General features: G+C 72.2%; 47 protein-coding genes (1 of these 47 running past the window's edge). 38 read left to right on the forward strand and 9 right to left on the reverse strand.

Annotation, left to right across the window (positions count from 1 at the left end; translation table 11 throughout):
* Positions 1-118: 118 nt before the first annotated feature.
* From ABZV40_RS19045 to ABZV40_RS19070, 6 genes are all read right to left on the reverse strand, one after another.
* Positions 119-400, reverse strand: a complete 282-nt coding sequence (locus ABZV40_RS19045) for a hypothetical protein (protein ID WP_355442725.1) — start codon at positions 398-400, stop codon at positions 119-121.
* 138 nt (positions 401-538) lie between these two features.
* Positions 539-2,983 carry an amino acid adenylation domain-containing protein gene (locus ABZV40_RS19050; protein ID WP_355442728.1) on the reverse strand — a complete coding sequence of 815 codons (2,445 nt, stop codon included), beginning with the start codon at positions 2,981-2,983 and terminating at the stop codon, positions 539-541.
* Positions 2,984-2,996: 13 nt separating this feature from the next.
* Positions 2,997-3,821 (reverse strand): SDR family oxidoreductase, encoded by an 825-nt coding sequence (locus tag ABZV40_RS19055; RefSeq protein WP_355442731.1) that lies wholly within the window; start codon positions 3,819-3,821, stop codon positions 2,997-2,999.
* A gap of 10 nt (positions 3,822-3,831) precedes the next feature.
* Complete coding sequence (locus tag ABZV40_RS19060; RefSeq protein ID WP_355442734.1) at positions 3,832-4,524, reverse strand: alpha/beta fold hydrolase; 693 nt, start codon at positions 4,522-4,524, stop codon at positions 3,832-3,834.
* A complete protein-coding gene (locus ABZV40_RS19065) occupies positions 4,521-5,315 on the reverse strand; it encodes an ABC transporter permease (protein WP_355442737.1) in 795 nt (264 codons plus the stop codon). Before ABZV40_RS19065 ends, ABZV40_RS19060 begins: the two co-directional genes overlap by 4 nt.
* Positions 5,312-6,268 carry an ATP-binding cassette domain-containing protein gene (locus ABZV40_RS19070; protein ID WP_355442740.1) on the reverse strand — a complete coding sequence of 319 codons (957 nt, stop codon included), beginning with the start codon at positions 6,266-6,268 and terminating at the stop codon, positions 5,312-5,314. The genes ABZV40_RS19065 and ABZV40_RS19070 overlap by 4 nt, the downstream gene beginning before the upstream one ends.
* 288 nt (positions 6,269-6,556) lie before the next feature.
* Between ABZV40_RS19070 and ABZV40_RS19075 the strand changes: the two genes are divergently transcribed.
* The 7 genes from ABZV40_RS19075 to ABZV40_RS19105 are packed head-to-tail and all read left to right on the forward strand — an operon-like array spanning position 6,557 to position 33,891.
* On the forward strand, positions 6,557-8,227 hold the full coding sequence (locus ABZV40_RS19075; protein ID WP_355442743.1) for a fatty acyl-AMP ligase: 1,671 nt from the start codon (positions 6,557-6,559) through the stop codon (positions 8,225-8,227).
* Complete coding sequence (locus tag ABZV40_RS19080; RefSeq protein WP_355442746.1) at positions 8,224-9,807, forward strand: acyl-CoA dehydrogenase; 1,584 nt, start codon at positions 8,224-8,226, stop codon at positions 9,805-9,807. Before ABZV40_RS19075 ends, ABZV40_RS19080 begins: the two co-directional genes overlap by 4 nt.
* A complete protein-coding gene (locus tag ABZV40_RS19085) occupies positions 9,807-11,384 on the forward strand; it encodes an acyl-CoA dehydrogenase family protein (RefSeq protein WP_355442936.1) in 1,578 nt (525 codons plus the stop codon). Before ABZV40_RS19080 ends, ABZV40_RS19085 begins: the two co-directional genes overlap by 1 nt.
* Before the next feature lie 28 nt (positions 11,385-11,412).
* Positions 11,413-11,658, forward strand: a complete 246-nt coding sequence (locus ABZV40_RS19090; RefSeq protein WP_045313316.1) for an acyl carrier protein — start codon at positions 11,413-11,415, stop codon at positions 11,656-11,658.
* Complete coding sequence (locus ABZV40_RS19095) at positions 11,655-32,738, forward strand: non-ribosomal peptide synthase/polyketide synthase (protein WP_355442749.1); 21,084 nt, start codon at positions 11,655-11,657, stop codon at positions 32,736-32,738. The genes ABZV40_RS19090 and ABZV40_RS19095 overlap by 4 nt, the downstream gene beginning before the upstream one ends.
* Complete coding sequence (locus ABZV40_RS19100) at positions 32,735-32,944, forward strand: MbtH family protein (protein ID WP_355442752.1); 210 nt, start codon at positions 32,735-32,737, stop codon at positions 32,942-32,944. Before ABZV40_RS19095 ends, ABZV40_RS19100 begins: the two co-directional genes overlap by 4 nt.
* On the forward strand, positions 32,941-33,891 hold the full coding sequence (locus ABZV40_RS19105) for a TauD/TfdA family dioxygenase (RefSeq protein ID WP_355442755.1): 951 nt from the start codon (positions 32,941-32,943) through the stop codon (positions 33,889-33,891). Before ABZV40_RS19100 ends, ABZV40_RS19105 begins: the two co-directional genes overlap by 4 nt.
* A gap of 15 nt (positions 33,892-33,906) precedes the next feature.
* Here the strand turns inward: ABZV40_RS19105 and ABZV40_RS19110 are convergent, their stop codons facing one another.
* The gene (locus ABZV40_RS19110; protein ID WP_355442758.1) at positions 33,907-34,833 is read right to left on the reverse strand and encodes a hypothetical protein; all 927 of its coding nucleotides are present in this window, start codon (positions 34,831-34,833) and stop codon (positions 33,907-33,909) included.
* Positions 34,834-35,059: 226 nt separating this feature from the next.
* Here ABZV40_RS19110 and ABZV40_RS19115 point away from each other — a divergent pair, with 226 nt between their 5' ends.
* From ABZV40_RS19115 to ABZV40_RS19175, 13 genes are all read left to right on the forward strand, one after another.
* Positions 35,060-35,977 (forward strand): SMP-30/gluconolactonase/LRE family protein, encoded by a 918-nt coding sequence (locus tag ABZV40_RS19115; RefSeq protein ID WP_355442760.1) that lies wholly within the window; start codon positions 35,060-35,062, stop codon positions 35,975-35,977.
* Entirely contained in the window at positions 35,977-37,425 is a 1,449-nt protein-coding gene (locus ABZV40_RS19120) for a sugar ABC transporter ATP-binding protein (RefSeq protein ID WP_355442762.1), read from the forward strand. The genes ABZV40_RS19115 and ABZV40_RS19120 overlap by 1 nt, the downstream gene beginning before the upstream one ends.
* 16 nt (positions 37,426-37,441) lie before the next feature.
* Positions 37,442-38,494, forward strand: a complete 1,053-nt coding sequence (locus ABZV40_RS19125; protein WP_355442765.1) for an ABC transporter permease — start codon at positions 37,442-37,444, stop codon at positions 38,492-38,494.
* Positions 38,491-39,636 (forward strand): substrate-binding domain-containing protein, encoded by a 1,146-nt coding sequence (locus ABZV40_RS19130; protein WP_355442768.1) that lies wholly within the window; start codon positions 38,491-38,493, stop codon positions 39,634-39,636. The genes ABZV40_RS19125 and ABZV40_RS19130 overlap by 4 nt, the downstream gene beginning before the upstream one ends.
* Positions 39,633-40,499, forward strand: a complete 867-nt coding sequence (locus ABZV40_RS19135; protein ID WP_355442771.1) for an NAD(P)-dependent oxidoreductase — start codon at positions 39,633-39,635, stop codon at positions 40,497-40,499. Before ABZV40_RS19130 ends, ABZV40_RS19135 begins: the two co-directional genes overlap by 4 nt.
* Positions 40,496-41,242: an SDR family oxidoreductase gene (locus tag ABZV40_RS19140; protein ID WP_355442774.1), complete on the forward strand. Its 747-nt coding sequence runs from the start codon at positions 40,496-40,498 to the stop codon at positions 41,240-41,242. Before ABZV40_RS19135 ends, ABZV40_RS19140 begins: the two co-directional genes overlap by 4 nt.
* Before the next feature lie 13 nt (positions 41,243-41,255).
* Positions 41,256-42,284 carry an L-idonate 5-dehydrogenase gene (locus ABZV40_RS19145; RefSeq protein ID WP_355442777.1) on the forward strand — a complete coding sequence of 343 codons (1,029 nt, stop codon included), beginning with the start codon at positions 41,256-41,258 and terminating at the stop codon, positions 42,282-42,284.
* Positions 42,281-43,258: a D-glycerate dehydrogenase gene (locus ABZV40_RS19150; RefSeq protein WP_355442779.1), complete on the forward strand. Its 978-nt coding sequence runs from the start codon at positions 42,281-42,283 to the stop codon at positions 43,256-43,258. The genes ABZV40_RS19145 and ABZV40_RS19150 overlap by 4 nt, the downstream gene beginning before the upstream one ends.
* Before the next feature lie 146 nt (positions 43,259-43,404).
* Positions 43,405-44,010, forward strand: coding sequence for a LuxR C-terminal-related transcriptional regulator (locus ABZV40_RS19155; protein ID WP_355442781.1), 606 nt, complete (start codon positions 43,405-43,407; stop codon positions 44,008-44,010).
* A 4-nt stretch (positions 44,011-44,014) separates the two neighbouring features.
* Positions 44,015-44,929 carry a dihydrodipicolinate synthase family protein gene (locus tag ABZV40_RS19160; protein ID WP_355442783.1) on the forward strand — a complete coding sequence of 305 codons (915 nt, stop codon included), beginning with the start codon at positions 44,015-44,017 and terminating at the stop codon, positions 44,927-44,929.
* 464 nt (positions 44,930-45,393) lie between these two features.
* A complete protein-coding gene (locus ABZV40_RS19165; protein WP_355442786.1) occupies positions 45,394-47,796 on the forward strand; it encodes a hypothetical protein in 2,403 nt (800 codons plus the stop codon).
* On the forward strand, positions 47,793-48,980 hold the full coding sequence (mycP, locus tag ABZV40_RS19170; protein WP_355442789.1) for a type VII secretion-associated serine protease mycosin: 1,188 nt from the start codon (positions 47,793-47,795) through the stop codon (positions 48,978-48,980). Before ABZV40_RS19165 ends, mycP begins: the two co-directional genes overlap by 4 nt.
* Before the next feature lie 231 nt (positions 48,981-49,211).
* Positions 49,212-50,564, forward strand: a complete 1,353-nt coding sequence (locus tag ABZV40_RS19175; RefSeq protein WP_355442792.1) for an amino acid permease — start codon at positions 49,212-49,214, stop codon at positions 50,562-50,564.
* Positions 50,565-50,607: 43 nt separating this feature from the next.
* Here the strand turns inward: ABZV40_RS19175 and eccCa are convergent, their stop codons facing one another.
* A complete protein-coding gene (gene eccCa / locus ABZV40_RS19180) occupies positions 50,608-54,576 on the reverse strand; it encodes a type VII secretion protein EccCa (protein WP_355442795.1) in 3,969 nt (1,322 codons plus the stop codon).
* 146 nt (positions 54,577-54,722) lie between these two features.
* Between eccCa and eccD the strand changes: the two genes are divergently transcribed.
* From eccD to ABZV40_RS19240, 12 genes are all read left to right on the forward strand, one after another.
* Complete coding sequence (eccD, locus tag ABZV40_RS19185) at positions 54,723-56,120, forward strand: type VII secretion integral membrane protein EccD (RefSeq protein WP_355442797.1); 1,398 nt, start codon at positions 54,723-54,725, stop codon at positions 56,118-56,120.
* Positions 56,120-57,553, forward strand: coding sequence for a type VII secretion protein EccB (eccB, locus tag ABZV40_RS19190; RefSeq protein ID WP_355442800.1), 1,434 nt, complete (start codon positions 56,120-56,122; stop codon positions 57,551-57,553). Before eccD ends, eccB begins: the two co-directional genes overlap by 1 nt.
* A 133-nt stretch (positions 57,554-57,686) precedes the next feature.
* Positions 57,687-57,965 (forward strand): WXG100 family type VII secretion target, encoded by a 279-nt coding sequence (locus ABZV40_RS19195; RefSeq protein ID WP_355442803.1) that lies wholly within the window; start codon positions 57,687-57,689, stop codon positions 57,963-57,965.
* Positions 57,966-58,021: 56 nt separating this feature from the next.
* Positions 58,022-58,315, forward strand: coding sequence for a WXG100 family type VII secretion target (locus tag ABZV40_RS19200; RefSeq protein ID WP_355442806.1), 294 nt, complete (start codon positions 58,022-58,024; stop codon positions 58,313-58,315).
* Between the two features lie 70 nt (positions 58,316-58,385).
* On the forward strand, positions 58,386-58,685 hold the full coding sequence (locus tag ABZV40_RS19205; protein WP_355442810.1) for a hypothetical protein: 300 nt from the start codon (positions 58,386-58,388) through the stop codon (positions 58,683-58,685).
* A gap of 100 nt (positions 58,686-58,785) precedes the next feature.
* Positions 58,786-61,971: a hypothetical protein gene (locus tag ABZV40_RS19210; protein WP_355442812.1), complete on the forward strand. Its 3,186-nt coding sequence runs from the start codon at positions 58,786-58,788 to the stop codon at positions 61,969-61,971.
* A 3-nt stretch (positions 61,972-61,974) separates the two neighbouring features.
* Complete coding sequence (locus tag ABZV40_RS19215; RefSeq protein WP_355442815.1) at positions 61,975-63,495, forward strand: hypothetical protein; 1,521 nt, start codon at positions 61,975-61,977, stop codon at positions 63,493-63,495.
* 14 nt (positions 63,496-63,509) lie between these two features.
* Positions 63,510-63,677, forward strand: a complete 168-nt coding sequence (locus ABZV40_RS19220; protein ID WP_355442818.1) for a hypothetical protein — start codon at positions 63,510-63,512, stop codon at positions 63,675-63,677.
* The gene (locus ABZV40_RS19225; protein WP_355442822.1) at positions 63,674-64,144 is read left to right on the forward strand and encodes a hypothetical protein; all 471 of its coding nucleotides are present in this window, start codon (positions 63,674-63,676) and stop codon (positions 64,142-64,144) included. Before ABZV40_RS19220 ends, ABZV40_RS19225 begins: the two co-directional genes overlap by 4 nt.
* Positions 64,137-64,439 (forward strand): hypothetical protein, encoded by a 303-nt coding sequence (locus ABZV40_RS19230; RefSeq protein WP_355442825.1) that lies wholly within the window; start codon positions 64,137-64,139, stop codon positions 64,437-64,439. Before ABZV40_RS19225 ends, ABZV40_RS19230 begins: the two co-directional genes overlap by 8 nt.
* A gap of 36 nt (positions 64,440-64,475) precedes the next feature.
* Positions 64,476-101,147, forward strand: coding sequence for a hypothetical protein (locus tag ABZV40_RS19235; protein ID WP_355442828.1), 36,672 nt, complete (start codon positions 64,476-64,478; stop codon positions 101,145-101,147).
* A gap of 118 nt (positions 101,148-101,265) precedes the next feature.
* Positions 101,266-102,045, forward strand: coding sequence for a type VII secretion system-associated protein (locus tag ABZV40_RS19240; RefSeq protein WP_355442831.1), 780 nt, complete (start codon positions 101,266-101,268; stop codon positions 102,043-102,045).
* A gap of 453 nt (positions 102,046-102,498) precedes the next feature.
* Here the strand turns inward: ABZV40_RS19240 and ABZV40_RS19245 are convergent, their stop codons facing one another.
* On the reverse strand, positions 102,499-105,279 hold the full coding sequence (locus ABZV40_RS19245; RefSeq protein ID WP_355442834.1) for a LuxR C-terminal-related transcriptional regulator: 2,781 nt from the start codon (positions 105,277-105,279) through the stop codon (positions 102,499-102,501).
* Between the two features lie 220 nt (positions 105,280-105,499).
* Here ABZV40_RS19245 and ABZV40_RS19250 point away from each other — a divergent pair, with 220 nt between their 5' ends.
* The 6 genes from ABZV40_RS19250 to ABZV40_RS19275 all read left to right on the forward strand — a co-directional run.
* Positions 105,500-107,971 carry a right-handed parallel beta-helix repeat-containing protein gene (locus ABZV40_RS19250; RefSeq protein WP_355442836.1) on the forward strand — a complete coding sequence of 824 codons (2,472 nt, stop codon included), beginning with the start codon at positions 105,500-105,502 and terminating at the stop codon, positions 107,969-107,971.
* Positions 107,972-108,242: 271 nt separating this feature from the next.
* Positions 108,243-110,864 carry an AAA family ATPase gene (locus ABZV40_RS19255; RefSeq protein ID WP_355442839.1) on the forward strand — a complete coding sequence of 874 codons (2,622 nt, stop codon included), beginning with the start codon at positions 108,243-108,245 and terminating at the stop codon, positions 110,862-110,864.
* 32 nt (positions 110,865-110,896) lie between these two features.
* Positions 110,897-111,511, forward strand: coding sequence for a PAS domain-containing protein (locus tag ABZV40_RS19260; RefSeq protein WP_355442842.1), 615 nt, complete (start codon positions 110,897-110,899; stop codon positions 111,509-111,511).
* An 81-nt stretch (positions 111,512-111,592) separates the two neighbouring features.
* Positions 111,593-112,339 (forward strand): IclR family transcriptional regulator, encoded by a 747-nt coding sequence (locus ABZV40_RS19265; RefSeq protein WP_355442939.1) that lies wholly within the window; start codon positions 111,593-111,595, stop codon positions 112,337-112,339.
* A gap of 248 nt (positions 112,340-112,587) precedes the next feature.
* On the forward strand, positions 112,588-115,257 hold the full coding sequence (locus ABZV40_RS19270) for an AAA family ATPase (protein ID WP_355442845.1): 2,670 nt from the start codon (positions 112,588-112,590) through the stop codon (positions 115,255-115,257).
* Positions 115,254-115,343, forward strand: partial view of an ATP-binding protein gene (locus ABZV40_RS19275; protein WP_355442848.1) — the 5' portion only. Its footprint extends 2,325 nt past the window's final position; the window shows 90 of its 2,415 coding nt (coding positions 1-90); it begins with the start codon at positions 115,254-115,256; its stop codon lies off the right edge, out of view. The genes ABZV40_RS19270 and ABZV40_RS19275 overlap by 4 nt, the downstream gene beginning before the upstream one ends.

Genomic DNA, 115,343 nt, shown 5'->3' on the forward strand with positions numbered 1-115,343 from the left:
CGGCCCAACCCCCCCGGCGGCCCCCCGCGGCCGGCCGTCTAGTTGTCGAGCGCGCCCCAAACCTCACGCCCGGCGCCACCCCGGCCCCGTACATCGCCGGTGCGCCCGTGTCACGCTGTCAGTTGCTGTAGCAGTCCCACGTCTGCTTCCAGTCCATGGTCCCGCTCGAGTTGCGGACACCGAACAACTGGGACGGCACGACCTCGCGTGCCCGGAACCCGAACGCCGCCACGCACTGCCGGTCGGCCTCCGGTCGCGTCTCGTTGATCGCGTCGCTCCGAGAGGGGAACTTGTCGCCGTGGTACCTGAGCGTGATGCTCAGGAACTTGGTGTCGGCGCTCGCCGGCACCGTCCCGAGAACGATCCCCGCGCCCGAGGCGAGCACCAGCGCGACTCCCATCGCTCGCACAGTCCTGCCGAATTTCGCGCGCACAGCCACCTCCATGAGTACGTGTCGGATGTGGACCCACCATCCTTTGTGCACTCAGCCGTCCGCAAGGCGGGGGCGACGACTCCGGCCCGGCGGGAGGGAAACCCTTCACGACCCGCGTACGGCGCCCGCCACCCCTCGTACCGTGGGGTGCCGGTAGAGCTCGCGCAGTCGCACCGAGGGCAGCCCCTCCGCCCGCATCGCCGCGCCGATCCGGACCGCGAACAGGGAGTTCCCGCCCAGCTCGAAGAAGTCGTCGTCCATCCCGACCGGAACGCCGAGCACAGCGCTCCAGATCACCCTGAGCCGGTCCGCGAGCTCGTCACCGGTCGGCGCGGCCTCCACATCGGACGGTGCGGAGGCCGGGTGGGGCAGGCGGTCCTGGTCGATCTTGCCGTTCACGGTCAACGGCAGCTCGTCCAGTGCGGTGACGGTGGACGGCACCATGTGTTCCGGCAGGATCCGCGCCGCCCGCCCGCGGACGTCCCTGGTGTCCGCGGGCTCGGTGAGCACGACGTAGCCGTCGATGCGGGCGCTGGCGGCGTCGTCGGGGTTGTCCCGGCGCACCACCACCGTGGCCGCGCTCACCCTCTGGTCCTCCAGCAGCACCGACCGGATCTCGTCCAGCTCGATGCGGAAGCCGCGGATCTTGACCTGGTTGTCGATGCGGCCCAGGTGGTCGAGGCGCCCGTCGGGCCGCAGCCGCCCGAGGTCGCCGCTGCGGTAGAGGACGCCCGGCCGGAACGGGTCCGGCACGAACCGCTGTGCGGTCAGCTCCTCGCGGCGGAAGTACCCGGCGGCGACCCCGGCGCCGCCCACGCAGATCTCGCCCGCGACACCGGGCGGGACCAGTCGTCCGGCCGCGTCCAGGACGTAGAGGTGCCAACCGGGCAGGGCTCGCCCTACTGACCGTGAACCGGCGAGTGCGTCCGCGCGGGTGACCGTCTGCGCGGTGACGTGGACGGTGGTTTCGGTGATGCCGAACATGTTCACCACGCGGCATCGGCTTTCCGGGTGCCGGTCGAACCAGCGCAGCAGCATCCTGGCGTCGAGCGGTTCACCGCCGAACACCACGAGCCGCACCGCGAGGTCCGCGTGGTCGACCGACAGCAGCTGCGCGAACGCCGACGGCGTCTGGCTGAGGACCGTGACCCGTTCGGACTTGAGCAGGTCGCGGAAGGAGTCGGGCTCGCGTGACACCGCGTGCGGCACGACGACGAGCCGGCCGCCGGTCAGCAGACAGCCCCAGATTTCCCACACGGAGAAGTCGAAGGCGCTGGAGTGGAACCACGTCCACACGTCGCCCGGCCGCAGCTCGTACTCGTCGCGGGTCGCGTCGAGCAACGCGATCACGTTGCGGTGCGGCACCACGACACCCTTGGGGCGGCCGGTCGAGCCGGAGGTGTAGATGATGTAGGCGGCCGTGTCGCCGTTGGCCTCGCCGAGCGCCGCGTCCTCCTGGGGGAGAACGACTTCCGGTGTGACGACCAGCGCGAGATCGGCGTCCTCGGCGGTGTACTTCCGCCGGTCGGCCGGGTGGGCCGGGTCCATCGGCACGTAGGTCGCGCCGGCCTTGAGGATGCCGAGCGCCGTCACGACGAACGACGCGGACCGGTCCAGGCACACGCCGACGCGGTCGCCGTCACGCACACCGCGGGCTCGAAGGCCCTGCGCGACAACGGTGGAACGTTCGTCCAGCTCGCGGTAGGAGAGCGCGTCGCTGCCGTCGGTGACGGCGATCGAGTCCGGTGTGGACTGAGCGATCCGCTGGAACGCCTCGTGGATCGTGCTCGCCGTCGGGGCGGACGGTGGAGCGGAGCGGCCGAGCTCCGTGACGTGACGCACGTCGAGGTCGTCCATCAACTGGACGTCGGCCACCTCGATCTCCCTGCGGCGCAGCACCTGGTGGTGCACCAGGCGCAGGTGCCGCGCGAACTGCTCGGCGATCTCGGGGGCGAAGGAGGCGGTCGAGTGGTCGAGCCGCAACCGCCGCCCGCGGTCGTCGTGGAAGATCGAGACGGTGAGCGGGAACGGTGGTGCGAGGCACGGGAGGTACTCGCCTTCGATCTGTTCACCGGCGAACAACAGGCCGACCGCGGCCGGCTGGTCCGTCGGCAGCGGCCGGACTCCGCCCAGCGCACCGGTCAGGTCGGCCGTGAACGAGCCGTGCGGGGTACCGACGACGGGAACGGACTCGGGGTCGTACCGCTGCAGCGTCACCAGCAGCGCCACGATCCAGCCGGTCTCGTCGCCGGTCTCGTCGATCTTGTGCAGGTACGTGGCGGAACCGGAGCCGTTGCCCAGACCCCAGGCCGGCGCGGCCGCGGTGGCAACGGGGATTTCGCGGCGAGTCACGACGACGAGATCGGTCTCGCCGTCGTCGTAACGCAACAGCACGCGGTGGGAGCCCTGATCAAGTCGCGACAGTTCGGCGACGCGACGGCGTTCGGCGACGGTGCTCGTGGACGCGGCAGGCACGTCCTCCACCCACAGCCCGGCCGGATCGACGTCGGCGGGGGAGTGGCGGAGCAGGCACTCGTGGAGGTGGGACATGACTCACTCCTTCTCAGCGGGCACTGAAGCCGCCGTCGACGGTCAGCACGGAGCCCGTGACCTGCTTCGCGTCGTCGGAGGCGAGGTAGACCACGGCGGCGGCCACGTCCTCGGGCTCGACCAGCGCGTTCATCGGCTGGGCCTCCACGAACGCCTTCTCGTGTTCCTGGACGGGCACCTCGAGCGCGCGGGCGATCTCGGCGAGCATCGCGCCCTCGAACTCCGGCACGTCCCGCACCGAGCCGGGGCACACGGCGTTGACCCGCACCTTCATCGGCGCGTAGTCCAGCGCGGCGGCCTTCGTCAGCCCGACGATGCCGTGCTTGGCGGCGACGTAGCCCGCGAAGTGGCGGTAGCCGACCAGGCCCGCGGTGGACGCGACGTTGACGATGCTGCCGCGCCGCCGTGCGCACATGCCCTCGGCGACCTCGCGCATCACCCGCCACGCCCCGGTGAGGTCCACGTCGATCATCAGGGCCCACTCGTCCTCGGTGATCCCGTGGACCGGTTTGCCGGACGGCGCGGCGATGCCCGCGTTGTTCACCACCACGTCGATCTGCCCGAACCGCTCGGTCGCCGCCGCGACCATCCGGCGCACCGACTCGCCCGACCGCACGTCGGTCTCCTCGACCAGCACGGCGGAACCCTCGTGGCGGCACAGCTTCGCGGTGTGGTCGAGCTGGCTGCGCGACCCGAGCGGGTACGGCACGCCGCCGACGTCCGCGCAGACGTCGGACAGCACGAGGTCCGCACCCTCCTGGGCACACCGCACGGCGATGGCCCTGCCCAGCCCGCGTGCCGCGCCGGTGACGAGCACGACCTTGCCGGTCAACCTCATCGGACCCTCCTCACAGGACTGTGCTGCTGATCAGCCGGAGCAGCGCGGGCGCCGCCTCGGTCAGGTACATGTGGCCGCCGGGCACCTCGACGTGCTCGAACTCGCCGGTGGTCGCCTTGCTCCAGCCGGCGGCGTCCTCATAGGACACGAGCTCGTCGTCCTCGCCGCGGATCACCGTGATGGGTGCCGGCAGCGGCAGATCGGTGCTGGGCACGTAGTTCTCGTGCATCTCCACGTCCGCGCGCAGCGTCGGCAGGATCATCTCCCGCATCTCGGGGTCCTCCAGCGCCTCGTGGGTGTAGCCGGCGAACTCGGAGACCCGCGCCAGGAACGCGTCGTCGGTCAGGCCGGTGGCGCGCTGCTGTCGTCCGGCCGCCGGTTCGGGCGAGCCGCTGGCGAACAGGCGCACCAGGGTGAGGTCCGGGTCCGCGGCCAGCCGGTGGGCGAGCTCGTAGGCCAGCACGGCACCCAGGCTGTGCCCGAACAGGGCGATCCTGCGTTCCTCGCCGAGGAGTTCGGGCAACCGCGCGTGCAGGTCGTCGACGGCGAGGTGGACGTCGCGGTGCGGGTCGAGGTCGATCAGGCGCTCACGGCCGGGCAGCTGCAACGGCACGACGCGCAGGGTGTCGCCCGCGATCGCCTGCCAGGGCTGGAAGAACGAGGCGCCCGCGCCCGCGTAGGGCAGGCAAACCAGGGTGGTCATCGGTTGGTCCTCCTGCGGTAGCGCCACACGGAGAGTGCGGCGAACAGAACGATGAGCAGTGCGCAGACGCACACGGTGTAGGCGACCGGGTGCACGGCCGCCCAGCCGTGCGGTACCCGGAAGCCCGGCGGTGCCGGGTTGCCGAACAGCGAGCGCAGGGCGTTGCCCAGGCCGCTGACGGGACTCCAGTTGGCGATGGCTTCGAGCGGACCGGGCAGCGTCGTGGTGACGACGAAGCCGGACGACACGAAACTGGCCGGGAACAGCCAGATCAGGCCGAGACTGCCGGCCACCTGGACGCTGGGCGTCACCAGCGCGATGAAAGCGCCCACCCACGACATGGCGAACGCGAACAGCAGGCACAGCGCGAACGCGGCGGCGATCTCCAGCGGACCGGTGTGCGGCCGCCAGCCGATCGCCAGGCCGCACAGCGCGGTGACGACGAGGCTCACGGAGGTGTTGACGAGGTCGGACGTCGTGCGCCCGGCCAGCACCGCGAGCCGGGGGATCGGCAACGTCCGGAACCTGTCGACCATGCCGTCCTGCAGGTCCAGCGCGAGACCCACGGCGGTGTAGGACGCCGTGAAGATCGCGGCCTGGGTGAGCAGGCCGGCGACGATGTACTCGCGGTAGGCCTGGCCGCCGAGGCTGCCGCCGAACACGAAGCCGATCAGCACGGTGAACATCACCGGTTCGATCAGGGTGGACGCGATCAGCATCGGCCGGCGGCGCAGGTGCAGCTGGTTGCGCCAGAAGATGTCCGCACCGGCGGAGAACACGGAGGTCGTCACGCCCGCACCTCCTGACGTGCGGTCAGGCGGAGGAAGACGTCGTCGAGCGTCGGGCGTTGCACGCCGATCTCCGCGATCGCGTCCTTGTCCACAGTGGACAGCACAGTGGCCAGTGCGGCCGGGCCGTCCGCGGTGGTCGCGGAGATCCGGCGGACCCGCGGCTCGACCTCCGGGATCGCGCCGGTGGCGTCGGCGACCGCGGCCGCGGCGGCGTCGAGGCTGTGGCCGTCGGCGAGCCGGAGCACCAGGCGGGTGAGGCCGGAGGCCGACTTCAGCTCGTCGGTGGTGCCCTCGGCGACGATCCGGCCGTGGTCGACCACCGTGACGCGGTCGGCGAGCCGGTCGGCTTCCTCCAGGTACTGGGTGGTGAGCAGCACCGTGGTGCCCGCGGCGGTGAGGTCGCCGATCGACTCCCACACGTCGAGCCTGCTCTCCGGGTCCAGGCCGGTGGTGGGCTCGTCGAGGATCACCACCGGTGGGTGGCCCAGCAGTGCGGCGGCGAGGTCGAGCCGGCGCCGGGTGCCGCCGGAGTAGGTCGACACCCGCTGGTTCGCCTTGGCCTCCAGGCGGAACCGGCCGAGCATCTCCTCGGCGGCACGCCTGGCCGCGCGATGCCGCATCCCGCGCAGCTTCGCGATGAGGTGCAGGTTCTCCAGGCCGGTGAGCAGGTCGTCGACGGCGGCGTACTGGCCGGCGACGCCGACGCTGGCGCGGACCTCGCCACCCCTCGTCACCACGTCCCAGCCGTTCACGACGGCGGTGCCGGAGGTGGGCGGCAGCAGCGTGGTGAGCACGCGCACGAGCGTCGTCTTGCCGGCGCCGTTTGGCCCCAACAAAGCGCGCACCTCGCCGGCGCTGATGTTCACATCAATACCGGCGAGTGCTTCTGTCCCGCCTGGGTATCTCTTTCTCAGATTGCGGGTGTGGACGACCGGTCCGTCCGATTCACGCACGGTCCACCAACTTCTTTGCAGCGTCGAATTGCCTGTCTTCAGAAACTTTCGGAAGAAGCCCCCATGCCTCTGCGAAAGTTTCGGACAGGTCTGCCCCAACTGGTGTTTTGTTTGCCAGGTGCCGACGTTAGCACTGCTCCCTGGTGGAATCCTGAGGGGATTCTGTGATGCGGATCTCGTGGCAGAGGCGGCCGAATTCGGGGTTATCGTTGGTCCCGGAAAGGCGGGGCAAAAATGGTAAAAGAGACTTTAACATCCGTCTTGCGGAGTCGCGCCGAATTCGATGCAATGACCGACGCGCTGATCTATATGTCCGATTTGGGTGACTTTCGGCGGAAAAATTACGTAAACGTCGATCGAACGGCGCGTGCCGTGGCGGCCTGGCTGCAGGAGCACTGCGCGCGGGGCGACCGGGTGCTGCTGCTGCACCCCGCGGGCCTCGAGTTCGGCACCGCGTTCTTCGGAAGCTGCTACGCCGGCACGATCGCCGTGCCCGCACCGGTGCCGGGCAGGTACCAGCACGAACGCCGCCGGCTCACCGGCATCGCCAGGAACGCGGGCGTCCGCGTGGTGCTGACCGATCGGGCGAACCTGGCCGCGGTCGAGAAGTGGGTGGCGGAAGCGGGTCTGCTCGACGTCGTGTGCCGGGCCACCGACGACGAGATGGGCGACCCCGAGGCGTGGCGGCCGCCGGAGATCTCACCGGACGACATCGCGTTGCTGCAGTACACCTCCGGGTCGACCAGTGAGCCCAAGGGTGTGATGGTCAGCCACCGGAACCTGCTGTCCAATGTAGACGCGATCATGGCCGCGACCGGAAGCGACTCCAGCAGCCGCAGCGGTGCCTGGATCCCCCACTACCACGACATGGGACTGATCGGTCTCCTCCTGACCGGTGTGCTGCGCGGCAGGGGATTCGCGCACATGTCCCCGATGGCGTTCCTGCGCAGGCCGCACCACTGGCTGCGGATGATGCAGGACCTGGACGTCAACATGACCGCCGCGCCCGACTTCGGCTACGACCTGTGCACCCGCCGGGTCACCGACGAGCAGCTCGCCGAGCTGGACCTGTCCTGCCTGCGCGCCGCCGTCAACGGCTCGGAACCGATCCGCTCGGCCAACGTCGCCCGCTTCTGCGAGCGCTTCGCCGCGGCGGGGTTCCGCGCGGAGGCGTTGCTGCCGATGTACGGCCTGGCCGAGGCCACGCTGATGGTCACCGGCACGTCCGGGCGCCCGCCGCTGCGCCGGTCGTTCGACGTCGACGCCCTGGAACGCGGCTCGCTGGTCGAGGACTCGGGGCGTGAGCTCGTCGGCTGCGGTGGCCCGAACGGGTTCGACGTCGCGATCGTCGATCCGCTGACGCGTGAAGCGCTGCCGTCGGGGCGGATCGGCGAGATCTGGCTGCGCGGCGTCTCGGTGGCCGCGGGCTACTGGGGCAACCCGGAGGCCACCGCCGCGACCTTCGACGCCAGGACGTCCGACGGCGACGGGCCGTTTCTCCGCACCGGCGACCTCGGTGGTCTGCACGACGGCGACCTGTACGTCACCGGTCGGCTCAAGGACACCCTGGTGCTGCACGGCCGCAATCTCCACCCGCACGACATCGAGGACGTCGTGCGGGAACAGCACGACGAACTGAACGGGTTGCACGGCGCGGTCTTCACAGTGCCGGGTGCGCACGACGAGGAACAGCTCGTCGTGGTGCACGAGATCCGCACCACCTGGGGTGCGCAGCGGCTCGCCGAGGTCGCCGCGTCGATGAAGCAGACGGTGGTCCGCGAGTTCGGGGTCGCGGTCGGGTCGGTCGTGCTGGTGCGGCCTTCGGCGGTGCGGCGGACGACCAGCGGCAAGATCCAGCGGTCGGCGATGCGCGCCCTTTACCTCGCCGACGAGCTGGAACCGGTGCTGTGCAGCGAGGACGCCCAGCTGACGGCCGCACGTGCGGCGGTGACCCGATGAAGGTCGCCGAGCTGGAGGCCTTGCTCAGCGCCCACGAGCACGACGCGTGGTCACCGGAGCTGCTGGCGGCACACGACGATCACGACAGGTTCCCCGCCGAGGCCGTCGCCGTGCTCGACGAGGCCGGTTTCGGGCGGAACTACGTGCTCGACCGGGACAGCTCGTTCCCCGAGATGACCGCGCTCATCCGCGCGGTGGCGCGGCGTGACCTGACGGTGGCGATCGCGCACGGCAAGACGTTCCTCGGCTCGGCCCCGGTGTGGGTGGCGGGCACGCCCGCCCAGGTCTCGGCGCACGCGGACCGGGTGCGTGGCGGCGAGATCGTCTGCTGGGGCCTGACCGAACGCGACCACGGCGCCGACCTGCTGGCGGGCGAGTTCACCGCGTCACCGGTGGACGGCGGCTGGCGGCTCGACGGCGAGAAGTGGCTGATCAACAACGCGACCCGGGGCGGCACGGCGTGCGTGCTCGCCAGGACCGATCCTCGTGGCGGGGCAAGGGGTTTCAGCGTCTTCCTGGTCGACCGGAGCCGTGTCCCGGACGAGGCGTGGCAGCCGTTGCCGAAGGTCCTGACCCACGGCATCCGCGGCGCGGACATCAGCGGGTTCACGGCCCGTGGCGCGGTCGTCGGTGACGACGCACGGGTCGGTGACGTCGGGGACGGCATCACCGTGGTGCTGAAAGCCCTGCAGCTCACCAGGATCGCGTGCAGCGGCCTGTCGCTGGGCGCCGCGGACCACGCGCTGCGGATCGCCCGCGACTTCGCCGTCGACCGCAGGCTCTACGGGCGGGTGCTCGCCGATGTGCCGCACGTGCGGCAGATCCTCGGCAGGGTCGCCGCCACCGCGCTCACCGCGGAGGCCGTCGCGCTGGTCGCAACGCGTTCGGTGCACGCGCTGCCCGGTGAGCTCAGCGTGGTCTCGGCCATCGCCAAGGCGTTCGTGCCCACGCAGGTGCAGCGGCTGCTGGGGTCGGTGGCCGAACTGCTCGGCGTGCGCGGGTTCCTGACCTCCGCGCCCGGCACGGGGTTCGCGAAGCTGGAGCGCGACCACCGGATCTGCGGGATCTTCGACGGCAGCACGGCGGTCAACCGCGCCGCGCTGCTCACCCAGATGCCGCGGCTCGGCCGGTTGCTGCGCTCGGAACGCGTCGACGCGGAAGGCGTACGCGCCGCTGCTCACCTGGACGCCGGACTGCCCGCGTTCGACCGGAACCGGCTGGCGCTCACCTCGCCGACCGGCTGCTCACTCGTCCAGTCGCTGCCGCGGGTCGCGTCGCAGGTGCCGGACGTGCTGAGCGAGGTGGAGGACCTGGCGGAGGCGGCGGCGGGGTTCGTGCCGGCGATCGGTGGACTGCCCGGCACGGCGTTCGACCTCGCCGCGCGGTACGAGCGGGCGTACGCCATCGCGTGTTGCCTGCTGCTGTGGTCGGAGAACGACCAGGCCGGCGAACAGCCGTGGTTGCGCGCCTGCCTGGCGGTGCTGCTCGACCGGGACGACGAGGAGGCCTTCGACGCGATGGCCGCGGTGCTGCTGGACCGGAAGGCGCCGGCCTTCTCGATCCTGGGGGAGGCGGCGTGATGCGGCTGGAGAAGCTCCTCGGCGACCTCGACGATCCGGCGAACCCGACCGGTGCCGCCGCGATCCTGGCCGCCGACGAACGCGGTGAGATGCTCACCGCCGGTGAGGCCGTGCTGGACGAGTACTGCCTGAACGCGGAGTTCGTCCCGGCGGCTCTGGGCGGCCGTCTCGACGACCTGGAACGGCTCGTCGAGGTGATGCGCACGGTGTACCGGCGTGATCCGGTGCTCGGCCTGGGCTACGGCGCCAGCTCGCTGATCTCCGGTGTGCTGCTGTGGACCGCCGGTTCGCCCGCGCAGAAGGAAAAAGCCGCGAAACGACTGCTTTCCGGCGAGCGGATCGCGGTGGCGGTCCACGAACTGGCGCACGGCAACGACATGGCGGGCATGGAGCTCGCCGCGACCCCGGCCGCCGACGGCTGGTTGCTCAACGGACGCAAGGAAGTCGTCACCAACATCCAGCGCGCGCAGGCAGTCGTGGTGTTCGCGCGGACCGACCCGAAGCCTGGACCGCGCAGCCACACGCTGATGTTCGTCGAACGCGCACCCGGCGACGGGACGGCGGACCTGCCGAGGTTCGCGACGTCCGGCATGCGCGGCCTGCAGCTGGGCGGACTGGCGTACGACGACACGCCCGCGGTCGCGCTCGGACCGGTGGGATCCGGGCTGGAGCAGGCGTTGCGGGCGTTGCAGGTGACCCGCACGGTCCTGCCCGCGATGGCCACCGGCGTGCTCGACACCGGGCTGCGTCTCGCGATCACGCACCTGTCGCGGAGAAAGCTGTACGGCGGCAAGGCGATCGACCTGCCGCACGTGCGGTCGGTGCTCGCCGGGGTGTTCGCCGACCTGCTGAAGGCCGAGGCGATCTCCGCGGCCGGTACCCGTGCGCTGCACGTCGTTCCCGGCTCCACCGCCGTGTACTCGTCGGCGGTCAAGTTCGCGGTGTCGAAGCTGGTGCTGGACGGCATGGACCGGTTGTCCGAACTGCTCGGCGCGCACTTCTACCTGCGCGAGGGGCCGGTCGCGTTGTTCCAGAAGCTGTTGCGGGACCTCGCACCCGTCGGCTTCGGGCACATCGCGCGGGCCGCGTGCCAGATGAGCCTGCTGCCGCAGCTGCCGTTGCTGGCCCGCCGGTCGTGGCGGACCGAGGCCGAGCCCACCGGCCTGTTCCGCGGCGACCTGCCGGAGCTGCGGTTCGACCGGCTCGCGCTGCACGCCGCGGGTCAGGACCCGCTCGCCGCCTCACTGGCAGCGGCGTTGCAGGACAACGGGATTCCGCGCGACGTGCGGGCCACCGCCGAGGCGAACCTGGCCGACCTGACCGGTCTGGCCGAGATCTGCGCGCGACTGCCCATCGCGGAGCTCGGGGTCGACGCCCCTTCTCGTTACTACGACCTCGTCACGCGGTACGTCGGGCTGCTCGTGCGGATCAGCTGCCTGCAGCTGTGGCGGCACAGCGCCGACGGGTTCCTCGCCGACCCCGCGTGGTTGTCCTCGCCGGACGCGCTGCTGGCCGAGCTGCTCGACCGCCACCGCGACCACCGCTACTTCGGCCTGTCCGGCCGCCGACTCGCCTGAACTTCTCATCCAAGAGGGAACTGCCGCCATGCAAGACGTCCGCACCTGGCTGATCCAGCGCGTCGCCACCTACCTCCGCCGCGACGCCGACGGGATCGACACCTCCCAGCCGCTCACCGAGTACGGGCTGGACTCGCTCACCGCGCTCGCCATCTCCACCGACATCGAGGACGAGTTCGGGCTCGAGCTCGACCCGGCGCTGACCTGGGACCACCCGAGCATCGACGCACTGGCGACCGTGCTGACCGCGATGATCGAGGAGAAGGTGTCGTGACCCTGCCCCTCAGCGCGGCGCAGCACGCCGTCTGGACCGCGCAGCAGCTCACCCCCGACGATCCGCTGTTCACCTGCGGCGTCAGCTTCGACCTCCCCGGCGCGGTCGACGCCGGCCTGCTCGACGCCGCCGTCCGGCAGGCGGTGGCCGAGACCGACGCCCTGCGCGTGCGGTTCGTCGGCGACCCGGTGCGGCAGGTCGTCGACGACTCGATCACGGGCGGCCTGCTGGTCGTCGGCACGACCACGCCCGACGAGTGGATCGATGCCCGTCAGTCGGAGGTGATTCCGCTCGACGGCGAGATGTTCCAGCACGTGCTGCTCCGGATCTCGCCCGACGAACACCGCTTCTACCTCCGCTACCACCACATCCTGCTGGACGCCTACGGCCAGGTGCTGCACTGCCGGCGCATCGCGGAGATCTACACCGCGCTCGCCGCCGGGCAGCGGCCCGCGGCCTGCGAGTTCGGCTCGCTCGCCGCCGTTCTGTCCGAAGAGGACACATATCGGTCATCGGCCCGGTTCGAGCGGGATCGGGAGTACTGGGCCGCGGAGTTCGCCGAGCTGCCCGAACCGGTCGAGCTGGGCGGTCCCGGCAGCGGGCTGGGGCTGAGCCTGCCCGCGTGGACCGCGCGCGTGCACGACCTCGCGGGGCCGCGCTGGCCCTTGACGGTCATCGCGGCGATGGCCGCGTACACCCATCGCGTCACCGGAGCGCAGAACGTCGTGCTGCGCGTGCTCATGGCGGGCCGGCTCGGCCCTGTCGCCCTGGCGACGCCGTCGATGCTCGTCAACGAGGTGCCGCTGTGGCTGACCGTCACGCCCGCCACCACGTTCGCCGACCTCGTCGCCCAGGTGGCCGGGCGGCTCGGCACGGCCGCGCGGCACCAGCGCTTCCCGGCCGCCGAGCTGCGCCGCGAACTGGGCGGCGAGGCGCTCGGCCCGGCGGTCAACGTGCTGTCGTTCGCCTCCGCGGGCCTGCGGTTCGGCGACGTCGAGTCGACCGCGTGCCAGCTGTCCGCCGGTCCGGTGCGCGACCTGGCGCTCAACGCGTTCGGTGATCCGCAGGCCGGTGAAGGCGTCCAGCTCCTGCTGCGCGCGAACGCCGCCAGGTTCACACCGGAAGCCGCTGCCGCGCACGGCGAGCAGTACCTGAAGATGCTGGCCGCGGCCGGTCACCCCGACACCTGGGTCGGTTCGGTCGACCTCGTCGACCCGGACGAGCTCACCCGTTGGAACGACACCGCGCACGAGGTCGAACCGCGGAGCTTCGTCGAGCTGCTCCAGGCCCAGGACCCCGAGGCCGAGGCGGTGGCGTTCGAGGGCGAGCGGATCACCTACCGCGAGCTGAACGCCCGTGCCAACCGGATGGCACACGCGTTGCGCCGCAAGGGCATCGGCGTCGAGTCGCGGGTCGCGGTCATGCTGCCCCGCTCGGTCGACCTCGTCGTGGCGCTGTGGGCGGTGCTGAAGGCGGGAGCGGCGTACGTACCGGTCGAGACCGGCTACCCGGCCGAGCGGATCGCCTTCGTGCTGGCCGACTCCGGCGCCGCGTTCGTGATCACCGAGGAGAACGTCGCGGAACTGGGCGAGGGCGAACCGGACACCGACCCGAACGTCCCGGTGCGGGGCGACAACGCCGCCTACCTGATCTACACCTCGGGTTCGACCGGCCGTCCCAAGGGGACGGTCATCACGCACGAGGGCATCGCGAACATGCTGTCGTGGATGCAGGACGAGTACGCCCTCACGCCCGCGGACCGCGTGGTGCACAAGACGCCCATCGGGTTCGACGTGTCGGTGTGGGAGGTCTTCTGGACCCTGACCCGCGGCGCGACGCTCGTGGTGGTGCGCCCCGACGGCCACCGCGACCCGGCCTACCTGGCACGGCTCGTCCACGACGAGCAGGTCACGATCATCCACTTCGTGCCGTCGATGCTCGGTCCGTTCCTCGACGAGTACACGCACGCGCCGTCGTTGCGGATGGTGAGCTGCGGTGGCGAGGTGATGCCCGCCGGTCTGGTGGCCCGGTTCGCCCGCGAGTGCGCGGCCCAGCTGCACAACTCCTACGGCCCCACCGAGTTCTCCGTGACCGCGACGTCCTGGGCGTGCGAGCCGCAGGACGTCATCCCGATCGGCACGCCGACGCACAACACGCGGGCGTACGTGCTGGACTCGGCGCTGCGCCCGGCGTTGTCCGGTGAGCTGTACCTGGCGGGACCGCAGCTGGCGCGCGGCTACCTCGACCGGCCCGCACTGACCTCGGAACGGTTCGTCGCCGACCCGTACGGGCCACGCGGCAGCCGGATGTACCGAACCGGCGACGTCGTGCGGCGGCGGCCGGACGGGCTGCTGGAGTTCGTCGGACGGGCCGACCACCAGGTGAAGGTCAACGGCCAGCGCGTCGAGCTGGGCGAGATCGAGACCGTGCTGGCGAGCGTGCCCGGCGTCCAGCAGGCGGTCGTCGACCTGCGCGGACGGCGGCTCGTCGGCTACGTGACCGGTGCGCCGCAGACCGATCCGCGGGACTGGCTGGCGCAGCGCCTGCCCGCTTTCATGGTGCCGCAGGTCGTGCTGACCCTGGCGGCGATCCCGGTGACGCCGAACGGCAAGGTGGACCGCTCGGCGCTGCCCGAGCCCGCCGCCACCGGCCGTGCTCCGGCGACGGGCACGGAGGAGGTGCTGCGGTCGATCGCGGCGGACCTGTTGCAACGGCGGGATCTCGGCGTCGACGACGACCTGTTCGCGTTGGGCGCGGACAGCATCGCGGCCATCCAGCTCGCCAGCCGGGCTCGCGGCCGGGGCGTGCGGGTGCGCGCCGGAGACGTGTTCGACCAGCGCTCGGTGGCCAAGCTCGCCGCGGTCGCCGAGGTGGTCGCCGAAGCGGAGGTCACCGACGACGCGGTCGGCGAGTTCCCGCCCACGCCGTTGATGCGCGGGCTCACCGGGCCGGTCGACGGTTTCGCCCAGGCCGTGCCGCTGCGCCTGCGTCCCGGCACCCGGTTCGACGACCTGGTGCCCGCGCTGCAGGCCGTGCTCGACCGGCACGACGCGCTTCGGTTGCGCGGCACCGAGATCCGGCCGGTCGGAGCGGTGCGCGCGGAGGACTGCCTCGTTCACGCGGAGAGCGACGACCTCACGAGCCAGCTCCAGCAGGCACAGCGCGATCTCTCGGTGGACGACGGTGTCGTCGTGCGGGCCGTGTTCAGCGAAAACCGGCTTCTGCTGGTGCTGCACCACTTCGTGGTCGACGGCGTGTCGTGGCGGATCCTGCTGCCCGACCTGGCCGAGGCGCTCACCGCGGCGGCGGAGAACCGAGCCCCGGTGTTGTCCGCGCGCACGACCTCGATGCGGCACTGGGCGCGGCACATCGCGACCGAACCCCGTGACGAGGAAGTCGGCTTCTGGAACGAGGTGCTGGCAGGGGAACCTCCGCTCGCCGCGCGTGAGCTGGACCTGGCGACTGACCTGCGCGGCACCGCCCGCACGATCAAGGTCAGCGTCTCCCGCGAGCTGACCGAGACCGTCCTGACCACGTTGCCCAACGCGTACCGCGCCACGCCGGACGACGTGCTGCTGGCCGCGCTGGCGCAGGCCGTGCGCCGCCACCGCGGCGATGGACCGGTTGTGGTGGAACTGGAATCGCACGGTCGTGACGGGTTCGACTTCGACCTGTCCTCGACCGTGGGCTGGTTCACCCGCACCCGCCCGGTGCGCCTGGAGGCGGGCGGGCATCCGCTCAAGACCGCCAAGGAGAACGTGCGCCGGGTGCTCGGCCACCGGTTCGACGAGGTCCGCGACCGCGTCACCGGGTCGGCGCGGATCGCGTTCAACTACCTCGGCCGGCTGGAGCCGTCGGCGCTGGGCTGGGAGCTCGACGGCGACGTGCGGCTGCTGACCGACCCCGCGATGCCCTGCACGCACAGCCTGGAGATCAACGCCCACGTCCGGGACGGCGCGCTGGTCGCCGAGTGGACCTTCCCCGGTGGCCTGTTCACCGAGGAGACCGTGCGCTCGCTCGCCGACGAGTGGTGCGGGGCGCTCGCCGAGCTGGCCCAGGACACCTCCGGTGGCCTCACCCCGTCCGACGTCCCGCTGGTCCACATCGGACAGCAGGAGCTGGATCGGCTGCGCGGGGTCGAGGACGTGCTGCCGCTGTCGCCGTTGCAGGAAGGCCTGCTGTTCCTGGCCCTGTACGAGGCGGAGGACCCGTACGTCGGCCAGCTCGTGCTGCGCTTCGACGGCGGTTTCGACCGCACCCGGATGCGCGCCGCCGCCGGTGAGCTGCTGCGCCGGCACCCCAACCTGCGCGCCGGGTTCCGCAGCCGGTCCACCGGCGCGCCGGTGCAGACGATTCCCGCCGACGTCACCGTGCAGTGGGACGAACGCGACGACTTCGAGGCGTTCCTGCCCGCCGACCGGGCGCGGGGTTTCAGCGTCGTCCGGCCGCCGCTGCTGCGGTTCACCGCGATCGGCGACCGTCTTGTCCTGACGCACCACCACCTGCTGCTCGACGGCTGGTCACTGCCGTTGCTGGTGCGCGAGCTCGTGACGCTCTACCACGGCGGCGAACCGCTGCCTGTCGTGCCGTACCGCGACTACCTGGCCTGGCTCGCCCGGCAGGACCGCGACTCCTCCCTGGCCGCGTGGCGGTCCGCGCTCGCCGGGCTCACCGGACCGACCAGGATCGCGTCGCAGGGGCGTTCGGTGACCGGCCACGACCACGTCGAGGTCGTGCTGCCCGAGGACGTGACCGAGGCCCTGCTGAAGACGGGCGCGGAGCACGGCGTCACGCTCGGCACGATCGTGCAGAGCCTGTGGGCGGTCGTCCTGCGGACCTGCACCGGACGCGATGACGTGGTGTTCGGCTCCACGACGTCCGGTCGTCCCGCCGAGCTGCCCGGTGTCGAGTCCGTGATCGGCCTGTTCGTCAACACCCTGCCGGTCCGGGTCCGGCTCGCCGCCGGCGACACGTTCGCCGACGTGCTGACCCGCTTGCGGCACACCGAGAACGAGCTGCGTCCGCACCAGCACCTCGGGCTCGCCGACATCACCCGCGCGACCGGCCTGGACGCCCTGTTCGACACCGTGCTCGCGGTCGAGAACTACCCGCTGAGCCAGCTCGCCGGCGGTGAGCTGGTGCTGGCCGAAGCCGAGCTGACCGAGCGGTCCCACTACCCGGTCACGGTGTCGGTCTTCCCGGAGAAGGACCTGCGGATCCGGCTCGCCTACCAGACGGGAGTGCTCGACCACGAACGGGCCGAGTCGGTGGCGGCGCTGTTCGGGCAGCTGCTCACCACCGCGTCGACCGGGTTCGGCCACCCGCTTCCGGCCGTGGAAGTGCCGGTGGAACAAGCGGTCGAGGTCGCGCCGCGGGCTTCCTCCGGACGAGCGCCGCGCACGGAGGCGGAGGAGAAGCTCTGCCGCATCGCGGCGGACGTGCTGGGCGTGGACGAGATCTCGGTCGACGACGAGTTCTTCGCGCTCGGCGGCACGTCGATCCTGATGATCCGGCTCGTGCACCGGGTGCGCGACGAGTTCGGCGTCGAGCTGTCGTTGCGCGAGGTGTTCGCGGCACCGACCGTCGCGGGTCTCTCCGCCCTGCTCGGCGACGCGCGGCCCCGGCGTGCGGCGATCGCCGGCGTCGTGCGGCCGGAGCGGGTGCCGCTGTCCTTCGCGCAGGAGAGCATGTGGTTCCTCCAGCAGCTGCAGGGCGCCTCCGGCACCTACAACATCCCGGCCGCGATCAGGCTCACCGGCTCGCTCGACGTGGCCGCACTGCGGGCCGCGCTCGACGACCTGGTCAGCAGGCACGAGGCGCTGCGCACGCTCTACCCGCAGGACGAGCACGGCCCGCACCAGATCGTTCTGCCGGAGGACACCGCGTGCCCGTTGACGGTGGTGCACGACCCGGCGCCCGATCTCGCCGCCGCGGCCGCGCACGCCTTCGACCTGGCCACCGAGCTGCCGGTGCGGGCCACCCTGTACGTGGTCGGACAGGACGAGCACGTCCTGCTGCTCGTGATCCAGCACATCGCGGCGGACGGCGTGTCGCTGCGGCCGATCGCCGAGGACCTCTCGGCGTGCTACCGGGCGCGCACGCGGGGTGAGGCACCGGGCTGGGCGCCGCTTCCGGTCCAGAACGCCGACTTCGCGGTGTGGCAGCGCGACGTGGTGGCGTCCGACCTCCCGCGCCAGCTGGAGTACTGGACCGCCGCGCTGGCGGGGCTGCCCCAGGAGGTGACCTTCCCCGCCGACCGGCCCCGGCCGCCGGTGGCCACCCACCGCGGTGCCCACCTCGACTTCCCCGTGCCGCCGGAGCTGTACCGGCGCCTGCTCGACCTCGCGGGCCGCACCCGCACGACGCCGTTCATGGTCCTGCAGGCCGCACTGGCCACCCTGCTCACCAAACTCGGTGCGGGAGAGGACATCCCGCTCGGTGGCGTGATCGCGGACCGGCCCGACTCCGCGCTGGACGACGTCGTCGGCGTGTTCATCAACACGCTGGTCTACCGCATCGACACCTCGGGTGACCCGTCGTTCGAGGACCTGCTCGGCCGGGTGCGCGAGACCGGTCTGGGCGCCTTCGCCCACCGCGAGGTCCCGTTCGAACGGCTGGCGGAGGAGCTGCGACCGGAACGGTCCCGTTCGCGGCACCCCTTCTTCCAGGTGATGCTCGCCTGGCTGGACCTGACCGAGGTGCGGGTCGACCTGCCGGGCGTCGCCGTGACGGCGGGTCCGGTCACCAGCGGCACGGCCAAGTTCGACGTGCACTTCGACTGCCAGCTCACCGAGGAGGGCGGTCTGCTGTGCACGCTGGAGTACGCCACCGACCTCTACGACCGGGCCACGGCGGAGAGCTTCGCGCGCCGGTTCACGAAGGTGCTGACCGCGGTCGCGGCGGACGCCGGCCTTCGCCTGTCCGAAGTGGACGTGCTGGACGAGACCGAGCGCGAGCTGGTGCTGCGCCGGTGGAACGACACCGCGGCACCCATCGACCCCCGCTTCGTCGTAGAGCTGCTGGAGGCACAGGACCCCGCGGCCGTCGCCGTGATCTTCGAGGGCGAGCGCGTCACCTACGGCGAGTTCAACGCGCGGGTGAACCGGCTGGCCAGGGCTCTGCGCCGGCGTGGTGTCGGACCCGAGTCGCGGGTGGCGGTCATGCTGCCGCGTTCGGTGGACCTGGTCGTGGCGCTGTGGGCCGTGCTCAAGGCCGGTGCCGCCTACGTGCCCATCGACACCGGGTACCCCGCCGACCGCATCGCCTACGTGCTGGCCGACTCGGGCGCGGTACTGCTGGTGTCCGATGTGGACGTCGACGGCTTCGAGCGGATCGGCGTGCGCGCCGAGAACGAGTCACCGGAGAACCTCGGTGTGGTGGTCCGCGGTGACAACGCCGCCTACGTCATCTACACCTCCGGGTCGACCGGCAGGCCCAAGGGCACGGTCAACACGTTCGCCGGACTGGCCAACCGCCTGTGGTGGATGCACCAGGCCTTCCGCCTCGAACCCGGCGAGCGCGTGCTGCACAAGACGCCGGTCGGCTTCGACGTGTCGGTGTGGGAGCTCTTCTGGACGCTCGCCTACGGCGGCACGCTGGTCGTCGCACGCCCCGACGGCCACCGCGATCCCGCCTACCTGGCCGGCCTGATCGGCGCCGAGGACATCACCACCGTGCACTTCGTGCCGTCCATGCTGGCCGCCTTCCTGACCGCGCCGGACCTGACGCCGGCCCGGCGGCTGCGCCGGATCGTGTGCAGTGGCGAGGAACTGCCCGCCGCCGTGGTGCGCGAGTGCGCACGGCTGCTGCCGGACGTGCCGGTGTTCAACCTGTACGGGCCGACCGAGGCCGCGGTCGACGTCACGGCCTGGACCGTCCGGCCGGACCCCGGGGTGGTCCTGATCGGCGCACCGGTCGCGAACACCTCCTGCTACGTGCTGGACGGCCGGTTGCGTCCGGTCGCGCCCGGTGTTCCCGGCGAGCTCCACCTCGGTGGTGTGCAGCTGGCGCGCGGCTACCTGGACCGGCCCGGGCTGACCGCGGAACGGTTCGTGGCGAACCCGTTCGCGGCGGGGCAGCGGCTCTACCGGACCGGCGACGTGGTGCGCTGGACCGCCGGGGGAGAGCTGGAGTACCTCGGCCGGGCGGACAACCAGGTGAAGCTGCGCGGGTTCCGGGTGGAGCTGGGTGAGGTCGAGGCCGCGATGGCCACGCATCCCGCGGTCGCCCGTGCCGCCGCGGCGGTGCACGCCCAGCGTCTCGTCGGCTACCTGCTCACGTGCGGCCCGCTCGACCACGACGACCTGCGCGAACGGATGGCGGCGCGGCTGCCCGAGTACATGGTGCCCGCGACGTTCGTGGAGCTCGACGCGTGGCCGCTCACGCCGAACGGCAAACTGGACCGCAAGGCGTTGCCGGTGCCCGAGTTCGCGGCCGTCGAAGGCCGGGCGCCGCGCACCCCGGACGAGGAGATCCTCTGTGGACTCTTCGCGGAGGTCCTCGGTGTGCCCGCGGTGTCGGTCGACGACGACTTCTTCGCGCTGGGCGGCCACTCGCTCCTGGTGGCCAGGCTGGCCGGCCGGATCGGGGCCGTGTTCGGCCGCGAGGTCGAGCTGGCCGTGCTGTTCGAGGCGACCACGGTGGCGGCGCTCGCACCGAAGCTCGCCACCGCCGGCGCTCGGCGGGCCGGTGTCGTCGCGGTCGAGCGCGGCGAGCGGGTCCCGTTGTCGCACGCCCAGGAACGGTTGTGGTTCCTGCACCGGATGGAAGGCCCGTCGGCGATCTACAACCTGCCGATCGCCCTGCGGCTGCGCGGTGCACTGGACGTCGCGGCGCTGTCCGCTGCTCTGCAGGACGTCGGTCAGCGGCACGAGGTGCTGCGCACGGTGTTCGCCGAGGACGCGCACGGACCGCACCAGGTGTTGCTGCCCGAGATCCCGGCGCTGCGGGCCGGTTCCTCCCTGGAGGAGGAGGTGGCACGGCCGTTCGACCTCGCGACCGAGGCGCCGGTGCGCGCGGTGCTGTTCCCCGCAGGCCCGGACGAGCACGTGCTGCTGATCGTGCTGCACCACATCGCCGGTGACGGCGCCTCGATGGCTCCGCTCGCGGCGGACCTGGCGGCGGCCTACACCGCACGGACTCGCGGTGCCGAGCCGGACTGGCGTCCGCTGCCCGTCCAGTACGCGGACTTCGCCGTGTGGCAACGGGAAGTGCCGGACGTGTCGTTCTGGACGTCCGCGCTGGCCGGGCTGCCGGAGGAGATGGCGCTGCCCTACGACCGGCAACGTCCGGCGGTGGCCTCCCACGAGGGTGACACCGTGGCGTTCGAGATCCCGTCCGACATCCACAGTGGACTGGTCGAGCTGGCCCGTGCTCGTCATGTCACGCCGTTCATGGCGGTTCACGCGGCGGTCGCCGCGTTGCTGCACCGGCTCGGCGCCGGCGAAGACGTGGTCATCGGGTCCCCGGTCGTGGGACGGCCGGACGAGGCGCTGCACGACCTGGTCGGGTTCTTCGTCAACAACGTCGTGCTGCGCACCGACCTGTCCGGCGACCCGGCGTTCACCGACGTGCTGGACCGGGTGCGGACGGCCGACCTCGCCGCCTACGCGCACCAGGACGTGCCGTTCGAGCTGGTGGTCGAGGCGGTGAACCCGCGCCGCTCGACCGCGCGGCACCCGTTGTTCCAGGTGAACCTGAACTGGAACAACGCCGACGAGACCGTCACGGTCGACCTGCCCGGCGTGACCGCGGAGCCGCTGCCGCTCGAGGTGGCGGCGGCGAAGTTCGACCTGTCGTTCTTCCTGGCCGAGCAGCCGTCCGGCGGCGTGCGCGGCGTGCTGGAGTTCGCGACCGACCTCTTCGACCGCGCGACCGCCGAACGGATCGTGGCGTCGTTCCAGGAGGTCCTGGCCGCGGTCGTCGCCGCTCCCGAGCTGCCGATCAGCTCCTTGCGGGCGGAGGAACGCCGTCTGCTCGCCGCGTGGAACGACACCGCGCACGAGCTGCCGTCCGGCACGCTGGTGTCGCTGTTCGAGGCCCAGGTCGACCGCACTCCCGACGCGCCCGCGGTCGTCTTCGGCGACACCACGCTGACCTACGCCGAACTGGACGAGCGGGCCAACCGCCTGGCACACCACCTGATGGGGCTGGGTGCCGGACCTGAGCGGTTCGTCGGTGTGCTCCTGCCGGTGTCCGAACAGATCGTCGTCGCGGTGCTGGCGGTGCTCAAGACCGGCGCGGCCTACCTGCCGCTCGACCCGGCGCATCCGGCCGAGCGCCTGGCGTTCATGCTGCGCGACATCGGCCCGGTCGCGGTGGTGACGACGCCGGAACTGGCCCAGCCGGGCTTTCCCGCCGTGCTGCCCGATGTCACCGAATCGCCGAGCTCGCGGATCACTCCCGGTCCGCTGCCGGACAACGCCGCCTACGCGATCTTCACCTCGGGCTCGACCGGCACGCCGAAAGCCGTGGTGGTGCAACACCGGTCGGTGATCGCGTACCTGGCGTGGGTGCTGCACGAGTACGCGAGCCTGCGCGAGCACGCGCTGGTGCACTCGCCGATCTCGTTCGACCTCACCGTCACCGGCATCTACGGCCCGTTGATCTCCGGCGGCCGGGTCGAGCTGGTGAGCTGGACGGCGAGCGGACCCGTCGGCTCGGTCACCAAACCGGCGTACGTCAAGGCGACCCCGAGCCACCTCGCGCTGCTCGCCGCGGTGCCGGACGAGTTCTCGCCGTCGCGGGAGCTGGTGCTCGGCGGCGAGTCGCTGCTCGGCGACGCGCTGGACGCGTGGCGCGCCCGCAACCCCGAAGCGACCGTGCTCAACGAGTACGGCCCGACCGAGACCACCGTCGGCTGCACCGTCTTCCGCATCGCGCCGGGAGATCCCGTGCCGTCCGGCGTGATCACGATCGGCAGGCCCGCGTGGAACACCCGGGTCCACGTGCTGGACGCCCGGCTGCAACCGGTGCCGATCGGTGCGGTGGGCGAGCTGTACGTCAGCGGCGCGCTGGTGACCCGCGGCTACCAGGGCCGTCCCGGTCTCACCGCGGGACGGTTCGTCGCCGACCCGTTCGGACCGGCCGGCTCGCGCATGTACCGCACCGGCGACCTCGCGCGGTGGACCGCGGAAGGGCTGCTGGAGTTCGCCGGACGGGTCGACGACCAGGTCAAGATCCGCGGTTTCCGGATCGAGCTGGGCGAGGTCGAGGCGGCCCTGTCGGCGGAGTCCGCCGAGGCCGCGGCCGTGGTCCGCGACGGCGCCCTGGTCGGGTATGTCGTGCTGCGACCCGGTCAGACCGTGGACGACGTGCGCGTGGCGGTGGAGAAGACGCTGGCGGAGTACATGGTGCCAACGGCGTTCGTCGCGCTGGACGTGTTGCCGCGCACGCCGAACGGGAAGATCGACCGCGCTGCCCTGCCCGCCCCCGCGCACGTCACCGCCGGTGCGGTGGCGGACGGTCGGGTCGCCGCCGCGTTCGCGGAGCTGCTGGGTGTGGCGGAGATCGGGCCGCACGACGACTTCTTCGCGCTCGGCGGGCACTCGTTGCTGGCAGCACGGCTGGTGAACCGGCTGCGGGACGAGTTCGGCGCGGACGTGTCGATCCGGGACGTGTTCGAGAACCCGACCGTGGCGGCGTTGAGCGAGCTGCTGGGAGAGCCCACCGCGGTGGAGGAAGCCGTGGCACCACAACGGGTGCGGCGTGCGCCGCTCTCCGCGGCGCAACGCCGGATGTGGTTCCTGTACGAGCTGGAGGGCCCGTCCGCGACCTACACCATCCCGATCGCGCTGCGTCTGCGCGGCGAGCTGGACGTCGAGGCGCTGCGCGCCGCGTTCGGCGACGTCCTCGCTCGTCACGACGTCCTCCGCACGATCATCGACCCCGAAGGCCCGCACCAGGTCGTGCAGGACGACGTCGAGATCCCGTTCGAGGTGGTGGACCGCCTCGACGGCCACGCGGAACGACCGTTCGCGCTCGACACCGAGATCCCGATCCGCGCGGTGCTGGCCGGTGGCGGTGACGAGCACGTCCTGCTCGTGACCCTGCACCACATCGCGGGTGACGGCGGCTCGATGCGGCCACTGGCCCGCGACCTGCAGACCGCCTATGCGGCACGGCGGTCGGGCAACGCTCCACAGTGGACCGACCTGCCCGCGCAGTACGCCGACTACGCCCTGCGCCACCAGGACGGCCAGGACGAGGCGCTCGAGCGCTGGGTCGACGTGCTCGCCGGAGCGCCGGAGGAGATCGAGCTGCCGGCCGACCGCCCGCGGCCGCCGGTGCAGTCGTTCCGCGGCGACGCGGTGTCGTTCGAGGTGCCGGAGAGCACGCGTGCGGCGATGGCGGCGGTGTGCCGCTTGGGCATCAGTGAGTTCATGGTGATCCAGGCCGCGCTCGCGGTGCTGCTCGGCCGGCTCGGCGCGGGGGAGGACGTGGTGCTCGGCGCGCCGGTCGACACCCGGCGTGACACCGTGTTCGAGGACCTCGTCGGCCTGTTCACCAACACCGTGCCGCTGCGCACGGACCTGTCGGGCAACCCGTCGTTCAGCGAGCTGCTGCTGCGGGTGCGGGGCGCGAACGTCGACGCCTACACCTACGCGGACGTGCCGTTCGACCGGCTGGTGCAGGCCGTCAACCCCGTGCGCTCGGCGGCGCGGCACCCGTTGTTCCAGGTGATGCTGTCGATGGACCACGGCAGTGGCGCGCCGGACTTGCCCGGACTGGAGACCGAGCTGCTGGAAACCGGTGGCGGGCAGGCGAAGTTCGACCTGCTGATGGCACTGCGCCCGGACGGGACGGGCTCCGTTCAGTTCGCGACCGACCTGTTCGACCGCGGCACGGTCGAGGCGCTCACCGCGCGGTTCCTGCGGCTGCTCGACGCGGCCGTCACGAATCCGCGGGCTCGGATCGGCGACCTGCCGTTGCTGTCGGAGGCTGAGCGCGAGGACTTGGTGGTCACGCGCAACGCCACCGCCGGGGAACTGTCCGGCGCGCTGCTGCCCGAGCTGTTCGAACAGCAGGTCGACCGCACGCCGGACGCGATCGCGGTGCTCGACGACACGAAGGCGCTCACCTACGCCGAACTGGACGCGCGGGCGAACCGGCTGGCGCGCAAGCTCGGCCGCGGTGAGCTGGTCGCGGTGGTGCTGCCGAGGTCGGCCGACCTGCTGGTGGCGTTGCTCGCGGTGCTCAAGTCCGGTGCCGCGTACGTGCCGGTCGACGACTCGTATCCGTTGGCGCGCATCGAGAAGATGACCGCCGGTGCGCACAAGGTGATCACGCCGGAGACGTTCGACGGGCTCGACGCCCACGACGCGGAACGGCTGAACATCGCGGTGCACCCGAGGTCCGCGGCGTACGTGATCCACACGTCCGGCTCGACCGGGCAGCCGAAGGGCGTCGTGGTCGAGCACGCGTCGCTCGCCGCGTACCTGCACGAGGCGGTCCGGCTCTACCCGGCCGCCTCCGGCGAGGCGGTGATCCACTCGTCGGTCGCGTTCGACATGCCGGTGACCACGCTGTTCACGCCGCTCGTCACGGGCGGACGGGTGCGGTTCGGCGCGCTCGACCGCGACACCGACCTGCTCAAGGTCACGCCCAGCCACCTGCGGTTGATGGACCTGCCGCGGGCGAAGAACCTGGTCATCGGCGGCGAGGCCCTGGACGGCGAGGTGGTGCGGCGCTGGCGGGACCGCAACCCGGACGCGCTGGTGATCAACGAGTACGGGCCCACCGAGGCGACCGTGGGCTGCGTCGTCCACGAGGTCGTGGAGAGCGACGGCCCGGTGCCGATCGGCACGCCCATCGGCAACGCGCGGGTCTACGTGCTCGACCAGTGGCTGCGGCCCGTGCCGGAAGGCGTGTGGGGCGAGCTCTACCTGGCCGGAGCCGGCATCGCGCGCGGCTACCGCGACCAGCCGGGGCTCACCGCGGAACGGTTCGTCGCCGACCCGTTCGGCTCCGGCACGCGGATGTACCGCGTCGGCGACCGGGCGCGCTGGGCGCACGGCCGGCTGGAGTACGCGGGCCGCGTCGACGACCAGGTGAAGATCCTCGGCTTCCGGGTGGAACCGGGCGAGGCCGAGGCCGTTCTGTCGGAAGTGGACGGAGTGCGGCAGGCGGCCGTTGTGGTGCGCGACGGACGGCTGGTCGCCTACGTCGTGCCGTCACGGCCTTTGCGCCCCGGCGAGCTGCGGGCCGCGCTCTCGGCGCTGCTGCCCGCGCACCTGGTGCCGTCGGCGTTCGTCGAGCTGGACGAGATTCCGTTGAACCCCAACGGGAAGCTCGACCGCGCGCGGCTGCCTGAGCCGCGCGCGGCCTCGGGACGTGCCGCCGGCGAGGCCGAACGGGTCGTGTGCGAGATCTTCGCCGAGGTGCTCGGCCTTGAGCACGTGAGCGTGGACGACGACTTCTTCGCGCTGGGCGGGCATTCCCTGCTCGCCGCGCAGGTCGTCAACCGGGTCCGTGCGCAGCTCGGCGGTGACGTCGGCGTCACGACGCTGTTCACCGCGCCGACGCCCGCACTGCTGGCCGCGGCGACGGACGGGCAGGTGCGCGCGAAGCGGCCGGAGCTGGGGTCGTCGCCCCGGCCCGAACGGGTCCCGCTCGCACCGGCTCAGCGCGGGCTGTGGCTGCTCAACCGCCTCGACCCGGAGTCGGACCGGTACTCGATGCCGATGGTGCTGCGGTTGCCGCGGGACATCGACCTCGGCGCGTTGAAGTGGGCGCTCGCCGACGTCGTCACCCGGCACGAGATCCTGCGCACGCTGTTCCCCGAGGTGGACGGCGAGCCGTACCAGCTGGTGCGGCCCGCGGCGCTGGACGTCGAAACCGTGCGCGTGGACGACCTGACCGAAGCCGTCCACGCCGAGGCCGCCCGCGGGTTCGACCTGACGCGGGAACCGCCGTTGCGCGCGACGGTGTTCCGCAAGGGCGACGAGCGCGTGCTTCTGGTGGTGCTGCACCACATCGCGGGCGACGACTGGTCGTTCGGGCCGCTCGCCCGCGACCTGGCCACCGCCTACCGCGCCCGCGTCGACGTGACCGCGCCCGCGCTGGCGCCGTTGCCCCTGCAGTACGCGGACTTCGCGCTGTGGCAGCAAAGCGCGTCTGCAGATGAGGGCATCGCGTTCTTCCGCCGCACCCTCGAAGGCGCGGCGGAGCAGCGGTTGCCGGTGGACCGGCCGTTGCCCAGCGGCAGGGCCGAACGGGTGCCGGTGACGCTGCCCCCGGTCGCGGACTTCGCCAGGGAGCACGGCTGCACGGAGTTCACCGTGCTGCACGCGGCACTCGCGGTGTTGTTGCAGCGGCACGGCTGCGGTGACGACGTCGTGATCGGCACCCCGGTGTCCGGCCGGCCGGACCAGCGGCTGGAGGAGCTGATCGGCTACTTCGTCAACACCGTCGCACTGCGCACGGACCTGTCCGGCGACCCGACGTTCCGCGACGTGCTGGACCGGGTGCGCACCGCGGACCTGGCCGCGTTCGCGCACGCCGACGTGCCGTTCGACGCGGTGGTCGCCGAGCTGGCCCCCGGTGGCGCGCCGCTGTTCCGCGTGCTGCTCTCGGTGCTGCCGCCCGCGGCCGCGCTCGACGACCTCGGCGTGGTCGCGGAGAGCACTGGCGGGACCGCCGCCGCGAAGTTCGACCTCGCGGTGAACCTGCAGCCCGGCGCGGACGGCGTGACCGGTGACATCGAGTTCGACACCGGGCTGTTCGACGAGGAGACGGCGCGGGGGCTCGCGGCGAGCCTCGCCGCACTGCTCACCGCCGCGGTCGCCGCGCCGGGACGACCGGTGCGGCTCGCCGACCTGGTGGCACGGCCGGTCGCGGTGGCTCCGGCCGCGGTGACCGAGACGCTGCCGGATCTGCTGCAGGCGCAGGCGACTCGCCACCCCGACCGGATCGCGGTGGTGGCCGACGAGACCCTGACCTTCGCGGAACTGCACGAGCGCGCCCGGCGGCTGGCCCGCGTGCTCGCCGGGAAGGGGATCGGCCGCGGCGACGTGGTCGCGGTGCGGATGCCCCGGTCGGCGGACGTGGTCGTCGCGATGTTCGGCGTGATGGCGGCGGGCGCGGCCTACCTGCCGGTCGACGTCGCGGCACCCGAGGCACGGGTGCGGCGGCTGCTGGACGACGCGACGTTCGTGCTCGACTCCCTTGTGGACGGTCCGCGGGCCGAGCCGCAGGTACCGGGACCGGGTGATCTCGCCTACGTCCTGCACACCTCCGGGTCGACCGGCACGCCCAAGGGGGTGGCGGTCGAGCACCGGGCGATCGTCAACCTCTTCCACGCGCACAACGCGGACCTGCTCGGCGAGCAGCCGTGCCGGGTCGCGCTCGTCGCACCGCTCACGTTCGACGCGTTCTGGGACCCGGTGCAGTGGATGCTCGCCGGCCACGAGCTGCACGTGGTGCCCGACGACGTGCGGCGCGACCCCGAGGCGTTGCTCTCGTACCTGACGCGGCACGGCATCGACGCCATCGACACCACGCCGTCGTACGCCCGGCTGTTGCTGGCGACCGGACCGTTCACCCCGCGGCTGCTCGTGCTCGGCGGCGAGGCCGTCGATCCGGACCTGTGGCGGTTGTTGCGGGACGAGCAGATCAGGGCGATCAACACGTACGGCCCGACCGAGTCCACTGTGGAGGCGGTCACGGCGTGGCTGGCCGAGCACCCCAGGCCGGTGATCGGACGGCCGATCGGCAACGTCGTCGCGTACGTGCTGGACCGCAACCTGCGACCGCTGCCGGACGGTGTCACCGGTGAGCTGTACCTGGCCGGTGCGGGACTCGCCCGCGGTTACCACCGGCGGCCGGGTGACACGGCGGCACGGTTCGTGGCCGACCCGTTCGGTTCCGGCACGAGGATGTACCGCACCGGCGACCTGGCCCGGTGGCGCAAGGGCGTGCTGGAGTACGTCGGCCGCACCGACGACCAGGTCAAGGTGCGCGGCATGCGGGTCGAGCTCGGCGAGGTCGAGGCCGCGCTCACGGCCTGCGCGGGCGTCTCGGCGGCCGCCGCGGCGGTGCGGGACGACCTGCTGGTCGGGTACGTGGTCGGCGCGGGCACGGACGGCGTGCGCGCCGAGGTGGCCACGATGTTGCCGGAACACATGGTGCCGCAACGGATCGTGGCTCTCGACGCGCTGCCGTTGACGACGAGCGGCAAGATCGACCGCAAGGCGCTGCCCGCTCCGGCCACCGAGGTCCGGCACGGTGCGGAACCGCGCAACAACGCGGAAGCCGTGCTGTGCAAGGTGTTCGCCGAGGTGCTGCAGCTGGGCTCGGCTGGTCGCGACGACGACTTCTTCGTGCTCGGCGGCCACTCGATGCTGGTGCCGAAGCTGGTCAACGGGGTGCGGACCCGGCTGGGCGCGGACCTGGCCGTGCGGGACGTGTTCGAGGCCCGCACCCCCTCGCGGCTCGCGCCCCGGCTCACCGGGATCACCCGGCCCGCGCTGGTGGCGGGACAGCGGCCGCAACGGCTGCCGCTGTCCTACACCCAGGAGCGGTTCTGGTTCCTGCACCGGCTCGAAGGGCCGTCCGCGGCCTACAACATGCCACTGGCGCTGAGGTTGCGCGATCTGGACGTCCCGGCGTTGCGGCTCGCGCTGACCGACGTGGCCGACCGCCACGAGGTGCTGCGGACCGTGTTCCGCGACGACGAGCAGATCGTGCTCCCCGCGGGCACGGCGCCCCGCCTGACCGAAGCACCCTGGGACGACCGGGCGCTGGCCTCCGCGGCCGCGTACCCGTTCGACCTCGCGGCCGAACCTCCGATGCGCGCCTGGGTGTTCCACGACGGCGACGAGTCCGTGCTGCTCCTGCTGCTGCACCACATCGCCGGTGACGGCGAGTCGATGGCACCGCTGACCCGCGACCTCATGACCGCCTACCGCGCCCGGATGGCGGGTGAGGCACCGCGGTGGGCGCCGCTTCCGGTGCAGTACGCGGACTTCGCACTCTGGCAACGGCAACTTCCGCCCGACGAGCAGCACTGGGCGGAAGCCCTGGCGGGGCTGCCCGAGGAGCTGAACCTGCCCACCGACCGGTCGCGGTCCGCGCTGGTGGCGGGCGCGGGGGCGGTGCCGCTGGAGATCAGCCGGGACCTGCACGCACGGCTCGCCGGGATCAGCGGTGACGCCACCACGTTCATGGTCGTGCTGGCCGGCCTCTCCGCCCTGCTGACCAGGATGGGCGCGGGCACCGACCTGCCGATCGGCGTGCCGGTGCACGGACGGTCCGACGCGGCGCTGGACGACCTCGTCGGCTGCTTCCTCAACACGCTGGTGCTGCGGACGCGGACCGACGGCGACCCGACGTTCGCCGAGTTGCTCAGCCGGGTGCGGGACACCGCGCTCGACGCCTACGAGCACCAGGACACGCCGTTCGAGCGGCTCGTCGAGGTGCTCAACCCGCCGCGCTCGGCCGGACGTCACCCGCTGTTCCAGGTGCTGCTGTCCTACCGGGTCGGCGGCGAGGAGGCCCGTCCCGACGGCGAAGCGGTCGAGGTGAGCCTGCCGTCCGCGCGCTTCGACCTGTCCGTCAGCCTCACCGAGCAGCCGGGCGGCGGCCTGACCGGCGAGATCCAGTACCCGGCCGGGTTGTTCGACCACGACACGGTCGCGTTGCTCGCCCAGCGGTTCGTCAACGTCCTCGACCAGGCCGCGACCAGCCCCGACCTGCCGATCAGCGAACTGGACGTGCTGCTGCCGGGCGAACCGGTGCGGCACGGGACGGCCGTCGCACTGCCGGAAGGCACGCTGGCCGACCTGTTCGCCCGCGCTGTCCGGGAAACCCCGGACGCGCTCGCCGTCGTCACCGATTCCGAGGAGCTCACCTACGCCGAGCTGAACCGCCGGGCGAACCGGTTGGCGCACCTGCTGATCGCTCAGGGCGCCGGGCCGGAGTCGGTGGTGGCGCTGGAGGTGCCGCGGTCGGCGGAGGAGATCGTCGCGGCGCACGCGGTGATCAAGGCCGGTGCGGCCTACACGCCGGTCGACGCCCCGTCCGAACGTGCCGAGGCGATGCGCGCCGACGCCGGGGCGTCCATTGTGGTCACCCCGGACACCGTGGCCGCCAGCGCCGGATTCCCGGACCACGACCCGGAGGTCCGGATCCACCCGGACAACGCGGCGTACGTGCTGTTCACCTCCGGCTCGACCGGCAGGCCCAAGGGCGTGGTGGTGTCGCACAGGTCGGTGGTGAACCACCTCGCGTGGCTGCAACGCACCTACCGGCTGGAACCGGGAGACCGGGTGCTGCACAAGACACCCGCCGGCTTCACGGTGTCGGTGTGGGAGCTGTTCTGGCCCCTGCAGGCGGGCGCGACCACCGTCGTCGCGGCTGCGGGCGGGCATCGCGACCCGGCGTACCTCGTCGAGGTGATGAAGCGGCACGGTGTCACGACCGTCCACTTCGTCCCGTCGGTGCTGGAAACCGTGCTGGCGCTGGGCGAGCTGCCCGAGCTGAAGCGGATCTTCGTCGGCGGTGAGGCGCTCACCCGGGACCTGACCGACCGGCTCGCCGGACTGCACTACAAGTACGGTTCCACCGAGGTCACCTGCGACGCCACCGTCTGGGACGGCGATCCCGGTGACCGCCCGCTCGTGCCGATCGGCACCCCGATCGACAACACCGGTGTCCACGTGCTGGACGACCGCCTCCGTCCGGTTCCGCCCGGTGTCCCGGGCGAGCTGTACGTGACGGGTCTCCCGCTGGCCCGTGGTTACGTGAACGCCCCGGCGCTCACGGCCGAACGGTTCGTCGCCGACCCGTTCGGCTCGGGCACCCGGATGTACCGAACGGGCGACCTCGCCCGCTGGGACAGGCACGGCCGGCTGCACTTCGTCGGCCGCGCGGACCACCAGCTCAACGTGCGGGGTGTGCGGGTCGAACCGGGCGAGATCGAGGCCGCGCTGGTCGCGGCACCCGGTGTCGAGCAGGCGGTCGTCGTGCTGCGCGACGACCGGCTCGTCGGCTACGTCACCGGTGACGTGGATCCCGTGCGGCTGCGGCACGATCTGGCCACCAGGCTGCCCGCGCACCTCGTGCCGGCTGTCGTGGTGATCACCGAGTTCCCGCGCACCACGAGTGGTAAGATCGACAGGGCGAAGCTGCCCGCTCCACAGCGGACAGTTGGGGGCCGCGCTCCGGAGAACGACACCGAACGGGCGCTGTGCGCTCTGGTGGCCGAACTGCTCGGCGTGCCCGCGGTCGGCGCGGAGGACGACTTCTTCGCACTGGGCGGGCATTCGCTCACCGCCGCCCGCCTGGTGACGCGCATCCGCGCCGAGCTGGGTGGCACCCTCACCCTGCGCACGGTGTTCGAGTCGCCCACGGTCGCGGGCCTCGCGACGAGGCTGCACGACGCACCGGATCCGTTGGCACCGCTGGTGAAACTGCGTGACGGCAGCCCCGTGCTGTTCTGCGTGCACCCGCTCGGCGGGCTCAGCTGGCCGTACACCCGGCTCGGCGGGCACGGCGCGTTCGGACTGCACGGACTGCAGGCCGACGGTCTCGACGGCACCGGGCGGCTGCCCGGCAGCATCGCCGAGATGGCCGCCCGCTACGTCGAGCGGATCCGCGCGGTGCAGCCGGACGGCCCGTACCGGATCGCCGGCTGGTCGTTCGGCGGGCTCGTGGCGCACGAGATCGCCGTGCAGCTGCAGGAGTCCGGCGCCGAGATCGCCTTCCTGGCCCTGCTCGACCCGTACCCGCGTGATCCGGACGCGGGGCCGCGGTCCGAGTCGGACCTGCTCGACGGAGTGCGGGTGCCGCAGGAGCTCGCAGATCCGCGCGCGCTGCGGGCGGCCAAGGCGGTGTTCGTCAACAACGACGCGATCGCCGCCCGGCACGTCCCGCGGGTCTTTACCGGCGACGTCGTGTTCGTCCGGGCGACCCGTCTCGCGGACGGCGAAACGCCGCGCTCGCCAGAACTCTGGCGCCCCCACGTGACCGGGCACGTCGACGTGCACCCGGTCGACGCCACCCACGACGGGCTGCTCGACGAGCGGCCCGCCACCGAGATCGGCGGGCTGCTCGCCCGCCTCACCGAGAGGACGAACCCGTGACCAACCCCTTCGACAACCCCGACGGTGTCTTCCTCGTGCTGGTCAACGACGAGGGCCAGCACTCGCTGTGGCCGGAGTTCGCCGCCGTGCCCGACGGCTGGCAGGTCACGTTCGGCCCGGACAGCCGTGCCGCGTGCCTGGAGCACGTCGAGCGCAACTGGACCGACCTGCGCCCCAAGAACCTGATCGAGGCGATGGCCGAATGATCACCGCGGAACACCTGCTCTGCGCCGACGACCTCGCGGTGCTCGACGGGGTCGCCCGCACGCTCGCCGCCCACGGCGACCGGATCGACGACCAGCACTGGGTCGCGCGAGCGCGCCGGGCGTGGGAGGACACCCCGGCCCCGCTGCGCCGCACGGTCAGCGACTTCCGGCGGCACTCGGGACCGGACGGCCGTCTCGTCCTCAGTGGACTGCCGATCGGCGACGTGCCCGCGACCCCGATGGTGAAGGGGTCCGTGCAGCACACGCCCACCGTCGGCGCTGCCGTGCTGGCGCTCATCGCGCACGGCCTCGGCGACCCGGCCGCGTTCGCCGCCGAGAAGTCCGGCGCCCTGGTGCAGGACGTCGTCCCGGTGCCCGGTGAGGAGGAGGTGCAGGGCAACACGGGGTCGGTCGAGCTGACCTTCCACACGGAAAACGCTTTCCACCGGCACCGGCCGGACTACGTGATGCTGTTGTGCCTGCGGGCGGACCACGACGGCGTGGCCGAGCTGCGCACGTTCTGCATCCGCACCGCGCTGGGCGAGCTGAGCGCCGCCACCCGTGCCGTGCTGGCGAAACCTGACTTCCTCACCGCCGCGCCACCGTCGTTCGGCGGCAGCGGGGAAGGCTCGCTGCACGCCGTCCTGACCGGTGACCCCGCCGACCCGGACCTGTGCCTCGACGAGGCGGCCACCCGGCCGCTGACCGACGAGGCCGCCACGGCGCTGGCCGACCTGCGCGGTGCGATCGCGCGGCACTACACCGGTGTCCGGCTGCGGCCCGGCGATCTCGCGGTCGTCGACAACCGCGTGACGATGCACGGGCGTTCGGAGTTCGTGCCCCGCTACGACGGCGCGGACCGCTGGTTGCAGCGGACCTTCGCCTTCGCCGACCTGCGCCGCTCGCGTGACCACCGGCCGGGTGACTCCACGGTGCTGGAGAAGTGAGACCTGCGCGGCGGGTCACACACCGATGAGCTCGCGGCTGCCGGGCATCGGCAGCGCGAGCGTCGAGTCCAGGAGGGACCGCAGTGCCGCGCGGGGCTCGGCCGCGCAGCTGAGCCCGTCGAGCAGGTCGCAGGCCTTGCCGTGCAACCGGCGCAGGTCCCGCGCGTAGGCCGAGACGGTTCGCGGTGAGCGCAGGAGGTCGCGCAGCACGGCGTGGCAGCTGGGATCGCCGGCGGGCACGGACCTCAGCAGGTGGGTGAGCTCCTGCGCCATGCCGGCGTTGGCCTGCCGGAAGGCGTGGGCGAGCAGCAGGGGTGGCACGACGAGCCGCGGGTGGCCGTCGAGGTCCACAGTGGACCGGGCGTGGTCGGCGTGCAGCTGCCGCAGTGCGCCGTAGAGCGCGCCGAACCTGCGCCACTCGTCGACGGCCTGACCGTCGGTGAGGTAGGTGGCCATGGCCGCGTCCCTGGCGTAGGCGGCCCCTGCCAGCCCGAGGTTCCGCGCCAGCACCGCCTTGCGGCTGGTGTCGCTGACCAGGCGGCCCTGCTCGGCCAGTCTGGTCTCGATCGCCGAGGTGGTCGAGCGGGCGATCTCGTCGAACCACCCGAGCTTGCAGCTGTCGGGTGCCCGGACCGGGTGCAGGTGCCGCATCGCGAGCATCGCGCCGCACTGCGCGCCGGGGGCGTCCGACTCGGCCGAGATCCACCACAGCGCGGAGGCGACGCACAACGGCAAGGCCTTCTTCGGGTTCTCACCTCTCGCCGCCACGACGATCGCGGCGAAGACCCGTTCGGAGATCGTGGCCCGGGCGCGCGTCGCCTGCGTCGTGACCTTGGCCGCCAGGTGGGGCAGTTCGGCGATGATCGAACGGAGGGCGGTGGTCAACGCCTCGCGCAGCACCTGCGTCTGCTCGTCGACCAGCCGCGTTGCTGGGGTGATCACGCGGCCAGCCTGACACGTCACGGGCCGGTCACCCGGTGGTCGTCAAGGATTCCCGAAAGAGTCGGAATCACTCCGTCGTGCCCACGCGTGGGGCGTCACGCTGCGTTAGCGTCCGGACGTGGCCGGAATCCCTGCGAAGAACTCCGAACAAAGTGCGAAATTCGCGCATTGCGTTCGAAATGCTGAACGGGGTTCCATGGACTGAACGAAAGGTGGTGATGTGCCGGTGCGGGAGGCACTGGAGGTTCTCATCGAGGATCCCAGGTTCACCGAGTTGATCGATCCGCGGCACGGGCTGGAACGGCTCGGCGGCGGGGCGACGTGGAGCGAGGGGCCGTTGTGGCTGCCCTCCGAGAACGCCGTGATCTGGTCCGACATCCCGGGCAACCGGATCCTGCGCTGGTCGGCGGCGACCGGCGAGGTGACGGTGGACCGCACGGACGTCGAGTTCACCAACGGCCGCACCCTCGACCGCCAGGGACGGGTCGTGGCCTGTTCGCACGGCAGGCGCGCGGTCGAGCGCACCGAACCGGACGGCACGACGGCCGTGCTGGTCGACCACTTCGGGTCGGCCCGGCTCAACTCTCCCAACGACGTCGTGGTCGCGTCCGACGACGCGATCTGGTTCACCGATCCGCCGTACGGGATCATCCAGCCGCACGAGGGACATCCCGGCGAGCGGGAGTACGGCGCCCACTACGTGTTCCGGTTCGTCCCCGCCACCGGTGAGCTGACCGCGCTGGTGGTCGACATGGAGGAGCCGAACGGGCTGGCGTTCTCCCCGGACGAACGGCGCCTCTACGTCTCCGACACGTCCTCCGCGCTGCGCACCGACGGCAGCGGGCAGCACTGCATCCGGGTCTACGACGTCAGCAGCGACTGGGAGTGCCGCGACGGCCGGGTGTTCGCCGAGATCGAACCCGGTGTGGCGGACGGCTTCCGGGTCGACGAGCACGGCAACGTCTGGACCTCCAGCGCGGATTCGGTGCAGGTCTACGCACCGGACGGCACCCGCCTCGGCAAGATCCCGGTGCCCGAGAAGGTCGGCAACGTGTGCTTCGGCGGACCGGACGGCGACGAGCTGTTCATCGCCGCCACCACGAGCCTCTACCGCGTCCGGACCAGGACCGGGGGAGCGGTCTGATGACCGCCGTGCTGAGCGTCCGGCACCTGGTGAAGTCGTTCCACGGCAACAGAGCCGTGGACGACGTCTCGTTCGAGGTGAACCGGGGTGAGATCGTCGCGCTGCTCGGCGAGAACGGCGCCGGCAAGTCCACGGTGATCAAGGTGCTCGCCGGGGTGCACCGCAGGGACTCCGGCGAGGTGGTCGCCGACGGCGACATCGCGTTCGTGCACCAGGACCTCGGGCTCGTCGAGTGGATGACCGTCGCGGAGAACATCGCGATGGCGACGGGGTTCCCGCGCCGCAACGGTTTCATCTCCTGGCGCGCGGTGCGCGAGCAGGCGGAGCGGACCCTGGAGCTCGTCGGTGCCGGCATCGACCCGGACGCGCGGGTGTTCGACCTGCCCCGCACCGAACGTTCACTGCTCGCGATCGCCCGCGCCCTCGTGAACGACCCGCGGCTGCTCGTGCTGGACGAGCCCACGGCCAGCCTGCCCCAGGCCGACGTCGAACGCCTCTTCACCGTGCTGCGCGGCTTGCGCGACAAGGGCGTCGGCATGATCTACGTGTCGCACCGCCTCGACGAGGTCTACGAGATCGCCGACTCCGTCGTGGTCATGCGCGATGGCGGTGTCGTGGCCAACGCGCCGACGAGCGACATCCCGCCGGACGAGCTGGTCCGGCTGATCGTCGGCAGGGACACCGAGTTCGCCGCTCCCGGCGCGCTGGGGCACGCCGTCCGGCTCGACCTGCGCGAGCTGTGCGTCGGTGACGTCGGTCCGGTCGAGCTGACCGTGCGGGCGGGCGAGGTCGTCGGTCTCGTCGGGCTGCGCGGGGCCGGACAGGACGAGATCGGCCGAGCCGTCGCGGGCGAGAAGCGGCCCACCTCCGGCCGGATGTTCCTGGACGGCGAGGAGTTCCGGCCACGCGACACCGCGGCGGCCGTGGCGGCGGGGGTGGGCTTCACCACCTCGAACCGGGAGACCGACGGCGTCGCGAGCGGGATGTCGGTGCGGGAGAACCTCTTCCTCAACCCGGAGGTGTGGGGACGACGGCTGTTCTCCGTCTCCGGGACCGCCGGTGAGCGGTCGCGGGCCGCCGCGCTGGTGCGGGAGTACGGCGTCCGCCCGGCCGATCCGGAGGCGCCGATCGACACGTTGTCCGGCGGCAACCAGCAGAAAGTGGTGCTGGCGCGCTGGTTCTCGGTCGGCAGGGCCGTGACGGTGCTGGAGGAGCCGACCATGGGCGTCGACATCGGCGCCAAGGCGGACATCTACGCGTTGCTGCGCAACGCGGGCCAGCGCGGCATGGGCACCCTCGTGGTCTCGACGGATCTCGAAGAGGTCGCCGCGGTGTGCCATCGCGCGCTGGTGTTCGAACGGGGCCGCGTGACGCGGTCGCTCGCGGGGGACGAGCTGACGGTGCGCGCACTGGTCGCCGCCGTCTCGGGGTTGACGGACAAGGCTTGACGGACAAGGGAGTCTGATGCCAACGCACACCTCGGTGCGGTCGACCGCGCTGGAGCCGCGCAGGGGCGCCTCCGCCGGGCACCGGCTGGTCACCGTGTACGGCATGGTGCTGGTCGCCGTGGCGTTGTTCCTGATGTTCACCGCGCTGGCACCGGACACGTTCGCCACCGGACTGAACTTCCGGCTGCTCGCGGCGGGCAACGCGGTGCCGCTCGTCCTCGCGCTCGCGGTGACCGTCCCGATGATCGCGGGCAAGATCGACCTCTCGGCCGGGTATGCGCTCGGGCTCTGGCAGGTGCTCGCGTTGTCGTTGCAGCTCAAGGGTTTCGACTACCGGCTCGTGATCGTGCTGGTGCTCGCCGGCGGTGCGGTGGTCGGCCTGGTCAACGCGCTGCTGGTGGAACTGGCCCAGGTCGACGCCTTCGTGGCGACCCTCGCGACCGGGCAGGTGGTCTTCTCGATCACCTACTGGTACACCGGCGGCAAGCAGGTCGTCGACGCCGAGGGCGCGCGGGCCGCGTACTTCGACGCGATCGCGACGTGGTCGCTCGGCCCGGTGCCCGGCCCGTTCGTGATCGCGGTGCTGCTCGTGGTGGCGCTGTGGGTCGTCCTGGAACGCCTCCCGGTCGGCCGGTACCTGTACGCGGTGGGCGCGAACCCGCGCGCCGCCGAGCTCACCGGCATCCGGCGCCGCCGGTACGTCGTCGGGTCGATGGTGGCGTCCGGGGTGTTGTGCGCTGTCGCCGGAATCCTGCTGGCGGCCCGGCAGGGCGGGGTGGCGCAGGCCAACATCGGCCCCGACTTCCTGCTGCCCGCGCTCGCCGCCGCGTTCCTCGGCTCGACCACGATCCGGCCCGGCCGGGTCAACGCCTGGGGCACGCTGCTCGGCGTCGTCGTCACCACGATCGGCATCTCCGGACTGCAGCAGCTGCTGCCCGGCCGGTTCTACCTGGAGCCGTTGTTCAACGGGCTGACCCTGGTCGCGGCGATCACGATCGCCAGCGTCGCGAGCCGCAAACGCCTGGCCCGCGCGGAAAAGCACCAGCTCGCGCCGGAGGCTGCGAAGTGAGGACCATCGCCGTGCTCGTGGCGGTGCTCGCCGCCACCGCCTGTGCCAGCCCGACCGTGGCCGAGCTCGAAGGCAGGCGTTCCGGGGCCAACGCACCGGCCCGTCCGCTCACCCCGCCGGGAGTCACCGACGTGCTCGCGGACGCCCGTACGCGCGTCGACGAGAACCTGAACGGGCGCAACGGGTTCACCCCGCCGTCCAACCCGTCACCGGCGGTGCGCGAGGGCGGCACCATCGCGTTCGTCGCCGCCGACCTCACCAACGGCGGGATCAACACCGTCAGCCAGGGCGTGACCGAGGCGGCGGCCGCGATCGGCTGGCAGGTCGTGCTCTTCGACGGCAAGGGCAGCGCCCAGGGCCGCGCGGACGCGTTGAACCAGGCGATCGCCCTGCGGCCGGCCGGAATCGTGCTCGGCGGGTTCGACGCCACCGAACAGGCGGCCACGATCAAGCAGGCGGGTGTGCCCGTCGTCGGCTGGCACGCCGGTCCGGAACCGGGCCGCATCCCGCACGCCGGGGTGTTCACCAACGTCACGACCGACCCGCTCGAAGTCGCCTGGCTGGCGGCGGCCTACGCGGTTGCCGAGTCCGGCGGCAGTGCGGGGGTGGTGGTGCTGACGGACTCCCAGTACGAGATCGCCGTCCGCAAGGCCCAGGCCATGCGCGCTTACGTCGAACTGTGTTCGGGTTGCGCTGTTCTGTCCTATGAGGACTCCCCGATCGCCGACGCCGACGCGCGCATGCCGAGCCTGGTCTCGTCGTTGTTGCAGCGCAACGGCGACCGCCTCGGCTACCTGCTCGGCGTGAACGGCAACTACTTCGGCGCGGCCAAGTCCGCGCTGCGCGACGCGGGACGACCGGGCGCGGGGCCGCCGTTCTCGATCGCCGCCGGTGACGGTGACGCGGCGGAGTTCCAGCGCATCCGCACCGGCGACTACCAGGCGGCGACCGTGGCCGAGCCGATGCTGCTGCACGGCTGGCAGCTCGTCGACGAGCTCAACCGCGCGGTCGCGGGCAGGGACCCCTCGGGGTTCGTGGCCAAGCCCGCGTTGATCACCAAGCGTTCGGTGCCGTCGGGAGCGGTCTTCGACCCGCAGTCCGGCTACCGCGAGATCTACCGGAAGGTGTGGGGAAAGTCGTGACTGAAGTCGGTGTCGTCGGGCTCGGCGTGATGGGATCCGCCATCACCCGCCGCTTGCTCGCGACCGGGCACGCGGTGCGGGTGCACGACATCCGCGAAGAGGCCGTCGACGAGCTGGTGGCGGAAGGTGCCGCGCGCGCCGCGGGTGCCGCCGAGGTGGCCGAGGCCGGCCTGGTGATCCTGTCGCTGAACACGCCGCAGATCGTGGAACACGCGGTCTTCGGGCCACGCGGCCTGCTGGCCGACCGTTCGCGCGGGGTGGTGGTGATCGACATGTCGAGCACCGATCCCGGCCGCACCCGCGAGTACGCCGCTCGTGCGCGCGAACTCGGTGCCAGGTGGGTGGACGCGCCGCTGTCCGGCGGTGCGCCCGGCGCGCTCAACGGCACGCTGACGCTGATGGTCGGTGGCGAGTCCGCTGACGTCGAAGCCGCCATGCCGGTGCTGAAGGCGCTCGCCACCGGCATCACCCACCTCGGCCCCAGTGGCTCGGGCCAGCTCGTGAAGCTGGTCAACCAGGTGCTCGTCGGCTGCACGTTCGCCGCGCTGGCCGAGTCGGCGGCCCTCGTGCGCGCCGCCGGACTCCAGCCGGAGGACGTGCTCGGCGCACTCGTCGGCGGACGGGCGGACTCCGCGGTGCTCCGCGAGTTCTTCACCAAGTTCGCCGAGCTCGACCTCACCCCGACCGGCCGCCTGCGCAACATGGTGAAGGACCTGGAGTCCGCCCGCGACTACGCCCGCTCGGTCGACATCCCGCTGCCGATCACCTCGGCGGTGTCGGAACTGCACCGCTGGGCGGTCGCCGCGGGCCACGGCGACGCGGACAACGCCGCGTTGATGCACTACTACCGGGAGACGGCATGACGGCGCTGTTCGACCTCACCGGCCGCCGCGCCCTCGTCACGGGCTCAAGCCGCGGCATCGGCCTCGCCCTGGCCCGCGGCCTCGCTCAGGCGGGCGCCGACGTCGTGCTGAACGGCCGCTCCCAGCAGGCGCTGGAAGAGGCAGCGGCGTCGTTTCCCGGCAGGCGTGCGGAGGTGGCCCAGTTCGACGTCACCGACGCCGGCGCCGTCGAGGAAGCGGCGAACAGCCTGGGGCGCATCGACATCCTCGTCAACAACACCGGTGTGCAGCACCGCGAGCCGATGCTCGACGTCTCGGCCGAGAACTTCCGCCGAGTCGTCGACACGAACCTGACCAGCGCCTTCCTCGTCGGCCGCGCGTTCGCCGGGGGCATGGTGCAGCGCGGCTACGGCAAGATCGTCAACGTCTGCTCGGTGCAGAGCTGGCTCGCCCGGCCCGGCATCGCCGCGTACGCCGCGTCGAAGGGCGGCCTGGCCATGCTGACCAAGGGCATGTGCGCGGAGTGGGCCTCGCGCGGGGTCACCGTGAACGGGCTGGCGCCGGGCTACGTGGTGACGGAGCTGACCCAGCCGTTGGTGGACAACCCGGAGTTCGACGCGTGGATTCGCGGCCGCACGCCCGCGGGGCGATGGGCGAGCGTCGAGGACCTGGTGGGCACGCTGGTGTGGTTGTGCGCGCCCGCTTCCGACTTCGTCAACGGCCAGGTGGTGGCCGTGGACGGTGGATTGACGGCGGTGATCTGACGTGGTGGCAACGATGCCCGCCGTCGTCGCCCACGGCGCGAACGACCTGCGACTGGAAGAACTCCCGGTGCCCGCACCAGGTCCCGGCGAGGTCGCGGTGTCCGTCCGCTACGGCGGCATCTGCGGCTCCGACCTGCACTACTGGCGGCACGGCGCGGTCGGCGACTTCCGGCTGCGCGAACCGTTGGTGCTCGGCCACGAGGTGTCCGGGGTGGTGCGCGCGGCCGGACCCGGCGTGACGGCGGTCGAGCCCGGCACCGAGGTGGCGGTGCACCCGGCCACCCCGTGCGGACTGTGCGGGCAGTGCCAGGCGGACCGTCGCAACATCTGCGCGCACACCGCGTACCTGGGCAGCGCCGCGCACTTCCCGCACGTGCAGGGCGGGTTCGCGGGTGTGCTCGTCGTGCCGGAGACCCAGGTGCTGCCGTTGCCCGGAAATCTGAGCCTGCGCAGCGCGGCGTTGGCCGAGCCCGCGTCCGTGGCGTGGCACGCCGTGCGCCGCGCCGGTGACGTCGCGGGCAAGCGCGTGCTGGTGACCGGGGCCGGTCCGATCGGGTGCCTGGTCGTCGCCGCCGCGCGGGCCGCGGGTGCGGCCGAGGTGGTGGTCACCGACGTCTACGACGCACCGCTCGCGGTCGCGGGCAGGGTGGGGGCGACCACGACGATCCGGCTCGGCACGCCCGAGCACGAGACCGTCCAGGACCTCAACGCGGATGTGGCCATCGAGTCCTCCGGCAGTGGCGCGGGCTTCGACACCTGCCTGGACGCGGTGGCTCGCGGCGGGCGGGTGGTCGGGCTCGGGCTGCTGCCGCCGGGCGGGACCCCGGTCGTGCTGAACAAGATCATCACGCGGGAGCTGGACGTCGTCGGCTCGTTCCGCTTCGACCACGAGATGGCCGGCGTGCTGACCGCGTTGGAGGGCACCGAGCCGGTGATCACGGCGACGCTGCCGGTCGAGCGGTTCGGTGAGGCGTTCGAGCTGGCGGCGAACCCCGCGCGCTCGTGCAAGGTGTTGCTGGACTTCGGAACGGGGGAGCGATGAGCCGGTCCAGGATCTTCGTGTCACGGCCGCGGCTGCCCGGTCCCGGCGTCGAGCTGCTCGCGTCGCGGTACCAGGTCGTCCAGTGGCACGACGACACCGCACCCGGACCGGACGACCTGCGCGAGCTCGTGCGCGGGTGCGACGGTGCGCTGCTGCTCGGCAACGACCGGGTGGACGCGGCGCTGCTGGACGCGGCCGGGGGCGGGCTGAAGGCGATCGCGCTGGCGTCCGCCGGGTTCGACGCCGTGGACCAGGACGCCGCCCGCGCGCGCAGCGTGGTCGTCACGCACACACCCGGTGTGCTGGCCGAGAGCACCGCGGACATCGCGCTGTCGTTGATGCTCATGGCCAGGCGCAGGCTGGGGGCCGCCGTCGACTCGTTGCGGCGGGGCGGGTGGCGTTCGTTCCAAATGGACGGTTACCTCGGGCTCGACGTGCACGGCGCCACGCTGGGGCTCGTCGGGTACGGCCAGATCGCGCAGGCCGTCGCGCGCCGGGCCGCCGGGTTCGGGATGTCGGTTCAGCACCACGCCCGCACTCGGCCGGGTGACGCGTACTCGCGCGCGGTCGGCCTCGAAGAGTTGTTGCGCACCAGCGACATCGTGTCGTTGCACGTACCGCTCACACCGGAGACGACCGGCCTGATCGGGGCGCGGGAGCTCGCGCTGATGAAGCCGACCGCGACGCTGGTCAACACGGCCAGGGGAGCGGTGGTGGACGAGGCGGCGTTGCTCACGGCGTTGCGCACTGGCGCGTTGCACTCGGCGGGACTCGACGTGATGAACGACGAACCGCGTTCCGATCCGGCGGATCCGCTCTTCACCGAACCGAACCTGGTGGTGCTGCCGCACGTCGGGTCGGCGACGGAGCGGACGAGGGCGGCGATGGTCGAGCACGCGGCCCGCAACCTGCTCGCGGTGCTCGGTGGTGACCCGGCGCTGACCCCGTTACCCGGTACACCAGCGACGTACTGATCATTTTTTGCGAAATCGGTTGCGCGAAATCCGGAAATGCTTCCCGGTGACGCGCATTGTCCACGATGTGGACGCGTGGTCGAATGGTTTGGACACGGATCATCGCGGACTTCTCGTTCGCTGAAACGCGTGGTGGTGATGGACGAATGACAGGCAGGGACCTGATGGCCGGAATGCACGGCCGCAACATCGCGTTCCTCGACAGCGCTTTTCAGCTGCGCGAGGTGAGCGCCGGGTTCGCGAGGCAGTTCGACTGCCGGCCGGAGGACATGACCGGCGCGGATTTCACCGGCCTGTTCGGGCCCGACCACGAGATGACGCTGCTCGGGCTGTGCCTGTCGCTGCAGAGCCGGGGTGACGGGGCCTTCCGCGAGGACGTCGGCGTGCGCCGCGGCCGGTCGCGCCGGATGCTCGGCGTGGTCGTGCGGGCCGCTCAGGGCGTGCTCGTGGCGTCGGTGCACCCGTCCGCCCGGCCCCACGCCGGGTTCACGCTCAGTGCTTCGAACGCGCGCATCCTGGAACGCGTCGCCGAGGGGCGGACGGTCGACCAGATCGCCGCCGACCTGGACATCGGCGCGCAGACCGCCCGCAACCGCGTCGCCGCGGTGCTGGAGGAGTTCGGCGCCACCAGCCAGGTGTCGGCGGTGTCGAAGGCCTACGCGTGGGGCGTGCTCGACCCCAGCGTGTGGCCGCCGCGCGTGGTGGCGGCGAGGGGCGGCCACACGCCGCAAGTGCTGACCAAGGCCGGGTGAGTGTTTGCGCGGCAAGAACTTCGGCGGGGTCGTCGCCGCGGCCGTGGTGCCGTACGTGCTGGACAAGCGGGCGCCCGCGGGACTGCGCGTCGACCTCGACCGCTTCGAACGCCACTGCACCTGGTTGGTGCGCAACGGGTGCAGCGGGGTGCTGGTGAACTCCTTCGCCCTCGGCGAGTCCGGCTCGCTCACCTACGCCGAGCAACGTGAGGTGACCAGGGCCGCGGTGCGCGCGATCGGTTCGCGCGCCACGGTCGTAGCGGCCGTGCACGACGTCGGCGCCCATCAGGTCGTCGACCGGATCGGGCAGGCGGCCGAGGACGGCGTGGACGCGGTGCTGTGCATGCCGCCGTTGTCCTACGAACCCAGCCACGCGGAGACCATGCTGCACTACGAGGCGGTGACAGCGGCCGGGCTGCCGGTGCTGGTCTGCAACAACCCCGCTGGCTGCCGGGTCGATCTCAGCCCGGCGACCCTGGCCGAGCTGTCGGCGTTTGACAACGTTGTCGGCGTCTGCGACTTCTCCGGTGACGTCACGAAGATCTGGAAGACGCTCGCGCTCGCGCCGGGGACCACGATGATCACGGGCGGGGACGCGATCGTGGTGGACAGCCTGCTCTCGGGCGCCTCCGGGTGGATCGGGGCGCTGCCCAACGTCTTCCCGGAACAGGCGGTCCAGCTGGCCGACCTGCTCGCGTCCGGCCTGCTGGTGGAAGCCGAGGCACTGCGGTGCGCGCTGGACGGCCCATTGCGGTGGTTCGAGCGCCCGGCCGCGGTGCAGATGATCAAGTTCGCGATGGACTACTGCGGCCTGTACGGCGGCCCGTACCGGCCACCCCGGCACGGGCTCGCCGGGAAGGTGCTGTCGCAGGTGCGGCACGACGTGCGGTCCGCCGTGAAATGGCTGACGCCGGGATGACCTCCGCGTCAAATGAGGAAAATACTGCGGGAAATCGGCATTGATCGCGCCGTCCGGCGGTGTCTAGGCTGGTTCCGGCCGCGCTGACGGTGTGGCGGAAATCGTGTCCTGCAGGGGGATCACGATTTCCGTGATCATTGCGGCCGCGTCCTGCGCAGGACGACAGGCGTGCACGGCCCGTCACCATTCCCCGATTCCCGGCGGACCGTGCCGCCTTCTCCCCCGAACGCCCGTCGACCGGACATGGACTCCCGGCCGGCGGGCGTTCGGCTTTCCCGCCGGATTCGCCGCGCGAGTGAGGGATATCCCCGGCAGTCGGGCCGGGGGCCGCCGGAACCGTCCCACGAAGGCACGTTCCGGTGATATCGATTCGCCACATCGGGGAAGTACGAACAGGAGGTCGCATCGTGTCAGCACCCGCGACCAGTGCACGGTCAGCGCACTCACCATCAGCAGCAGGAGGCGTGCTGCTCACCGAGCAGTGCGGCCCGCACGTGCTGCTCCGCCGCGGCGACGAGACACCGCGGGAGACAGCGGTCCTCTCGACCATTCCGGCGGTGCCCGGCACCGTGCTCTTCCTCGCCTCGTCCGGCGCGCACCGCCACCCGGCGTTGTTCGACACGATCAAGGACCGCCTCACGACGCTGTGCTCGTCCGCCGAGGGCGCCTCGCTGGAGTCCGCCTGGCTCGGCGTGTCCGACCTGGGGCACGCGCAGGGAACGTGCGGCCCGTGGCTCAAGGGCGTCGCCGACGACTGCGGCCTGGACGTCTTCGCCCCGGACGGTCCGCTGACCGCGGGCCGCGGCATCGGGCTGTACGTGCACCACGGCACCGGCGGCACCGGCTGGCGGCGCTTCGGCCCCGGCTGCAGCGGCGCCGTGGTGATGAGCTCCCGGTTCCCGATGCCGTCGTGGGAGTACGAGCTGCCGCACAGTCCCGTCGTGGCGCAGGGTGCGGTCGCCGAGTGCATCCCGGCGGGCCTCGCGATCAGGCCGGAGGGAGACCGCCCGGTCGGCCTCTCCGATCCCGCGTTCCAGGTGCCGCTGAACCCGCGCATCCCCAAGCTCGTCGTGGGCGCCGTGGCACCGGCCGCGGTGGTGGAGATCATCAACCGGCTCTCCGCCCAGGCCCAGGCCGACCTGCTCCTGGTCCCCGCGGCACTGACGGTGACGGCACCGGAGTGGTCGCGCACGCTCGCCCGCCTGCTGGGCCGCGCGATCACGATCAGCACGGGCCTGCAGGTGATGGGCAAGGACGGTCTCGTCCGCACCGTCGTGCCGGACGCCTCGGTGACCGAACCGCTCACCCCGCTCGCCACCATGCTGCGCCAGTCGCCCGGCGGTGAGCCGCCGCAGGTGATCGACGTCGCCCCCGCTCCCGCCGGTTGGCAGCTCGACGGCTCGAACCGCTATCGGCTGCTGTCTTCCCTCGACGTGGTCGCCGAAGTGGTGCCGGGTGGCGTGCACGTGCTGCTGGACGGCGAGCAGTCGGCCGTAGGCACCCGGTTCGACCCGAAGTGGTGGACGCTGGCGCTCGGCGCGCACGGCCGCGAGGTCACCGAGCGCGAGCTCGACGCCGCCCAGCTGCTGATCGACCAGTTCGGCCCGGCGCACCGGCGCGCCTCCCGCATCCGTCCACTCGGGACGTTCGACCCCGCCGCGATCGCCGCGCTGGAGTCGCGCGCGTGGTCGTTGCGGGCACGGGAGAGTGCCGCGCCACCGCCTCGCTTCGTGCACGGCGTCGACGCGCGGCCGTCGGTCGAAAAGGCGCCTGTGGTCGAGGAGACGGCCCCGGTTCCCGCGGTTCGGACGTCGAACGGTCCGTCGGTCCAGGCGACTGGACCGGTGCGGGAACCCGTTGCCGCGCAACGTCCTGAGACGATCGCCGCCCCGGCTGTCAGCGCACCGCCCGCGGACGAACCGCTCGCCGTCGCCCAGGCCGTTGCGGCGCCGGTGGTGGCCGCACCGCCGCCCCCGGTCGTTCCGATCGTCACCGTGTCCGGCCCGGTGACGCCGCCGGTCGCTGCCGAACCGGAGCGCCCGGTCGAACCCCCCTTCACCGAACCGGAACCGGAGGTGCCGGTCGTTCGCGAGGTTCGCGCCGCGACCGTCGTCGAGTTCGCCGACCGCTCCAGCACCGCCGCCGAGCAGTCACGGCTCGCGGTCAGCGCCGGAACCCACTACACCGAAGCGCTGGCCGCCGTGAACGTCGGTCTCTCGGCGTGGCCGATGCTGCGCCCCGAGGCCAAGGCGGACTACGTCGCGGTCTGCCTGCTGCTCGGCACCGGCGCGGCCGGCGCGGTGGCGCTGAACCGGGGGCTGGGGGAGGGGGCGCCGGAGCCGTTCGACGGCTACCTGGCCTGCCTGACCTCAGGCCTGCGCCGCCTGCCCACGCACCGCAAAGTCGTGCTGCGCCAGGAGAAGCTGCACGGCCGGCAGCCGTACCCGGTGGGCACGGTGCTGATCGAGCCCGGCTTCCTCAGCGCGAGCGCCCAGCTCGACGTCACGACCCCGGGCGCGGACCTCGACGTGCTGATCTGGCCCGCCACCGCGCGGCGCACGTCGGAGCTGTTCATGGGCCGGGCGTTCGAGGAGACGGTGTTCCACGGCGGCTGCCGGCTCAAGGTGCTCGGCCTGCGCGTCGACGAGTCCGAACAGGACGGTGACGTGCCGCGGCCGCGGCAGGCGCTGCTGGTGCGCGAGCTGCTGCCCGGTGAGGACCCCGGCGCGGCGGACGCCCGCGACGACGCGGCACTGGCCAAGCTCGACCAGGCCTGGCGGACCCGCCGGGCCGCGGCCGCGCGACTGGTGGACGACGAGGACCACGTGGCGCGGCTGACCACACCGATGCCGGAGGCCACGTCGTGATCCGCGAGGTGCTGCTGGCCGCCGCGCTGGTGCTCGTCGCCACGCCGTTGCCCGCCAACGCCCAGCCGGGCGTCCTCCGTCCCGGTCAGGAGTGCCTCGGCGCACCGCCTGGCAAGATCACCGACGTGCCGTGGGCGCAGCGACAGCTGGCGCCGCAACGGGTCTGGCCGCTCACCCGAGGCGGGGGAGTGACGGTCGGCGTCGTGGACACCGGTGTCGACGCGGGCAGCCCGCAGTTGGCCGGCCGCGTCCAGCAGGGGCTGGACGTGCGCAATCCGGGCGGGAAACCCGCGAACAACGACTGCTTCGGTCACGGCACGTTCGTGGCGGGCATCATCGCCGCCGCGACCGCCGGCGACACGTTGTTCGCCGGCATGGCACCGGACGCCACCATCCTGCCCGTCCGCGTCGCGAACGAGGGGAAGGACACGACGGCCGCGTTGCTCGCGCAGGGCATCCGTGCCGCTGTGGACGGTGGTGTGCGCGTGCTGAACCTGTCGGCCAGTGCGGGCGGCCCCACCCCGGAGCTCACCGCCGCCGTCGCCTACGCGGCCGAACGGGACGTGCTGATCGTGTCGGCCTCCGGCAACAACGACAACGACAGCGGCCCGACACCGTACCCCGCCACCGACAAGTCGGTGCTCGCGGTCGGTGCGGTGGACCAGGAGGGCAAGCGCGCGTCGTTCTCGCTGGCCGGCCCGCACCTCGGGCTGGCGGCTCCCGGCGTGAACGTGTGCAGCGTCGGCCCCGGCGGTCCCGGCCAGTGGGAGGCCAGCGGCACCAGCTACGCAGCGCCGTTCGTGACCGGCGTGGCCGCGCTCGTCCGCGCCTACCGCCCGAAGCTCACGGCGGCACAGGTGCTGCATCGCCTGGAGGCCACCGCTGACCGCCCACCGGCGAACCTGCCGTCCCCGGAGTTCGGGTGGGGCACGGTGAATCCGCTGGCCGCGGTGACCGCGGTGCTGCCGGAGGAGGGCGAGGCCGGCGCCGTGGTGGCGCCGGTGCCCGCGGCCGCGAGCTTCCCGGTGGCACCGCAGGAGGACCGCGCGAGCACGCTGCTGGTCACGCTCGGGCTCATCGGTGCCGTGGTGGTCGTGGTGGCCGTCGGGTTCGCCGTGCTGGTGCTGCCCGCGGGCCGGCGCCGCCGCTGGGCACCGGCCCGCCGCCTGAACACCGAGAGCTGAGCCCGCTCTCGCCGTCGATGAACGGCGCATTTGTCCACCTCAGGTGGACAAATGCGCCGTTCATCGAGCACCTGGCGCGGCGCGGCTGATCGGGCGGGGTGCTCAAGGCCGGTGTCGGATTTGGCCACTGCCACGCGCCTGCTTCGACGGATTGTCCACTGTTGCCGGGCCCCTCCCGCCCCGAGACTGATCGGGTTCCGATCGATCGTTCTCGATGTGGAAGGAGGGCCGATGCCGCAGGACCTTCAACCGTCGTTGCGCAACCGCCACCTCAGCATGATCGCCATCGCCGGGGTCATCGGCGCCGGGTTGTTCGTCGGCAGCGGGGCGGCGATCGGCAAGGCGGGGCCGGGCGTGCTCGTCTCGTACGCCGCCGCGGGCCTGCTCGTCGTGCTCGTGATGCGGATGCTGGGGGAGATGTCCGCGGCCAACCCGGACACCGGTAGCTTCTCCGCCTACGCCGAGCGCGCGATCGGCCCGTGGGCCGGGTTCTCGATCGGGTGGCTGTACTGGTGGTTCTGGGTCGTGGTGGTCGGCATCGAGGCCACCGCTGGCGCCGCGATCGTGCACCGCTGGGTGCCGGCCGTTCCACAGTGGACGTGGGCGCTCGTGCTGACGGTCCTGTTGACGCTGACGAACCTGTACTCGGTGCGGTCGTTCGGCGAGTTCGAGTTCTGGTTCGCGGGCATCAAGGTCGCGGCGATCACCGTGTTCCTCGTGGTGGGCGTGCTCGCGATCGGTGGTCTGCTGCCGGGCTTCGCGTCTCCCGGCACGGCCAACCTCACCGGTCACGGCGGGTTCTTCCCGCAGGGCAGCGGTCCGGTGTTCGCGGCGATGCTCGTCGTGGTCTTCTCGTTCTTCGGCGCCGAGATCGCCACGGTCGCGGCGGGGGAGTCGGAGAACCCCGTGCAGGCCGTGCGCACCGCGGTGCGGTCCGTGGTGTGGCGCATCCTGGTCTTCTACATCGGGTCGATCGCCGTCGTCGTCACGCTGCTGCCGTGGAACGACGCCAACGTGGCCAAGAGCCCGTACGTCGCGGTGCTGGACACGCTGGGACTGCCCGCGGCCGCGGTCGTCATGGACGTCGTGGTGCTCACGTCGGTGCTGTCGTGCCTGAACTCCGGCCTGTTCACGGCGTCCCGCATGGTGTTCTCGCTCGCCCGCCGCGGCGAGGCCCCCGCGGTGTTCGGCCGGGTCTCCCGGCGGGGCGTGCCGACGGTCGCGGTGCTGGCGTCGACCGTCGTCGGGTTCATCACGGTGGCGCTGAACTACCTCTCGCCGGACACCGTGTTCCTGTTCCTGGTGAACTCCTCCGGCGCCGTGGCGGTGTTCGTCTGGCTGACCATCGCGGTGTCCCAGCTGAAGATGCGGCGGCGCCTGGACCAGGAGTCACCTGAGCGCCTCACGCTGCGCATGTGGGGCTACCCCTACCTGACGTGGGCGGCGATCGTCGGCATGGTGGGTTTGCTGGCGGGCATGCTGTTCGACCCGGACGCGCGTTCGCAGCTCCTGCTGAGCCTGCTCGTCGCGGCGGTCGTGGTGGCCGTCGGCGTCGTGCGGACTCGGCGCCGCGTCACGGTGTGACGAACTGGAGGCCTGGACCACCCAGGCCTCCAGCACACCCCTGCTACTCGACGATCGGCGTCTGCACGAGGTTCACCACCCGGCGCCGGTTGACGTACTGGGCCCGGCCCTGGATCAGCGTCTTCGGCTTGACGTTGCCGATGAACGTGCCCTCCTCCCGCGGGCAGGAGAACATCACCACGGCCGTGCCCAGTTCCCACATCCGCCGCATCAGCGGGTTCATCATCGTGCGGCTCGCGTTCGTCGTGCTCCTGGCGACGATCAGGTGCAGGCCGATGTCCGCACCCTGCTGCAACAACGGCATCAGCGGCTCCATCGGGTCGTTGAAGCCACCGGACTCCATCAACTCGAAGTCGTCGACCAGGATGAACAACCGGCCACCGGTCCACCAGTCGCGCTGACGGAGCCTGGTCGCCGGGATCTCCGGTCCCGGCACCCGGCTCTGCAGCAGCTCGGCGACCTGCTTGATCGAGGACTGCAGCCCTTCCGTGCTGACGGTGTAGTTGACCTGGTTGTCCTGCGGGACGGCGTCGTGCAGCTCGCGGCGGAAGTCCACGAACATCACCCTGCCGTCGGCCGGGCTGTAGTGCTGCGCCACGGAACCCGCGATGTGCCGCAACAGGTTCGTCTTGCCCGTCTCGGCGTCACCGAAGATCATCAGGTGGGGGTTGACGTCGAAGTCGTGCCACTGCGGCCCGAGCGCGCCGTCCTCGATGCCCAGCGCCATCGTCAGGTCGAGCTGCGGTGCCTCCGCGGTGGGCGGCGGGAGCTCCGCGACCGTCAGCTGGTTGGGCAGCAGCCGCACCTTCGGCGCCCGCGGTGCCGTCGGCAGGTCGAGGGCCTCCGCGATCTCCGCGGTGGCCTCGGCGATGTCGTCGGTGCGGCTGGTGCCGTCGATGCGGGGCAGGGCGGTGAGGAAGTGCATCTTGCCGGTCGTGAGGCCGCGGCCGGGGATGGCCGGCACGGTGGCCGCGAGCCTGCTGTTGATCTCGGACTCGAGCGGGTCGCCCAGCCGCAGCTCGAACCGGGTGCCCAGCACGTCACGCAGCCAGGGCCGCATGTCCGACCACCGGCTCGTGGCCACGACCAGGTGGATGCCGAAGCCGAGACCGCGCGCGGCGAGCTCGGTGAAGCGGGGTTCCAGCTCCTCGTAGTCCTGCCGGATCGTGAACCAGCCGTCGATGACCAGGAACACGTCGCCGTAGGGGTCGACGTCGACGAACTGCCCCCGTGTGCGGGCGCGGCGGTAGCTCGTCATCGAGTCGATGTTGTTCTGCGCGAACAGCTGCTCGCGCTGGGACAGCAGGTTGTACATCTCCATGACGGTCCGCGTCACGCGGTCGCGGTCGAGCCGGCCCGCGATGCTGCCGACGTGCGGCAGCCGGGCGAGCGGGCTGAGCGTGCCGCCGAAGTCCAGGCAGTAGAACTGGATCTCCTCCGCGGTGTGGGACAGGGCGAGTGCGCTGATGAGCGTGCGCAGCAGCGTGCTCTTGCCGCTTTGCGGTCCACCGGCGATGCCGATGTTGCCCTTGGCGCCCGCGAGCTGCGCGGTGAGCAGCTCGCGCTTCTGCTGGGCCGGCAGGTCGACCAGACCGACCGGGACCGACAGCGTCGAGGCGTCGTACTCGCCGACCGGACGCGGGCCGAGCTCCGGGTGGTCGACGAGCGGTGGCAGCAGCTGGTCGAGCGTGGGTGCCTGCTTGAGCGGCGGCAGCCACACCTGGTGCGCCACCGGCCCGATGCCGCGCAGTCGCGAGATCAGCACCTCCAGCATCGTCTTGGTGTTCTGCTCGGCGCTGTCGGGTTCGACGTCCACGTCGGACGGTTTCGCCTTCGGTGCGACGTACTCGGTGCCGAACGCCACGAGCTGCTGCTCGACCTCGGACCGCCGCAGCCGCTTGCTGACCGGCGGCCGGTACGGGCCGGAGCAGTACGCGCCCTTGAACCTGATCAACGACGTCGTGTCCGGGCGCAGATAACCGTTGCCCGGGTTGTTGGGCAGCTCGTAGGCGTCCGGGACGCCGAGGACGCTGCGGCTCTCCATGGCCGAGAACGTCCGGAGGCTGATCCGGTACGACAGGTGGCTCTCGATCTTGTGGATCCGGCCCTCGTCCAGCCGCTGGCTCGCGAGCAGCAGGTGCACGCCGAGGCTGCGGCCCAGCCGGCCGATCATCGCGAACACGTCGACGAACTCGGGCTTGCTGGCCAGCATCTCGCTGAACTCGTCGACCACGATGAACAAGGCGGGCAACGGTTCCAGCGGCACGCCCTGCGCGCGGGCGGCCTCGTAGTCGCGGCGTGAGGCGTAGTTGCCCGCCGCGCGCAGGAGCTCCTGGCGCCGGTTCAGCTCGCCGGTCAGCGCGTCCTGCATGCGGTCGACCAGTTCCAGCTCGTCCGCGAGGTTCGTGATGACCGCCGAGGTGTGCGGCAGCTCGTCGAAACCGAGGAACGCCGCGCCGCCCTTGAAGTCGACCAGGACCAGGTTCAGCTCCTCCGACGAGTGCGTGGCCGCCATGGCCAGCACCAGGGTGCGCAGCAGCTCGCTCTTGCCGGAACCGGTGGCGCCGATGAGCAGGCCGTGCGGTCCCATGCCGTCCTCGGCCGCCTCCTTGATGTCCAGTTCGATCGGCGTTCCGTTCGACGTCATGCCGATCGGCACGCGCAGCCGCTTGCGCGCGCTCGCGCGGGCCTGCCGGTACGGCACCGGGTCGAACGACCGCAGGTCGCCCAGCCCGAGCAGGGTGGGCAGCTCGTAGTCGCTGGCCAGCGGTTCCTCGTTGTCCTGCACCTCGCCGATGCGGTGGCGGGCGATCAGCCTCGCCAGCGCGGCGGTCGCCTGCGGGCTCAGCGCGTCGGGCCGGCACAGCGGGCTGGTCGACGGCTTGCCCAGCCGGTCGAACGAGACGGTGCCGAGGCTGCTGCCGGTCACGTCGACGTGCAGGGTGTGCGGTCGCGCCTGCCAGGAGAGCGTGCCGCCGACGTCGAGCACGACGACGTTGCGGTAGCCCTCCTCGGCGATGCGGTGGTCGGCGGACAGGGAGATGCCGTCGAGGACGATCACCACGAACGGCTCGCTCGCCGTGATCGGGCTGTCCGGCTCGAACGAGGGCCTGCCGGTGAACTCGACGCCGCCGAGGAGCTGTTCGAGCTCGCTGATGCTGTCGGTGACCATGCGGCGCGTGCCGCTGGCGTCGCGTGAGGCGGGGTCCTGGTTGTGCGGCAACCACTTCACCCAGTCCCAATGCTCTCGTGCCTCGTCGCTCACGCACAACGCGATCAGGGCGTCACCAGGGCCGTGTGCGGTGGCGAGCTGGCCGAGCATGGCGCGCACCAGTCCGCGCACGTGCTCCGGGCCGCCCTGGAACTGCAGGCGCGCGAACCCGCGCAGGTACACGGCGATCGGCGCGTTGTCCAAAGTGGAGTAAGCGCGGATGAACCGGCGCAACGCGTGCGCGGACAGCGGTTCGAGGTCCTCCAGCGGCTTGGTCTCCGGTGGCAGCAGCTTCGTCGTGCTGCGCTGCTTGCCCAGTCCGATCCGGACCTCACCGAAGTCGTCGTGCGCGGGCCTGCGTTCCCACAGGCGGTAGCCCATCGCCGTCGACCACAGCGAACCGGGGTGCGGGTGGATCCACAGGGCCGCCTTGCGCTGCTGGGTGAGCGCCCCGCGCATCTTCTCCCGCACCTGGCCGAGGTAGCGCACGTAGTCGCGCCGGTCGCCGTGCAGCTTCTGCTTGTGCTCCACTCCGGACCGCAGCAGCTGCGCCAGCAGCATGCCGATCGCCGCGACGAGCATGAGTCCCGCGCCGACCCAGGCCAGCGGGCCGGAGCCGGGCCGGACGAACATCAGGACCATGGCCAGCGAGCTCAGCGCCATCGGCGCGTAGAGCAGCACCGAGCTGATCGCCCCACCTGTGTTCTCCGGCACAGCCGGCGGTGGTTGCAGCTCGATCTCGTCACTGGGCGCGGTCGGGCCCGGCCGACGCGCCTTTCTGGTGAATGCCTCGGTGCCCACCGTGACTCTCCTTGGTGAAGGGTTTCCCTCGACGTGGCGTGACGCGGGCCTCGTCCCGGCTGACCGGGAGGTGTGGGAACTAGGTTCCGCGCCAGGGTTTCGCTGCTCGAGAGTTGTCGTTCGCCAGGAAGAATCCGGGGCTCGATATGGAAGAACGCACGCAGTCTCGCACAAATGTACCGACCCGGCTACGGTTCGTTCTCGGCGATCACGCGGTGGATGTCGCCCTGCCGGGTGACGTGCAACTGGTCGACTTGCTGCCGTCCGTGCTGGCCCAGTTCGGGAAGGAGTGGGTCGAGCAGAGCGTCGACCACGAGGGCTGGGTCGCGCAACGGCTGGGTGAGTCCCCGTTGGACGAGGACAAGTCCGCGGCCGAGCTGAACCTGCTCGACGGTGAGACCGTCTACTTGAGACCGCGTGAGGACGCGCTCCCACCGCTGGACTACGACGACCTCGTGGACGGCGTGGCCGAACGGGTGCGCGCCGACGCCGGTCAGTGGACGCCGCAGCGCACCAGGTGGATGCTGCGGGTCGGCGCGGTGGTCGCGTTGCTCGGCGGGCTGCTGGCGCTGCCGGCCGGCGCGAAGCCGCAGACGCTGTGGCTGGTTCCGCTGGTCACCGGGGTCGTGCTGATCGCGGTCGCCGGAGCGCTGGCCCGCGCCAAGGGCAAGGTCGTCGACGGGACCGCGCTGGCCTGCGTCGGCGTGGTCTGGGCGGTCACCGGAGGGTGGCTCGCCGCGGTCCAGATCGCCCCGCTGGGAGGCGTCCCGGTGCGGCTCGTGACCGCGGTCGCCACCGGGGTCGTCGCGGTCGTGCTGGCCCTGGTGGCCGTCGCCGACGCGGTCCTGATCTTCACCACCGCGCTGACCGCGCTGCTCACCCTGCTGGTGCCGGTGGTGATCTGGGTGTCGAGCGACTTCACCGCGGCCCAGTCGGCCGGTATCGGCATCGTCGTGAACTTCATCGCGGTCCTCTTCGCCCCCGGTGGCGCGTTCCGGCTCGGCGGCCTGAAGCTGCCGATGCTGCCGACCGACGCGCCGGAGGTGAAGGAGGACATCGACCCGGTGCCGCACCAGGTCGTGGTGGAACGCAGCACCGTCGTCTTCGGCTACCTCAAGGCCTTCTACCTCGGTTACGGGCTCACCCAGACCGTGTTGCTGCTCGTGCTCGTCCGTCCCGGGCACATGTGGGGGATGATCACGGCGGCGGTGTGCGCGTTGCTGTTGCTGCTGCGGTCCCGTCACCTCACCGGTGTGGTGCCCCGCTGGTCGCTGCTCGTGCCGGCCGGGCTGACCGCCGTGGCACTCGCGGTGCGCCTCGGGATGCCGGAGGAACCGTTCATCCGCGCGGTGGCGGTACTCGCGCCGCTCGTGGCCGTCGGAATCGGGCTGGGGGTGCTGAGCGACTACCTGCCCGGCAAGCGGCTGCGCCCGTACTGGGGCCGCGCGGTCGACATCCTCGAGTACGCGACGGCGATCGCCGTCATCCCGCTGCTGCTGGCGGTGCTGGACGTGTACGCCCGGATCCGGGGGCTGAGCGGCTGATGCAGTCACGCAGAGATCAGGTCCAGGCTTACTTCTTCGTGGTCGGCCGGTTGGTCGCGGGGCTCGCGCAGGGCAAGCCCGACGTGCTGGAGCACCCGAACCGGCGGTTCAACAACGGCACCGTCTTCGGGGTGCTCCTCGCGTGCGTGATCATGGCGATCTTCGGCATCGTCGGGCTGTTCTCGCCGAGCGGCAACAACTCCTGGCGCACGGACGGGACGATCGTGCTGGCCAAGGAGACCGGCGCGCGGTACGTGTACCTCGGCGGCGAGCTGCGACCGGTGCTGAACATGGCGTCGGCGATGCTGGCCGCCGGGCAGTCCGGGGCGAAGGTCTCCGTCAGCCAGAACTCGCTGACCGGGGTCGCGGTCGGTGCGCCGATCGGGATTCCCGGTGCGCCGGACGGGATCCCCACCGCGGACCGGGTCAACCAGGCGCAGTGGACGGTCTGCGCGCGGCCACCGGACAGGCAGGCCGTCGTGAGCGCGCCGACCGTGACGCTGCGGCTCGACCAGGAACCCGGCCGGCCCGTGCCCGACGACCACGCGTTCCTCGTGTCCACACCGGACGGCGTGGTGCACCTGGTGTGGCGGGGGGTGCGGCATCGCATCGTGGACGCGCCGACGCTGGAGGCGCTGGGTTACAGCCAGGAGCGGGTGCTGCCGGTCTCACCCGCGTGGCTGAACGTCATTCCGTCCGGTGTGGACCTGAAGGCGCCGGTGATCGACCGCGTCGGCACGCCGGGACAGGCCGTGGGAGGCCGTCCGAGCCTGATCGGACAGGTGTTCCAGGTGCGCAATCCGGCGATCTCGTCGGAGGAGTACTACGTCCTGCGAGCCGACGGGTTGATGCCGATCAGCCGGACGATCGCGGCGATGCTGCTCGCCTCGCCCGACATCCGCAACGCCTACCCGAACACGCGGGTGGTGCCGATCATCACGGGACCGGACGCGCTGTCCGGCCTGAAGCTGCTCTCCCCGGCGCAGGACGACCTTCCGCCGCAGCCTCCCGCACTCGCGGACCTCGGCATGGGCATGTCGGCGTGCGCCAGGTTCGACCTCGCCGCGGACGAGGGCCGAGCGCCCCGGCTCGTACTGGTACCGATCACGGCGGACAAGGGGGCGGTGCCGCCGTCCGGAAAGCACGTCGTGGGGTCCACTGCGGACCGTGTCGTGATCCCGGCGGGCACCGGGGCACTCGTGCGCACGATGCCCGCTCCCGGCGCGTTGCCGGGCACCGGCTTCCTCGTGACCGATCTCGGGGTGCGCTATCCGCTTTCCGATGAATCGGTCCCCGCGTCGCTGAACCTGGGTGGAGCGCATCCCGTCGCCGTGCCGTCGGCGTTGCTGGCGCTGCTGCCCGTCGGACCCGCGCTCGACCCTCAGCACGCGGTCCTGAGCCAGGTGACCGAGCTCGTCAAAACGGGCTCATGAGGGATCTTCCCCCGTCGATGCCCGGGGGGACGGATTCCGAACATGTCGGATGTGCGGCGGGCATCTAATTCAGTTCAGGCGCCCTTGCGAATGGGTGGCCATTCTCCAGCAGGGACGATCAAGGAGATACACGATGAGCAAGACCAGGCTTACTCCCCAGCAGGTCATCGAGATCGCGAACAAGCACACGCAGGAAGCCGAGCGCATCACCTCCGAGCAGCAGCGGCTCGCCAGCAACATCAACACGCTGACCTCGATCAACTCGGGCGCCATGATCCAGAAGCTGATCACGGTCCACCAGGAGTGGGACTCCAAGACCAAGGAGATCGTCTCGACCCTCAGGGAGATGGCCACCACTCTCAGCCGCGCCGCCAACACGCTGCAGTCCACGGACGAGGCCGGCTCGTTCTGACCTCCCTGCAGGCCCGTTCTTCTTTCAGCTCGTACCAAATTCTTCAGGAGTGAACCGTGACCGGAGCGATCGTTTACGACTACCAGGCGCTGGCCGACGGCGTGCGCCAGATGCAGACCGCCAACGCGAACATCGAGGCGAACGTCAAGTCGCTGACCCAGCAGGTGCAGAACCTGATGGAGTCGTTCGACGGTGAAACCGCGAGGCAGTACAACACGTGCGCCGACCGGATCGCCAAGAAGCTGACCGAGAGCAACGAGGTGCTCAACCAGATCTCGGTCAACCTGAACAAGAACTCGAACAACATGTACGACAGCGACCGCTCGACGTCGACCACGTTCAACTTCTGAGGTGCGCCGGTGGTGCCGGCCCCCTCCCCGGCCGGCACCACCAGCCCCGCTTTGACGAAAGGTGAACGACATGGCCCACGACGGTGGCACCAAGACGACCATCGACCCGGAAGCCGTGCGGGCGATCGCCGCTCGCATGGGCGTGCTGATGGACGATCTCGGCCCTTTCCAGACGCTTCTCTCGCTGCCCGCGCACGCGGGCAACTTCTCCACGGCGACGTGGCTGGAGAAGCTGCTGGGAGACCGCAAGAAGAAGCTGTCGCTGCACGCGGAAGAGCTGAGGAGCGTCATGCACGGGATCGAGGCGAGCCTGAAGAACGCCTGCTCGAACCTCGAGAACACCGACAAGTGCAACGCCGACAGGCTCTAGCACCTGGTGGTGGTTGACCGTCAGCGCCTCCGGTGCTGACGGTCGCTCGTTTTGTGGACGGTCGTAGTGCGGGAACTCGACTTGGTGAGGGCGGTTCGGCGTGACAAGTCCTGAAGGCACGGACCCGGCGGAGGCCGGCGGTGGCCTCGACGCCGACAGCATCCAGTCGCTCGCCCAGTTCAAGGCGATGGCAGGAGATGCGCTCAGCCCGGGCGCACCCGCCTTGTTCGACGCCCTGGCGGTCGGGTTCAACGTGGCGAACGACCGGCTGCTCCAGTTCCGCCGGTCCTTCTGGGACGAGACGACCCAGATGGGTGAGGCGTTCACGGGGTTCACCGGCGACCAGTTCCAGAGCTTCGCCGACGACGTGGTCATGAAGCGGAGCCAGCTCGTCCAGGAAGCCATCGAGCTTTACTCGAACGCGCTGCGCGGCGCTTCGAAAGCCCTCGTCTTCTTCCAGGCGAAGGTGGCCGAGATCGAGGCCGAGTTCGCCAACCGGGTAAAGGAGTACGGCAAGCAGGTCGCCAAGCTGGCCGACGCGATGGCGACGCTGGAGCAGGAGTTCGACGCCGGCACGTATCTCCGCGCGGTGATCCAGCGGGACGAGCAGAACAACCTGTTGCCCGAGCTGCGCAGGGCGCTGCTCGACCTGTCGTCGAGCTACCAGAGCACCGGCAACAGTCTCACCGACTTCCAGAGCAACATCGTCTCGCCCGGTGCCGGATCCGGTGGGACGGGTACCGGCGGCGGCGTCGACGTCGATGGCGACGGCGTCATCGACATCGGAAAGGGCATGCCGCCGTTCTTCGGTCCTCCATCGGGAGGTTCGGGAACGGGCGATGGCCAAGGCGGCGGCCAGGGCGATGGCCAGGGCACAGGTGGCGCCACGGGCGGCGGTGGCGGCACGGGTTCCGGTACGAACTCCAGTGAGCGCGGGACCGATCCGGTCACGAAGAAAGCCATGGAGGACGCCAAGAAGGCCGCTCACGACGCCATCCAGAAACTGATCGACGAGACGAAGGGCGACTCGCCGGAGGCGCAGGCTCGCCGCGAGGCGTTGCGGCGAGCCCAGGAGGCGCTGGACAACGGTCTCGGCGTCGGAGACGGCAGCGGCACCACCGGCACGGGATCGCCCGTCACGGATCCGGTGCAGCGGCAGGCGATGGAGGACGCGAGGCGGGCCGCCACCGATGCGATCAACGAGCTCGAACACAAGTCCGGCACCGGTGATCCGACGCGCCAGGAGGCGTTGACGCGGGCGAACCAGATCGCCAACGACGCGATCAGCCAGCTGCAGAACGGTGGGACCGGTGGTGGCGCCGGAAGTGGTTCCGGCGCGGGTGCCGGTGGTGGCACGGGTGCTGGTGGCGTGGGCACAGCCGGCGCCACGGGTGCCGGTGGTGGCACGGGTTCCGGTACGAACTCCCGTGAGCGCGGGACGGATCCGGCCAGGCAGAAGGCCATGGACGACGCCAGGAAGGCCGCGAACGACGCCATCCAGGCGCTGACCAACCAGACGACGGGCAACTCGCCGGAGGCGCAGGCGCGTCGCGAGGCGCTGGAGGAAGCACGTCGAGCGATCAACGACTCCCTCGGCGGCACTGGCGCTGGTGGCGGAGGAGGTGGCACCGGAGCCGGTGGCAGCGGTACGGGCGGCGGCAAGACGCCGTCGTCGACCGATCCCGCGCGACAGCGCGCGTTGGACGACGCCAAGAGGGCGGCCAACGAGGCGATCAACGCGCTCTCCAACCCGCCCGGTGGCGGAGGAGGCACCGACCCGTCGCGTCAGCAGGCTTTGGCGGATGCCAGCCGGATGGCCAACGACGCCATCAACCAGTTGCAGAACCCCTCGGCCGGCGGAAGCGGCGGTGGTGGTGCTGGTGGTGGCACGCCGGGGCCGACGACTTCGTCGAACGGGCCCACCGGCGGTGGTAGTGGCAGCGCGGCTGCGGAGCGGGCGAGGCAGGCGGCTGCGGCTGCGGCGAATGAGGCCGCGTCCGCGATCGACGGTATTGCCTCTGGTGGCGGTGCCGGTGGCGGTGCCGGTGGCGGTGCGGGGACGAGCCTGATGTCGGACGGGCCTACCGGCGGTGGTGCTGGCGGTGGTGCCGGTGGTGGCACGGGCGGCGCAGGTAGCGGAACTGGCAGCGCGGCTGCGGAGCGGGCGAGGCAGGCGGCTGCGGCTGCGGCGAATGAGGCGGCGTCCGCGATCGACGGTATTGCCTCTGGTGCTGGTGGCGGCGGCTCCGGTGGCGGTGCGGGCGGTGCTGGTGGCGGTACGGGCGGCACGGGCGGTGGTACGGGCGGTGCTGGTGGCGGTGCCGGTGGTGGTACTGATCCTGCGGCTGGGGAGCGGGCGCGGCAGGCGGCTGCGGCTGCGGGTGCCGCGCGTGAGGCGATGTCCGCGATCGACGGTATTGCCTCTGGTGCTGGTGGCGGTGCTGGTGGCGGTGGTCTCGGCGGTGGCACGGGCGGCGGCTCCGGTGGTGGTACGGGCGGCGCTGGTGGCGGCACGGGCGGTGGTACGGGCGGTGCCGGTGGTGGCACTGATCCTGCGGCCGCGGAGCGGGCGAGGCAGGCGGCTGCGGCTGCGGGCGCTGCGCGTGAGGCGGTCTCCGCGATCGACGGTCTGGCCAATGGGGGCGGTGGCTCCGGTGGCGGCTCCGGTGTGAGCCTCGGTGGCAGTGGGCTCGGTGGAGGCACTGGCGGAGGCACCGGTGTCGGGCATCCGGGTTCGCAGTCCGGCGGAACCGGCACCGGTGGGTTCGACACCGACGCCGCGGAACGGGCGAGGCAGGCGGCCAACCAGAGCGCCAGCGACGCGATCGAGCGGATCCGTCAGATCGGCAGCGACTCCGGTCTGGGCGGCGGGTTCTCGACGGACGGAAAGTCGCCGCTGGCGAGCTTCCTGTCCGGAGATGCCGCCAGTGGCGGCGGGTTCGGCACCGGCACCGGCACCGGTGTCGGTGGCGGTACGCCGCGGTTCGGTGCCGACGGCAAGGTCGCGGGAACGGCAGCGGAGATCACCGCCGCCGCGCAGCAGAAGGGCTACCAGGTGCCCACCCGCAGCGGTGTGGTCGGCGTGCCCACGACCATCTCGCGCGGTCCCGCCGGTCTCGACATGGGCGGGGGAATGCCGCCGCCGATGGGTGGCGCGGGCGCTGGGATGGGTGCCGGGCAGGAGAAGAAGGACCGGGAACGCACGGTCTGGCTCACCAGCGACGGCAAGGACTGGGAAGAAGACGACGAGAACACCGCAGGTCCATCGACCCTCGGACGGAGCTGAGCAATGGCGACGCGGAACCCCGACCTCGCGATCACGGGCGAGATCAGGAACCTGAACTTCGACCAGGTGCGCGCACGGGTGGCGGCAGCGGACCCGCACACCTTCTACCGCAAGGCCGCCGCGTTCGAGCAGGCGGCGGAGCGGCTGGAACTGTTCGGCGACCTGCTGCGCCGGTACCGGGCGGAGCTCGAGTCGGTGTGGCACAACGGCGATCCGCGGCAGTTCGAGTGGGTGGACCGGATGCTCCGGCACGTCGACGCGCTAACCGCCAGCCTGCGCGAGCCGAGCTACCCGGCGGCGCTGCGGCACCTGGGCGACGCCGTCGCGAACAGTCAGCAACGTCTGCGAGGACTCGAGAACCACAACGGCACCGCGCCGGACGAGAGCGCGTTGCTCGCACGGGACGAACACGCCCGGCAGATCCTCACCGATCTGTCCAGTTCGTACGTCCAGTTCGGACAGCCTCTTTCGGACCTTCCCGAGCGCGGCGCGACCGGGGTGCCGATCCAGGTTCCGGCCACGCCTGCGGAAGGGGCGGCCGCTCGGCACGTGATGGCGCCGGTGAGCACTGTTCGTGGCAAGAGCGCCGGTGTGAGCCGGAGTTCGGCTGTGGCCGTGTCGGCACCGGTGTCTCCTGTGGACGGTGGTGTGCCGCGCTCGGCCGCCGCGGAGCCGTTCGGCAGGCTGTCCCACTTCGCCGCGTCGCAGCCCGCGCCGGTCAAGGCTGATCAGGTCGCGCAGTTCGGCGGGTTCGCCGCGATGGCACTGCCGGCGGAGGCCGCCGCACCGCTCGTCGCGCCCGCTGCGGGGGACGGCACCAAGAAGTCCGTCCAGCGCCGCGAAGGCGCGCTGCCGGTGAACCTCCAGGCGTCGCCGCTCGTCACCGCGGCTGCCGCAGCTCCGGCGACGGTCTCCGCGGAACCCGTGACGGCGGCTGCTGCCGCACATCCGGTGACGGTTTCCGGACAGCCGGTGACCGTCGTCGCCGCCGCGTCCGTGCCCGCGACGGTCCCCGCTGCCGCGGGCACGTCCGCGACCGTCCCCGCCGTCCCCCAGGGGTCTGTCGCGGTGCCCGCGGCGGCGTCCGCTGCTCCGGCGGCGCTTCAGTCCGCGGGGGTTTCCCCCGTCATAACGGCCGCAGCGGCCCCGGCACCCGCCGCCGCACCTCCCACACACCCTAATTTGGCGTCCAGGCCACCGCTCCCCGGTGAGTTCCCCGCGATGTCCACGTCAGTCGGTGGGTCCGCCGCCCCGCTGGGCGACGTGCACGCGGGAACGAGCTCCACCGCAGCGGCAGCCTCGACGGGCGCGGTTCCGCCACCTGCGGCCGTCGGCGCGGGCTCGATGGCCGGTGCACCCGTGTCGCGTGTGGACAGCACGTGGCTGCGGGCCGATCCCGGCACGTGGTCCGCCGGCAACACCCAGGGCGCGGCCGCGCGGCCGGGCCACGGAACAGGCGGCGGTGGCTGTGCGCCGACAGGCGTCATCGGTCACTCGGAGAACGGGAAGGGCGACGTGCGATGACGAACTGGACACCGATGACTGAGTGGCTCGGCGAGTACCTGGACCTCCAGCAGCGCAACGAGGCCGCCATCGAAGGCTGGGTCGAGCTGCGACGTGAGCTCTCGTCGCTCCTGGAGGAGATCGAGCGGGAGGCCGCGGCGCACGCCGCCCAGGCCGGCGACGGAGAGGATGAGGCGCGATGACCGACTGGTTCTCCCAGTACCGGACCCTGGAAGAAGCCACCGACGCCGCGATGGCGTCGGTGGAGCGCGAGCAGCAGAAGATCTCCGAGCTGACCCGCCAGATGAACGAGAACACGACGACGGTCCGTTCCAAGGACCGCTCGTTCACGATCGACTTCGACGGCCGCGGCGAGATCACCGGCTTCAACTTCGTGGGCACCAAGTACCGCACGATGGCGCCGGCCGAGTTCAGCCACCTGCTGGTGCAGACGATCAAGGCCGGCAAGGCCCTGTGCATGCAGAAGCTGGCCGACTCCATGGGGGACGAGGTCCTGCCGGGCGTCACCTTCACCGACCTCGCGAGCGGAAACCTCAGCGTGGAGGAGGTCTTCGAGAAGGTCGTCTCGCCGTTCCTCGGTGACGAGTACAGCGACGGCATCCTCGGCCGCCCGGCCGCGGGCGAGAAGGAAGAGAAGCGCAATGGCTAACCGCACCTCCATCGACATCGAGGGCACCCGCGCGGTGATCGCGCGGCTCCAGGAGCTCGGCCTGAGCTTCGGACAGGCGGCCGCGACCATGAAGGACGCGGCCGCCCGCTACGACGGCTGCTGGGGCCACGACGAGTTCGGCGAGGCGTTCGCCAAGTCCTACGTGGACAACTCCAACAAGACGCTCGAGTACGTCACCACGCTCGCCAACAACCTCGGCCTCACGGGGGACGCCGTCTCGAAGGCGGTCGACAAGCTCGTCCAGACCGACGAGAACAACGCCGCCCGCACCTGACGAACTCCGTCGCGAGCCACCTGAGGAAGAGCTCCCGTGACCACCCATCTGCCTCCCGCGCTTCAGCGCCTGCTGAAGTTCACGGTTGGCATGCCCTGGCCGGAGGGCAGCGAGGGTGACCTCAGGGAGCTCTCGTGGCAGTGGGAGGTGCTGGCCGGCGAGCTCGACTCGCTCAGCAACCAGTTGCTGACCATCTCGGGCGACTTCTCCACCGTGATGGAGGGCGCCACGAGCGACGAGATCCAGAAGATGCTCTCCGGGACGTTCCGCGAGGGCGCTGGTCAGCTGGAGGACCAGGCCCGGGCCTACGCCAAGATGCTCAAGAACGCGGCCGCGGACATCCAGAAGACCAAGATCATGATCGTCTCGATGCTGGGAGTTCTGGCCGCGACGATCGCTTCTCTCCTGGCTTCGCTGTTCGGTTCGCTCTTCGTCCCGGGAGTGATCGCGGCCGCCCGCGTGGGCATTGGTTTCGCGCTGCGCATGCTCATCACCAGGCTGATGCAGTACGGCCTGATGAACATCGCCAAGACCCTCGTCATCAGGACGCTGACGGGAGCGGCGTTCGGCACCGCGCTGATGGTGGGCCTCGACGGGGGCATCCAGGCCGGCCAGATCATCGCGGGCAAACGCGACGGCTGGGACCTGAACTCGCTGAAGGGCAGCGCGATCGGTGGCGCGATCGGTGGCGCCCTCGGCGGCCTGGGCGAAGGCGCCGTCGGTCTCTTCGGCAAACTCGGCCGCGACATCGGCCGGATGCTGCCCCGCAGCATCCGGAGCCTCACCCCGCTGGCCAACAGCATCGTCCAGATCCCGCTCGCGGCACTGAGCAACCCGCTCACCAACAAGGCCACCCACAGCTCCGGCAGCGCGACGGACGGCATCTTCGGCTCCCTGGAGCCAGGCGGCGGCAGCAAGCACGCCAAGGTCCCCAGCGTCGACCCCGCAGTCGTCAAGCCCGTCACCGTCCCCAACTTCACCCTGCCCAACGTCGACCTCGGCAACACGTCCTCGTCGCCGGCCATCGACAACGGCACCCGAGTCGGCACCACCTTCGACGCGCCGAGCACCGACACGTCCCCCGCCACCTCGACCCCGGTCCCGACCCAGAGCAGCCCGGCCACCCCAGGCGGCAGCACCAACGCCGCGCGTGATCCCTCCAGCAGCACCCCGAGCACGGCCCGCGGCTCCAACATGTCGACGAGCGGCTCCAGCGCCCCCACTCCCGTCGACGCAAGCGGCCGCCCGGTCACGACGAGCACCACCCCGGCGACGGGTACGGCTCCGGTGACGGGTACGACTCCGGCGACGGGTACGACTCCGGCGACGGGCACGACTCCGGCGACGGGTACGGCTCCGGTGACGGGTACGGCTCCGGTGACGGGTACGACTCCGGCTGCGGGTACGGCTCCGGCTGCGGGTACGGCTCCGGCTGCGGGTACGGCTCCGGCTGCGGGTACGGCTCCGGCTGCGGGTACGGCTCCGGCGACGGGTACGACTCCGGCGACGGGCACGACTCCGGCCACGGGTACGACTCCGACTACGAGCACGACGCCAGCGACGGGTACGACTCCGACTACGAGCACGACGCCAGCCACGGGTACGACTCCGTCCACGGGCACCACCCCGGCCACGGGCACGACGCCAGCGACGGGCACGACTCCGACTGCGAGCACGACTCCGGCTGCGGGTACGACTCCGGCTGCGGGTACGACTCCGACTACGAGCACGACGCCAGCGACGGGCACGACTCCGACTGCGAGCACGACTCCGGCTGCGGGCACGACTCCGGCTGCGGGCACGACTCCGGCCACGGGTACGACTCCGACTACGAGCACGACGCCAGCGACGGGCACGACGCCAGCGACGGGCACGACGCCAGCGACGGGCACGACGCCAGCGACGGGCACGACGCCAGCGACGGGCACGACTCCGGCCACGGGTACGACTCCGGCGACGGGTACGACTCCGGCTACGGGCACCACCCCGGCTACGAGCACGACTCCGGCGACGGGCACGACGCCAGCCACGAGCACGACTCCGGCGACGGGCACGACTCCGAGCACCACGCCGACCACGGGTTCGGTTACGCCGAGCGGTTCCGGGGCAGGCGACCGGTCGGGGACCGGTTCCACCGGGTCGGTCGAGGGTTCGACCGGCGGCAGGTCGGCCGACGGCGTGGCGTCGCCTGTTCCGGATGCCTCGCGGCCCGGTCAGGAGACGGGGCCTGTCACGTCGACCTCGACCGACGGTCCTGCTCCGCGCGGCTCGGACGACCCGCCGGTTCCGTCGGACGGGGGTGACCGCCAGTCGCCCAGTTCGCGGGAGGGTGTGGACCCGGCGGCGGACCGTTCGGTGCGGGACGAGCAGCCGCGCACGCCCGATGCGGGCGAGCGGAGCACTCCGCAGGTGCCGGACCGCATGGCCGAGCAGCCGGTCGCGGCAAAAGAGCAGCGCACCGACGACGTCGCGCCGACCGTTGGTCCGGTTACCGGCGGCAAGTTGGACGTCGGCACGGGCGATGGCACGCCGATCGCCGGTCCGGTGCCCGGTGGCAGGCTGGACGGGCAGGACGTCGGCGCTCGGCCTGATCAGCGCGCGAGCGTTGCTCGTCCGGATGTGCCGGCGGGCAACCGGCTGGATCAGCACGTGCCTGGTGGTCGGCAGGAAGTGCCCACCACGGGTGGGCGGCCGGAGACGCAGACTGGTGGTGTCCGTTCGGACGGCCCCACGGCGGGTGGGCGGCCGGAGACGCAGACCGGTGGCGTCCGCTCGGACACCCCCACCACCGGTGCCCGGCCGGAGACGCAGACACGTCCCGGCCAGTCGACGGGCCAGTCGGACGGCGGGCGACCCGGCAACGCCACGGATCAGCGGGTGCGCGACGGCCGGCAGCCGGACACGCGCTCGTCCGAGCCGAGCGCCGACCGGCCCGGTGCGCAGCAGCAGCAGCAGGATCGGGTCGCCACGACGTCCGACGGCAACGGCGCACCGTCGTCCGACCGCACCCCGGACCCCGCCACCCACCATCAGCGGGCCGATGCGGACGGCGAAGCCTCGCCTGTGCCGGGCAGTGGCCGCACGGACGAGGCGGCCACGCGCACGGACGAGCCTTCGACCAGGCACGAGCTCGAGATCACCCCGGCACGCGAGGACGACCCCGCCGGCACGCCGGATCCGGCCGACCTCGTCCAGCGGGCGCGTTCGGAACGGCCCGTCGTCGACGGCGACATCGACGGCACGGCGGTGCGCAAGGCGATCATCGACCAGCTCGGGCTGAAGGACACCCGCACCGACCGGTTGCTGCGCGAGGCGGTCGAGACGCACTTCTCCGACGAGAACATCAAGGCCCACTTCCACCGCGCCGCGGACGGTGGCGTGGTCGTGGATCTCGGGGTGAAGACGCGGCAGGCGCCTCAGGTCAAGATCGAGGTCGTCGGCGTCAGTTCCGGGCGTGACGTCCAGCCGAAGGCGACCGACTTCGCGAACAAGCGCACGCGTACGCCGTCGGAGCAGTCGGTGACCAGTGAGCGGTCGCCGATCTCGGCTGACGCCCGCAACTTCCGGGTGCCGACGCCGTTCGTCAACATCACGCTCAGGCTCGCGGGTCTGTTCAACCAGCCGTCTTCGTCGATGGCGGCGAAGCTCTCGCGCGGCCTGAAGACGGAGGTGACCGAGACGGGCTTGCGTGCCGAGCGGTCCGTGCACGACGTCACCTTCAAGCTCACGGTGCGCGAGCCGCGGAAGTGGCCGTGGCAGAAGAGCCAGACGAAGACCGACGCGGTGTCGGTGGACGTGCCGCTGGTGTGGCCACGGCGGGAGGTGGTCGAGCCGCCACCACAGCCGATCAGACCGGACCTGCGACCGCGCGACATCGCCCAGGTCGAGATCAACGGTCTGCACAAGATCTACAACGAGGTCGAGCGGGCACTCGCCGGACCGAAGGCGGAGAACTTCCCGATCGGGCACCCCGGTGCGCGCCGGTTCCGCGACTGGCTCGCCACCCTGCCGGACCGCGGCACCGAGCTGCTCACCGGTGAGCCGGTGCGCGAGACGTTCAAGCTGCCCGGCAGGCGCGAGCGGGTCGAGGTGTCGATCGCGGTCGTGGACACGCAGGCCGTCCGTCCCAAGGAGATGGTCGACGGCAAGATCGTGCGGACGCGGGACTCCAGCTACGAGGCGACGTCCGGGCAGTCGGTGAGTCTGCGCTGGGGCGGCGGTCTCTTCATCCAGGCCGGTGACATCACGGGTGCGCTGGGCGGTGCCGCCGGTCCGCTCATGTACAAGTACGCGACCACGACGACGGCGAGCAAGACCACCGCCAAGGGACGGCAGGAGGTCACCAGCACCTACACGGGACCCGTCGAGACCCAGCAGGTGCGGTTCTCCTACCTCGTCCAGGTCGGCTCGGGTGCGGACGCACGCCGCTTCAAGGTCGACGCGGACGGGACCGTGTGGAGCAAGCCGGAGGGGGCCGCCGAGGACCCGGTCCCGCACGCCACCGAACCGGAAACGTCCCGGCACGCCGTGCCCGAGACGGTGGACCTGGACCGCGCGCTGCACCAGCTGGACGTGATCCACGCCCTGCCGGAGGAGACGGTCGCGGGCATCGTCGGCCCCACCCTGCACCGGTTGTGGGTCGAGGGTTTCGTGCGGTCGAAGGACCTGGGGCCGTTCGAGCAGCGCCTGCGGCAGTTCGTGCACGACCACGCCAGGGAGATCGGACGGGGCGAGCCGGTACGGTTGCCCGTCAGTTCGTGGGCAGGCGACGCGCCCGACGTGTTCGTCAAGACCCGGCCCGTCACGGTCGAAGGTCGGTACGCCGGCGTGGTGCCCGGTGAGGTGGCGAAGACGATCACCTCGGTGTCGCGCAAGGAAAGCGTCGACCTGACCAAGTCGTGGGACACGACCTACGGCGCCTCGGGCTACGTCTTCGACGGCCGGGTGAAGAACTTCAAGTCCGGCAACGCCTACATCTACGGCAAGTACAGCACCAAGAACGTCGAGAGCCTCACACACGAGGTCGGTGTCGAGCACAGGTTCGACGGCGAGCGGCCGCTGCACCGCACCAGCTACCCGATCGAGGTCGAGGTCTCGCTCGGTGACCGCTGGGCGGGCAACGGCGAGAAGGTGCACACGTTCCGCGGAGAGGCCGACGTTCTCGTCCCCGAGCGCCCGGCACCCGTGCCCGACACGACGAGGAGCCGCCGCGACAGCGTCGTCGAGGATCTCGACGAGGAGGTGACGCCGCGCTGGGAGAACATCGACAACACCGCCGGCTGGCGGGCGGCGTCGAGGATGGGCACGCACCGCGCCGCCTACCTGCCGCCGGTGTTCCAGCTCGACTCGCTCAAGCCCGTGCCCGACCTCGTGCCCACGGTGGCGCGCATGGTCGACGAGGAGCCGGGCAACAAGCTGGCGGGCTGGGGCAGGCGGGTGCTGTTCGGCAACCGGCCGGCCAACATCGACCAGCACAAGCCGAACAACCTGGCCGGCGCCGACCTGAACAAGCCGGACGAGCGCACCGCGGCCAGGGAGGCGCTCGAGGCCTTCGCCGAGCTTCCGGCGCGGGCCGGCCGGTTCGACCGGACCGCGGTGTTCAAGGACAGCGTCGAACTGCGCACCTACAACCGGCCCGGTCTTCTGGGCGACCGGGAACGCGTCGTGCGGGTCGACCTGTCCGCAGACCTGAGGAACCCCCGCATCGTCTCCGTCGACACCACGCACAAGTTCTCCACCGCCGAGGTGGTGGAACACGCCCAGACGTCGGACAAGCAGAAAGCCAAGGGTGTCGAAGTCGGTGCCGGCGCGGTCGACGTGCCTCCCCTCGGCCACAAGTTCACCAGTGCGGTCGGGATGGCCGGCGGCGGAGTGAACTACATGAGCAAGCAGGGCTCGACCGAGGGCACCGGAGTCAAGGAGTCCGTGGTCCACACGCGGACCGAGCGCGCCTACCTCGTCGCGTTCGACGCGACGTACGACCTGCACACCAGCAAACGGCAGCGCTGGCACGACTTCCTCGGCGGCCAGCACGACGGCCGCAGCACTTCGGCGGCGAAGCGCGTGCACGTACCGGACGCCGCCACGGCGTGGATTCCCGCCAGCGAGATCCACCAGATCGGCCTGCTGCGGGACGCGGACCTCGAACACCTGCTCCCCGAGGAGGCGAAGGCCTACCGGCGCACGAACGAGGGTGAAACCGACTCCAGCCCGGGACGGGACTCGGACAACCGCTCGGACAACGGCTCGGACCACGACAACGGCTCGGACGAGACAGGAGCACGTGACGAACAGGGCTCGCGGCAGGACGACGCCGACCCCGACGTCACGACGCCTGACAACGTCGCCGCGCCCTCCAACGTGGGCCGTGGCAGCGGCCGGGTGGAGCTGCACCGCCTGGAAGCGGGCAAGGAGCTGCTCTTCCAGATCTCCAGCAGGTTCGACGAGTGGTCGGTCGAGCAGGGCGCCAGAAGCGCGCCCGCCTCGGTGGTCGAGCTCGCCCAGGAGGTGCTGACCTCACCTCGGTCCGACCTCGTGAACCGCGGCGCGGGCGACTTCGGCACCCTCAACGACCGGCTCGTCAACGACGTGCTCGGGCCGACCCTGACCGGAGCGGAGTTCGGCCCGGCTCTGCGCAGCATGCTGAACGGCGGCCTGCCGGTCTTCCTGCCCGCCATCAACGTCTTCGGCCGCGTCGAGCAGCTCGTGGTGCTGCGCGCGGATCTGGGCCCCGGCGAGTTCCACCGGCACGCCCCCGGCGAGACCGTCGAAGGCGAGACGGCCGCATCCCGGTCGTCCAGCTCGTCCACCGGCTCGTCCTGGGGTGGGGACTGGGGCATCGGCGCGCTGACCTCGATGGGCAAGAAGGGCCTCCCCGCCGGCGGCTTCGGCGCCAGCATCGGTGGCTTCGGGGACACCACGACCACTCGCACCGTGACGCACGAGCACGGCGAGACAGTGACCGCCAAGAGGTCCTCGGACGTCGTCGAGTTCCTGCACGACCTGCACGTCACGATGGACGTCTACAACTACTCGCGGGCCACCAAGTTCCGCCGCTTCTTCCCCGGCAGCACCTGGTACGAGAAGCCGTGGTCCACCGACTTCACGCTGCCCTCCGCGGTGCGTTCGGTCGTGCCGAAGGACGAGACGGTTCCCGCCGGCGGGCATCAGACGCCGGCGCAGCGGGAGGCCACAGGGTCGCTGAAGGAGTGGCAGCAGGCTCAGGAGCTGCCCGCCGGGCTGAAGTCCGAGACGCCGATGCACGTCCGGCCGTTCGACTCGCCCGCGCTGTACGAGGCGCTGGAGGTGCTCGCGCGCGGCGACGGCGACCGACCGATGTTGCACCCGCGCGCGATCCACCAGTTGCAGGCGGCGACCGGGTCCCTGCCGCTGCGGGCGCACATGCGTGACCTGCTCGCCGGGCGGCCGTACACCGTCAAGATCACGTCGGATGCGGTGCGACAGGTCGACATCACGGCCGACGTGGTGAAACGGGAGCTGATCGGCCCGGTGCGGACCGAGCTGACCACCAAGATGTCGGACACCGACACCACCAAGGTCAGCACGGCCACCAGCGTCCAGACCGGCCTGATGCCGTCGGCCAGTGCCAGTGCGGTGCACGTCGACAACACCCAGCAGCGGCCCGGCATCAACGTGATCGAGAACTTCATGAAGCTGGTCGACTACCAGTCGTCGGCCGACCAGACCGTCAAGACCACGAAGGAGACCGAGGCAGAGGAGGGCGCCGCGCCGACGGGCAGCGGCGACGAGCGCTACCTGGTCCGGCTCACTCCAGAGTGGACGATCACGCCCACCTTCCGCAGCTCGAAGGCGCCGCAGGCCTGGACGGAACCGGTGCACACCGTGCCGGACAGCCCCATCGTCGTCGAGACCGACCGCGCCGGTCTCGAACAGCTCGGTCTGGCCGATCCGGTCGAGGCACCGTCGTCGGAGCGCACTCGGCGCAGCAAGTCGCTGCTCGACTTCCTCAACGAGCCGATCGACGAGGCACCGTCGTCCGGCGAGCGGGCCGACGCCGCGCCGGAGCACCGGGGCGGCGACGAGCCGGTCACGCGGCACAGGACGATCGAGGACTTCCTGTACGGACCTGACGAGACCAGTCCCGGTCGGTCGGACGAAGCCGCCGACGGAACGTCGTCCGGGCTCGACACGATCGACGAGGGCGACGAGTCCGTCCTGCCCGCCGCGGACCGGGAGGCGGCGCCCGTTCGCGGCACGGTGGCCGAGCTCGACCGCATGACGTGGACGGACCGGCGGCCGTTCGGTGTGGACCCGACCGGGGAGATCCGCCACTTCGAACCGGGCGAGGTGCAGGTCCGGCCGTTGACGACGCGGAACGGTCAGGAGATCGGCCTGACCTTCCTGTCGGGCAAGGACGGCACGCGCTCCCTGAAGTGGGCGCAGGCGTCGGCCGAGTCGCACCTCCGCGGCTACGTGCATCCGGAGACGTCCTCGGGCTTCCCCGGCCTTCGCGGTGCGGAACGGATCGTCTCGCCGTGGCGGGCCGACTCGACGTACGTCGCGGTGGGCGGTGGAGAGCACCACTTCGAGCTGCGGCTGGGCGACGGCACACCGCTGCGGGTGGACGGCACGACGTTCGCGGAGGTGCTGTCCGGACTGGACTCGTTCCGCCGGATGTCGGAGCACAACGAAGCCGCGTCGCTGGTCCTGCTGTCCAGTCGCAGCGGCTCCCTCGACGCGCCGGGTGGCGCGGCGCGGGACTTCGAGCGCGGGCTGCGGGCCGCCGCGCTGGACCACCTGGTGGTCGCGCCGACGACGGACGTGCACCTGCGCAGCCCGCTGTTCGGCCGCGGCGGCGAGGTCGTGCTGGACCGCGGCGGCCGGTGGCGTGCGTTCCCGACGCCGGACGTCATCGACAACCTCGTGCTGCCCGCGACGATCGGTGACGGCCGGGTGCCGACCACCTTCCGCACCGGCGACGTGCGGGCCACCGGACTCCACCGCGCGGACGGCGCCCCGGTCGGCGTCGCCTTCACCGTGGGCCGCGACCTGCGCGACGACGTGGGCGCCGTGACGTCCGAGCCGACCGGCACCACGCGCCGCTACGACGCCGGCTACCCGACGGAGCAAGGTCTCGACGCCGCCGAGGCGGATGGCCGGGGTCGCTCCGAAACCGCGCCGTGGCCGGAGAACTCCTCCTACGTCTTCGCGCACGGCGAGGGCGACGCCGTGCACCTCGACCTCGTCGACGGCCGCACCGTCCAGGTCGACGGCGAGACCTTCGGCCGGGTGCTGCACGACCTGAAGGCGTTCCGCGACGGCACGGCGAACACCGAGGCCCTCACGCTGATCTCCTGCGACACCGGCGTGCTCCCCAGATCGGGAGGCGTGGCGCACGACCTGCAGCGCGCGCTCGACCAGTTCGGCCACCGCCAGCCCGTGGTCGCGCCGACCCGCGAGGTGGGCACCTGGCGGCACGGCGACGGCACCTGGGAGCCGTGGATCGCCGACTCGGGCACCTGGGAGCGGTTCGCCTCGGGCGACGCACGACAGCTCGGCGTGCGCCACGCCGACGGCGAGTGGACGTCGTTCGCACCGGCCGACGTGCGGTCCGTGCCCGTGGTGCGCAACGACGGCCGCGTGGCCGGTGTGTCGTTCCGGCCGGAGGGAACGTCCGAGCCGGCGGGGCGGGCGTTCGTCGTGGACGTCGAGTCCTCTTCGGACGGTTGGCTCACCGTGCACACCACCGACGGCACCGCGCTGTCGGTCGACGGGCCGACGTTCGCGCGGGTGGTCGCGGAGTCCGAGCCGTTCCGCACGGCGATGGGCGACGGGGAGCAGGTGCCGCTCGCGCTGGTGCCGTCGACGGCGGCGGAGGTGCCGAGCCAGCGCCGGGCTTTCCAGGACACGCTGGAGCGGGAGTTCGGCTTCCGCGAGCCGGTGTACGAGATGCCGGTCGGGCGCACCGAGACCGAGTCCGTTCCCGGCACTTCGGCTGGGCCGGCCACCGGTCAGCAGCCGGGGCGCGGTGGCGTGGCGAGCGATGTCGAGACCGTGCGGGACCCGGCGGGCGACGCGGAGGGCCTGCTCGAAGGGACGCGGACGGACACCGGCCTCCCGCACGAACGGGTGGAATCGGACCCGCAGGGTGCCGAGAGGGACGGCGGCGAAGGCGAGTCCCGGCCGAGCCGGTCGCCGTCGCGGCTGGAGACGATCGACGAGGGTGACGAGTCCGTCCTGCCCGCCGCGGACCGGGAGGCGGCGCCGGCTCGCGGCACGGTGGCCGAGCTCGACCGGATGACCTGGGTCGACGAGCGCCTCGCCGGGACGGACCCGCACGGTGAGATTCGCCGGTTCGAACCGGGTGAGGTGAGCGTTCAGCCGATCTCCCGGCGCGGTCAGCAGATCGGCCTGACGTTCCTGTCCGGCGCTGAGGCCACTCGTTCGCTGGAGTGGGGCGAGAAGCCCGCGGCCTCGCACCTGCGCAGCTACCTGCACCCGGACACCTCCTCGGCCTTCCCGAGCCGCCGAGGCGCGGAGCGGTTCGACTCGCCGTGGCACCCGGACTCGACGTACGTCGCGGTGCGCGGCAGCGAGACCTCGTTCGAGCTGCGGCTGACGGACGGCACCCAGGTGCGGGTGGACGGCGCGACGTTCGCGGACGTGCTGACCGGCCTCGACTCGTTCCGGCGCATGGCGCAGGCGAACGCGACCGGTTCACTGGTGCTGCTGTCGGGCCGGGCCGGCGCGGTGGACCTGCCGGGTGGTGCCGCGCGGGACCTGGAACGCGGGCTGGCCGGCGCCGCGCTGGACCACCTGGTGGTGGCGCCGACGGCGGACGTGCACCTGCGCACCGCGCGGTTCGGCCGCGGCGGTGAACTCGTGCTGGACCGGGGTGGCGCGTGGCGTTCGTTCCCGTTGCCGAACGTGATGGAGAACGTGACGCTGTCGGGGATTCTCGACGACGACGCGCCGGTCACCTTCCGCAGCGCCGAGGTGCGGACGCGCCCGATCGTCCGGACGGACGGCGCCACGATGGGCCTGGCCTTCATCACCGGCAACGAGCTGACGGTGGCCAGGGGGATGGAGCAGCACCCCTACCTGGGCAGGACGTTCTACTACGGCGAGGGCTACAACCCGCGCAACGACGGCCGCGACGTCCACGGGGAGCCGGTCGGCCGCTACGACCAGGCGCCCTGGCCGGAACACTCCGCCTACCTCCTCGCGCACGGCGAGCCCGGCACGTTCGACGTGACGCTCACCGACGGCCGCGACGTCAGGGTCACCGGTGACACCTACGCCCGCCTGGTGAACGACCTGCGCCCGTTCCGCGAGCTGATGGCCGAGCGCGAACCCAGGGGCATCCTGCTGATGTCCTGCTGGACCGGCAACGTGCCGGCGCCGGGCGGCGCCGCCTTCGACTTCCAGCGCACCCTGGTGCAGTTCGGCCACCAGCAACCGGTGATCGCCCCCACCCGCCCGTCGGTCATCAGCGGCAACGCCCGCTGGGGCTGGGAGACCAGGGTCACCGACGGCGGAACCTGGGAGCACTTCTCGTCCGGGCCCGCCCACCCGCTGGGTGAGTTCGTCGTGCGCGACGGCACGTCGTGGGACTCGTTCAGGCCGGCCGAGGTGCGCTCCGAGCCGGTCCCGCGCGACGGTCGCGTGGTCGGCATGTCGTTCCGCGACGAGGGTGCCGCCGCGCCGGGTTCGGCGTGGGCCGGAGCGGGCGGCACGGATCTGGACGGCGCCGTGCCGGCGCGGTCGTTCGTCGTGGACGTCGAGTCGGCGCCCGACGGCAGGTACGTGCTGCACACCGCAGACGGCGACGTGGCGTTGGTCGACGGTCCGGCGTTCGCGAAGGTGGTCGGCGAGTCCGAGGTCTTCCGCGCCGCGATGGACGCCGGGCACCTTCCGCTCACGCTGGTGACATCGACGCCGCTTCCCGGGCTGGGACGCGGCAGGGACTTCCACGACGCCCTGGTCAGCGAGTTCGGCTTCCGCGAGACGGTGCACGAGCCGCGCGGCACGACCGACGTCGTCGCGGGCGAGGACGGGACGCAGGTGCTGCGCACCGAGGACGGCTGGACCGTCCACGGCGTGCCTTCCTTCGACGACCTCTCGGACACGACGTCCTCCGGTGGCACGCCTTCGCCGGACCGGGTGCCGTGGGTGGACCGGCGGCCACAAGGCGTCGATCCCGCCGGTGAGGTGCGCCGCTTCGAGCCCGGCGAGGTCCAGGTCCGCCCGCTGGAGCGTCGCGGTCAGCAGATCGGTCTGACGTTCCTCGGCGGCCGCGAGGAGGCCGGCGCACTGCGGTGGGCGGCCGCACCGCAGAGCGAGCACCTGCGGACGTTCCTGCACCCGGAGGACTCGTCGGGGTTCCCGAGCCGCAGGGGTGCCGAGGAGGTCGCGGCACCGTGGCGGGCGGACTCGATGTACGTCGCGGTGCGCGGCGGCGCGGACTCCTTCGAGCTGCGGTTGAACGACGGCACGCGGGTGTCGGTGGACGGCTCGACGTTCGGGCGGGTGATGGCCGACCTGGCGCCGTTCCGCCAGCTGACCGACCGCAACGAGGGCGGTTCGCTGGTGCTGCTGTCCGGCCGGTCGGCCGGAGGTGGCGCGGCGCGGGACTTCCAGCAGGCGCTGGCGGACTCCGGCTGGGACCACCTCGTCGTGGCGCCGACGGCGGACGTGCACCTGCGCACCCCGGCGTGGGGACGCGGTGGTCAGACCGTCGTGGACCGCGGTGGCTCCTGGCAGGCGTTCCCGCTGGCGGACGTGGTCGAGAACCGGACGCTGCCCGCCACGAGCGCGGGAGTGCCGACGGAGTTCCGCACGAGCGAGGTGCGGGTGACCGCGCTCAACGGCCCGGACGGCAGGCCGCAGGCGGTGACGTTCGCGGTCGGGCGGGAGATGCGCGACGACGCGGCGACCATGTCGCTGCCGCACCGCGGCACGACCTTGCTGCTGCCGGAGGGCGACCACGGCCACCAGGCCGGGCGCGACCTGCGGGAGGGCCGGGACGCCTCGCAGCCCGCGCCGTGGCCCGAGCGGTCGGCGTACGTGGTGCCGCACGGCGATGTCGACAGCGTGGGCCTGGAGCTGACCGACGGCCGCTCGATCACGGTGAGCGGCGAGGTGTTCGCCGGCGTGCTGCAGGACCTGCGGCCGTTCCGGGACCTGATGACAGCGCGTGATCCGGACGCGATCGTCCTGCTGTCCTGCGAGACCGGCGCCGTGCGGGGTCCCGGTGGCGTCGCGCACGACTTCCAGCAGGCACTGGTGGGCTTCGGGCACCGCCAGCCGGTGGTGGCGCCGACGACCGTGGTCACGCTCCACACGTACCACCGGAACACCTGGGCGACCTACCTGGCCGACGGCGGCCGGTGGGAGACGTTCTCCTCGGGCGACGCCTTCCCGCTGGGCAGGCTGGCCGACGAGGCCCGCTGGGTGCCGTTCGAGCCGGGCGCGGTGCGGTCGGCGCCGATCACGCGCGGAGACCGGCCGGTCGGCATGTCGTTCCACGACGACGGCGCCGGTGGCCGGATCGCGGACGGAGCCGTACCGGAGCGGGCGTTCGCGGTCGAGGTCGAGACGGACGCGGACGGTCTGTACGCGGTGCGCACGCCCAACGGTGATCGGGTGTTCGTCGACGGTCCGGTGTTCGCGCGGGTGGTCGGCGAGTCCGAGGTGTTCCGCGGCGTGATGGCGGAGCGGACTCCGCTCGCGCTGGTGACGTCGACGCTGCCCGCCGACGCGGGCCAGGTCCGGGCCTTCCGCGACACCCTCGCCGGCGAGTTCGGCTTCCGGGAGACGGTGTTCGAGCGGACCGGGGACGGCTGGGCCGAGCACCCCACCACCGACCCCTCCGCCGCCGACGGCGGGGTGCCGCGCGACTCCGCCGCCGAGGACACCGTCGCGCCTTCGTCACCGGACCGCACCGGCGACGACGGGGAGACCACGCCGTCGGAGGCCGAGACCGAGCAGCTGCACCCGGACGAGTTCGAGCAGGTTCCCGCGCCGCAGCCGCCGCCGTGGGTGGACCGGCGGCCGATGGGCATCGATCTCAACGGCGAGGTGCGCCGGTTCGAGGCGGGCGAGGTCCGGGTCCAGCGGATGTGGCGGCGGACCGACCCGATGGGGCTGTGGAACAACAACCCGGTCGGGCTGACGTTCCTCAGCGGCGCTGACCGCACCAACTCGCTGCGGTGGGGTGCCGAGCCGAGGGACTCGCACCTGCGGACGTTCGTGCACCCGGAAGGGTCGACGTCGTTCCCCCACCGTGCGGGTGCCACCGAGACGGGCGTGCCGTGGCGCAGGGACGCGATGTACGTCGCCGTGCGCGCTGAGAACGGCACTTTCGAGCTTCGGCTGAAGGACGGCTCGGTGCTGGGCGTGGACGGCGCCACGTTCGGCCGGGTGACAGCCCAGCTGCAGAAGTTCCAGCGCATGGTGCAGCCCAACACGAGCGGCACGCTGGTGCTGCTCGCGGACCGGTCGGGTGTCGGTGGCGCGGCTGCGGACTTCCAGCGAGCACTGGCGAACCAGGGCTGGCAGCAGCTCGTGGTGGCGCCGACGGCCGACGTGCACCTGCGCACGGACTGGCCGGGCCGCGGTGGTCAGATCGTCGTGGACCGCGGTGGCTCCTGGCGGGCGTTCCCCGAGGCCGAAGTGGTCTCGAACCGGCTGATCGAGGCGGAGACGCGGGGCGGGAGCCCGACCACGTTCCGCACGAGCGAGGTGCGGATCACCTCGATCAACGGCCCGGACGGCAAGCCGCAGGCGATCACCTTCCAGATCGGCAACGAACAGCGCTTCGGGCTGAAGTCGCTGTCGCGTCCGCACGAGGGCACGACCGGACTGCTGCCCGAGGGCGTGAGCGGCTTCGCCGAGATCGATCGTGCCGTGCGCACGGGGCGGGTGGACGTGCAGCTCGCGCCGTGGCCGGAGCGGTCCGCGTACGTGAACATGCACGGTGGTCCCGAGGTCGTGACGGTGGAGCTCACCGACGGGCGCACGGTCCGGGTGCGGGGTGAGGCGTTCTCCGAGCTGCTGCTGGATCTGCGGGCGTTCCGGGACCTGATGGCCGTGCGTGAGCAGGAAGCATTGACCCTGCTGTCCTGTTCGGTCGCCGCGGACCGGCGCAGCGATGGTTTCGCGCGCGAGTTCCAGCAGGCGATCGCTCAGGCCGGATATCGCCAGCCGGTGGTGGCGCCGACGAAGACCCTCATCACGCACACGCTGCACGAGGGTGTGTGGGGGACCCAGGTGGTCGACGGCGGCCGGTGGGAGCACTTCTCGTCGGGCGGGGCCGTCGTGCTGGGCAGGCTGGACGACGAGGCGCGCTGGGTGCCGTTCGAGCCGGGTGAGGTGCGGTCGGCGCCGATCGTGCACGGCGACCGCACGATCGGCGTGTCGTTCCGGCGGGACGGCGCCGTCGAGGCCGTGCCCGTTGACGGGCAGGCGAAGCGGTTCCCGGAGCGGACGTTCCACGTGTCGGCTGAGTCCGATGTGGATGGTCGGATCGTGGTGTACACGGCCGAGGACAAGGCCGTGCACATCGATGGCCGGACGTTCGCGCGGGTGGTGGCCGAGAGCGAAACCTTCCGCGGCATGGGGCGCCTCCGGAGTGGGGACGCGCTCGCGCTGGTGGTGTCGACCCCGCTGGACGGCCCGACCCAGGGGCGCGTGTTCCACGACGCCCTCCGCCGCGAGTTCGGTGTCGAGAACCCCGTCCACGAGCCCAGGGGCACGGCCGGACTGGGCGATGGCGGTGACGGCAGGCCGACCGTGTGGACCCAGGACGGCTGGACCGTCTACAACCACAACGACAACCTCAACGTCCGCGTCATCCCCGGCGGCGCCGACACGACGTTGCGCGGTGTGGATCTGTCCGGTGAGGTGCGCCGGTTCGAGGCGGGCGAGGTCCAGGTCCAGCGGATGTGGCGGCGGACCAACCCGCTCGGCCTGTTCAGCGAGCCGGTCGGGTTGACGTTCCTCACCGGTCCCGGCCGCGACACCTCCCTCGCGTGGGGTGCCGAGCCCAGGAGCACGCACCTGCAGACGTCGGTGCATCCGCTGCCTTCACCGTCGGGCACCCGCAGCGAGCCCAGCCAGGTGGCCGCGCCGTGGCGCGAGGACGCGACGTATGTCGCCGTGCGCGGAGACAAGGACTACTTCGAGCTGTCGCTCAAGGACGGCTCGCCGCTGCGGGTGGACGGCTCGACCTTCGGGCGGGTGATGGCCCAGCTGGACAAGTTCCAGCAGGTCGCGAACCGCAACGAGAGCGGCACGGTGGTGCTGCTGACGGACTGGTCCGGTTCCGGCGAGGCGGCGCGGGACTTCCAGCAGGCGTTGCAGGCCGCCGGGCGGCGTGAGCAGGTGATGGCGCCGACGACCGAGGTGCGCCTGCGGACGGACGAGGCGGGAGCCGGTCAGATCGTCGTGCACCACGGCGGGACGTGGCGGGCGTTCCCGGCGGTGGACGAGGCGGCGACCACGCCCGCGGGACGGCCGGAGGCCCGCTTCCGCACGGGCGAGGTGCCGGACGCCGGGCCCGTGACCGAACGCGCGGCCCGCTCCACCAGCGGACCGGACACGGGGACCACGCGGATGTCCCGGTCCGTGGTGGAGCACGGGGAGCCGTCCGCGCCCTCGTCGCAGCCGGGGCGGCTGCAGGGCGTCGACGCGTCCGGTGAGGTGCGCCGGTTCGACTCCGGCGAGGTTCGGGTCCAGCGGATGTGGCGCAAGACCGATCCGCTCGGTCTGTTCCGCGAACCGGTCGGGCTGACGTTCCTCAGCGGCGGCGAGCGTTCCGCGTCGCTGAGGTGGGGTGCCGAGCCCAGGAGCGAGCACCTGCGCACCTTCGTGCAGTCGGTGCGCGACTCCGAGTTCCCCAGCAGCAAGGGGGCGATGGAGGCGCCCGCGCGGTGGCGCAAGGACGCGATGTACGTCGCGGTGCGCGGCGGTGAGGACTCTTTCGAGCTGAGGCTGACCGACGGCTCGCGGGTGCGGGTCGACGGGGAGACGTTCGGGCGAGTGGTGTCCGAGCTGCCGAAGTTCCAGCGGATGGCGGCGGTCAACGCGGGCGGCTCGGTGGTGCTGCTCGCCGGTCGGTCGGGTGCCGGTGCGGCGGCAGGGGACTTCCAGCGGGCGCTGACGGCGAACGGCTGGCACCAGCTGGTGGTGGCACCGACGACGGACGTGCACCTGCGGACCGACTGGTTGGGACGTGGCGGTCAGATCGTCGTGGACCGCGGCGGCTCCTGGCGGGCGTTCCCGCTGGCCGACGTGGTCCAGGGCCTGGAACTGGAGGCGCGCACCCCGGAGCGGGGCTGGCCCACCAGGTTCCACACGAGTGAGGTGCGGGTCACCTCGATCAACGGTCCGGACGGACGGCCGCAGTTCGTGTCGTTCGTGGTCGGCAGGGAGTTGCGCCACGACCTGACGGACCTGTCGCTCCCGCACCGGGGCACGACGTCGCTCACTCCCGGGAAGGCGGATCACGGCAGGCCGGACAGTTCGCAGCCCGCGCCGTGGCCGGAGCGGTCGGCCTATGTGACTCTGCACGGAAATCCGGACAACGTGCGGCTTGAGCTGACCGACGGCCGCACCGTCACCGTGCGCGGCGACGTGCTGGGTGAGGTGTTGCACGACCTGCGGGTGTTCCGGGACCTGATGGCCGCGCGGGAGCAGGAAGCGCTGACCCTGGTGTCCTGTTCGACCGGTGCGGATCGGTTCGGCGGCGGCACCGCGTACGACCTGCAGCAGGCACTGGCCCAGTTCGGGTACCGGCAGCCGGTGGTGGCGCCCACGACCGTGGTCCAGGTCGGGGCGCCCCTCAAGGACGCGTGGGACACCGTGGTGACCCAGGGCGGCCGGTGGGAGCAGTTCTCGTCCGGGCCGGCCTGGACGCTGGGCGAGCTGCACGGCGAGGCCAGGTGGATCCCGGTCGAGCCCGCCGAGGTGCGGTCGCGGCCGATCATGCACGAGGGCCGGCCGGTCGGTGTGTCGTTCTGGCGGGAAGGCGCGGGCGAGGCCGGCCCCGTTCCCGGTGAAGCGCGGACCATGCCGTTGCCGAAGCGGACGTTCTACGTGTCGGCGGAGTCCGATGCGGACGGCCGCCTCGTCCTGCACACGCGCGACGGTGCGACGGTGCACCTCGACGGTCCCGCTTTCGCGCGGGTCGTGGGCAACAGCGAGACGTTCCGCGGCGTGCGGGACTTCCGCAGGGTGGGGCCGATCGCACTCGCGGTCTCCAGCCCGCTCGACGGTCCGAGCTGGGGCAAGCACTTCCACCAGGTCCTCAACCGCGAGTTCGGTGTCGAGAACCCGGTCCACCAGCCCCGGGGCGCGGCCGGCCTGCGCCGCGGCGACGACGGCGCTCCGGTCGTGTGGAGCCAGGACGGCTGGACCGTGCACGACCGCACCGCCGATGTCCCCGAACTCGTCGTCCGCCACACCACCGGACCGGACACGGGTTCCGGGCGGATGTCCCGGTCCGGCGGTGAGTCGTCGGGGTTGGGGCGGCTGCACGGTGTGGACGCGACCGGCGCCGTGCGCCGGTTCGAGCCCGGCGAGGTCCGGGTTCGGCCACTGTCGCGCGGTGGGGAGCAGATCGGTCTGACGTTCCTCAGCGGGAGTGAGCGTTCCGCTTCGTTGCGGTGGGGTGCGGAGCCGGGGCGCGAGCATCTGCGGACGTTCGTGCACCCCGAGGGTTCGTCGTCGTTCCCGAGCAGCAAGGGCGCGGCCGAGGTGCGCGGGCCGTGGCGCACGGACGCGGCGTACGTGGCGGTGCGCGGTGGCACGGACTCCTTCGAACTGCGGTTGAACGACGGCGCGCGGGTGCGGGTCGACGGGGAGACGTTCGGGCGCGTGATGGCCGACCTGACACCGTTCCGCAGGATGGCCGACGTCAACGCGAGCGGCACACTGGTGCTCCTCGCGGGCCGGTCCGGTGCGGGCGAGGCGGCGCGGAACTTCCAGCGGGCGCTGGCGGACGGGGGCTGGAACCAGCTGGTGGTCGCGCCGACGAGCGACGTGCACCTGCGGACGGCCTGGTTGAAGCGCGGCGGCCAGATCGTCGTGGACCAGGGCGGGGCCTGGCGGGCGTTCCCGCTGCCGGACGTGGTCCACGACCAGGTTCTGCCCGGCTTCACCCTGAACGCGGAGCCGACCCAGTTCCGCACCGGTGAGGTGCGGGTCGCCGGAGTGACCGATCCGCAGGGCAGGCCGGTGGCGGTGTCGTTCACGGTCGGCGATGAGCTGCGCGACGACATGCGGTACTTCAGCCGCCCTGACGGTGGCGCCACCTGGCTGCTGCCGGAGGGAGACCGCGGCGCGAGGTTCGGGTCGGACATGGCCGACGGCAGGATCGTGTCGCAGCCCTCGCCTTGGCCCGCGCGGTCGGCGTACGTGACGCTGCACGGTTTCCCCAGCCGCGTGCTGCTGGAGCTGACCGATGGCCGTGCGGTCACGGTGACCGGTGACGTGCTGGCCAAGGTGCTGCACGACCTCGGCACGTTCCGGGACCTGATGTCGGCGCGCGAGCAGGAAGCGCTGACCCTGCTGTCCTGCTCGACCGGTGCGGTGCGGGCCGCCGGTGGTGTCGCGGACGACTTCCAGCGGGCGCTGGCCGAGTTCGGCTACCGGCAGCCGGTGGTGGCGCCCACGAAGCCGGTCGCGGTGCACGAGTGGCGCAGGACCACCTGGGACACCTTCGTCGTCGACGGCGGCCGCTGGCAGCAGTTCTCGTCGGGCCCGGCACACGCGCTGGGCCGGCTCCAGGACGACTCCGCGTGGGTCTCGTTCACACCGTCCGAAGTGCGTTCGACGCCGGTGCTGCGCGACGGCCTGCCGGTCGGGGTGTCGTTCCGGGGAGACGGTGCGACGGCGCGCGGTTCGGTCTGGGGCGCCACCGGCGGCCGGGTCGCGGACGGCGCGGTGCCGGAGCGTGCGTTCGCCGTGTTCGTCGAGCGGGGCGGGACGAACGAGTTCGTGGTGCAGACCGCCAAGGGCGACTCGGTCCTCGTCGACGGTCCGGTGCTCGCGCGGGTGGTCGCCGAGTCCGGGACGTTCCGCGGCGCGGAGCAGGCACCTGTCGTGCTGGCGATGTCGAAGCCGCTGTACACGCCGGGACCGGTCAACGGGTTCCACGAGACGCTGATGCGCGACTTCGGTTTCCGCGAGTCGGTGCACGTGCCGCGCGGCCTGGTCGACGTCGTCCCGGACGCGACCGGAGCGCCGGCGCTGCGGTCCCGCGAAGGCTGGATCGAGCACCGCGTCTCCCGCCAGGAACCGGCCGGTGGCATGCCGACGCGCAACGACGCCGAACCCGCGGCGCCCGCCGGCGCGCGGATGAGGGCACCGGAACACGGACTGCACGGTGTGGACGCGACCGGCGGGGTGCGCCGGTTCGAGCCGGGCGAGGTCCAGGTTCGGCCGATGGTGCGCGGTGGGGAGCAGATCGGTCTGACGTTCCTCAGCGGGAGTGAGCGTTCCGCTTCGTTGCGGTGGGGTGCGGAGCCGGGGCGCGAGCATCTGCGGACGTTCGTGCACCCCGAGGGTTCGTCGTCGTTCCCGAGCAGCAAGGGCGCGGCCGAGGTGCGCGGGCCGTGGCGCACGGACGCGGCGTACGTGGCGGTGCGCGGTGGCACGGACTCCTTCGAACTGCGGTTGAACGACGGCGCGCGGGTGCGGGTCGACGGGGAGACGTTCGGGCGCGTGATGGCCGAGCTGACACCGTTCCGCAGGATGGCGGAGGACCCCAACGGCGGCACGCTGGTGCTGCTGGCCGGTCGGTCGGCCGCCGGTGCCGCGGCACGGGACTTCCAGCAGGGACTCGCGTCCGCAGGGTGGGACCAGCTGGTGGTGGCGCCGACGGCGGACGTGCACCTGCGGACCGCGCTGCTCAAGCGCGGCGGCCAGATCGTCGTGGACCGCGGCGGCTCCTGGCGGGCGTTCCCCGAGCCGGGCGTGATCGCCAACCGGCAGCTCGACGCGGAGTCGCCCTACGGGGCGCCGACCACCATCCGCACCGGTGACGTGCGGGCCACCACGCTCAACGGTCACGACGGCAGGCCGCTGGCGGTCTCGTTCCTGATCGGCAACGAGCTGCACGACCACGTGCAGCGGCTGGCTCTCCCGGCCACGCATCGGACGTCGCTCGTGCCGGAGGGCATGGACGGCGCGCGGTTCGTGCAGGAGATGAGGGCGGGGCGGGACATCTCGCAGCCCTCGCCGTGGCCTGAGCGGTCGGCCTACGTCATCACCCACGGCTTCCCGGAGAAGGTCCAGCTGGAACTGGTCGACGGGCGCACGGTCATGCTGCGCGGTGCGGCGTTCGCCGACCTGCTCGGGGACCTGCGGGCGTTCGGGGACCTGATGGCGGCGCGCGACCCGGAGGCGCTGACGCTGCTCGCGTGCTCGACCGGTGAGACGCGGGGCGTCGGCGGTCTGGCGCACGACTTCCAGCGTGCGCTGGAGGCCCACGGACATCGCCGGCCCGTGGTGGCGCCGACCAACACGGCCGGCACCTACTCGGTGAAGAAGGACGCCTGGAGCACCCACGTGCTCGACGGCCGGTGGGAGGCGTTCTCGTCGGGCCGGGCCCCCGTGCTGGGTCAGCTGCACGACCAGGCCCGCTGGGTGCCGGTCGACCCCGCCGAGGTGCGGTCGAGGCCGATCGTGCAGGGCGACCGCCCGGTCGGCGTGTCGTTCCGGCGGGAGAACGCGGGAGACGCCGGGCAGCCGCAGGGGCAGACCGCGCGGTTGCGGGAGGGCACCTTCCACGTCTCGGCGGAGTCCGATGTGGACGGACGGCTGGTCGTGCACACCACCGACGGCCGGACCGTGCACGTCGACGGCGCGGCGTTCGCCAGGATGGTGGGCAACAGCGAGACCTTCCGCGCCATGGGCGGTCTCCACCGGTCGGCGCCGATCGTGCTGGTCGCCTCGACGCCGCTGTCCGGACGGACCCCCGGCGCGGACTTCCACCAGACGCTGCGCGGCGAGTTCGGCGTCAACAACCCCGTGTACGAGCTCAGGGGTGAGGCCGGCCTGCACGCCGACGGCCACAGCAGGCCCGTCGTCTGGTTCCAGGACGGCTGGACCGTCCACCACCGCGATGCCGACGTCCCCGCGCAGGTCGTCCGGCCGCCCGCTCCGGCGGCGCGGGTCGACGGGCTGACGTCGCTGCCCGGCACCTCCGGGCTGGGGCGCCTGGAGGGAACGGAACCCTCCGGCGACGTGCGCCGGTTCGAACCCGGTGACGTCCGGGTCGAGCCGTTGCGGGGCAAGGCGAAGGAGCCCATCGGGTTCACCTTCCTCACCGGCGCCGAGCGGTCCGCCTCGCTGCGGTGGGGCGCGGAGCCCGGCATCGAGCACCTGCGGACCTTCGTGCAGCGGGAGGGCTCGTCGTCGTTCCCGAGCAGCAAGGGCGCGACGATGGTCCCCGCGAACTGGCGCGAGGACTCGACGTACGTCGCGGTGCGCGGTGGCGAGGACTCGTTCGAGCTGCGGCTGACCGACGGCGCGCGGCTGACGGTGGACGGGGCGACGTTCGGCCGGGTGCTGTCCGAGCTGCCCGGCTTCCGGCGGATGGCGGAGAACGACGCCGGCGGCTCGCTGGTCCTGCTCTCCGGCCGGTCGGGCGCCGGCCGTGCCGCCGCGGACTTCCAGCAGGCGCTGGCGGCGCAGGGCTGGCCGCACCTGGTGGTGGCGCCCACCACCGACGTGCACCTGCGGACGGCGTGGTTCAAGCGGGCCGGCCAGATCGTCGTGGACCAGGGTGGTTCCTGGCGGACGGTCCCGACCGCCGAGGTGGTCGAGAACCGGGCGCTCATGGCGCGGACGTTGCGGGGACAGCGCACCTACTTCAACACCGACGAGGTGCGAGTCACCTCGATCAACGGCCCGGACGGCAGGCCGCAGGCGGTGTCCTTCGTGGTCGGCCGGGAGCTGCGCCAGGACCTGGACACCTTCGCGCAGCCGCATCGCGGCAGGACGACGTTGCTGCCCGACGGCGAGGCGGGCAAGCGGCTCGAGCGGGAGATCGACCGCGGAGCGGACTTCTCGCAGCCCGCGCCGTGGCCGGAGCCGGCCGCGTACATCACCGCGCACAGCAACCGCGACATCGCGAGGATCGAGCTGACCGACGGCCACTCGCTGCTGGTGCGCGGGGCCGTGCTGGCGGAGTTGCTGCACGACCTGAGGCCGTTCCGCGACCTGATGGCCGCACGTGAGCACCAAGCGCTGACGCTGCTGTCCTGCTGGGCCGGTGCCGACCGGCACGCCGGTGGCACCGCGTTCGACTTCCAGCAGGCGCTGGAGAGGCTCGGGTACCGCCAGCCGGTGGTGGCGCCGACGGGACCGGTCCGCTTCGGCCTCGACGTGCCCGGGACCTCGTGGGAGAGCTTCGTGTCCAGGGGTGGCCACTGGGAGTCGTTCCCGCACCAGTGGGAGTGGACCCCGGACGTGCTCGCGGACGAGGCCGGTCTGGTCCCGTCCACGTCCGGCCGGGACCGCGACCTGACGCTGTCCTCCGCACGGGCGCTCGGAGACGACCCCGGCCACGTCTTTCCCGAGGAACGGGCGCCGTCGGAAGCCCCGGTGCCGCAGGGTGTCGGCCCGGACGGGCGGGTGCGCGAGTTCGACTACGGCGACGTGCAGTTCAAGGAGCTGACGCGCTGGGGCAAGCCCGTCGGCCTGACGTTCCTGACCGGCGCCGACCAAGCCGCCTCGGTGGCGTGGGCAGGCGCGCCCCGCAGTGAGCACCTGCGCACGTTCGTGCACCCGGAGGGCGACGGCCCGTCGGCGTTCCCGAGCAGCGACGGCGCCCGGCCGGTCGCGGGCAGGTGGCGCGAGGACTCCCTGTACGTCGCGGTCAAGGGCAGCGCCGACGGCTTCGAGCTGCGGCTGACCGACGGCTCGCCGGTGCGGGTGGACGGGGAGAACTTCGGCCTGCTGCTCGGTGGCCTGGACAAGTTCCAGGAGATGACGTACGCCAACGAAGGCGGCTCGCTGGTGCTGCTCGCGGGCCGGACGGGCCTCGGCGACGCGGCGGCGGACTTCCAGCGGGCGCTGTCGTACGAAGGCCTGCACCACCTCGTGGTGGCGCCGACGACCGACGTGCACCTGCAGACCGGGTCGTGGTCGCGCAGCGGCGGCCAGCTCGTCCTGGACCGCGGCGGCGCGTGGCGGACGTTCCCGGAGACGCCCGTCGTCGACGGCATGAGCCTGCCCGCGACGCTGGACGGAAGGCCGACGCGGTTCGACACGAGCCAGGTGCGCGCGAACGTGCTCCTCGACCACGACGGCGCTCCGGTCGCGATGACCTTCCTCGTCGGCGCCGACCTGCAGCATTACGTGGACCAGCTGTCCTACCCCCACCGCGGCACCACGGTGACGGTGCGGGAGGGCGAGAGCGTCCGGTCGCGAGTGGAACAGGAGCTGCGCCTCGGCACGGACAGCTCGAAGCCCGCGCCGTGGCCGGAGCGCTCCGCTTACGTGGTGCTCCACGGCGACAAGAACGTGGTGGAGATCCCGCTCACCGACGGGCGCGTCGTCGAGGCGAGCGGTGACGTGCTGGCGATGGTGCTGCAGGACCTGCGCCCGTTCCACCAGCTGATGGCCGGGCGTGACCCGGAGGCGCTGACCCTGTTGTCCTGCGAGACGGGTGGGACCAGGGAACCGGGTGGCGTGGCCCGTGACTTCCAGCGGGCGCTGACCCAGCTCGGGTACCGCCAGCCGGTGGTCGCCCCGACCGTCAGCACCGGCACGCACCTGCACCGCGGCGGGACGTGGGAGAGCTACCTGAAGGGCCGCGGGCGCTGGGAGCAGTTCTCGTCGGGGCCGTCCCAGGCGCTGGGCAGGCTGGCGGAGGACGCCCGCTGGGTCTCGTTCGACCCGGCCGCCGTGCGGTCGGCACCGCTGGTGCGGGAGGGCCGCACGATCGGCGTGTCGTTCCGGGACGGCTCCGAGCCCGCTCCGACGCCCGGCCACGACGGGGCGTCCGGCGCGCGGATGTCGCCGCGGACGTTCGTGGTGTCCGTGCAGTCCGCTGTGGACGGTTCGCTGGTGGTGCACACCGCCGACGGCAGGACGTTGCACGTCGACGGCAGGACGTTCGCGCGGGTGGTCGGCAACACCGAGGTCTTCCGCGGTGAGGGCGACACCAGGCCGGTCGTGCTGGTCACGTCGGCTCCGCTGAAGGCGAGTCAGGGCCGTGGTTTCCACGACGTCCTGCTCCGGGAGTTCGGCGTCCAGGAACCCGTCTACGCGCCGAAGGGCGCCGCCCGGCTGCTGTCCGCGGAGGACGGTGCTCCGGTCGTGCGGACCCAGAACGGGTGGAAGGTCTACGAACCCGCTGCCGACCCGTCCAGCCGCGTCACCCGTCCCGCCGACATCGCGGACCTGCTTGCGAGCGACCGCGACCTGGCCCGTTCGTCCACTGTGGAGCGTGGCGGGCTCGACCTGATGGACTCCGAGCCGCGCACGGGCGCGGTACCGCGCGGCACGTCGTCCGGACCGGCGCCGCGAGCCGCGGCCGGTCTCGACGCGGACGGGCAGCTGCGCCGGTTCATGCCCGGCGACGTGCGAGTCGAGGAGCTGCGGCACGCCGGTCAGGCGGTCGGTCTCACCTTCCTGACCGGCGGTGACCGGGTGAGCTCCCTGACGTGGGCCGAACAGCCCGCAAGGCACCACCTGCGGACCTACGTGCACCCGGACGGCGCCGGCCCGTCGAGGTTCCCCGGCAGCGAGGGCGCGCACTCGACCACGTCGCCGTGGCACGCGGACGCCATGTACGTCGCGGTGCGCGGCGGGTCGGAGGCGTTCGAGCTGCACCTGCGCGACGGCGTGCCGGTGCGCGTGGACGGGACGATGTTCGGGCGGGTGGTCGCCGACCTCGGCACGTTCCGGGACATGACCCTCGACAACAAGAGCGGCACCCTGGTGCTGCTCGCGGCCCGGTCGGCGCTCGGCAGCGCGGCACGGGACTTCCAGCGGGCCCTGGCGGACGTGGGCCTGGTCCACCTGGTGGTGGCCCCGACGACGGACGTGCACCTGCGGACGGGCGAGTTCCCCGGCACCGGTGGCCAGCTCGTCCTGGACCGCGGCGGCGCCTGGCGGCCGTTCCCGAGGCCGGACGTGATCGCCGGCGTGACGCTGACCGCGCAGACGCGCGGCGGGATGCCGACGCCGTTCCGCACGAGCGACGTGCGCGTAACCGTGATCCACGGGCGTGACGGCGGCCCGGTCGGGATGACGTTCCTGGTGGGCAAGGACGTCTTCACCAACCTGGCGCAGATGTCGGAACGCCACCGCGGCACGACGATGACGCTGGCGCCGGGCGAGGAGGTGCGGACCCGGCTGACCCGCGAGGAGCGCACGGGCGAGCCGGGCACGCCGGCGCCGTGGCCGGAGCGCTCTGCCTACGTCGTGCTCCACGGCGGCCCCACCTCGGCGACGATCAACCTCGTCGACGGGCGCAGCATCTCGGTGAGCGGTGCGTCCCTGGCTTCGGTGCTGCACGACCTGCGGGCGTTCCACGGGCTGATGGCCGAGCGTCGCGCGGAGACACTGACCCTGTTCTCCTGCCAGACCGCGGCGACGAGGGGACCGGGCGCCTTCGCCGACGACTTCCAGCGGACGCTGGCCGGGTTCGGGCACCGCCAGCCGGTGGTCGCACCGACCACCAACAGCGGTGTCCACACGATGCGGCCGGAGCTGACGTGGGAGAGCTACCTGCGCAACGACGGCCGGTGGGAGCAGTTCTCGTCCGGCCGCGCCCTGGCACTGGGTCGGCTGCCCGGCGAGCTGCGGCCGGTCCCGTTCGATCCGGCCGCCGTGCGGTCGGCGCCGCTGGTGCTGGCGGGCCGCACGGTCGGCGTGACGTTCTGGGAGCACGGTGTCCAGCCCGCGGCGCAGCCGGGCCTCCGTCCGCTGCGCGGCGCGATGATGCCGCCGGGCACCTTCCACGTGGCCGTGTCGTCCGATGTGGACGGCCTGATCGTCTTGCACACCAACGACAGCAGGACCGTGCACGTCGACGGCAGGATCTTCGCGCGGGTGGTCGGCAACGCCGAGGTCTTCCGCGGTGACGCCGGCACGGGACCGCGCAGGCGGATCGCTCTGATCACCTCGTCCCCGGTGGACGCGCCGTCACAGGGCGCGGGCTTCCGCGACACGCTGGTCCGCGAGTTCGGCGTCCGCGTGCCGGTCTACGAGCCCAGGGGTGTGGCACGCCTGCAGGCCACCCCCGACGGCACGCCGGTCGTGCTGACGCAGAACGGCTGGGCCATGCACGACCGGACCCCAGAAGCCCCCGCACGCGTCGTGCCTCCTGCCGGCCGGTCCGACGGCGACCTGATGGCTCCTGGCTCCGGCAGGGGTGTCGCGCCCGCGCCGTGGACGAGCCGGACCGAACCCGGCCGGGGCGCCGACCGCGACCTGGCACGGCCCTCCGCCGCGCCGGAACACGTGCCCTCGGCCGTCCGGCCGCTGCACGGTGCGGACGCGTCCGGTGAGGTGCGGCGGTTCGAGGCGAGCGAGGTCCGGGCGACCCCGCTGCTCCGCGGCACCAAGCTCGTCGGCCTGACGTTCGTCGGCGGCCGCGGGTTCTACGACTCCCTGCGGTGGGGCAGCGAGCCGCGCGCCCAGCACCTGCGGACGTTCGTGAACCCCGAGGCGTTCCCGAGCAGCAAGGGCGCTGAGCCGACCGTGTCGCCGTGGCGCAAGGACGCGATGTACGTCGTGGTGCGCGGCGGGGAGGACTCGTTCGAGCTGCGGCTCAAGGACGGCTCCCCGGTGCGCGTGGACGGGTCGACGTTCGGGCGGGTGATGTCCCAGCTCGACGCCTTCCACCTGATGACCCGGTCCAACGACAGCGGATCGCTGGTGCTCCTCGCCGGCCGGTCGGCGGCAGGTGACGCGGCCGGGGACTTCCAGCGGGCGCTGGCGGACGCCGGCTGGGACCACCTGGTGGTGGCGCCGACGGCGGACGTGCACCTGCGCACGGCGTGGTTCAAGCGCGGCGGCCAGCTCGTCGTGGACCGCGGCGGTGAGTGGCGGACCTTCCCGGCGCCGGACGTGGTCGAAGGGCTGGAGGTGCACGGGCGCACCACCACGGGGTGGAACTCGGACTCGATCCGGTTCCGCACGAGCGATGTGCGCGTGGGCGTGCTGCGCGGTCCGGCCGGTACCCCGACGGGGGTGTCCTTCATGGTCGGCCGCGAAGGGCACTTCTTCGCGAAGGAGATGGCGACGCCGCACGCGGGGACCACGTTCCAGCTTCCGGAAGGGCACCGGCGCCCGGAGCGGGAGGTCCGCGCGGGCCGGGGCAGCTCGCTGGTCGCGCCGTGGCCGGAGCGGTCTGCCTATGTCGTGGCGCACGGCACCCCCTCCTCCGTCACGCTCAATCTCGTCGATGGGCGTGAGGTCGAAGTGCGTGGTCCGGCGCTGGCGAAGGTGCTGCACGACCTGCGCCCGTTCCGGGAGCTGATGGCCGGACACGATCCGGAGGCGCTCCTGCTGCTGTCGTGCACGACCGCCCGGCTGCCGGGCACGGGCGGCGTCGCCCACGACTTCCAGCGGGCACTGGCCGAGGTCGGCTACCGCCAGCCCGTGGTCGCACCGACGACCAAGACCGGTGTGCACACGTTCCGCGGCGACGGGGCGTGGGAGAGTTTCCTGCTCGACGGCGGCACTTGGCGGCACTTCGGCCCGGCACCGGCGCTGATGCTGGGCAAGCTGCCGGACGAGCCCCGGTGGACCTCCTTCGACCCGACGGGCGTGCGGTCGGAAGCCCTGGTGCGGGGAGACGCCACGGTCGGTGTGTCGTTCCGGCGGGACGGCGGCGGCTGGCCGGCCGGCGCGGACCACCGCGCGGTCCAGGGTCTTGAGCTGCCGGAGCGGACGTTCTTCGTGGTGGCCGACTCGGACGCCGAGGGTCTGTTCGTCGTGCACACCGCCGACGGCCGGACGGTGCACGTCAACGGCACGGCGTTCGCGCGGCTGGTCGCCGAGACCAGGCAGTTCGCCGTCAGGGACTTCCGGTACAACGCCGCGCCGATCGTGCTGATCACGTCGGCGCCGGTGGACGCCCCGAGCCAGGGCCGGTCGTTCCACCTCGCCCTGGCCAACGAGTTCGACGCCCGCGGCCCGCACTACGTGCCCAAGGGGCCGGTGCGGGTGTCCGGTGACGGCGGAACCCCGGTCATCCGGTCCGAGCACGGCTGGACGCTCCACGACTTCGCGCTCGACGGACCGCAGGACATCGGTCAGCCCGCTGCCCAGCGGACCGCCCGCCCTGCACGTCAGCCTGCTGGTGCTCGTGGTGGCCAGTCGGTCCTCCTGCCTGGCGGTCGCGAGCAGTTCACGCTGGCCCCGGCCGCCCACGGGCGCGGACGCCTGAACGGCGTGGACCCCGCCGGCGGGGTGCGCCGGTTCGAGCCGGGTGACGTCGAGGCCCACCCGATGCTGCACGGTGAGCAGCAGGTCGGCCTGTCGTTCCTCGGCGGCCGGGACCTGCCCAAGTCGTTGCTGTGGGCCACCGAACCCGGCAGCGAGCACCAGCGGACCTTCGCGCACCCGGAGGGTTCGTCCCGGTTCCCGAGCAGCAGGGGCGCGGCGGAGATCGCGTCGCCGTGGCGCGCCGACGCGATGTACCTCGCGGCGCGTGGTGCGGAGAACTCCTTCGAGCTGCGGCTGACCGACGGCACGCGGGTGCGGGTGGACGGAAGGACGTTCGGGCGCGCGTTGTCCGGCATCGACGCCTTCCGTCGGATGGCCGCCCACAACGAGGGCGGTCAGCTGGTGCTGCTCGCCGGCCGGACGGGCGCCGGTGCGGCGGCCGGGGACCTCCAGCGGGCGCTCGCGTCCATCGGCTGGCACCACCAGGTGGTGGCGCCGACGACCGACGTGCACCTGCGGACCGCCGTGTTCCAGCAGGGCGGCCAGATCGTGCTCGACCGCGGTGGGGCGTGGCGGTCGTTCCCGGTGGCGGACGTGGTCGCGGGGCAGAACCTGGAGGTGGTCACCCACGCCGGAACGACCCGGTTCCACACGAGTGAGGTGCGGGCGACCGTGCTCACCGGGCCGCGCGGTGTCCCGGCGGGCATCACCTTCCTGGTCGGGCGGGAGCTGCACGAGCACGCGGACTGGATGGCACGCCGCCCCGGCGGGACGACGACCCACGTCGCGCCGGACGAGGACGTGCCCACGCGTTTGGCACAGGACCTGCGGGAAGGCCGGGACGGCACCCCTTCGCCGTGGCCGTCGCGGTCGGCCCACATCATCACCCACGGCACGCCGAACGCCGTCTGGCTCCAGCTGGCCGACGGCCGCGAGATCACCGTGAGCGGCGGCGTGCTGGCCACCGTGCTGCACGACCTGCGGCCGTTCCGGGACCTGATGGCGCGGCTCGACCCGGACGCGGTGACGCTGATGGCGTGCCGGACGGGCAGCGAACGCGGTCGCGGCGGCGCGGCGGACGACTTCCAGCGGGCACTGGCCGGGCTCGGCTACCGGCAGCCGGTGGTCGCGCCGACGACCCGCGTCGGGTTCTCCGTGTTCCGCGACGGCGTCGCGTGGCAGAACTACCTGATCGACGGCGGCCGGTGGGAGCAGTTCTCGTCGGGTGCGGCACAGGCGCTGGGCCGGGTGTCCGGCGACGTCCGGTGGATCGCGTTCGACCCGGCCGCGGTGCGGTCCGAGCCGTGGCCGCACGGAGAACGGCAGATCGGTGTGTCGTTCCGGACCGAGCAACCCGTCGTGCTGCACGGCGAGGTGCAGGGTGAACCGTTGCGCCAGCGCGCTTTCCGCGTCGCGGTCGAGTCCGATGTGGACGGTTCGCTGGTGGTGCGCACGGCCGACGGCGTGCGCGTGCACGTCGACGGCCGCACGTTCGCCAGGGTGCTCGGCCAGGCCGACGGGTTCCTGGGCCGGAACGGCATCAGGTGGCCGGGTGCGATCGCCCTGATCACCTCCGGGCCGGTCGACGGTGCTGCCTTCCAGCGGACGCTGCTGCGCGAGTTCGGCGTCACGGGTCCGGTGCACGGGCCCAGGGGCGCGGTGCACCTGCTCGACGGTGGCGAGCGGGTCGTCGCGGAGAACGGCTGGACCACGCACGGCCGCGAGCCCGCGCCCGCGCGCGAGGTCATCCACTTCACGCCGACGACGTTCCGGAGCGAGCGCCCGGACGGGACGCTGGGACGCCCCGACCACGTGTCCGATGTGGATGCCCGGCTGGCCGCGTGGTTCGACGAGGCGGACCGCAAGGCTGAGGCGCCCGCACCGGTGCAGGAGTCCGCGCCGGTGGATCCGGTGCCGACGGCCGAGCGCGGTGCGGAGCTGAAGTCCGGTCGTTCCTGGGTGAAGCGGATCTTCGGCCGTGAGTCGGTGCTGGCCGGTCTCGACGCCACGACCGGCGAGGCGCGGACGTTCCACCGCCGTGACGTCGTGGCGCACACCCTGACGTCCGAGGGCCGCACGGTCGGCATGACGTTCCGCAGCGGAACGGATCGGGTCACGGTGCCCGTCACGGCAGCCCAGGGCAGCGTGTTCCACGTCGACGTCGACGCGACCACCTCCCGGTTCGGGCTGACGTTGAAGGACGGCTCGCGCGTCACGGTCGACGGCGGAGTGCTGGCCGAGGTGGTGGCGAAGGCCAAGCCGTTCCGCTCGGCGCAGACGCTGGCCGGTGTCGCCCTGCCGGGCGCGAACGCGGGCGTGCTCGGTCACGCCGGTGGTGCGGCACACGACTTCCACCGCGGCCTGACCGCGTTCGGCACCCCGGTGGTGGCCGAAGAGGGGCACGGCCGGTGGCGCGGGTTCGGTGGCGCGGTGGCGGGCGTCGAGGACAGCGGCCGGGTGCGGCTGTTCGGCGCGGCCGACGTGCCGGTCGAGCCGGTGCGTGACGGCGACACCGTCATCGGTGTGTCGTTCCGCGGCGCCGCGGACGAGTCGATGCGCGCGCCCGGCGCCGACTCGCCGGTGGTGGCGGTGGAGAACCGGTTCGACCGGTTCCAGCTCACCCTCACCGACGGCACGCGGGTCTCGGTGGGTGGTTCGGCGTTCGCGGACGTGCTGGCGGCCACGCCGTTGTTCGGTCAGGCACGGGAGAACCGCGGCGGCGAGATCGCGCTGCTGGCGTCACGGGCCGGTGCGTCGGGCTGGCGTGGTGGTGCGGCCCTCGACTTCCAGGCCGCGCTGAGCGACCGGCTCGGTGTGGAGACCAAGGTGGTGGCGCCCGCCAACGACCTCACGGCGCACGTGGACGGTCTCGCCACCATCGCCGAGGACGCCGAGATCGAGGCACCCGACCCCAGCTGGCGGATGTTCCCCGTCGTGCCGACGGACCGCCCGGTCCAGGCGGGCCACTTCGAGCGGGGCGTGATCGTCGACGTGACCCCGGCGGACGTGCAGGCCGTGCCGCTGGTCAAGGACGGGCGGGTCGTCGGGGTCACGTTCAGCGTGGACGGCGACGGGCTGGAGACCGCGCTGTCGTGGGCGGCGGCCGACGGCAAGGACACCACCTCCGTGCTGCCGCAGGGGGTCGGCCTGAACGAGGACACCATGGCGCGTGCCCTCGACGCGCAGGCGGGTCCCGCGCCGTGGCCGGAGAACACGTTCTTCGTCGTCGGGCACAGCTTCGCCTCCGGTGACACGTCCGGCTTCCGCCTCCACGACCGCGAGGGCGCTGCGCTGTCGCTGTACGGGCACCAGTTCGCCGATCTCGTGCGGCGGATGGAGCCGTTCCAGGAGCGGATGAGCGGCCCGGACCGCCCGGAGGCGATCGCGCTCGTCGTCTGCACCGTCGCCGACGACCGGCCCGGCACCGCGGCCCACGACTTCCAGCAGGCCATGTCGACCACCTTCGCCGTCGACGTGCCGGTGATCGCACCCACCGATTCCGTCTACATCGGACTGCGGGACGGCCGCGCGGCCACCGCCCTGGAGCACGGGGGCGAGTGGCTCACGTTCTCCGGCGGCTACGGGCAGGTGCTCGGCACCGACGGTCAGGGCAGGAACGTCCCGTTCGCGCCGGAGGAGGTCCGGTCGCAGACCGTCCGCGACGGCGACCGCCCGATCGGACTGTCCTTTGCGGACGGTCGCGCGCCGGTGGACCCGGCGCGGTGGCCGGCCGGTGCGATCGGCCTGGACGTGACGGCATCGGGCGACCGCTTCTCCGTCACGCTCACCGACGGAAGGACCGTCACGGTCGACGGGCGCGCACTGGCGAAGCTGGTCATGGCGTCCCCGGCGTTCCGCGAGGCGGCCGCGGCACAGCGGCCGACGGCGTTCATGGTGTCCGCAGGTTCCGAAAAGGGCGTCAGCGCGTTCCAGCGCACCGTGGCCCGCTCCTTCGGCCTCGACGTGCCCGCGGTGGTCCAGCGCGGTGGCGAGTGGACCGCGCACGCCGAACCGGCGCAGTTCGCCGGAACCGGCGCGGACGGCGGGGTCGAGCTCTTCACCCGGCCCGCCGTGGTGGTCGAGCACAGCGCCACCGGGGTGTCGTTCACCGGCGACCCGCTGCCCGACGGTGGCGCGCCGGACGAGTTCCGCGTCGCCGTCTCCGGCACCCACGACCGGTTCGAGCTGCGGCTGACCGACGGCCGTCAGGTCGCCGTGTCCGGCCGCGTCCTGGCGGACCTGGTGCACGGCACCGGTGCGCCGACCGGCGAGCGGATCACGCTGCTCGGCTCGTCCGCCGGCGAGATCGACGGACCCGGTGGTGCCGCCCACGACTTCCAGCGCGCCCTCGCGCAACGCTTCGAGGTGTGGCAGCCGGTGTCGGCCGCCACCCAGGACGGCACCCTCCGCACGTTCCAGACCCTCGACACGCTGCCCCGGCCGCTGTCGGGAGTCGAGCTCCGGTCCGGCGACGGCGGCCGCCGCCCCATCACGTTCCAGCCCGGCACGATCTCCGCGGCCCCGCTGCGGCACGGCGACCAGGTCGTCGGCGTCACGTTCCGCACCGGTGAGGACCGCCTCGACACCCAGGCGTGGGCCGCTGCGGGTGGCGGCACCGGCACCACCCACCTGCTCGGGGCCGACGAGTTCAACCTCGCCGAGTCCAGTGGGGCGCGGCAGATCCCGGCGCCGTGGCCCGCGCGCACGTTCCACGTCGACGTCGAGGAGTACAGCGGCGCCAGCATTCTGGTCGAGACGCAGAACGGCCGCAAGGTCGTCGTCGACGCCGGGACGCTGGCCGCGATCGTCGCCCGTTCGGAGCCGTTCCAGCAGGCCTACGGCGGTGCACCCGAGGCCGTGACGCTGCTCGTGTCCGGCGGTGGCGCGCCAGGTGGTGCAGTGGAAGGCTTCCAGCGCGCGCTGCACAAGCAGTTCGGTCGCACCGAGCCCATTTACGCGCCCACCAACGACCTCGAACTCGCGGCGGCGGGCACCGTGGTGCACGACGCGGGGGAGTGGCGGCGCGTCGAGCCCGAGCCGGAGCCCGCAGGGCCTCCCGCGGCCGACCGCGGTGCCGAGCTGAAGTCCGGTCGTTCCTGGTTGAAGCGGGTCTTCGGCCGGGAGTCGGTGCTGGCGGGCCTGGACGCGGCGACCGGCGAAGCGCGGACGTTCACTCGGCGCGATGTCGTCGGGCAGGTCCTGACGTCCGAGGGCCGCACCGTCGGCGTGACGTTCCGCAGCGGGACGGACCGGGTCTCGGTGCCGGTCACGGCGACGCAGGGCAGCGTGTTCCACGTCGACGTCGACGCGAGCGCGAACCGGTTCGGGCTGACGTTGAAGGACGGCTCCCGCATCACGGTCGACGGTGCGACGCTGGCCACCGTGGTGGCGAAGGCCAAGCCGTTCCGGACCATCGAGTCGCTGGCCGGTGTCGCCCTGCCGGGAACGGCGGCGGGCGTGCTCGGCCATGACGGTGGCGCGGCGCACGACTTCCAGCGCGGGCTGGCCGCGTTCGGCACCGCGGTGGTGGCCGAGGACGGCCAGGGCCGCTGGCGCGGGTTCGGTGGCGTGGTGGCGGGCACCGACGCCACCGGCCGGGTGCGCGTGTTCACCGCGGCCGATGTGCCGGTCGAGCAGATCCGGGCCGGGGACAGCGTCGTGGGCGTGTCGTTCCGCGGCGCCGTGGACGAGCCCGCGGCAGGGCCGTTCCAGGTGGCGGTGGACAGCGATGTCGAGCGGTTCCACGTGACGCTGGCGGACGGGACGCGGGTCGCGCTGGGCGGAACGGCGTTCGCGGACCTGCTGGCGTCGCACAGCGAGTCGCGCGAGGTGACGCTGCTGGCCTCGCGGGCGGGTGCGTACAGCTGGCGCGGTGGCGCGGCGCACGACTTCCAGGCCGCGTTGAGCGACCGGCTGGGGGTGGAGGCCAGGGTGACCGCGGCCGCCGGTGAGTTCGCCGGACCGGCCACGATGTGGCGGGAGCTGCCGGAACTGCCGCTGGACCAGCCGGCCCAGGGGTATCGCATCGACCTGGGCGGTCACGTCGACGTGGCCCCCGCGGACGTGCGGGTCGAACCCCTGATGAGGGACGGCCGGACCATCGGTGTCGTGTTCGGCATGAGCGACGACGACGTGGCGGCCGCGCACGCGTGGACGGCGGCGGACGCCCGAGGCACGATGTCGGTGCTGCCGCAGGGGGTCAGCGACATCAACGCGGTCGAGGGCGGACTGGATGCCCACGCCGGTCCGGTGCCGTGGCCGGAGAACACGTTCTTCATCGTCAGCCACAGCTTCGGCGCCCAGGGCGGCTCCTCCGGCTTCCGCGTCCACGACCGCGAGGGTGCGGTGGTGTCGCTGTACGGGCACCCGTTCGCCGACCTCGTGCGGCGGCTGGAGCCGTTCCAGGAGCGGATGAGCGGCCCGGACCGGCCGGACGCGATCGCGCTGATCGTCTGCACCGTCGGGGACGACCGCGCCGGTGAGGCGGCGCACGACTTCCAGAACGCCCTCTCGACCTCGTTCGGCCACGACCTCCCCGTGCTCGCCTCGACCGACGCGGTTCACATCGGGGTGCGGGACGGCCGCGCGGTGACCGCGCTGCACCACGGCGGACGGTGGAACACGTTCTCCGGTGGGTACGGGCTGGTGCTCGGCACGGACGCCAGTGGCCGGGTCGCGCCCTTCCGGGCCGAGGACGTCCGGTCGCACTTCGTGCACCACCCGGCGGGAGTGTCCTTCGGGGACAGTCCTGAACGGACTGGAACGGAACAGTGGCCGGACGGCGCCGTCGGCGTGGGCGTGCGGGCGGTGGCGGACCGGTTCCGCGTCACGCTCGCGGACGGCCGTCAGCTCACGGTCGACGGCCCGGCCTTCGCCAAGGTGCTAGTGGCGTCCTCGGCGTTCCGCGAGCTCACCGCCACCAGCGCGCCGACGGCCCTGGTGGTGACGGACGGCGCGCCGAGCGCGGTCCGCGAGTTCCAGACGAGGCTGGCGTCGACCTTCCACGTGCACACACCGGTCCTCGCGCCCGGTGCCGAGTGGACCGTCTACGCCGGGCTGCCGTTGGTGGTGGAGCGTTCCGCCGACGGCCAGGTGCACCTCGTTCACGCGCCGGACGCAGAGGACGACACGCGTTCCGAGGACGCCTGGTCGGCGGTGGGCGCGGACAGCGCTTCCGAGTCGCCCGCCTGGGACGAGATCTCGGTGCCGGATGTCGGCGACGTCGTGGACCGGGTGAGCGACGTGGAGACGCCGCGCTCCATCTCCCTCGCCGACTTCCTCGGTGGCACGCCGCCACGCGACGAGAACCGATGAGGACTACAGTGGGTGTTCACCTCCGCGCGGGCGTGGCCAGGACTTCCGTGAGTGATTCCCCCGGAGGTTGCCGCCTGGGGCACCAGGGAGGCGCCATCGGCTCCGACGGGTTCCTTGAATGGACACGCACGAGAAGCAACACGACGAGCACATCGGCCGGGAGGCTGTGATGGCGGAGACCGCCACGACGACCGAGCAGACCGAAGCCCGGTTCGAGGGTGACCAGTGGGTGTTCCTGATCGACCCCGCCTGGCAGGCAGAGCAACCGGAGCCCGCCGAGGGTGAGGAGCGCCCTCGTCCGCCGCTGGAGGTCGTCGTCGGCGGGTGGTTCGTCGAGCAGGACGGCACCACCAGCCGCTTCCACGCCAACCCGGACTACGCGCCGACCCGCCCCGACTCGCCGACCGACCCGGTGGACGCGACGTTGCAGATGGTCACGCGCGGTGAGGCCGAGCCGGGCGAGCTGCTGTCGATCATGACCGAGGGCAGTGTCTTCGGGCTCGCCGTGACCGAGGAGAACACCCCGGTCGTGGTGATGTCGCCGGACGAGGTGCCGTGCGTCGTGGTCGCCACGGCTCCCGCCCACAGCCGGCGCATCGCGGAGATCAAGGAGCTCGACAACATCGCGGCCTGGGCCGAGATCACCCTCGAACAGCTCGTGGGCCTGCTGCCGGAGGAGGGCGTCGACGTGCTCCTCAACGCGGGCGCGCCCGCGTCGATGCGCCTGATCGCCGCCGCGCTCCGCCAGGCCCTCGTCGAAGCCCGCGAGGGCGATGCCCCGAAGACCGAAGCGGGTGCGCCCGAGGGCGAAGCCGCCGACAGCCGTCCGGCCACCGAGGCGGACGCACCGAAGGCCCGCACCGCCAAGAAGACGAAGGCCGAAGCCACCGCCGACTGACACCCACCCGCCGTGCTCCCGAGGAACGCGGGGGCGATCTACGAGGCTCGCGACGGTCGCGCTGGTGGCCAGTTGGCCGGGAAGCTCCTGGCCGGTGGCTCTTGATCGCGAACTGACGCACGGCCTGGCGCATGTCGCAACGCGGACGCGCACCTCAAACGCGTGGTCGAGGCCGACTCGAATCCGCCGCTAGTTGATCTTTATGAAGGGCGCTTTCATCCACTCCAGGTGGATGAAGGCGCCCTTCATACAGATCAACACTTGCGGATATGTCCGGCATGTCCGATGGGATCGTTCCCACGGGTCAGGCTGCTCCGCGCTCGCGCAGAGCACACATGACGGGCCGCTGGATCGAGAATCCATGTGTTGCTCATCGACGCGCGCTTGAGTTCCTGGCATTGCCTTCTGGGAAACGCGGGGCCCCCGCGTTCCGGGTTTGAGGGCGTTGTGGGGTCAGGCCGTGAAGCGGCCGGTCAGCATGGCGGCCGCCAGCTCGACCCGCGAGCGGTAGCCGGTGCGGGAGAACAGACGCGACAGCCTGCCCTCGACGCTCTTCTCGCTCGTGTCGAGCAACGTGGCGATCTGCTTGTTGCCGAGACCGTCGGTCACCAGCACCGCGAGCAACCGCTCGTTCTCCGCCACCGTCGCCTGCCGGCCCGGCACCGGAATCCCGTGCGTGCGCATGAGGTTGCGCAACACCGACCGGTGCAGCAACGCGTCGATGGCACCCGCCGCCTCGTAGGCCTCCGACAACAGCCCCGGCGCCCCGGCCCCGAACCGGACGAGCCGTTCCAGCCCTTCGGCCAGTTCCAGCGGCGGCCGGCCGCGCAGCAACTCGACGGCCTCGGTCGCCGCGCCGCGGTCGTCGTGCACGGTCGCGTGCAGGACGAGCCTGCCGATCTCGGCCTGCTCGGTGTGCGTCCGCTTCGCCACCGCGGCGATGCGGTCGAGGTGACACGGCAACGGCGACTGGTCGCCCCGGCTGACGGCGATGTCCGCCAGCGCCATCCACAGCAGGTCCGTCAGCGCGACCACGCCGGTCTTCTCGGCGTGGTCCAGTGCCTGCTTGAGCACCGTGACGGCGTCCGCGTGCCGTCCGAACAGCACGTGGTGCGCGGCCTCGGTCGCGGCGAGCAGGTGGGGGAGTGCGGGGACGCGTTCGCGGGCCGTGGCCACCATTTCCAGTGCGCGTACGAGCTTTCCCTTGCGCAGCAACAAGGTTGCGGCAACGTGGAACATGACGCTCTGGCCGGGGTCGCAGCCGGTGCGCGGTTCCGTGGCCACGCTCTTGCGCACCAGTTCCAGCGCCTCGTCGGCCCGTCCGGCGGCTGCCGCCAGCGTCGCCCGGCAGGCGGTGGCGAGCCGGACCGGCACCCGGTCGGCGAGGGCGAGCAGCGGCTGGGCGCGGTGCAGCTCGCCGAGCGCCACCAGCACCTCGGCGTCGCGGCGCAGGAGGTCGGGCAGCGGTTCGCCGGCTGTCGGCCGGGTGGCTTCGGCGTTGCGTCGGGGCAGGTCGGACGACGCCACGTGTGCGGATGCGTCGTCGCGCTGGAGCAGCTGTTCACCAGCTGCCGCGCGCGGGGGCAGGGTGGCGGTCTCGGCGTCGTGGCGGAGGGAGTCGAGCACCTGCTCTCCGGTGGCCACCCCCGCAAGCAGAGCCGTGACCTCCGCGTCGAAGGCGGCCGTGTCGCCCAGCCACAACCGCGTGACGGGCTCCAGGTGGTGCAGGTGCCGCGCGACGAGGTCGGCGTCCGGGTGGTCGCGCGCGTCGGCCAGCACCTGCTGGGCCGAGCGCCAGTCGCCCAGCCACGACAGCGCGGCGGCACGGCCGACCGCGCGCTGGACCTCGTTGCCCGGCCACGGCCACCAGGTCCCCGCGGCGACCCGGCCCAGCGCGTCGAGCTCGCCCGCGGCACTGAGGGCGGCGAGGTGGCTCAGGCAGACGTCGAGGAGCTGGTCGTCCGGCAGGTCGTCGAGGTGGTCGTGCAGGACGGTGTCCGTCGAGCTGAGTGCGCGATGGGCGGCGCCGTGCGTCAGACAGGCGCGGGCGTGCGTGAGCAGGATGCGGGCGCGCTCCGCCCCGGTCGCCAGGTCGGCCGCGGCACGCAGCCATCGCAACGGCCGGTCGGGGTCGTCCGGGTTCGCGTGCCGGGCGCGGTCGAGCAGCTCGGCGCGGGCGCGGGTGGCGTCGACCAGGTTGCCCGCGTCGACGAGCTGGTCGGCGAGGAACGCCGGGTCGGCGCACTCCGCGGTGCCCTGCCACAGCGCCGTCACGGCGATCTGGGCGATCCGGCGGCGCTCGTACGGGCCGAGGGAGGAGCGCAGGGCGAGCTGCAGCAGCGGCAGCCGGAACCGCCACACCGCGTGCGTCCGGACGGGCCGCAGCACCGCCGCGTCGGCGAGTGCGCGGAGCAGGGCGACGGCCTCGTGTTCCGGCACGCCGAGTGCGTGACCCGCCAACCGGGGCACCGCGGGGCCGAGCGGGGCCAGCACGGCGACGGCCTTGGCCGCGCTCCACAGGGGCAGGCCGAGCCCGCGCACACCGGCCAGCAGGTCGTCGCATCCCGCCGGCTGGATCCGCGCCGGCCAGGCAGAGAGGTAGGAGTGGCGGTCGACGACGGTGATCGCGCCGCTGTCCGCGCCGATCCGCAGCGCGGTGCCGACGGCGCTCGGCCAGCCCCGCGTCGTCGACCACAACCTGTCGCACAGCGAGGCCTCCGGGAGGGCGCCGGTCATCGACACCACCAGGTCCGGCAGCCCACCGCGCGGCACCGGTCGCAACACCACCAGGCGGACCAGGCCGTCGCGGCGCAGGCGCGCGAACGCCGCGGCGAACGCGGGTCTCGCGTGCGGTGGCAGCGGCAGGACGACGGTGGCGAGGCACGGTGTCCCCGCGGCGGCGACCTGCCGCGCCAGCGCCTCCAGCGTGCCCACCGCCGCGGCGGGCAGGCGGTGCAGGTTCGTGAAGCCCGTGATGACGTCCTGGCCGCCTCGTGCCGCGGACAGCGGTCCGGCGGCGAGCAGGTCGCCGCCCGCGGTGGACTCGCTGAACGACAGGTCGACGACCTTGAACCGTTGGTCGTGCCGCCGGCGGAGCTCGTCGACCACGGCCGCGAGACCGGCTTCCGACCGGCTGCACACCAGCGTCAACGGGGCACCGGTGGCGGAGCCGAGGTCGTCGGGGAGCAACGCCGCGAGACGCTCGGCGGGGAGGGTGAGTCGATCTTGCTGCACGGGCGCTCTACCGGGTCGGGGTCGCGGACTGGACCGGGGTCCGTGAGGGAACTCCCTGGAGTGCTTGGGGATTCGCTGCCGGTCGCACCGGTCCCCGCACTGCGGCGCCACACTAGTCCAACCGGTGGACGGCCGCCATGCGAGCGAGCGGGTGCGCTCTCCGTGGATCGCGGAAATTGTTGCGCGAGTGCGGACATGTGCGGTGAACGCGGGTGGCGGCGTGGAGGATCGGACGCGGCGCAGACGGGAGGAAGACGAGTTGGGCCACGACGTGATCACGGTCAACGCCTCGGCGGCTCGCGGGCACCGGTCCATTTCGGACGCTTTGGCGTCCGCTGTGGACGGTTCCGTGATCCTGGTGAGCCCTGGGCGGTACCAGGAGTCCCTGGTGCTGACCAAGGCCGTCACCATCACCGCGGAGGACGGCCCCGGCACGGTCGAGCTGCTCGCCGCGGAAGGGCCGGCCGTGCTGCTCAACGCCGGGTCCGCCGCGCTGACCGGGCTGACCGTCTCCTCCTCCGACACCGACTCGCCCGCCGTGCTCGTCGCCGCGGGCCAGCTGAGCTTCACCGAGTGCGTGATCACCGCCGCGGCCTGGTCGGCCGTCTACGCCACCGGCAAGGGCGCGGTGCTGATGCGCGGCTGCGAGGTCCGCAACCCGGCGGGCGCCGGGGTCGTGGTCACCTCCTCCGGCGGCAACCTGATGGACTCCTGCCAGCTGCGCGACCTCGGCACCTCGGGTGTGGTGATCGCCGAGCACGGCGAGCTCGTCATGCGCGCGTGCGGTGTGCGGGACGCGGGTGGCAACGGCATCTGCCTCAACGGGCACGGCCGGATCACGGTCACCGACTCGACCGTCACCGGCACCGCCAAGCCGGCCGTGGCGGTCGAACAGCACGCGGGCGCGGTGGCCACCCGTCTCGCGGTGAGCGACGTCGCCGGCATCGGCTTCTACCTGGCTTCCTCCGGCAACATCCTGCTCGAGGACAGCTCCGTGACCGGCGCCGGAGCGGAAGGTGTGTTCACGGCCGAGTCCTGCGCGCCCGTGCTGCGCCGGTTCCAGGTCCGCCGGACCAGGGAGTACGGCTACCTGTTCACCGGCCAGGCCTCCGGCACCGCGGAGGACTGCGAGGCCCGCGACGTCGTCGGCGTCGGCATCGGGGTGGCCGACCGCGGTACCACCGAGGTCACCCGCGCCTCGGTGTCGTCGTGCACGGGGGCCGGTGTGCGGCTGAGCACCTCGGCGGATCCTGTCTTCCGCCGGCTGCACGTGGCCGGCTGCGACGGTGCGGCGATCGAGGCGGGCGACGGCGCGCTCGGCCGGTTCGAGAACGTCGAGCTCGAACGGTGCGGCCGCAACGGCGTCGTGGTGCTCACCGGAGCCCGCACGTCGATCACCGGGGCGAGCGTCCGCGGTAGCGCGGGCGCGGGCGTGCTCGTGCGGGAGGCGACGCTCAGCCTGACCGACTGCGAGATCGCCGAGGCCGGTGGTGACGGGGTGCTCGTCGACACCGGCGGTGAGATCAACGCGGTCCGCTGCCGGGTGCGCGACGGCAAGGGCAGCGGTTTCCTGTTCGGGGTGGGGTCCTCCGGCACGCTGGAGGAGTCCGAGTTCACCGCCAACGCCGCCGACGGCATCGGTGTGCAGAGCGAGCTGAGCATCCGGATCGCCGACTGCCTCGTGCGCGACAACCTCGGCTCCGGCCTGCGGCAGACCAGGGGCAGCACCGCACTGCAGGTGCTCGACCTGCGCAGCACGGGCAACGCGACGCGGGACGCGTACGGAACGATGTCGGCCGGCGGCACCACGACCTCCACGACCGCGACCGCGACGGCGCAGGCACCCGCTCCGCCGCAACAGCAGGATCGCGGCGTGGCCAACGACCCGATCAGCGAGCTCAACGCGCTGGTCGGCCTGGAGGGGGTCAAGCGCGAGGTCAACTCGCTGGTCAACCTCAACCTGATGGCCAAGCGCCGGGTCGAGGCGGGTCTCTCCGCACCGCCGATGGCGAGGCACCTCGTGTTCGCCGGAGCACCCGGCACCGGCAAGACCACCGTCGCCCGGCTCTACGGCACGGTCCTCGCCGACCTCGGCGTGCTGCGCTCCGGCCACCTCGTGGAGGTCGCCCGCGCGGACCTCGTCGCCCAGGTGATCGGCGGCACGGCGATCAAGACCACCGAGGTGTTCAACACCGCGCTCGGCGGGGTCCTGTTCATCGACGAGGCCTACACGCTCGCCGCGGGTCAGGGTGGCGGCACCGGACCCGACTTCGGCCGCGAGGCGATCGACACGCTGCTCAAGCTGATGGAGGACCACCGCGAGGACGTGGTGGTGATCGCCGCCGGCTACTCGAAGGAGATGGCCGAGTTCCTGCGGTCCAACCCCGGTATGGAGTCGCGGTTCAGCCGCACCATCGAGTTCGAGAACTACAGCGCGGACGAGCTGGTCACGATCGTCCGGACGCACTGCAAGCGGCACGACTACCGGCTCGACGAGTCCGCGGCCGAGGTGCTCGCCGACTACTTCGAGCACATCCCCAAGGACGGCACGTTCGGCAACGGCCGCACCGCGCGCAAGGTGTTCGAGGTGATGGCCGACCGGCAGGCGACCCGGCTGGCGCTGTCGCCAGAGGTCACCGCCGTCGACATGACCGTGCTGCTGGCCGAGGACTTCGAAGCCTCGATGGTGTGACACCCGATCGTCGCAACTTTCGCGGAAATTGTTCAGAGGGTTTCGGAAATCGCTGAACAGCTCCTCGAACGGGTGGTTGCGAAGTTTGCGGAAACTCCTTCAGTGCACAGGCGCTTTCCTCGTTGCCGTGCTTAGCCTTGCGGCCATCGGTAATGCCCGCGCGTGATTCCGCCCACCATTCGGCGTTCGGCCGAGGGCGAGTGGCGTCACGTCGTCGCGGTTGACGCGTCCCCCGTCGGGACCGGGCTCCCGCAGGCGAGGAGAGGTGATCGTGGCCAACGAACGCAAGGCTGTGGTGGGGCGCGCGACGGAGCTCGCGGCGATGGGCGAATGCGCTGACGCGGACGCACTGTTCTTGCTGCGCGGGCCTGCGGGGATCGGCCGGACCACTCTTCTGGCTGAATTCGCGCGGACAGTCCGGGAACGCGGAATCCGGGTGATCGCGCTTCCGTGCACGGCCGGCGAAGAACGCTGGGACCACTTCCGGGTGAAGGCCGTGACGGAATTCTTCCGCGGCTCGTTCGCCGAGTTCGGCAGCCCGAAGGTCCTCGAGTCGCTCGCCGCGGTCAACAGGTCGTACCGGCCTGAGGCGTACGAGTCGACGCGGTCGAGGATCGCGTTGTTCGCCGACCTGGTGCGGCTGTTCGACCACGTCCGGGCCGAGGGGCCGCTGGTCGTCCTCGTCGACGACGTGCACCTCGCCGCCCGGCCGGCCCTGGCCGTGGCGGCCGCGCGGCGGGCCGGGTGCACCGTCGTCGCCACCGTCCGGGAGGACGACGTCACCGGCGGTGGACCGGCCGGGGTGACCGGCCTCGCCGACCAGGTGCTCGACCTCGGCCCGCTGGCGGGCGAGGAGATCGGCGAGCTGCTCAACCGTGCCGCCGGCGGACGGCTGGACGCCTCCGCGGCACCCGCGCTGCGCGACGCGCTGGGATCGCTCGCGGGCAACCCCGCCGCCGCGCTCGCCCTGCTCGGCGAGGTGCGCCGCGAGGGCGGCCTCACCGACGTGCTCGGCAAGCTGTGCCTGCGCGAGCGCGGCGTCGTGACCGCGCTCCCCGTCGATCACGACCTGGTGCGCCACACCGCCGGGCTCGGCGACGTGGCGGTGCCGCTGGTCGCGCTGGCCGGCGCGACCGGGTGGTTCGGCGTGGACGAGCTGCCGCTCTTCGCCGAGGCCTTCGGGCACGACCTGGCCGACTGCGGTGCCGTGGTCGACCGGCTGGTCGCGGCCGGTGTGCTGCGATGCGCCGGCGACGGCGTGCTGACCACCGCCTCCCCTGCACTCGCGGACGCGGTCGTCCGCACGCTCGGGGCGCAGGAGCGGGCATCCGCGCTCGTCACCTTCGCCTCCCATCTGCTGTGCAGCGGATCGGCCCGGCCCGCGGTGCTCGCCGCGCACGTCGCCCACGCCGGCACCGCGCTGGCCCCGTGCGCCGCGCTGGTGCCGGTGCTGGACCGCGAGGCGGCCCGGCTGCTGCGCACCGACCCGGCGCAGGCCGCCCGCTGGTACCGCGCCGCGCTGTGGCACTGCCCGGTCGGCTCTCCCGACCACGAGCGTCTCCTGTGGACGGTGCTGCACCTGCTGGTGCGCGTGGGGGACCACGAGCTCATGGCGGCGGTCGTCGAGGAGGCGGTGACCGCCGGAGCCGGGAACCGGTACGAGCTCGCGGCCGCCGCCGCGCTCGCTTCCATCCACATCGGACGGCCGCTGTCCGCCGCGGTGCACAGCACGCTGGCCGGCTACCCCGAGACCCGCGCCCCGCTGGCGTTCGCGGCCCGCTGGTTCGCCGGCACGCCGATGCGGGTGAGCGACGTCGCGGCCGCGTTCGCCGAGTTCCGGGTCGACCCGTGCGCCGTCGTGGACGTGGCCGAGATCGAGGCGATCAGGGCCGCCGACGACAACCACGACGTGGTGGCGATGTTCCGGCTGGTGCTCGGCGACGAGTACGGCGAGCCCGCGAGCGGTCCGCTCGCGATCTACACCCGGTTGCTGCGCGACTACCTCGTCGGGAACTGGACGACGATCACGTCGCACGCCCGGAGGCTGGAGCTGGACGCGGCACCGCGGGTCGCGATCCACGACGCCGCCCGCCTGCTGACCGCGGAGGTCCTGTCCTCGACCGACCACAAGAACGCCGTGCGGTGGTTGGACCTGGTCGACCAGGACTGCTCGTTGCCCGCGTTGCGAGCGTGGGCCGAGATCGGGCTCCTCTACCGCAATGTCGGCTGGAACGAGGCGGCCGAGCTCGGCTGGGCCGCGTACGACCGCGTCCGGGACGAGGCCGAGCTGGACAACACCGCGGGGCTGCGGTGGTTCCTGGCGCGCATGGGTTACCTGGAGTGGACCATCGGCGACACCTGCGCGCTGGCTCGGGTGCACGCCGAGACCGAGCGGTGGCACGCCCGGTTCGGCGGTTCGGGCCTGCACGCGACCGAACGCATCGTCCGCGCCTTGGCCGAGCGCGACGGCGCCGCGGCCGCCGAGGCGGTCGAGTTGTTGCGTGGCGCGGAGAGCCAGGCGGAGCTGATGCGGGCGTGCGCCACCGCGGCCTACGTCGCCGACGACCCCGCCACCTGGTACCAGGAGGCGCTGAGCATCGCGAAGCGCCTCGGTGAGGGCTGGATGGACGCCCACCTCAGGCGGCTGATGCGCGAGCTGGGCATGGCCCCGCCTCGGGCGCGGGCCGCGCGGGACGACTTCTCCGACGTCGAGCTGGAGATCATCGCGCTGGTCAAGCAGGGCAGGACCAACCGCCAGATCGCCACGGCGGTCCGGATGAGCGAGAAGACCGTGGAGAACTACCTCACCCGGCTGTTCTCCAGGACGGGCTGCCGCACGCGGCTCGACCTGGCGGCCGCGAGCCTGGAAGGACGGCTCGTCGCACAGCCGTGACAGGACTTTCCCCGAGCCCCGGCCTCGCTCGCGTGCCCGCACCACCCGAGCCGCGCGGCAACGTGAACTGCCCGAACGTCGCCTTCCTCGACGAGAACCTGGTGGTCCGCGAGGCGAACGACGAGTTCGTCCGCTACTTCGCCGCCGCGGCGCGCGACGTGGTCGGGCAGCCCTTCGCCGCGCTGTTCCACCCGAGGTCGCAGCGGATGATCAGGTTCCGCTGCGACCAGCTCGTCGACGCGGGCGGCGGCCGGTTCACGCAGGGCGCGACGATCTCCTCGCGCGGCACCGAGCAGCGGGTCCAGGTGACCGTGCTGGCCTACCGGCGGGTGCTCGCCGCGCGGGTGTCGACGTACGTGGCCTGGCCGGACGAGCCCGCGGCCGCCGACGAGTTCCACGTGCTGCTGCTGGAGGCCCTCGCCGAGGGCCGGGAGCTCGCCGGCATCGCCGAGCGGCTGTCGTGCGGGCCGGACATGGTGTCCGGTCACCTCGACGTGCTCATGCGCGCGTTCGGCGCAGGCAACCGGACGGCGCTCGTGGCACGGGCGTATTCGACCGGGGTGCTGGACGCCCGCGTGTGGCCGCCGCGCGTGCGCGGCCGCGCGATGTTGCGAGCCCTTCGGCACCGAATTGCACCGGCCGAATGAAGAATGAGCTAGATTCATCCCTGTTTCTTTTTGTCGGTTGGTGAGGGAGTCGTTTTGGACACCGTGCGGTCCTTGCGATCGGTGGAGAGCAAGTCGCCTGCCGTGACCAGGGCCGTGGCGCTGGTCGAAGAACTCGCCCGGCAGCGTCGGCCGCTCGGCATCGCGGAGCTTGCCAGGTCGCTCGACCTCGCGAAGTCCACGGTGGCGAACCTCTGCACCGCCCTCGAAGGCACGCACATGATCCGGCGGGTCGACGGCAGGTGGGCGCTCGGCTACAAGGTGGTCGAGCTCGGTCAGGCCTACCTCGCGGGCACCGACCTCGTCGAGGAGTTCCGCCGCACCGCGAACGAGCTGCCGGTCGGTGCGCAGGAGACGATGCTGCTCGCCGTGCTCGACGGGCTCGAGGTGGTCTACCTCGCCCGGCACGACGGCAGCCAGCCGGTGCGGCTGGCCAGCGACATCGGCCGCCGCATGCCCGCGGTCGTGACGGGGCTCGGCAAGGCGATGCTCGCGTCCCTGCCCGACGACGAGCTGGAGGAACGGCTCTCCCGCGTCGACCGGCTCCCCGTGCTCACGCCCAGGTCGCACCGCACCATGGACGAGCTGCGCCGCGACCTGGAGGCGACGCGGCAGCGCGGCTACGCGATCGACGACGAGCAGAACACCGAGGGCGTCGCCTGCGTCAGCGTGGCCCTGGCCGGCACCGAGATCCCCACCGCCGTGAGCGCGACCCTGCTCGCGGCGCGCATGACCGACCAATTGCGCGCCGGGCTCGTGAAAGACCTCACCGCACTCGCCACCGGTCTCGCCCGCTCCGCCGCTCTGTAACCCGAACCAGAACCCGAAACGCGAAACCGCGTCACGACCCGCCACGCCGTTCGTCTCGATTGGCGAGGGCTCGAAACCATGCCGGGCCAGCGGCGATGCCGCTGCGAACCTCAAGTGGTGCTCAAGTCGTCGAAACGCTACAACAAATCTGAGTAACCTGTTTCGTGTTTGAAAGTTGTACCAAATGCTGAACGCGGTGGCGGCCTGAAGCGTTCGGTACGACCCTGGTGCGGGCAAGGGAGTCGGGGATGGCGCTGTCCGAGGTTGGTGAGCGGCTGATCACCTGGCGACCGGTCGGGCGCCGACGCGAGCTGCGCCAGGTGGTCGCCGAGGTGCGGGAGGCCGCCGCCGGCCGGTTCGGCGTGCTGCACCTGCGCGGACCGCGTGCCATCGGCAAGTCCGCGCTGGTCGAGTTGCTGCGGGACGAAGTGCGCGACGAGGCGGACGTCCTCGTGACCACCTGCGCCGACGGTCAGGACTTCAACGCCGCGAGGGACCTGTTCGGGGCGGACGCGGTCGACGCGCTGCCGGCCGGGCGTGACCAGTACGCCCGGTTGTACGCGCTGAACGACCTGGTCGCCCGGCGCACGGCGAACCGGCCGCTGGTGCTGGTCCTCGACGACGCCCACCTTTGCGATCGCATGACCGCCCGTTGGCTCGCCGTGCTGTCCCGCCGCATCCCCGAGCCGCGCGTCTACGTCGTGCTGGTCTACCCGTGTGCCGCCCGGATCGCCGCCGAGGAGATGTTCACCGATCTCAGCGGCGCGCCGGCCACGACCACGATCGATCTCGGCCCGTTCGGCGAGGCCGACCTGACGGAACTGATCGCCCGCGAGTGCGGGGGCATCCCCGAGCACGAGACCGTGCTCGCCGCACTGGAGTCCACCGCCGGCATCCCCGAGGTCGCGCTCGCCTGGGCCGCGAAGGCCTGTGCCGGCGACACCGAGCCCGATGCCGGGACGGAGCTCGTCGCGTGGCAGCTCGCCTGGCTCGGGGAGCAGCCCGAGTCGACGCACCGGTACCTCACCGCCGTGGCGGTGCTCGGTGGCGCCGGCCCCGCGAGCGCGGCGACGCTGGCCGAGATCTCACCGGCGGCGGCCGGGGCGAAGCGGGCGGAGCTGGCGGCCGTCGGGGTGCTCACCCCGGCCGGGTGCTTCCGGTCGCCCGCGTTGCGGGAACGCCTGCTCGCCGCGCTCGGTCAGGACGAGCTGGCCGCGCTGCGCACGAGGGCGGCGAGGCTGCTGACGGACGAGGGCCGTCCGCAGGAGGAGATCGCCGAACTGGTCATGTTGCTGCCCGCGCTGACCGAGGTGTGGATGTTCTGCGCGCTGCGTGGCGCCGCACGGGAAGGCAACCTGAGCCCGGAGCTCTCGATCAGCTACCTGCGGCGGGTGCTGGACGCGGTGCCCGGCCACGTCGACACGCGCCAGGAGCTGGCGACCCGGTTGGCCGAGGTCGACCCGTCGGCGGCGATGGACGTCTACGCGGAACTGCTCGCCGACGTCACCGACCCCGCCGTTCGCGCGTCGGTGGCGATCAACTGCGGCGCGATGGCACTGCGGGCGGGCCGCGGCCCCGAGGGGTTCCGGTTGCTCTCCGAGCTGTTGTGCGAGGAGACGCGCGCCGGCCGGCTCGCCGCGATCGACCCGGAGCTGCGGGCTCAGGCCGAGGCGATGACCCTGGTCAACGGGTTCAGCGGTTCGGCCACGGTCAGTCAGGCGATGGACCGGGCGCGCCTGATCACGGGGGTCGAAGGCCGGGCGGCGGGCGGCCGCCGGCTCGCGCAACAGCTCGCCAGGGCGGAGGTGCTGCGCGGCGAGTCGCTGCCCACGGCGCTGGGCCACCTCCGGTCCGCGCTGCCCGCACCCAACGGTGCCCGCGGGTTCTGGGACGTCTTCACGGTCACGTCGCTGCACTTCTGCGGCGAACGGGCGGCGGCCATGACGCTGGCGGACGAGATCGTCGAGGCCGCCTCGTGCTCTGACCGCCTGGAGATGCGCAAGGTCGCCCTGGGGGTTCGCGCGGGCCTCGCGTACGAAGCCGGTGACCTGGTGCAGGCCGAGCGGGACGCCGAGGCCGCGCTGGCGATCGAAGGCCCTGACGACTTCGGCGCGCTGGCCGTGCTGGCGTCGGTGCTGGTGCGGCGCAGCGACACGGACCGGACCGAGCAGCTCCTGCACCGGATGCGCACGCCGCGCGACCCGGTCGAGTACGGGTGGGCGCTCGACGCGAAGGCGCACTGGTTGTGGAACTGCGGCGACGCCGACGCGGCGCTGGAGATGCTCCGGCGGTGCGGCCGGGAGTTCGACGCGATGGGCGTGCACAACCCCGTGCTCGTGCCGTGGTGGATCGACGCCGTCGCGGTGACCATGCGGCTGGGCAAGCACTCCGAGGCGGCCGAGCTCGCCGAACGCGGTGCCGACGCCGCACTCCGCTGGGACACGCCCGCCGCGCGCGGCTACGCCCTGCTCGCCGAGGGGATGAGCACGGGAGACGTCCCGACGCTGGAACAGGCCGTCGTCGAGCTGGGCGAGGCGGGGTCGCGGCTGTGCGAGGCGCAGGCGTTGCGGGCGCTGGGCAACGCGCTGATGCGCGAGCAGGACGAGAAGACGGCCCGCAAGCACCTGCGTGCGGCGATGGACATCGCGGTGCGCTGCGGTGCGAGCATGGCCGCGGACCGGGCGCACGAGCTGCTCACGGCCGCGGGCGGCCGGGTGAGCGCGGTGCACGCCTCACCCAGGGACGCGCTCACCAGCGGTGAGCTCAGGGTTGCCGAGCTCGCGGCGGAAGGGCTGACCAACCGGGAGATCGCCGAGAAGCTGTACGTCACCGTGCGGACGGTGGAAAGCCACCTCTCGAACGCCTACCGGAAGCTCGGCGCCCAGACCCGGGCCGAGCTCGCCGTGGAGCTGCGATGAGCCGGGACTCGACGACTGGGCTGGTCGAACGGGACACCGCGCTGGCCGTGCTGGAGCGGTCGGTGCGGATGCTGGCGTCGGGCCGG

Origin of the sequence: Lentzea sp. NPDC004782 (assembly GCF_040609115.1) — a bacterium.
Taxonomy (GTDB): Bacteria; Actinomycetota; Actinomycetes; order Mycobacteriales; family Pseudonocardiaceae; genus Lentzea.

Excerpts from the sequence above, each read along its gene's own strand:
- ABZV40_RS19045 (WP_355442725.1), bottom strand. The coding sequence starts at position 400 with ATGGGAGTCGCGCTGGTGCTCGCCTCGGGCGCGGGGATCGTTCTCGGG.
- ABZV40_RS19050 (WP_355442728.1), bottom strand. The coding sequence starts at position 2,983 with ATGTCCCACCTCCACGAGTGCCTGCTCCGCCACTCCCCCGCCGACGTC.
- ABZV40_RS19055 (WP_355442731.1), bottom strand. The coding sequence starts at position 3,821 with ATGAGGTTGACCGGCAAGGTCGTGCTCGTCACCGGCGCGGCACGCGGG.
- ABZV40_RS19060 (WP_355442734.1), bottom strand. The coding sequence starts at position 4,524 with ATGACCACCCTGGTTTGCCTGCCCTACGCGGGCGCGGGCGCCTCGTTC.
- ABZV40_RS19075 (WP_355442743.1), top strand. The coding sequence starts at position 6,557 with ATGACCGACGCGCTGATCTATATGTCCGATTTGGGTGACTTTCGGCGG.
- ABZV40_RS19080 (WP_355442746.1), top strand. The coding sequence starts at position 8,224 with ATGAAGGTCGCCGAGCTGGAGGCCTTGCTCAGCGCCCACGAGCACGAC.
- ABZV40_RS19085 (WP_355442936.1), top strand. The coding sequence starts at position 9,807 with ATGCGGCTGGAGAAGCTCCTCGGCGACCTCGACGATCCGGCGAACCCG.
- ABZV40_RS19090 (WP_045313316.1), top strand. The coding sequence starts at position 11,413 with ATGCAAGACGTCCGCACCTGGCTGATCCAGCGCGTCGCCACCTACCTC.
- ABZV40_RS19105 (WP_355442755.1), top strand. The coding sequence starts at position 32,941 with ATGATCACCGCGGAACACCTGCTCTGCGCCGACGACCTCGCGGTGCTC.
- ABZV40_RS19120 (WP_355442762.1), top strand. The coding sequence starts at position 35,977 with ATGACCGCCGTGCTGAGCGTCCGGCACCTGGTGAAGTCGTTCCACGGC.
- ABZV40_RS19125 (WP_355442765.1), top strand. The coding sequence starts at position 37,442 with ATGCCAACGCACACCTCGGTGCGGTCGACCGCGCTGGAGCCGCGCAGG.
- ABZV40_RS19140 (WP_355442774.1), top strand. The coding sequence starts at position 40,496 with ATGACGGCGCTGTTCGACCTCACCGGCCGCCGCGCCCTCGTCACGGGC.
- ABZV40_RS19145 (WP_355442777.1), top strand. The coding sequence starts at position 41,256 with ATGCCCGCCGTCGTCGCCCACGGCGCGAACGACCTGCGACTGGAAGAA.
- ABZV40_RS19150 (WP_355442779.1), top strand. The coding sequence starts at position 42,281 with ATGAGCCGGTCCAGGATCTTCGTGTCACGGCCGCGGCTGCCCGGTCCC.
- ABZV40_RS19155 (WP_355442781.1), top strand. The coding sequence starts at position 43,405 with ATGACAGGCAGGGACCTGATGGCCGGAATGCACGGCCGCAACATCGCG.
- ABZV40_RS19175 (WP_355442792.1), top strand. The coding sequence starts at position 49,212 with ATGCCGCAGGACCTTCAACCGTCGTTGCGCAACCGCCACCTCAGCATG.
- eccD (WP_355442797.1), top strand. The coding sequence starts at position 54,723 with ATGGAAGAACGCACGCAGTCTCGCACAAATGTACCGACCCGGCTACGG.
- eccB (WP_355442800.1), top strand. The coding sequence starts at position 56,120 with ATGCAGTCACGCAGAGATCAGGTCCAGGCTTACTTCTTCGTGGTCGGC.
- ABZV40_RS19195 (WP_355442803.1), top strand. The coding sequence starts at position 57,687 with ATGAGCAAGACCAGGCTTACTCCCCAGCAGGTCATCGAGATCGCGAAC.
- ABZV40_RS19205 (WP_355442810.1), top strand. The coding sequence starts at position 58,386 with ATGGCCCACGACGGTGGCACCAAGACGACCATCGACCCGGAAGCCGTG.
- ABZV40_RS19215 (WP_355442815.1), top strand. The coding sequence starts at position 61,975 with ATGGCGACGCGGAACCCCGACCTCGCGATCACGGGCGAGATCAGGAAC.
- ABZV40_RS19220 (WP_355442818.1), top strand. The coding sequence starts at position 63,510 with ATGACTGAGTGGCTCGGCGAGTACCTGGACCTCCAGCAGCGCAACGAG.
- ABZV40_RS19225 (WP_355442822.1), top strand. The coding sequence starts at position 63,674 with ATGACCGACTGGTTCTCCCAGTACCGGACCCTGGAAGAAGCCACCGAC.
- ABZV40_RS19230 (WP_355442825.1), top strand. The coding sequence starts at position 64,137 with ATGGCTAACCGCACCTCCATCGACATCGAGGGCACCCGCGCGGTGATC.
- ABZV40_RS19240 (WP_355442831.1), top strand. The coding sequence starts at position 101,266 with ATGGACACGCACGAGAAGCAACACGACGAGCACATCGGCCGGGAGGCT.
- ABZV40_RS19270 (WP_355442845.1), top strand. The coding sequence starts at position 112,588 with ATGGCGCTGTCCGAGGTTGGTGAGCGGCTGATCACCTGGCGACCGGTC.